The organism is Marinovum sp. 2_MG-2023, from assembly GCF_030548265.1.
GTDB lineage: Bacteria > Pseudomonadota > Alphaproteobacteria > Rhodobacterales > Rhodobacteraceae > Marinovum.
Genome location: NZ_JAUOSD010000002.1, coordinates 173,014 through 288,356 on the forward strand (window position 1 = coordinate 173,014; position 115,343 = coordinate 288,356).

At 60.8% G+C, this 115,343-nt stretch carries 107 protein-coding genes and 2 pseudogenes (2 of these 109 only partly in view); 63 read left to right on the forward strand and 46 right to left on the reverse strand.

The features are described from left to right. The 5 genes from dctP (Q4577_RS03655) to Q4577_RS03675 form a co-directional block, all read left to right on the forward strand. Positions 1–545 carry the 3' portion of a TRAP transporter substrate-binding protein DctP gene (gene dctP, locus Q4577_RS03655; RefSeq protein ID WP_303468641.1) on the forward strand. The gene continues 457 nt to the left of window position 1, outside the view, so the window shows 545 of its 1,002 coding nt (coding positions 458–1,002); the start codon falls outside the window, past its left edge; it ends in the stop codon at positions 543–545. Positions 546–630: 85 nt separating this feature from the next. Continuing rightward, positions 631–1,179, forward strand: coding sequence for a TRAP transporter small permease (locus tag Q4577_RS03660; protein WP_303468640.1), 549 nt, complete (start codon positions 631–633; stop codon positions 1,177–1,179). A 9-nt stretch (positions 1,180–1,188) separates the two neighbouring features. After that, positions 1,189–2,499 carry a TRAP transporter large permease gene (locus Q4577_RS03665; RefSeq protein WP_303468639.1) on the forward strand — a complete coding sequence of 437 codons (1,311 nt, stop codon included), beginning with the start codon at positions 1,189–1,191 and terminating at the stop codon, positions 2,497–2,499. A gap of 15 nt (positions 2,500–2,514) precedes the next feature. Next, entirely contained in the window at positions 2,515–3,405 is an 891-nt protein-coding gene (locus Q4577_RS03670) for an SMP-30/gluconolactonase/LRE family protein (RefSeq protein ID WP_303468638.1), read from the forward strand. Between the two features lie 11 nt (positions 3,406–3,416). Next, positions 3,417–3,926: an OsmC family protein gene (locus Q4577_RS03675; protein ID WP_244688968.1), complete on the forward strand. Its 510-nt coding sequence runs from the start codon at positions 3,417–3,419 to the stop codon at positions 3,924–3,926. Positions 3,927–4,061: 135 nt separating this feature from the next. Here the strand turns inward: Q4577_RS03675 and Q4577_RS03680 are convergent, their stop codons facing one another. The 9 genes and pseudogenes from Q4577_RS03680 to Q4577_RS03720 all read right to left on the reverse strand — a co-directional run bounded on the left by Q4577_RS03680 (position 4,062) and on the right by Q4577_RS03720 (position 12,915). Then, positions 4,062–5,384, reverse strand: coding sequence for a TrkH family potassium uptake protein (locus Q4577_RS03680; protein ID WP_303468637.1), 1,323 nt, complete (start codon positions 5,382–5,384; stop codon positions 4,062–4,064). Between the two features lie 23 nt (positions 5,385–5,407). Further along, a complete protein-coding gene (locus Q4577_RS03685) occupies positions 5,408–6,073 on the reverse strand; it encodes a TrkA family potassium uptake protein (protein ID WP_303468636.1) in 666 nt (221 codons plus the stop codon). A 119-nt stretch (positions 6,074–6,192) separates the two neighbouring features. Continuing rightward, positions 6,193–6,954, reverse strand: a complete 762-nt coding sequence (locus tag Q4577_RS03690; RefSeq protein WP_303468635.1) for a hydroxypyruvate isomerase family protein — start codon at positions 6,952–6,954, stop codon at positions 6,193–6,195. After that, positions 6,951–7,601, reverse strand: coding sequence for an aldolase (locus tag Q4577_RS03695; protein ID WP_303468282.1), 651 nt, complete (start codon positions 7,599–7,601; stop codon positions 6,951–6,953). Before Q4577_RS03695 ends, Q4577_RS03690 begins: the two co-directional genes overlap by 4 nt. Beyond that, complete coding sequence (otnK, locus tag Q4577_RS03700) at positions 7,598–8,866, reverse strand: 3-oxo-tetronate kinase (protein WP_303468634.1); 1,269 nt, start codon at positions 8,864–8,866, stop codon at positions 7,598–7,600. The genes Q4577_RS03695 and otnK overlap by 4 nt, the downstream gene beginning before the upstream one ends. Next, positions 8,863–9,780 carry an L-threonate dehydrogenase gene (ltnD, locus tag Q4577_RS03705; protein ID WP_244688974.1) on the reverse strand — a complete coding sequence of 306 codons (918 nt, stop codon included), beginning with the start codon at positions 9,778–9,780 and terminating at the stop codon, positions 8,863–8,865. The genes otnK and ltnD overlap by 4 nt, the downstream gene beginning before the upstream one ends. Position 9,781: 1 nt before the next feature. Beyond that, positions 9,782–11,059, reverse strand: coding sequence for a TRAP transporter large permease subunit (locus Q4577_RS03710; protein WP_244689718.1), 1,278 nt, complete (start codon positions 11,057–11,059; stop codon positions 9,782–9,784). 174 nt (positions 11,060–11,233) lie between these two features. Beyond that, a pseudogene (locus Q4577_RS03715) lies at positions 11,234–11,797 on the reverse strand (TRAP transporter small permease subunit); the annotation flags it as partial. Between the two features lie 83 nt (positions 11,798–11,880). Beyond that, the gene (locus Q4577_RS03720; RefSeq protein WP_303468633.1) at positions 11,881–12,915 is read right to left on the reverse strand and encodes a TRAP transporter substrate-binding protein; all 1,035 of its coding nucleotides are present in this window, start codon (positions 12,913–12,915) and stop codon (positions 11,881–11,883) included. Positions 12,916–13,157: 242 nt separating this feature from the next. Here Q4577_RS03720 and Q4577_RS03725 point away from each other — a divergent pair, with 242 nt between their 5' ends. Then, on the forward strand, positions 13,158–14,195 hold the full coding sequence (locus tag Q4577_RS03725; protein ID WP_303468632.1) for a LacI family DNA-binding transcriptional regulator: 1,038 nt from the start codon (positions 13,158–13,160) through the stop codon (positions 14,193–14,195). A gap of 112 nt (positions 14,196–14,307) precedes the next feature. On the opposite strand, the gene Q4577_RS03730 is transcribed toward Q4577_RS03725, so the two are convergent. From Q4577_RS03730 to Q4577_RS03760, 7 genes are all read right to left on the reverse strand, one after another. Then, positions 14,308–15,267 carry a D-glycerate dehydrogenase gene (locus Q4577_RS03730; protein ID WP_303468631.1) on the reverse strand — a complete coding sequence of 320 codons (960 nt, stop codon included), beginning with the start codon at positions 15,265–15,267 and terminating at the stop codon, positions 14,308–14,310. Between the two features lie 8 nt (positions 15,268–15,275). Then, a complete protein-coding gene (locus Q4577_RS03735; protein ID WP_244688977.1) occupies positions 15,276–15,986 on the reverse strand; it encodes an RraA family protein in 711 nt (236 codons plus the stop codon). Between the two features lie 43 nt (positions 15,987–16,029). Further along, the gene (locus Q4577_RS03740; RefSeq protein ID WP_303468630.1) at positions 16,030–16,785 is read right to left on the reverse strand and encodes an SDR family NAD(P)-dependent oxidoreductase; all 756 of its coding nucleotides are present in this window, start codon (positions 16,783–16,785) and stop codon (positions 16,030–16,032) included. Further along, the gene (gene hisD / locus Q4577_RS03745) at positions 16,782–18,113 is read right to left on the reverse strand and encodes a histidinol dehydrogenase (RefSeq protein WP_303468629.1); all 1,332 of its coding nucleotides are present in this window, start codon (positions 18,111–18,113) and stop codon (positions 16,782–16,784) included. The genes Q4577_RS03740 and hisD overlap by 4 nt, the downstream gene beginning before the upstream one ends. A 105-nt stretch (positions 18,114–18,218) precedes the next feature. After that, complete coding sequence (locus Q4577_RS03750; protein ID WP_303468628.1) at positions 18,219–20,123, reverse strand: TRAP transporter fused permease subunit; 1,905 nt, start codon at positions 20,121–20,123, stop codon at positions 18,219–18,221. Between the two features lie 75 nt (positions 20,124–20,198). Beyond that, a complete protein-coding gene (locus tag Q4577_RS03755) occupies positions 20,199–21,167 on the reverse strand; it encodes a TAXI family TRAP transporter solute-binding subunit (RefSeq protein ID WP_303468627.1) in 969 nt (322 codons plus the stop codon). A 108-nt stretch (positions 21,168–21,275) separates the two neighbouring features. Continuing rightward, the gene (locus Q4577_RS03760; protein ID WP_244688982.1) at positions 21,276–22,256 is read right to left on the reverse strand and encodes a LacI family DNA-binding transcriptional regulator; all 981 of its coding nucleotides are present in this window, start codon (positions 22,254–22,256) and stop codon (positions 21,276–21,278) included. 695 nt (positions 22,257–22,951) lie between these two features. Here Q4577_RS03760 and Q4577_RS03765 point away from each other — a divergent pair. From Q4577_RS03765 to Q4577_RS03795, 7 genes are all read left to right on the forward strand, one after another. Next, positions 22,952–23,872 carry a LysR family transcriptional regulator gene (locus tag Q4577_RS03765; protein ID WP_244688983.1) on the forward strand — a complete coding sequence of 307 codons (921 nt, stop codon included), beginning with the start codon at positions 22,952–22,954 and terminating at the stop codon, positions 23,870–23,872. A 120-nt stretch (positions 23,873–23,992) separates the two neighbouring features. Continuing rightward, entirely contained in the window at positions 23,993–25,327 is a 1,335-nt protein-coding gene (locus Q4577_RS03770) for an extracellular solute-binding protein (protein ID WP_303468626.1), read from the forward strand. Between the two features lie 56 nt (positions 25,328–25,383). After that, on the forward strand, positions 25,384–26,259 hold the full coding sequence (locus Q4577_RS03775; RefSeq protein ID WP_244688985.1) for a carbohydrate ABC transporter permease: 876 nt from the start codon (positions 25,384–25,386) through the stop codon (positions 26,257–26,259). Beyond that, on the forward strand, positions 26,256–27,137 hold the full coding sequence (locus Q4577_RS03780; protein ID WP_244688986.1) for a carbohydrate ABC transporter permease: 882 nt from the start codon (positions 26,256–26,258) through the stop codon (positions 27,135–27,137). Before Q4577_RS03775 ends, Q4577_RS03780 begins: the two co-directional genes overlap by 4 nt. A 9-nt stretch (positions 27,138–27,146) precedes the next feature. Then, positions 27,147–28,679, forward strand: a complete 1,533-nt coding sequence (locus tag Q4577_RS03785) for a sulfatase (RefSeq protein WP_303468625.1) — start codon at positions 27,147–27,149, stop codon at positions 28,677–28,679. After that, entirely contained in the window at positions 28,676–29,602 is a 927-nt protein-coding gene (locus tag Q4577_RS03790; RefSeq protein WP_303468624.1) for a DUF4432 family protein, read from the forward strand. The genes Q4577_RS03785 and Q4577_RS03790 overlap by 4 nt, the downstream gene beginning before the upstream one ends. 1 nt (position 29,603) lies before the next feature. Further along, complete coding sequence (locus Q4577_RS03795; protein WP_244688989.1) at positions 29,604–30,662, forward strand: ABC transporter ATP-binding protein; 1,059 nt, start codon at positions 29,604–29,606, stop codon at positions 30,660–30,662. Positions 30,663–30,800: 138 nt separating this feature from the next. Here the strand turns inward: Q4577_RS03795 and Q4577_RS03800 are convergent, their stop codons facing one another. Next, a complete protein-coding gene (locus Q4577_RS03800) occupies positions 30,801–31,805 on the reverse strand; it encodes a LacI family DNA-binding transcriptional regulator (RefSeq protein ID WP_303468623.1) in 1,005 nt (334 codons plus the stop codon). A 287-nt stretch (positions 31,806–32,092) separates the two neighbouring features. On the opposite strand from Q4577_RS03800, the gene Q4577_RS03805 reads away from it, so the two are divergent. The 11 genes from Q4577_RS03805 (at position 32,093) to Q4577_RS03855 (ending at position 45,359) form a co-directional block, all read left to right on the forward strand. Then, positions 32,093–32,884: an ABC transporter permease gene (locus tag Q4577_RS03805; RefSeq protein ID WP_303468622.1), complete on the forward strand. Its 792-nt coding sequence runs from the start codon at positions 32,093–32,095 to the stop codon at positions 32,882–32,884. A gap of 5 nt (positions 32,885–32,889) precedes the next feature. Next, positions 32,890–33,684: an ABC transporter permease gene (locus Q4577_RS03810; RefSeq protein ID WP_303468621.1), complete on the forward strand. Its 795-nt coding sequence runs from the start codon at positions 32,890–32,892 to the stop codon at positions 33,682–33,684. Between the two features lie 53 nt (positions 33,685–33,737). Further along, positions 33,738–34,535, forward strand: coding sequence for an ABC transporter ATP-binding protein (locus Q4577_RS03815; protein ID WP_244688994.1), 798 nt, complete (start codon positions 33,738–33,740; stop codon positions 34,533–34,535). A 58-nt stretch (positions 34,536–34,593) separates the two neighbouring features. Continuing rightward, positions 34,594–35,604, forward strand: a complete 1,011-nt coding sequence (locus Q4577_RS03820; RefSeq protein ID WP_303468620.1) for an ABC transporter substrate-binding protein — start codon at positions 34,594–34,596, stop codon at positions 35,602–35,604. 29 nt (positions 35,605–35,633) lie between these two features. Further along, a complete protein-coding gene (locus Q4577_RS03825) occupies positions 35,634–37,898 on the forward strand; it encodes an arylsulfatase (protein WP_303468619.1) in 2,265 nt (754 codons plus the stop codon). A 172-nt stretch (positions 37,899–38,070) separates the two neighbouring features. Then, the gene (locus Q4577_RS03830) at positions 38,071–38,799 is read left to right on the forward strand and encodes an SDR family oxidoreductase (protein ID WP_244688997.1); all 729 of its coding nucleotides are present in this window, start codon (positions 38,071–38,073) and stop codon (positions 38,797–38,799) included. Positions 38,800–38,806: 7 nt separating this feature from the next. Continuing rightward, complete coding sequence (locus tag Q4577_RS03835) at positions 38,807–40,444, forward strand: FGGY-family carbohydrate kinase (RefSeq protein ID WP_303468618.1); 1,638 nt, start codon at positions 38,807–38,809, stop codon at positions 40,442–40,444. Then, a complete protein-coding gene (locus Q4577_RS03840; protein WP_303468616.1) occupies positions 40,444–42,003 on the forward strand; it encodes an FGGY-family carbohydrate kinase in 1,560 nt (519 codons plus the stop codon). The genes Q4577_RS03835 and Q4577_RS03840 overlap by 1 nt, the downstream gene beginning before the upstream one ends. Then, positions 42,000–43,040 carry a 2-hydroxyacid dehydrogenase gene (locus Q4577_RS03845; RefSeq protein ID WP_303468615.1) on the forward strand — a complete coding sequence of 347 codons (1,041 nt, stop codon included), beginning with the start codon at positions 42,000–42,002 and terminating at the stop codon, positions 43,038–43,040. Before Q4577_RS03840 ends, Q4577_RS03845 begins: the two co-directional genes overlap by 4 nt. A 9-nt stretch (positions 43,041–43,049) precedes the next feature. After that, entirely contained in the window at positions 43,050–43,709 is a 660-nt protein-coding gene (locus tag Q4577_RS03850; RefSeq protein WP_303468614.1) for a class II aldolase/adducin family protein, read from the forward strand. Between the two features lie 84 nt (positions 43,710–43,793). After that, the gene (locus tag Q4577_RS03855) at positions 43,794–45,359 is read left to right on the forward strand and encodes a glycerol-3-phosphate dehydrogenase (RefSeq protein ID WP_303468613.1); all 1,566 of its coding nucleotides are present in this window, start codon (positions 43,794–43,796) and stop codon (positions 45,357–45,359) included. A gap of 67 nt (positions 45,360–45,426) precedes the next feature. On the opposite strand, the gene Q4577_RS03860 is transcribed toward Q4577_RS03855, so the two are convergent. Beyond that, positions 45,427–46,329: an SMP-30/gluconolactonase/LRE family protein gene (locus tag Q4577_RS03860; protein ID WP_303468612.1), complete on the reverse strand. Its 903-nt coding sequence runs from the start codon at positions 46,327–46,329 to the stop codon at positions 45,427–45,429. A gap of 111 nt (positions 46,330–46,440) precedes the next feature. On the opposite strand from Q4577_RS03860, the gene Q4577_RS03865 reads away from it, so the two are divergent. The 7 genes from Q4577_RS03865 to Q4577_RS03895 all read left to right on the forward strand — a co-directional run bounded on the left by Q4577_RS03865 (position 46,441) and on the right by Q4577_RS03895 (position 52,775). Beyond that, the gene (locus Q4577_RS03865; RefSeq protein ID WP_244689004.1) at positions 46,441–47,148 is read left to right on the forward strand and encodes a FadR/GntR family transcriptional regulator; all 708 of its coding nucleotides are present in this window, start codon (positions 46,441–46,443) and stop codon (positions 47,146–47,148) included. 9 nt (positions 47,149–47,157) lie between these two features. Further along, entirely contained in the window at positions 47,158–48,366 is a 1,209-nt protein-coding gene (locus Q4577_RS03870) for a mandelate racemase/muconate lactonizing enzyme family protein (RefSeq protein WP_244689005.1), read from the forward strand. Between the two features lie 30 nt (positions 48,367–48,396). Then, on the forward strand, positions 48,397–49,368 hold the full coding sequence (locus tag Q4577_RS03875; protein ID WP_303468611.1) for a sugar ABC transporter substrate-binding protein: 972 nt from the start codon (positions 48,397–48,399) through the stop codon (positions 49,366–49,368). A gap of 70 nt (positions 49,369–49,438) precedes the next feature. Then, entirely contained in the window at positions 49,439–50,425 is a 987-nt protein-coding gene (locus Q4577_RS03880; RefSeq protein WP_303468610.1) for an ABC transporter permease, read from the forward strand. Positions 50,426–50,428: 3 nt separating this feature from the next. Next, positions 50,429–51,160: an ATP-binding cassette domain-containing protein gene (locus tag Q4577_RS03885; RefSeq protein ID WP_244689008.1), complete on the forward strand. Its 732-nt coding sequence runs from the start codon at positions 50,429–50,431 to the stop codon at positions 51,158–51,160. Between the two features lie 11 nt (positions 51,161–51,171). Beyond that, positions 51,172–51,915, forward strand: coding sequence for an SDR family oxidoreductase (locus tag Q4577_RS03890; protein WP_244689009.1), 744 nt, complete (start codon positions 51,172–51,174; stop codon positions 51,913–51,915). Positions 51,916–51,917: 2 nt separating this feature from the next. Then, the gene (locus tag Q4577_RS03895) at positions 51,918–52,775 is read left to right on the forward strand and encodes an aldose 1-epimerase (protein ID WP_303468609.1); all 858 of its coding nucleotides are present in this window, start codon (positions 51,918–51,920) and stop codon (positions 52,773–52,775) included. 24 nt (positions 52,776–52,799) lie between these two features. Here Q4577_RS03895 and Q4577_RS03900 read toward each other — a convergent pair whose 3' ends face one another. The 3 genes from Q4577_RS03900 to pcaQ all read right to left on the reverse strand — a co-directional run bounded on the left by Q4577_RS03900 (position 52,800) and on the right by pcaQ (position 55,390). Beyond that, on the reverse strand, positions 52,800–54,119 hold the full coding sequence (locus Q4577_RS03900) for a type II toxin-antitoxin system HipA family toxin (protein ID WP_303468608.1): 1,320 nt from the start codon (positions 54,117–54,119) through the stop codon (positions 52,800–52,802). Then, positions 54,119–54,370, reverse strand: coding sequence for a helix-turn-helix domain-containing protein (locus Q4577_RS03905; protein ID WP_303468606.1), 252 nt, complete (start codon positions 54,368–54,370; stop codon positions 54,119–54,121). The genes Q4577_RS03900 and Q4577_RS03905 overlap by 1 nt, the downstream gene beginning before the upstream one ends. Before the next feature lie 114 nt (positions 54,371–54,484). Continuing rightward, entirely contained in the window at positions 54,485–55,390 is a 906-nt protein-coding gene (gene pcaQ / locus Q4577_RS03910) for a pca operon transcription factor PcaQ (RefSeq protein WP_303468605.1), read from the reverse strand. A gap of 95 nt (positions 55,391–55,485) precedes the next feature. Here pcaQ and pobA point away from each other — a divergent pair, with 95 nt between their 5' ends. The 6 genes from pobA to Q4577_RS03940 all read left to right on the forward strand — a co-directional run bounded on the left by pobA (position 55,486) and on the right by Q4577_RS03940 (position 60,077). Next, positions 55,486–56,655, forward strand: coding sequence for a 4-hydroxybenzoate 3-monooxygenase (gene pobA, locus Q4577_RS03915; RefSeq protein ID WP_303468604.1), 1,170 nt, complete (start codon positions 55,486–55,488; stop codon positions 56,653–56,655). After that, positions 56,655–57,443 carry a 3-oxoadipate enol-lactonase gene (gene pcaD / locus Q4577_RS03920; protein WP_303468603.1) on the forward strand — a complete coding sequence of 263 codons (789 nt, stop codon included), beginning with the start codon at positions 56,655–56,657 and terminating at the stop codon, positions 57,441–57,443. The genes pobA and pcaD overlap by 1 nt, the downstream gene beginning before the upstream one ends. Next, positions 57,436–57,816: a 4-carboxymuconolactone decarboxylase gene (pcaC, locus tag Q4577_RS03925; protein ID WP_303468602.1), complete on the forward strand. Its 381-nt coding sequence runs from the start codon at positions 57,436–57,438 to the stop codon at positions 57,814–57,816. Before pcaD ends, pcaC begins: the two co-directional genes overlap by 8 nt. Beyond that, positions 57,813–58,556: a protocatechuate 3,4-dioxygenase subunit beta gene (pcaH, locus tag Q4577_RS03930; protein WP_244689018.1), complete on the forward strand. Its 744-nt coding sequence runs from the start codon at positions 57,813–57,815 to the stop codon at positions 58,554–58,556. Before pcaC ends, pcaH begins: the two co-directional genes overlap by 4 nt. A 63-nt stretch (positions 58,557–58,619) precedes the next feature. Beyond that, entirely contained in the window at positions 58,620–59,231 is a 612-nt protein-coding gene (pcaG, locus tag Q4577_RS03935) for a protocatechuate 3,4-dioxygenase subunit alpha (protein ID WP_244689019.1), read from the forward strand. A gap of 9 nt (positions 59,232–59,240) precedes the next feature. After that, entirely contained in the window at positions 59,241–60,077 is an 837-nt protein-coding gene (locus Q4577_RS03940; RefSeq protein ID WP_303468601.1) for a 3-keto-5-aminohexanoate cleavage protein, read from the forward strand. A gap of 156 nt (positions 60,078–60,233) precedes the next feature. Here the strand turns inward: Q4577_RS03940 and Q4577_RS03945 are convergent, their stop codons facing one another. From Q4577_RS03945 to Q4577_RS03965, 5 genes are all read right to left on the reverse strand, one after another. Continuing rightward, a complete protein-coding gene (locus Q4577_RS03945) occupies positions 60,234–61,709 on the reverse strand; it encodes an aldehyde dehydrogenase family protein (protein ID WP_303468599.1) in 1,476 nt (491 codons plus the stop codon). Between the two features lie 12 nt (positions 61,710–61,721). Continuing rightward, positions 61,722–63,017: a TRAP transporter large permease gene (locus Q4577_RS03950; protein ID WP_303468598.1), complete on the reverse strand. Its 1,296-nt coding sequence runs from the start codon at positions 63,015–63,017 to the stop codon at positions 61,722–61,724. Positions 63,018–63,020: 3 nt separating this feature from the next. Then, a complete protein-coding gene (locus Q4577_RS03955) occupies positions 63,021–63,527 on the reverse strand; it encodes a TRAP transporter small permease (RefSeq protein ID WP_303468596.1) in 507 nt (168 codons plus the stop codon). A gap of 67 nt (positions 63,528–63,594) precedes the next feature. Next, on the reverse strand, positions 63,595–64,626 hold the full coding sequence (dctP, locus tag Q4577_RS03960) for a TRAP transporter substrate-binding protein DctP (protein WP_303468594.1): 1,032 nt from the start codon (positions 64,624–64,626) through the stop codon (positions 63,595–63,597). Positions 64,627–64,733: 107 nt separating this feature from the next. Further along, a complete protein-coding gene (locus Q4577_RS03965) occupies positions 64,734–65,627 on the reverse strand; it encodes a LysR family transcriptional regulator (RefSeq protein WP_303468592.1) in 894 nt (297 codons plus the stop codon). 94 nt (positions 65,628–65,721) lie between these two features. Between Q4577_RS03965 and Q4577_RS03970 the strand changes: the two genes are divergently transcribed. Continuing rightward, a complete protein-coding gene (locus tag Q4577_RS03970) occupies positions 65,722–66,534 on the forward strand; it encodes a coniferyl-alcohol dehydrogenase (RefSeq protein WP_303468591.1) in 813 nt (270 codons plus the stop codon). Positions 66,535–66,654: 120 nt separating this feature from the next. On the opposite strand, the gene Q4577_RS03975 is transcribed toward Q4577_RS03970, so the two are convergent. Beyond that, positions 66,655–67,023, reverse strand: a complete 369-nt coding sequence (locus tag Q4577_RS03975; RefSeq protein WP_244689027.1) for a helix-turn-helix domain-containing protein — start codon at positions 67,021–67,023, stop codon at positions 66,655–66,657. A gap of 92 nt (positions 67,024–67,115) precedes the next feature. Between Q4577_RS03975 and Q4577_RS03980 the strand changes: the two genes are divergently transcribed. Continuing rightward, complete coding sequence (locus Q4577_RS03980) at positions 67,116–67,886, forward strand: nuclear transport factor 2 family protein (RefSeq protein WP_303468589.1); 771 nt, start codon at positions 67,116–67,118, stop codon at positions 67,884–67,886. A 110-nt stretch (positions 67,887–67,996) separates the two neighbouring features. Here the strand turns inward: Q4577_RS03980 and Q4577_RS03985 are convergent, their stop codons facing one another. The 3 genes from Q4577_RS03985 to Q4577_RS03995 all read right to left on the reverse strand — a co-directional run bounded on the left by Q4577_RS03985 (position 67,997) and on the right by Q4577_RS03995 (position 70,894). Continuing rightward, positions 67,997–68,695 carry a GntR family transcriptional regulator gene (locus Q4577_RS03985; protein WP_303468588.1) on the reverse strand — a complete coding sequence of 233 codons (699 nt, stop codon included), beginning with the start codon at positions 68,693–68,695 and terminating at the stop codon, positions 67,997–67,999. Positions 68,696–68,813: 118 nt separating this feature from the next. Beyond that, on the reverse strand, positions 68,814–69,722 hold the full coding sequence (locus Q4577_RS03990; protein ID WP_303468587.1) for a dihydrodipicolinate synthase family protein: 909 nt from the start codon (positions 69,720–69,722) through the stop codon (positions 68,814–68,816). After that, a complete protein-coding gene (locus Q4577_RS03995; protein WP_244689031.1) occupies positions 69,719–70,894 on the reverse strand; it encodes an L-rhamnonate dehydratase in 1,176 nt (391 codons plus the stop codon). The genes Q4577_RS03990 and Q4577_RS03995 overlap by 4 nt, the downstream gene beginning before the upstream one ends. Before the next feature lie 123 nt (positions 70,895–71,017). Here Q4577_RS03995 and Q4577_RS04000 point away from each other — a divergent pair, with 123 nt between their 5' ends. The 7 genes from Q4577_RS04000 to Q4577_RS04030 all read left to right on the forward strand — a co-directional run bounded on the left by Q4577_RS04000 (position 71,018) and on the right by Q4577_RS04030 (position 79,929). Then, positions 71,018–71,974: a tripartite tricarboxylate transporter substrate binding protein gene (locus tag Q4577_RS04000; RefSeq protein ID WP_303468586.1), complete on the forward strand. Its 957-nt coding sequence runs from the start codon at positions 71,018–71,020 to the stop codon at positions 71,972–71,974. Between the two features lie 61 nt (positions 71,975–72,035). Then, positions 72,036–72,506, forward strand: coding sequence for a tripartite tricarboxylate transporter TctB family protein (locus Q4577_RS04005; protein ID WP_244689035.1), 471 nt, complete (start codon positions 72,036–72,038; stop codon positions 72,504–72,506). 10 nt (positions 72,507–72,516) lie between these two features. After that, positions 72,517–74,028 (forward strand): tripartite tricarboxylate transporter permease, encoded by a 1,512-nt coding sequence (locus Q4577_RS04010; protein WP_244689037.1) that lies wholly within the window; start codon positions 72,517–72,519, stop codon positions 74,026–74,028. 59 nt (positions 74,029–74,087) lie between these two features. Beyond that, on the forward strand, positions 74,088–75,119 hold the full coding sequence (locus Q4577_RS04015; RefSeq protein ID WP_303468584.1) for a PdxA family protein: 1,032 nt from the start codon (positions 74,088–74,090) through the stop codon (positions 75,117–75,119). Then, positions 75,116–76,606: a choline-sulfatase gene (gene betC, locus Q4577_RS04020; RefSeq protein WP_303468582.1), complete on the forward strand. Its 1,491-nt coding sequence runs from the start codon at positions 75,116–75,118 to the stop codon at positions 76,604–76,606. Before Q4577_RS04015 ends, betC begins: the two co-directional genes overlap by 4 nt. Before the next feature lie 8 nt (positions 76,607–76,614). Then, the gene (locus tag Q4577_RS04025; protein ID WP_303468580.1) at positions 76,615–78,111 is read left to right on the forward strand and encodes a sulfatase; all 1,497 of its coding nucleotides are present in this window, start codon (positions 76,615–76,617) and stop codon (positions 78,109–78,111) included. 18 nt (positions 78,112–78,129) lie between these two features. Further along, complete coding sequence (locus Q4577_RS04030) at positions 78,130–79,929, forward strand: SulP family inorganic anion transporter (protein ID WP_303468579.1); 1,800 nt, start codon at positions 78,130–78,132, stop codon at positions 79,927–79,929. 120 nt (positions 79,930–80,049) lie between these two features. Here Q4577_RS04030 and Q4577_RS04035 read toward each other — a convergent pair whose 3' ends face one another. From Q4577_RS04035 to Q4577_RS04045, 3 genes are all read right to left on the reverse strand, one after another. Then, complete coding sequence (locus tag Q4577_RS04035) at positions 80,050–81,552, reverse strand: tripartite tricarboxylate transporter permease (RefSeq protein ID WP_303468578.1); 1,503 nt, start codon at positions 81,550–81,552, stop codon at positions 80,050–80,052. Between the two features lie 3 nt (positions 81,553–81,555). After that, positions 81,556–82,008, reverse strand: coding sequence for a tripartite tricarboxylate transporter TctB family protein (locus Q4577_RS04040; protein WP_303468577.1), 453 nt, complete (start codon positions 82,006–82,008; stop codon positions 81,556–81,558). 76 nt (positions 82,009–82,084) lie between these two features. Beyond that, positions 82,085–83,062 carry a tripartite tricarboxylate transporter substrate binding protein gene (locus tag Q4577_RS04045; protein ID WP_303468575.1) on the reverse strand — a complete coding sequence of 326 codons (978 nt, stop codon included), beginning with the start codon at positions 83,060–83,062 and terminating at the stop codon, positions 82,085–82,087. Positions 83,063–83,338: 276 nt separating this feature from the next. On the opposite strand from Q4577_RS04045, the gene Q4577_RS04050 reads away from it, so the two are divergent. The 3 genes from Q4577_RS04050 to Q4577_RS04060 all read left to right on the forward strand — a co-directional run bounded on the left by Q4577_RS04050 (position 83,339) and on the right by Q4577_RS04060 (position 86,360). Further along, the gene (locus Q4577_RS04050) at positions 83,339–84,286 is read left to right on the forward strand and encodes a YncE family protein (RefSeq protein ID WP_303468574.1); all 948 of its coding nucleotides are present in this window, start codon (positions 83,339–83,341) and stop codon (positions 84,284–84,286) included. A 24-nt stretch (positions 84,287–84,310) separates the two neighbouring features. Next, positions 84,311–85,345, forward strand: coding sequence for a beta-propeller fold lactonase family protein (locus Q4577_RS04055; RefSeq protein WP_303468572.1), 1,035 nt, complete (start codon positions 84,311–84,313; stop codon positions 85,343–85,345). Between the two features lie 85 nt (positions 85,346–85,430). Continuing rightward, on the forward strand, positions 85,431–86,360 hold the full coding sequence (locus Q4577_RS04060) for a LysR family transcriptional regulator (protein WP_303468570.1): 930 nt from the start codon (positions 85,431–85,433) through the stop codon (positions 86,358–86,360). On the opposite strand, the gene Q4577_RS04065 is transcribed toward Q4577_RS04060, so the two are convergent. Together Q4577_RS04065 and Q4577_RS04070 are read right to left on the reverse strand one after the other, a co-directional pair. After that, positions 86,353–87,114, reverse strand: coding sequence for a sulfite exporter TauE/SafE family protein (locus Q4577_RS04065; RefSeq protein ID WP_303468568.1), 762 nt, complete (start codon positions 87,112–87,114; stop codon positions 86,353–86,355). The two genes, Q4577_RS04060 and Q4577_RS04065, sit on opposite strands and share 8 nt — an antisense overlap. 12 nt (positions 87,115–87,126) lie before the next feature. Beyond that, positions 87,127–87,903, reverse strand: coding sequence for a cytochrome b561 domain-containing protein (locus Q4577_RS04070; protein ID WP_303468566.1), 777 nt, complete (start codon positions 87,901–87,903; stop codon positions 87,127–87,129). A gap of 271 nt (positions 87,904–88,174) precedes the next feature. On the opposite strand from Q4577_RS04070, the gene Q4577_RS04075 reads away from it, so the two are divergent. Beyond that, entirely contained in the window at positions 88,175–89,098 is a 924-nt protein-coding gene (locus tag Q4577_RS04075) for a LysR family transcriptional regulator (protein ID WP_303468565.1), read from the forward strand. Here the strand turns inward: Q4577_RS04075 and Q4577_RS04080 are convergent. Next, positions 89,093–90,877: an aryl-sulfate sulfotransferase gene (locus Q4577_RS04080; protein WP_303468564.1), complete on the reverse strand. Its 1,785-nt coding sequence runs from the start codon at positions 90,875–90,877 to the stop codon at positions 89,093–89,095. The two genes, Q4577_RS04075 and Q4577_RS04080, sit on opposite strands and share 6 nt — an antisense overlap. A gap of 173 nt (positions 90,878–91,050) precedes the next feature. On the opposite strand from Q4577_RS04080, the gene dctP (Q4577_RS04085) reads away from it, so the two are divergent. The 4 genes from dctP (Q4577_RS04085) to Q4577_RS04100 all read left to right on the forward strand — a co-directional run bounded on the left by dctP (Q4577_RS04085) (position 91,051) and on the right by Q4577_RS04100 (position 95,299). Next, positions 91,051–92,088 (forward strand): TRAP transporter substrate-binding protein DctP, encoded by a 1,038-nt coding sequence (gene dctP / locus Q4577_RS04085; protein ID WP_244689070.1) that lies wholly within the window; start codon positions 91,051–91,053, stop codon positions 92,086–92,088. A 92-nt stretch (positions 92,089–92,180) separates the two neighbouring features. After that, on the forward strand, positions 92,181–92,708 hold the full coding sequence (locus Q4577_RS04090) for a TRAP transporter small permease (protein ID WP_303468563.1): 528 nt from the start codon (positions 92,181–92,183) through the stop codon (positions 92,706–92,708). Beyond that, on the forward strand, positions 92,705–94,021 hold the full coding sequence (locus tag Q4577_RS04095; RefSeq protein WP_303468562.1) for a TRAP transporter large permease: 1,317 nt from the start codon (positions 92,705–92,707) through the stop codon (positions 94,019–94,021). Before Q4577_RS04090 ends, Q4577_RS04095 begins: the two co-directional genes overlap by 4 nt. A 174-nt stretch (positions 94,022–94,195) precedes the next feature. Next, a complete protein-coding gene (locus tag Q4577_RS04100) occupies positions 94,196–95,299 on the forward strand; it encodes a metallophosphoesterase (RefSeq protein ID WP_303468561.1) in 1,104 nt (367 codons plus the stop codon). Here Q4577_RS04100 and Q4577_RS04105 read toward each other — a convergent pair. The 6 genes from Q4577_RS04105 to Q4577_RS04130 form a co-directional block, all read right to left on the reverse strand. Continuing rightward, the gene (locus Q4577_RS04105; protein ID WP_303468560.1) at positions 95,268–96,635 is read right to left on the reverse strand and encodes an ATP-binding protein; all 1,368 of its coding nucleotides are present in this window, start codon (positions 96,633–96,635) and stop codon (positions 95,268–95,270) included. The two genes, Q4577_RS04100 and Q4577_RS04105, sit on opposite strands and share 32 nt — an antisense overlap. After that, the gene (locus Q4577_RS04110; protein WP_303468559.1) at positions 96,628–97,299 is read right to left on the reverse strand and encodes a response regulator transcription factor; all 672 of its coding nucleotides are present in this window, start codon (positions 97,297–97,299) and stop codon (positions 96,628–96,630) included. Before Q4577_RS04110 ends, Q4577_RS04105 begins: the two co-directional genes overlap by 8 nt. 163 nt (positions 97,300–97,462) lie before the next feature. Then, positions 97,463–98,857: a HAMP domain-containing sensor histidine kinase gene (locus tag Q4577_RS04115; protein WP_303468557.1), complete on the reverse strand. Its 1,395-nt coding sequence runs from the start codon at positions 98,855–98,857 to the stop codon at positions 97,463–97,465. 3 nt (positions 98,858–98,860) lie between these two features. Next, a complete protein-coding gene (locus tag Q4577_RS04120) occupies positions 98,861–99,532 on the reverse strand; it encodes a response regulator transcription factor (protein ID WP_303468555.1) in 672 nt (223 codons plus the stop codon). A gap of 75 nt (positions 99,533–99,607) precedes the next feature. Beyond that, on the reverse strand, positions 99,608–99,976 hold the full coding sequence (locus Q4577_RS04125) for a hypothetical protein (protein ID WP_303468553.1): 369 nt from the start codon (positions 99,974–99,976) through the stop codon (positions 99,608–99,610). Between the two features lie 250 nt (positions 99,977–100,226). Next, positions 100,227–100,445: a hypothetical protein gene (locus Q4577_RS04130; protein WP_244689085.1), complete on the reverse strand. Its 219-nt coding sequence runs from the start codon at positions 100,443–100,445 to the stop codon at positions 100,227–100,229. Positions 100,446–100,642: 197 nt separating this feature from the next. Here Q4577_RS04130 and Q4577_RS04135 point away from each other — a divergent pair, with 197 nt between their 5' ends. From Q4577_RS04135 to cueR, 3 genes and pseudogenes are all read left to right on the forward strand, one after another. Continuing rightward, on the forward strand, positions 100,643–101,776 hold the full coding sequence (locus tag Q4577_RS04135) for a S1C family serine protease (RefSeq protein WP_303468550.1): 1,134 nt from the start codon (positions 100,643–100,645) through the stop codon (positions 101,774–101,776). A gap of 200 nt (positions 101,777–101,976) precedes the next feature. Then, positions 101,977–104,496, forward strand: a complete 2,520-nt coding sequence (locus Q4577_RS04140; protein ID WP_303468549.1) for a heavy metal translocating P-type ATPase — start codon at positions 101,977–101,979, stop codon at positions 104,494–104,496. Positions 104,497–104,508: 12 nt separating this feature from the next. Then, positions 104,509–104,886 (forward strand): annotated as a pseudogene (cueR, locus tag Q4577_RS04145) (Cu(I)-responsive transcriptional regulator); the annotation flags it as partial. Positions 104,887–104,991: 105 nt separating this feature from the next. Here cueR and Q4577_RS04150 read toward each other — a convergent pair. Continuing rightward, complete coding sequence (locus Q4577_RS04150) at positions 104,992–106,257, reverse strand: replication initiation protein (RefSeq protein ID WP_303468548.1); 1,266 nt, start codon at positions 106,255–106,257, stop codon at positions 104,992–104,994. A 576-nt stretch (positions 106,258–106,833) separates the two neighbouring features. Here Q4577_RS04150 and Q4577_RS04155 point away from each other — a divergent pair. From Q4577_RS04155 to Q4577_RS04165, 3 genes are all read left to right on the forward strand, one after another. Further along, positions 106,834–108,258, forward strand: a complete 1,425-nt coding sequence (locus Q4577_RS04155; RefSeq protein WP_303468547.1) for an AAA family ATPase — start codon at positions 106,834–106,836, stop codon at positions 108,256–108,258. Beyond that, entirely contained in the window at positions 108,236–109,321 is a 1,086-nt protein-coding gene (locus Q4577_RS04160) for a ParB N-terminal domain-containing protein (protein WP_303468546.1), read from the forward strand. Before Q4577_RS04155 ends, Q4577_RS04160 begins: the two co-directional genes overlap by 23 nt. Positions 109,322–109,689: 368 nt before the next feature. Next, positions 109,690–109,917 carry a hypothetical protein gene (locus Q4577_RS04165; RefSeq protein ID WP_303468545.1) on the forward strand — a complete coding sequence of 76 codons (228 nt, stop codon included), beginning with the start codon at positions 109,690–109,692 and terminating at the stop codon, positions 109,915–109,917. A 104-nt stretch (positions 109,918–110,021) separates the two neighbouring features. On the opposite strand, the gene Q4577_RS04170 is transcribed toward Q4577_RS04165, so the two are convergent. Next, positions 110,022–110,303 (reverse strand): hypothetical protein, encoded by a 282-nt coding sequence (locus Q4577_RS04170; protein WP_303468544.1) that lies wholly within the window; start codon positions 110,301–110,303, stop codon positions 110,022–110,024. 624 nt (positions 110,304–110,927) lie between these two features. Here Q4577_RS04170 and Q4577_RS04175 point away from each other — a divergent pair. The 3 genes from Q4577_RS04175 to Q4577_RS04185 all read left to right on the forward strand — a co-directional run bounded on the left by Q4577_RS04175 (position 110,928) and on the right by Q4577_RS04185 (position 113,531). Beyond that, positions 110,928–112,127: a DUF1611 domain-containing protein gene (locus tag Q4577_RS04175; RefSeq protein WP_303468543.1), complete on the forward strand. Its 1,200-nt coding sequence runs from the start codon at positions 110,928–110,930 to the stop codon at positions 112,125–112,127. Beyond that, entirely contained in the window at positions 112,124–113,245 is a 1,122-nt protein-coding gene (locus Q4577_RS04180) for an alanine/ornithine racemase family PLP-dependent enzyme (RefSeq protein WP_303468542.1), read from the forward strand. The genes Q4577_RS04175 and Q4577_RS04180 overlap by 4 nt, the downstream gene beginning before the upstream one ends. Positions 113,246–113,354: 109 nt before the next feature. Further along, complete coding sequence (locus Q4577_RS04185) at positions 113,355–113,531, forward strand: hypothetical protein (RefSeq protein ID WP_303468541.1); 177 nt, start codon at positions 113,355–113,357, stop codon at positions 113,529–113,531. Positions 113,532–113,688: 157 nt separating this feature from the next. On the opposite strand, the gene Q4577_RS04190 is transcribed toward Q4577_RS04185, so the two are convergent. Further along, a complete protein-coding gene (locus tag Q4577_RS04190; protein WP_303468540.1) occupies positions 113,689–114,945 on the reverse strand; it encodes an FAD-binding oxidoreductase in 1,257 nt (418 codons plus the stop codon). Positions 114,946–114,969: 24 nt separating this feature from the next. After that, positions 114,970–115,343 carry the 3' portion of an SDR family oxidoreductase gene (locus Q4577_RS04195; RefSeq protein WP_303468539.1) on the reverse strand. It continues 334 nt past the right edge of the window, so the window shows 374 of its 708 coding nt (coding positions 335–708); its start codon lies off the right edge, out of view — the gene reads right to left on this strand; its stop codon occupies positions 114,970–114,972.

Here is a 115,343-nt window from a genome sequence, read left to right on the forward strand (position 1 = left end):
GCACGCCGCCCGACACGCTTGCGGCCTTTGACGGCATGCGGATCAAGGCGACCAGCGGCATTGGCAATGCCCTTGCGGTCTATGGCGCCAGCCTGGTCAACGTCAGCGGGCCGGAACAATACAACGCCCTGCAAACCGGCGTGATCGACGCGGTCGCGGCAACCCCCTCGGGGCACGGCGGCTACAAGCTTTATGAGCTGTCGGATTGGTACACCACCGGCATGGCGGCCGGTTCGGCCCATGTGACGCTGGTCGGCAATGCCGCTGCCTATGATGCCCTGCCCGATGACATGAAGACGCTGCTGGCAGAGGCCAAGGCCCACGCCAGCGCGGCCACGATCACGGCCCAGAGCGACGCCGCCACTTTTTACATCCCCGAGCTTGAAAAGCGTGGCCTGAAACATGTGGCGGTCACCGACGAGATGATCGCCGCGCTGCGCAAGGATGCGGCCCAGCCGGTTTGGGAAGCCTATGTCGCCGATCTCGAAGGCAAGGGTCTTCCGGGGCGCGAGATGCTGGATCTCGTGCTGAACGCCGGACACTGACCCGCTCCCGGGCGGGGGCGTCCTCCCGTCGCGTCCGCCCACCTTTCCCTGACAGTCGCACCCGACCGGGTGCGCCGGAGGTATCATGCTCGACAAGCTAGACAAGGCCCTGATGCGGATCGAATATGCGACCGCCTGGATCGCGGGCCTGACGATATTCGTGATCATGCTGCTGGTGACCGCCGAGGTGCTCATGCGGCGGCTGTTCAACGCGCCGATTGCGGGCCAGATCGACTTCATCTCGATGTCGATGGTGACCTTCAGCCTGCTGTGCATCTCGCATTGCTATCGCCAGGCCGGGCACATCCGCATGGACATGTTGCAAAAGGCCTTTCATGGCCGCGCGCAATGGCTGACCCATCTGTTCGCCACCCTGATCGGGTTGTTCGTCGTGCTGGCCATCCTGCCCGGCACCTGGACACATTTCGCCCGCGCCTGGACCTTTGGTGACACAACCATCGGCGTCGGCCTGCCCACCTGGCCATCGAAACTGGCCGCACCGATTGGCCTTGGCATCCTCGCCCTGCGGCTGACGCTTGAGCTCTGGGTGTTCGGCCGTCTCCTGCGGAACCCCGGCCTCGCGCCGATTGGCGTGCCACAGCCGCCCAACCCCCTCGAAGATATGGACGCGTAAGGACACATGATGGATCCCTCGACAATCGGCGCCCTGGGCTTTCTCGCACTTGTCGTCATGGTGATGACCGGCGTACACATCGTCTTTGCCACCGCAATTACCGGCTTTCTGGGCATTGTCGTGCTCAAGGGCTGGCCGGTGGCGGTCAATATCACCGGCATCATCCCGCATTCGGCCGGCTCTAACTATCTGTTCAGCGTGTTGCCGATGTTCATTCTGATCGGCTTCTTCGCCTCATCCTCGGGTATGGTGCAGGGCGCCTATCGCGCGGCCAAGGCATGGATCGGCTGGATGCCCGGCGGGCTTGCTGTTTCGACCGTGCTGGCCGCCGGGGCCTTTGGCGCGGTTTCCGGCGCCAGCCAGGCGACGGCGGCGGTCTTTGCCCGCGTGGCCATCCCGGAGCTTTTGAAGCTGAAATATTCGCCCTCGGTCTCGGCGGCGGCGGTGGCGGCGGCGGGCACTCTTGCCTCGTTGATCCCGCCCTCTGCCGCACTGGTGGTCTATGGCGCCATCGTCGACGAAAGCATCGGTCGGCTGCTGCTGGCGGGCTTTATCCCGGGGGTATTCTCGGCCCTGCTGTATGCTGGTTTCATCCTGCTGCGCTTTGCCGCCAATCCCGACCTTGGCCGCCCAATCACGGGAATAAGCTGGTCCGAACGCGGCGCGTCGCTGATCGACGTGATGCCGATCATCCTTGTGATGCTGATGATCCTGGGTGGCATGTCCACCGGCTGGACCACCCCGACAGAGGCCGGCGCCACCGGTGCGGCCATCGTCTTTGTCTACGCGTTGTTGCGCCGCAAGCTGAACTTCAGCGCGTTGCAATCGTCGCTGGTCGAGACCGCCAAGCTGACGGTGATGATCTTTTCGACCTTCTGGGGCGTCTTCATCTTTGCCCGTTTCCTGGCCTTTACCCGGCTGCCGACCGAAATCGCGGAATGGCTTGTCACCCTGCCCTATCCGCCGACGGTGATCCTGATCGCGGTTCTTGCCGGCTATGCCTTTCTCGGCATGTTCCTCAGCGCCTCGGGGATGATGCTGCTGACGTTGCCGGTGATCTTTCCGGCCATCGTCGAGCTGGGGATCGACCCGATCCTGTTCGGCATCCTCGTCATCAAAATGGTCGAGATCGGGTTCATCACCCCGCCTGTGGGCCTGAACGTCTATGTCGTGGCCGGTGTCCGGCCCGATATTCCGATCAACGGCATCTTCCGTGCGATCTGGCCCTTTGTGCTGATCGACATTCTGACCGTGGCGCTGCTGATCCTCTTTCCGTCCATCACCCTGTTCCTGCCCACCCTCGTTCTTGGGGCGGGCTGACCCATGGAGACCCCGATGCCCTTCGACATCCGTTCCGACGCCTTTACCACCGCCATCCCGGCCAACAGTCGGCTGGAAGAGATCGCCGGCAGCTTCGGTTTTACCGAAGGCCCGATCTGGCACCCGACCGAACACTGGCTGATCTTTTCCGACATTCAGGAAAGCCGTCAGTACAAATGGCGCCCCGACACCGGTCTTGAGGTGTTTCGTACGCCGTCCAACCAGGCCAATGGCAACTTCTTTGATCGTCAGGGCCGGGTGATTTCCTGTGAACATGCGTCGTCGCAGCTTGTCCGGCATGAACATGACGGCAAGCATGTGGTGCCAATTGCCACCCACTATGATTTCAAAGAGCTCAACAGCCCCAATGACGTGGTCTGCGACAGCCGGGGGCGGATCTGGTTCACCGATCCAAGCTTTGGCCGCATCCGCGAACCGCTGGGAATTCTGCGTGAGCAGGAGTTGCCCTACCAAGGCGTTTACCGGCTTGACCCGAATGGCACGCTGACGCTGGTGGCGGATGATTTTCAGCAGCCCAACGGGCTTTGTCTTTCGGTCGATGAAAGCCAGCTTTTTGTCAATGACAGCTGGGGTGGGCATATCCGGGTGCTGGATGTGACCGACGACGGCGCGTTGACCAATTCGCGCGTCTGGGCCGAGGTCACCGGCGATGGCGACGGCGTGCCCGACGGCATGAAGACCACCACCGAAGGCCACATCCTCTGCAACGGTCCCGGTGGCGTTCATCTCTTCAATGCCGAGGCAGAGTGCCTCGGTGTGATCCTGACACCGCAGAAATCCACCAATTTCTGCTTCGGCGGGCCAGAGCTGCGCACGCTCTTCGTTACCGCCTCCACCTCTGTTTACCGCATCGAGACCGGGCTGACCGGTCTGGCCATGTTCTGAAAGGACCGCACATGAGCAACGAATTCGACATCCCGCCCAGCATCGAAAACACCAAGACCGCAACGCTGATCCATCCCAAGGTTTCGGCCCGGATGAAGGGCGAGATGCTGGTCGCCGTCAGCAGCCGGGGCCACCGCTGGATCATCGACGAGCCAGAGCACAAGGGCGCGACCGATCTTGGGCCGACACCGCTGGAATCGCTGTTGGGCGCGTTGGTGGGCTGTGAGAGTGTCGTTCTGAAACTGGTGTCCAAGGCCATCGGGTTCAACTTCACCGACCTCACCATCGAATGCACGGGCACTGCCGACATGCGCGGCGCGCGCGGGGTCAAGGGCGTGCGCCCCTATTTCACCACGGTCGACATGGTGATCGAGCTGGAGACCGACGAAAGCGAGAAGCGGCTAGAGCTTCTGCGCCGCAACGTCGAACAGCGCTGCCCGGTGATGAACCTGTTCGAAAGCGCCGATGTCGAGATGAACGTGGTCTGGAAGACCCGGACCGCCCAGCAAGGGGCCGCCTGACGGATCCTTGGTTGGGTGCAGCTGTCTGCGCCAAAGATGAATCGCGGTTCAGGTGTCACTTACACTTGAACCGCGACGACGGGATGATTGCCCGATCATCATCCCTGGTCACAATGCCACAACTGCCGCCCACAGCTACCCAAGATATACTTGCCCGGCGGGATACTTCACCCTCGGGACACTGCGGGAGGCCAGAAAGAAGCCAATCGTCAACGGGCCAACCCGACCAATAAACATCATCACGATGATGATGGCCCGGCCGATACCATCAAGCTCTCCGGTTGTGCCGCGCGACAAACCGACGGTGCCGAACGCGGATGTGACTTCAAATGCAAGATCAATGAACTCGCCGTCGTGATTGATCGAGGCCAGAAAAATACCCGTCAGCACCAAAAGCATGGAAATTGTCGTGAGTGCGAGCACCTTCATCACCTCATTGACGCCCAATGAACGGCCAAACGCCTGCAATGTTGTGCGCCGTCGGAAAAACGCAGCCGTCGCAAGCAACAAGACGCACAGGGTCGTCACCTTGATCCCGCCCGCGGTCGAAGTGCTGCCCCCGCCCACCAGCATGAGTGTCATCGTCAACAACGTTGCGCTGTCATGCATTCCGCCGGTGTCGATTGTGTTGAAACCGGCGGTGCGTGGCGTGACGCCCTGAAACCAGCTGGCCCATAGTTTGTCCGCTGTGTCCAACTGGCCCAGGGTGGCGGGGTTCGTCCATTCAAGAAGGCCGAACATGACGCTGCCCCAAACGATCAAGACGGCGGTGCCGAGCAGCATCAATTTGGAATGCAGCGTAAGACCGCGCCAATGACGTTTCTGATAGATGTCGCCCACCACAATGAACCCAAGCCCCCCCAGAATGAAAAGCGCCGGTATCACGATGTTGATGATCGGGTTGCCCACCCACTGCGAGAGACTGTCAGGGTGAAGCGCAAAGCCCGCGTTGTTGAAGGCCGAAATCGAATGGAACACCGCCTGCCACAGACCGGTCCAGCCGAACTGTGGAACAAAGACAAAGGCCAGCAATGCGGCACCAATGGCCTCGCACACAAAGGCAATGATGAAAATGATGCGTGCAAGATAGGTCAGATTTGACAGCGACGTCTGGTTCAGATCTTCGCGCAGGATCAGCCGTTGCGGCATGCCAACGGGAATGCCAAGCGCCCCAAGCAGGAGCACGGCAAACGTCATCAACCCCAGCCCGCCCAGCTGAATAAGCACCGCGATCACCGCCTGGCCAAAGCCGGTGAAGGCGGCGCCGGTATCGGCAAGCACCAGGCCGGTCACGGTCACGGCAGAGGTTGATGTAAACAGCGCCTCTCCGAACCCGATCCCTTCGTGATGCGAGATCGGAAGCCAAAGCAGGACGGCACCAAGGATGATGAAGGCGAGGTAGAAGATCGCCAGAACCGCGGGCGGCGGCATGCGCAGCGTCGCGAACCGCTGGACCATTTTCAAAGGCCGGGGTGCCATGGTCAAAGGCTGGCCGCGAAGTTGCGCAGATCTTTGCGTTGGCCAAGCAGCAACAACAGGTCATCACGCTCCAATTGGCATCCTGTTGCGTCTTGCCCGACAAATTCCGTGCCGCGCATGACCCCGATGCACCGCAGGTTGAACTTGTCGCCATGCGGCAGGTCTTTCAGGCTCTTGCCCTCAAGGCTTTCCGGGATTCTGAAATTCACGACGTGAAAGCCATTGCCCAGGCTGACATAGTCACGCACCAGCGGGTTGTGCAGAACCTGCGCGATGTGCTGGCCGACTTCCACTTCGGGATGAATGACCCTGTCGACGCCAAGTTTGCTCAGAATTCGGTGGTGCGTCTTGCTGATCGCTTTGGCCCACACAATTGGAACGCCGACAAGTTTAAGGTTGATCGTGGCCAGGATGCTGGCCTCCAGATCATCGCCGATCGCCACGACGGCCACATCACAATCCCCGAACCCCGCCTCCCGCAGGGCTGCATCATCGCGCGCATCGACGATCATGGCCTGTGAGAGCGTATCGGCAAGGCCGGCAACACTGGCTTCGGATATATCGGCGCCAATGACGTGATTGCCAAAGCGCTGCAATTCCTTGGCGACGGTACTGCCGAAATTGCCCAACCCCAAGACACCAAAAGTACGGTTGGCAGAGGACTTCATGTTTTCAACTCACGATTTTACATCACGGTTCAGCGAACCTCGCCGCAACGCAGAAAATTGTCAACATGGGCCCGGGGACCGCCTTGCGGCGGTGTCGCGGGTGAATTCAGGCGCACAGGTCACCCCCGGTTTTTCAACCAGCCAAGGGTGTCGTCAGTGTTGCCGCCGGGTTTATATTCCGCGCCAAGCGGGGCGTCATAGCCAAGCTTGCGCGTGACCTCGAACAGGTGATCATAGTTGATCTCGCCGTGATCCGGCGCGCCGCGATCCGGGACCGATGCAAACTGAATATGCCCAATCGACGGCAGAAGCGCCTCGATCCGGTGGGTCAGATCGCCCTCCATCAGCTGCACGTGGTAACAGTCAAACATCAGCTTGAGGTTGGGGGCCGCGACCTCTTTGATGATCGCAAGGGCCTGATCGGTTGTGGTCAGGAAGTACCCCGGCGCGTCATATTTGTTCAGGGGTTCGATCAGGATATTCATGCCATGGGCCGCAACGGTATCGCAGGCATATTTCAGGTTGCCAACAAAGGTGCGATGGGCCGTGTCCCCGGCGGCAAAACCCGCCATGACGTGGATGTTGACCGTGCCGATGGCGGTCGCATAGGCCACGGCTTCGTCAATCGCGGCACGCGCCTCGGCCTCGCGTCCGGGCAGCGCGCTGAGACCGTTTTCGCCCGCCGCCAGATCGCCCCGGCTTGTGTTCAAACCCAGCATGGACAGGCCGGTTTCGTCCAGCGCGGCCTTGGTTTCAGTCGCAGGAACGTCATAAGGCCAATGGCATTCCACCGCATCAAAACCTGCGGCTTTGGCGGCGCGAATGGCATCCGGCAGCGGGCGGTCATTCCACAGAAATCCCAGATTGGCAGAAAACTTCATCCGTCCCACTCCACATTAAATTTCGTCACCAGTTTCTGCACCATATCCGGGCCGATTCCGCGCGGGTTCAGACCACGGGTCATCATTGCCAGACGCGCGGTATCCTCCAGCTCTTCGATGGCGTTGCAGGCGGCCTCGATATCCTTGCCCGCCACCACCGGCCCATGATTGGCCAGCATGACGGCACTGCGTTTACCCGCCAGACCGCGCACGGCCTCGCCCATCTCTGGATCGCCGGGCAGGAAGAACGGCAACAGCTTGACCCGGCCCAGTTTCATGATGCCGTAGGGCGTGAGCGGCGGCAGGAAATTATCCTCATCCGCATCCGGCATCATCGACAGCGCAACCGAGTGGCAGGAATGCAGATGCACCACCGCGCCCGCCGTGCTGCGGGTGTCATAAAATGCCGAATGCAGCGGCATTTCCTTGGTCGGTTTGTCGCCGCTGATATGTGTGCCACTGGCGTCAAAGCGGCTGAGCCGTCCGGGATCGAGCCGCCCGAAACTGGTGCCGGTGGGGCTGACCAACAGCCCGCCATCCTCGGTCCGGGCCGAGATATTGCCAGTGCTGCCGCCGGTCAGGCCACGGTCGAACATGGATTTCGCCAGCAGGCAGATCTGTTCACGCAAGCGGGCCTCGACGCTCATGACGCCAGTCTTTCCTGCGCATCGGTAAAGAAGGTCTCGGAGCCGAAATTGCCGGATTTCAGGGTCAGCGCGATCTGCTGGCCGCCCGATTGGCAATAGGTCCAGGGCACACCCGGCGCGATTTCAGTGCCGATATCCAGCTGGCTGACGCCAAGCGCCTTGGTCACCGCGCCCGAGGTTTCGCCGCCCGCGACGATCACCCGCCGTGCGCCCCTGTCGCGCGCCGCGACCGCACAGGCCGACAACGTCGCCTCGACAATCTCGCCCGCGCCGGCAACACCCAGCTTTTCCTGCGCCGCGCGCACGCTTTCGGGGTTGGCGGTGGCATAGATCAACGGGGCCTTGTCCAGATCCTGTTGCGCCAACCAGTCGAGCGCTTTTTGCGGGCCGTTTTCGGCCAGCGCCAGCGGATCGAGCTGGAAGGCAGGCACGCCGCGGCTGGTATAATCGGCCACCTGCTTGTTGGTCATGGCCGAACAGCTGCCCGAAAGCACGATGGTGCCTGCACCCAGCTTTGGCGCTTCGGCCTTGGGTGCATCCGCCGACAGGGTTCCATCGGCAAGGTAAAGCGCGGGCAACGGCATGGCCACGGCGCTGCCGCCGGTCATCAGCGGCATGTCGCGGCAGGCCTCGGCGATCACGGCGAGATCTTCGTTCGCCACCGCATCAACCACCACATGCGCCACACCATCGGCCTTCATCGCCGCCAGTTTGTCCCGCAGGGCCGCAGCCCCCTGTGCCACCGTAAGACGGTCCGCCAGACCGACGGCTTTCGTCACCTGCGGCGTCAACAAACGCATCAGATTGCTGTCGCGCATCGGGGTCAGCGGGTGATCCTTCATCGGGCTTTCGGCCAGTGGTTGCTGGCCGACAAACAGGTTGCCCATGAAGATCGACCGGCCATTTTCCGGAAACGCCGGGCAATAGATCGTCTGGTCAGTACCAAGCTCCGCCATCAGCGCCTCGGCCACCGGGCCGATATTGCCCTCTGCGGTACTGTCGAAGGTCGAGCAATATTTCCAGAAAAACCGCTGCGCCCCGGCGGCGCGCAGCCATTGCAGCGCCTCGCGGGTTTCGGCCACCGCTTCGGCAACTGGCGCAGTACGGGATTTCAGCGCAATCACCTCAAACGCAGCCGGGTCGGCAGGCGGCTCTGACGGCACGCCGATGCGCAAAGAGACGCGCACGCCACTGCGGGCCAAAAGCCCGGCCAAATCGGTCGCGCCAGTGAAATCATCGGCAATACATCCAAGAACGGTGGTCATGTGTTTTCTCCTGGCAAGGTCAATCCAGCGTTGCGGGCATAGACCTTGGCGACTGCGGCGTCGTCCTCCTGTCCATGGCCCATGCCGGCGGCTGCGATAAATTGCTGTAGTGCGGCGGCGGTGATCGGGGCGCTGAATTGCGCAGATTTGGCGATGTCGAGCACGATGCCCAGATCCTTTGGCCAGATATTGACCGAGCTGAGCGGCGTGTAGTCACCCGCCACGATATGCGGCGCACGGTTTTCCAGCATCCAGCTGGTGCCGGCGCATTTGCTGATCACCTCGACAAACTTCTCGGGCGTGACGCCCTGGGTCATGCCAAAGGTCAGCGCCTCGGCCATGGTGGCGATATGCACCCCGGCCAAAAGCTGGTTCACCGCCTTCATGGCGCTGCCGGCGCCAACGTCGTCGCCAAGTTCGAACACCGTCTGGGCGATACTGTCCAGCAGCGGCCGTGCGGCGGCAAAGGCATCGGGCGCGCCCGACGCCATGATCGAAAGCTGGCCGCTGGCGGCCTTGGCCGCGCCACCGGAAATCGGCGCATCAAGATAGTGAACACCGGTCTCGCCACAGCGCGCCGCCATGTCCCGGGCAAAGGCCGGCGGCACGGTGGCACAGGCCAGGACAACTGCGCCGGGCTTCAGCTTCGCAACGATCCCGTCCGCGCCGAACAGCACGCTTTCGGTCTGGGCGGCGTTCAGCACGACGACGGCCACGGCATCCAACCCACCGGCAGCCTCGTCCAGGGGGCTGTCTTGCCCGCCTTCGGATTTGAACTTGGCGATCTGGTCCGGGTTTATGTCCACGCCCCAGACCTTGTGCCCGCCACGCAGGGCCGAAGCGGCCATGCCGTATCCCATCGAGCCCAGGCCGATGACAGCAACATTATGTGCACTTTTGGTATTCATGGACATCTTAATTTCCTTTCAGCCAATTCGGCAACCATAGCGCAACGTCCGGGAAGAACAGCACAATGGCAAGCGCCACGACCTGAATGCAGATGAAGGGGATCAGCGCGCGGAAGATCTCGGACAGGCTCATGTCCTTGGGGGCGACGGATTTCAGATAGAAGGCAGCCGGGCCAAAGGGTGGCGAAAGATAGCTGACCTGCATGTTCATCGCAAAGAGGATGCCGAACCAGACCGGGTCCATCCCCAGTTTGATGATGATCGGCACAAAGATCGGCATGGTCAAAAGCGCAATCCCGATCCAGTCCATGAACAGACCCAGCACCACGAGGATACCCATCATGATCAGCACAATCACCATTGGCGACGCACCGCTGTCGAGGATGGTGCTTTCGATGAAACGGTTGCCGCCCATGAGGTTGTAGACCCCCACCAGCGCCGCCGCGCCAAGGCCGATCCAGATGATCATGCCGCAGGTTTCCAACGTCTGTTTCAGGCTGTCGCGGATCAATGCCCAGGTCACTTCGCCCCGGATTGCCGCCGACAGGAACACGCCGACCACGCCCATGGCTGCGGCCTCGGTCACCGAGGCGATGCCGCCGTAGATCGAACCCAGAACCGTCACCGCCACACCGACCGGCAGGATCACACCGCGCATCTTGCGCAGTTTTTCCGACATCGGGATGTCCAGCTCCGCGTTCGAAATCGGCGGTCCCATCTCTGGGTTCGCGTAGCAGCGCACGAGGATGTAAATGATGTAGAACGACGCCAACATCAGGCCGGGGGTCACGGTGGCCAGGAACAGATCACCGATCGAAACACTGGCAGTGAGACCATAGACGATCAACACGATCGACGGCGGGATCATCGTCCCCAGCGAGCCGCCGGCGCAGACGGTGCCAATGGCCAGCGCCCGGTTGTAGCCCAGCCGCAGCATCTGTGGCAGCGCGATCAGGCCCAGCAGCACGATTTCGCCGCCGATGATGCCAGAGATCGCCGCAAGAAAGACCGCCGCGACAAGCGTTTGCACGGCGACGCCGCCCTTGATCCGACCGGCAATCAGACGCATCGCATCATAGAGATCGCGCGCCATGCCCGACCGGTCCAACAGCGAGGCCATGAGCACGAACATCGGAATGGCGACAAGCACGTATTCGTTGACAAAGGAATAGATGCGCGACGACACCAGCGGCACGCCCATCGGGCCGAACCAGGCGATGGTGAACAGGATCGCAATCAACCCGGTCACAAAGGCCAGCGGGATACCGGTCAGGATCAGGATCATGATCGACCCCACCAACAGGAAAGAGCCCGACTGAATGCCCAGATCGCGGCCTTGGGAAAACAGCACATAGCCGCCGATGGCCAGGATGGCAAAGACGATCCCGATGGCGGCAAGGGCCATTTTGCTTGGCGGCTCTCCGGCGCTCTGCCGGAACCCGGTGCCTTTCCAGGCGGTCCAGATATGGCCGACGGATTGGATCGCCAGCACGATCGCGGTGATCAGCAGCATCAACTTGATGATGGCAGGGGTGATCGGGTTCCACGCCGACCCGGACCGCTCAAGCCGGATGTCACCCTGCGGCGTCCACCAGGATTTTTCGACCATCGTATAGGCCGCATAGGCAATCGCCACCGCAAAGAACAGCGCAAGCAATCCGTTCACGATATCCAACAGCCGCCGGGTGCCGCCGCTGGTGTTGAAATAGATCAGCCCGATGCGAATATGTTTGTCGGCAGCAAGACATTGCATACCACCGTAGAGATAACAGGCCGCAATCAGCGCGATCACCGTTTCATGCGCCCAGATCGTCGGGGCGTTAAAGAAATATCGCATGACAATCTCGTAGATCGAGATCACCGTCGCGATGGCAAACAGGAAACTGAATGCGGTGCCAACCGTGATAATACCACGATCCAGCGCGTTCTGAGGACCGGCATTGTCTTCTTCATGGACCCTTTTAAGCGCCTCAAGCTGCGCTTCGATTTCGGCTTCGGTCATCGCCGCGTCATGTTGTGCCATTGTTTCCTCCCGAAACGTGAGCTGGACAGTGGAAAACGAAGGGGCCGAAACCGGCCCCCTCGGGTCTTGCCGTCAGACGGCGATCACTCGGCCAGAAGGCCCTTTTCGGTCAGATAGGCGGTGACGCTCTCATAGGCTTTGCCGGCCATTTCGGACCGTTCCGCCCAGTTCGCCCACTGCGATTTGGCAATGCCACGGAACTTGGCGCGCTCTTCGTCGGACCAGTCGATCACGGTGATTTCGGGGTCGGCCTGTGCCTCGGCCAGGGCGGCCTCGTTCTGGACGTCAAGCTGGCTGATCATGTCCCGCGCAAAGACCGAGACCGACTCGTTCAAAATGGTCTGAAGGTCTTCGGGCAGCCCGTCATAAATCGCCTTGTTCAGGGAAACCTCGATGACCGGCATCGAGTGGAACCCAGGATAAAGCGGGTATTTGGCGAACTCGTGCATGCCCTGGGCGTGGTTGGTCGAGAACACGGTATAATCGGCCGCGTCAATCACGCCTTTTTCCAGCGCGGTATAAACTTCGGAGCCAGGCAGGTTCACCGGCGAGGCACCCGCGGCGGCAAAGACCTCTTGCACCATGCCTTCGGGGGCACGCATCTTGATGCCTTTGAGGTCATCAACGCCATGGATCGGCTTGGTCGACAAAAAGGCTTCGACCCCGGTTGCCGAAGCCCCGAGGAATTGCAGACCGTAGGGGTTCACCAGCTCGTTGAAAAGCGCCTTGCCGCCGCCATTTTCCATGTAGTCGAACATCTGCTCGGGCGCCGACCATGCGCCGACGAGGTTGCCCAGCATCGCAAAGGCCGGATCCTTGCCCGAGAAATACGACGGGTCGGTGATGTGGCCCTGCAGGATGCCGGCGCCAACCGCGTCGAGGGTTTCGATATGCGCCACCACTGTCCCGACGGGTACGACGGTGATCTCGATACGGCCATCGGACAGCGCGTTGACGCGGTCGGCCCAGGCTTCTTCGATCGGAAAGAAGTTGTCACCGGCCTGCGCCGAGGTCTGGAACGTCCACTGGTATTCTTGCGCCAGGGCCGTGCTGGCCATCAGCGACGTGGCAGCGACGAGGCCGCCCAGAAGTGCGGATTTCAAAGTGTAAGCAGTCATGTTTCCTCCCGTCAGACCCCCTTCGGGGCCTTGGTCCGTTTCAAGACGCGATTTCTGCGAGATCGCGTTGTCTGCCCGGCAAAATCTCTGCCGGTATCGAAACCGGTATCGGTACCGGTATGGATATCAGTGACACATCCTGTAATGATGTGTCAACACTTGGGTTCGGCACCTTGGGATTGAGCAGTGGGATTTGAGACCCGGATCAGGTAAAAGATCGCCTGTGAGGGAGCGGTAAGCCTATGAGAAAAAGAAAAACCTTGGTCGATGTCGCCGCCGCCGCAGGGGTCAGCAAGATGACAGCCTCACGCGCGCTGAGGGGCGACAAGGATGTGTCAGAGGCCAATGTCAAGAAGGTGAAACGCGCCGCCCGCGAGATCGGGTATTACGGGAATCATCTGGCTGCGTCGCTGTCCAGCAAACGCACCGACCTGATCGGAGTGGTCGTTCCCAACCTCTCAAACATCGTTTTTCCCGAAGTCATGTCCGGGGTGACCAACGCGCTGAAAGGCTCTCCTCTTCAGCCGGTGTTCGGTGTGACCGATTATGACCCCGAAACCGAATACGACATCATCCGCAACATGCTTTCCTGGCGGCCTGCCGGGCTGATCGTTGCCGGACTTGACCAGCCAGAGGATACCCGAAAATTGCTGGCCGGCGCCGGTATTCCCATCGTCCAGATCATGGATTGCGATGGCGACCCGGTCGATGCCTGTGTCGGATTTTCACAAATCGGGGCCGGGCGCGACATGGCGTCGGCCCTTCTTGCGGCGGGGCGGCGGCGCTTTGGATATGTCGGGCGCAACCTCGCCAAGGATCTCAGGGCGGCCAAGCGCAAGAAGGGTTTCCATGACAAGTTGCGCGACCAGGGGCTAGATTTCATCGACACAATCGACAGGTCGCACCTGCAGGAGGATGAGACCACACAATCAGCCATCGCCTGTGGGCGGCGTATGACGGCCGATCTTCTGGCCCGTCAACCTGATCTTGATTGCATCCATTTTTCCAACGACGACCTCGCCTTTGGCGGGTTGTGTCATTGCATCGCCGCGGGCATCGACGTGCCGGGCACGCTCGCCCTGGCCGGTTTCAACGGGCTGAGCCTTATCGAGGGGTTCCCCGGAAAGATCGCGACCTCCCGCACCGCCCGCCGCGAGATCGGCGAGACCGCCGCCAAGGCCATTCTGGAGACAGTCGAAGGCACCAAACCAGAGAGTGAAAAGATCCACATTCTGACCCCGACCATCACGCTCGGGGATTTGGCAGAGATTGCCAAGTGAACGCATCGGCGGTTGTGATGCGCGACCGGCCCTTTCCTGTCAGACCTATCGCCCAGCTTTGCTGCAATAACGCGCTTAGAACAACCGTTTCAGACCGCGATTCCGCTTTGGGTCACACGACGCGACAAGGAAGGTCCCGACCAGCAAAGAACGCATCGAGATTATCCGCCGCCATATGCCCCATCGCGGTGCGCACCTCTTCGGTTGCGGACCCGATATGCGGCAGCAGCGTGACGTTTTCCATTTCTCGCAGGATTTCCGGCACCTCTGGCTCTTTGGCAAAGACGTCGAAACCGGCCCCGGCGATGCGTTCCTCGGCCAGTGCTGCAATCAGGGCATCCTGGTCAAGACTGTCGCCACGCGCGGTATTGATCAAATAGGCCGAGGGCTTCATGCGGGCAATATGCGCGGCGGTGACCAACGGTGTGTCGCCACCGCCCGGCACATGGACGGACACCACATCCGCCGCCGCCATCACAGCATCAATGCTGTCCAACCTTTCGGCGGGGAAACCTAATTCGCCCACCGGTGAGCGGTTATAATAGGCGATTTTCATGCCAAACCCGACCGCCGCCCTATGCGCGACGGCCTGACCGATGCGGCCCATCCCGATAATGCCCAGCACCTTGCCCTGAATGCTGGAGCCCAAGCCATCGACAATGGAAAACCCGGTCCATCGCCCCGCGCGCAGCATTTTCTCGGCGGCAAAGGCCCGGCGTGTGACCGATAAAATCAACAGCAATGCGGTGTCGGCGGTGGCATCCGTCAGAACATCCGGCGTATTCGAAACGGCAATGCCTGTTGCCTTGGCCGCGTCGACATCAATGTTGGAATACCCGACACCGACATTGGCAATCATCCGCGTCTTGCACCCCTTGTCCTGTAGCATCTCCGCGGTGATCCGGTCGCTGACAGTCGGCACCAGGGCCTCATACGCGCAAAGCGCCCGGCCAATGGCCTCAGGCGTCATCGGCCTGTCGTCGGGGTTGAAGGTCGCCTCGTAGTTTTCGGCAAGACGCGCCTCAACCGCCGGTGTCAGCTTCCGCAGCACCAGAATTTTGGGTTTTTCCAATCGCGAGGTCATGTGCGTGCGGCTTCAAACTTTGCCCAGGCTTCTTCCAGCTTGTTGATATCAAATCCGGGTTCGCGGGCGGGGCCAAGCACGATGCTTTCGCTGGCGATCACGGTTTCGATTGCGCGTTTGAGATCGGGAATGACTTCGTCCGGAATGACCAGCGCGCCATGGCGGTCGGCGTGGATCAACTCGCCCTGTGCGACCCGCATCCCCATGACGCTGACGTCGGTGCCGATATCGACAACATGGACAAAACCGTGGCTGGGCCCGAGCGATCCGGCCAGCACCGGAAAACCCTCATCAATGACATCAAGATCGCGCAAGACGCCATTGGTCACCGCCCCCGCAAGGCCAAGACCCTTGTGAACGGCAACATGCACTTCGCCCCACCAACCGGCGATACAATTTGGATAATCGACATCCTCGACCACCGCCGCAGTTGGCCCGTTACCGGCCGCCATTGATCGGAAATACTCCATCCGGCGGGCCCGGATGACATCCGGGGCCTCGTTCGGGGGCGCAAGACCGGAAATGCGCGCCGTCCGTGCGAACCCGACAATGGCCGGATCGCCGGGTTTGGAATGCTGCATTGTGCCGCGCGTGAAACGGTTGAACCCCCGCTTGCCTTGCGCCACTTCAATCGCGTTGCAAACCGTCGGGGTGTCAACCTTGCGCAGCAGCGCCAAAAGATCGTCGGGAAGTGCTGTGTCGGTCATGGATCTTGTCCTCTTCAGAGAAAATTCTGTTCCGCGATATCTGTCAACCTGCGGTCCAACCGCCGTCGACCAACAGCGATGTCCCCGTGACAAGTGCGGCGGCATCAGAGGCCAGATAGATCACCGCCCCCATGATATCTTCGACCTCGCCGATGCGACCCAGCTTGATCTTTTCCTTGACCCAGGCCGCGCGCTCGGGGTTGTCGAATGTCTGATCGGTCAGCGGGGTGCGGATGAAGGTGGGGCAAATCGCATTGATGCGGATCTGGTCTGCGCCCCATTCGATGGCCATGGCCTTGATCATGCCTTCCAGACCATGTTTGGACGCGCAATAGACCGCGCGGTCGACACCGCCGACACGGCCCATTTGGCTGCCGATGTGGATGATTGAACCGCCGGTATCGGCCATGCATTTCGCTGCGGCCACCGACAGGAAATAGGCCCCCCGCAAGTTCACACCCATAACGGCATCGAAATCTTCGGGCGTGGTTTCAAGCGCGGGACCATGACGGGCAAGCCCCGCAGAATTGACCACCACGTCAAGCCGCTGACCATTCAGTGCCTCTGTAAGGGCGGGTTGATCGGCAATGTCCAATACCAAAGCCTCGGCAGACCAACCTTCGGCCTGCATTTCCTTCACCGTGTCGTCCAGACGGTCACGCCCGCGCGCGGCACAGATGACATGTGCGCCCATTTCGGCCAACGCCACCGCGCATGCCTGACCAATGCCTGACGAGGCCCCCGTCACCAAGGCGCGTTTGCCGTCCAGGCGCAGGGAAGGTGTGCGCGGCAGGCTCACTCTGCCGCCTCCGGCAGGGCAGCAGGCCCACCATATGGAACGTTGATGCCGCCATAGCGACGCACGCGCACATTGCATTGCTCGGCGTGGCCCACGAAGCCCTCCAACAGGCAAAGGCGCGACCCGTAAGCGCCAATCAGGGCTGCGGCCTCGTCTGTGGTCACCTTTTGATAGCTGTGTGTTTTCAGGTATTTGCCGACCCAAAGCCCGCCGGTATAGCGACCGGCCTTTTTGGTTGGCAACGTGTGGTTCGTGCCGATCACCTTGTCACCATTGGCCACATTGGTTCGCGGCCCAAGAAACAGCGCGCCGTAACAGGTCATATGCTCCAGGAACCAATCGTCGCGGTCGGTCATCACCTGAACATGTTCGCTTGCAATATCATCGGCGACGGCCAGCATCTCGTCATAGCTGTCACAGACGATCACCTCGCCGTAGTCTTCCCAGCTCACTCTGGCGGTGCCCGCAGTGGGCAGAAGGCCAAGCAGGCGGTCAATCTCGGACATGGTGTCCTGTGCCAGCTTTTCCGAATTGGTCAGCAGCACACAGGGGCTGTTATAGCCATGTTCCGCCTGCCCCAGAAGGTCGGTCGCGCACAATTCGGCATCGGCGGCGGTTTCATCCGCGATCACCATGGTTTCGGTGGGGCCGGCAAACAGATCAATGCCGATCCGGCCAAAAAGCTGGCGTTTGGCTTCGGCGACAAAGGCATTGCCGGGCCCGACAAGCAAATGCACCGGATCAATGCTTTCGGTGCCGATGGCCATTGCGCCGACGGCCTGAATGCCACCCAGAACATAGATCTCATGCGCGCCGCCAAGATGTATCGCCGCGATCACCCCCGGGTTCGGTTCCCCATTGAAGGGCGGCGTACAGGCGATGATGCGCGGCACGCCCGCAACGGATGCGGTGGCGACCGACATATGTGCGCTGGCTACCATCGGAAATTTGCCGCCGGGAATATAGCAGCCCACCGATTGCACGGGGATATTCTTGTGCCCCAAAATGACACCGGGCATCGGCTCTACCTCGATGTCCAGCATGGAATCGCGCTGCGCCTTGGCAAAATTGCGTACCTGCTCCTGAGCGAACTTGATGTCAGCGAGGTCCTGTGGGCTGACTTTGGCGATGATTGCCTCGATCTCTTCTTCGGTCAGCCGATAGGTGCTGCGATCATATTTGTCGAACTTCACCGACAATTCACGCACCGCCGCATCGCCACGCGTTTCGATATCTTTGAGTGTCGAGGCCACAACGGCGGCGGTCTTGGCGTCGTCTTCGGCACGATCTGCGGCGGGTTTCCCGCGTTTGAGATAGGTGATTGTCATGTGGGATCTCCAGTCATGTCTGAACCATGTTGTCTGATGGTGGCCCCGCCTGAAGTGCAGGGAATGCGGGCCACCTTAGGTATCTTTGTGATGTGCGCAGTGCGGTTACGCTGGTTGCAGGCTCTGGTTCTGATGGGCCTCGGTCGCCTTGCGGGACAGGACGACAAGCCCGCCAAACACCAGCACCGCAGTCAGTGTCGCCCACCAGGGCGGCAACAATGCCAGAGTAACCGGCACAAGCCAGAGCACACGTGACAGCCCGCCCCAGGGCAGCCGAGCGCCGCCCAGAAGATGCGCGACAGCCAGCGCAAAGACCGCCCCCGACAGCACCGCACGGGCAATGCCCTCGGCCCCGCCGCCGCCCAACATGCCCGGATAGGCAATGAACAGCATCGGCAACGCATAGGCAGTCGCCCCAAGCCGAAGGGTCTCCATCGCTACCTTCATCCAGGGTGCCTGGGCGATGGTGGCCGCGACAAACACCCCAAGACAGACCGGCGGCGTAATCACCGACAGCGCGGCGTAATACAGAACGAACATATGCACGACCAACGGGTCGATCCCCTGTTGGATCAGGGCCGGTGCAAAAACCGCAGCAACCATCACATAGGCGGCGGAGGTAGGCAGGCCCATGCCCGCGATCAGGCAGACCACTGCCATCAATCCGGCGATCACCCAGATTTGCCCCTGCCCGATTGCCAGCACCGCCGACGTCACGGCCACCCCGAACCCGGTCAGGTTGATCATTGCCACAAAGACCTGAGCACCCACCAACAGGATGCCGACGATGACAACGCCCTTGCCGCCGGCCTCCAGTGCCCGAATGATGATGCCGAATACCGCGCGGGGATCTTCACCACCGGAAATCCGGGCGACAAAAACGGCGACCAACATGGCAATCATGCCGAAACAGGCCGTCAATTCGACGGAATAGCCGTTGATAACGCCAAATCCCAACCCCAACAGCGCCGCCACAATCGGTGCCAACCGCCGGAAACTCATCGCGCCGCGCCAATCCGGCAGATCATCGGCGTTCACCGCGCGAAAGCTTTGGCGGCGCGCGATGACATGCACGGTAGAATAGATGCCAAGATAGAAAAGCAGCGCCGGAACAACCCCGGCAAGGGCGATGGACCAGTAATTCATGCCCACCAGTTCGGCCATGACAAACGCCGCGGTCCCCATGATCGGCGGCGCAAGCTGCCCCCCGGTCGAGGCAATGGCCTCTACCGCGCCGGCATAGGCGGGTGGGTATTTCAACCGCTTCATCAACGGGATGGTAAAATTGCCCGTTGTGGCAACATTGGCCACGGTCGACCCGTTGATCGCGCCGAAAAAGCCCGAAGCAAAAGTCGCGATTTTGGCCGCACCGCCCGGACGCGCACCACCAAGCCGCGCAGAAAGATCAAAAAACGTCTCGCCCGCGCCGGTGTGCAGCAGGATCGCGCCAAACAGCACAAAGGCCGCAAGCGTCGTCGATGCCACATTGACCAGCATCCCCCAAAGGCCGCGATCGGACAGAAAGATGATTTCCGTCAAATAACCCGCATCAAACCCGCGATGGCCGAATTGGCCGGGGATGAGATAGCCGAAAAACGCATAGGCCACAGAGGCCAGCACAATCATCGGGAACACCCAATTCGAGGTGCGGCGCGCCAATTCCAGCACACAGAGCAAGGTGCCGAACCCCATCACCATGTCCCAGCTGGTGGCCCAGGGCAGATCGGTCATTATGGCTTCGAAATTGCCGATGATATACGTGCCCGACGCTGTCACCGTCACAACGATTGCCGCGTCGATCACCATGCCCAGCGGGCGCCAGCGGCTGCCGCCAAACAGGGGGTGCATCATCACGGCAAGCGACACGATGGTCATCACGAACAACGCGCGCTGCACCAGAGATTCGAATGGTCCGTTAAAGGAGGTGTAGAATACGAAAGCCCCCAACAGGACGGCCAGCGCAGCAATGGTCGTTTGACGGACCTTTGCGAGGAAAGGAAGATCGGGCATCTCGGCACCTTTGGGCAAGAGATTGAATGAACGGGGCAGCCACAGGCCCGCCCCGTCAACAACACATCTGGATCGTTACTTGAGCCGATCAGGCACAGTCAGGCCGATTTCTTCGTAGTAACGAACCGCCCCGGGGTGCAGCGGGCTGGTGGCATATTGCAGCGTCAACTCGGGCAGGTTGTTGCCCTTGACCGCAGGAAACGCCGCTTCTTGCGCCGCCATGTTTTCCATCACCGCCTTGGTGATGTCATAAGCGGTCTGGTCATCCAAATTCGGGCGCGCCGACACGCCGATCATGAAACCCCATGATGTGTAAGGGCCGGAATTTTCCATGTCACCGCCGGGCATCTCGACAATCGAAAGTTCCGGCAATTCTTCGCGAATTTGCGCTTCCTGCGCATCGTCGAGCCCCAGCACCTGCACCGGCGTGAAAGCCGCAATATCGGTGGTCAGCGCGTCAAAGGATGTGCCGACCGCGCTCTTGATGAAACCGGCGGACCGGTTGTCCCGGATTGCATTGGCCAGTTCGCCATTGGACCCGCGCACCCAGTCCGGCGCGATCCCGAACAACTCAAAAACTTCAAGCGAGGTCGCCTCGGTCGAGGAACCGCGCGCCCCGGGACCAAATGCCATGCCGTTCAGATCTGCAAATTCGGTGACGCCTGAATCGCGGCGCACCACAACGTTTTGCGGCGCCAGCGAATAGGCCCAAAGCAGCCGGGATTCGACCGCGCGCCCGTCAAAGGATTTCACGCCGTTATAGGCATGATAAAGCGTCGACGTTGTGATCAAGCCGATATCCAGCTGATCCCGCGACATGCGTTTGAGATTGTCGACCGTCGCGCCGGTTTCCACCACCGAGGCCTGATAGCCGTCAGGATAGGCGCTGTTTACGATATTGGCCAATGCGGCAAAATAGGCGTAATGCGCGCTTTGCGAATTGGTCGCGCCAAAGGCAAGCCGCGTCTCTGCGGCAGCCGGAATGCTTGCTCCCAGACCCGCGATTGTCAAAGCTGCGGTCGAAATCAGAGTCTTGAATTTCATGTTGTGCCTCCCAGTAACATGGGCCCCAAAAAATCTGGTGCCTGCGCGGGAAAGAACAACAAAATGAAAAAGTCTGCAACGATTTCGCCCTATAGTGAAATTATTTCACTATCCGCTTTCACGCTCCTGCATTTCGCCCTGCAAGATTCGTATATCACCGGAATCGAACGACGCTTCGGCACTGGTGATGATATCGACCGCCTGGTGCAACATCCGACGCAGCGGCTGGCGCACCGTTGTCAGGCGATAGGCGGCCCAGGACGCCATCGGAATATCGTCAAAGCCGATGACCGCAATGTCCTGAGGCACCGAAACACCGGCAATGCGCGCCGCATCCAGAAAGGCTATGGCCATGATATCATTGGCACAAAATACCGCATCCGGCAGTGGCCGCTGCCCAAGAAGGTCCTGAGCGGCACGGAAGGCTTGTTGATAGTCGAACCCGCCATCCAACTGTCTATAGATAGGTGTTCCCGCTTCTTCGAGATGATCGCGAAATCCGCGCATCCGCTCTAAATGAGTAGACGTGTCGCGCCGCCCACCGACAAAGGCAATCCGTTGTCGACCCGCCGTCAAAAACCGTGACGCAATCTGTTGGGCGCCGCCGTAGTTGTCGCAGCACACCGCCATCATGGTATTGTCCGTTTGCACACGATTCAAAAGCACCGCCGGCAACCCGTTCTCGCGGCACAAACGCGCCATGTCCGAGGTCATTGTCGAACTTGCCAGGATCACACCTTCTGTCCGAAAATCAAGCACTTGCCGCATGATTGTATCCACCTCCTCGGCTGAGGGCACGACATGCACAATTGCTTTCAGCCCGCGTTCGGGCAATTGGCGCACCAGCTCGTCAACCGCGTTCGGATAAAACGGGTTGTGCAGCTCGCTGACCACCATCGCGATGGTGTTGGTTGCCTGTTTGGAAAGGGTCTTGTCGACGTTGCTGACATAACCCAGCCTCGCCGCCGCGGCAAAAATTGCCTTTCGCTTGTCCTCGGCAATGGGCGCATCGGACCGATACGCCCGCGAAACAGCCGAAGTGGACACCCCGGCAAGGTCGGCAACATCTTTGGCGGTAATCTTTTTCATACTTTGTCTATAGCCACACCAGACGCGTGCGTGAAATACTTTCATCGCGCCTGACGTCCTAAGGGCCCGCCAAATCGCTGGCGACAGAGCACGAGACCGCGCTGCCCCTCGAAATTCAGGGGCTTCAGCTACGCATTCTACAAATTTCGATTAACTTCCACCGATGGAAGCAACCCCGTGACGCCAAAATGGCTTTTGGGATCTGCAATTGACGCCCTGATACCCTGCTTGATGACAATAAACACAATGAATTCCCGCTTTCGACCTCAAGTTTTTCTTGAAATTTGTTAGCGGCATCCGACACTTTATGCTCCTCGCTACCGCTCACCGCGCTTGTCTTTTGGCAACTGCGTCACGCTGACGATCAATGGCCGCTTTTCGGCAACTTCCGGGCCTTGGGTGAATATGTTCAAAAATCCGCTTTATTGATCCCGTCAAAGTGGCGAAGACCCCAGTCGCGCAATCATGGCAACTCAATTCGCAGGGATACCCCAAACCAAGAACGTTTATACCAACGCGCGGCCAAGTTTCACCATTGTCATGGCGCGTTGCAAAACCGTCTCGCCGCAACGCGGGAAACGTCTGGGCAAGCATCATTTGCCAGATCCAATCCGTGAGTTAGCGCTTTGCCGCGCCGCGCGGGTCGTCTACCATATCTTCGCATCCTGACCTGACATGCTTGTGGGAACGAAGACGTGAACCGTGGCACTTTCGATCTTCGCCTGCTGGGCTATTTCCACCGCACCGCACAGACCGGCAATATCACGCGCGCGGCGGCAGAGCTCAATGTGGCGCAGCCCACGCTGTCCAAGGCGCTCAAGCTGTTGGAAGATCAGGTCGGCACACCGCTGCTGGAACGGCATGCACACGGGATTTCATTGACGCCGATTGGTGCGCGGCTGGCCGAACATGCGGCGGTGGTGGTGGCGCAGGTCAATGATGCCGCCGCCGAAATGGCGCAATTGCAGACCGGACAGGGCGGCCACGTGCAGATCGGCGCCGGCCCGTCCTGGGTGCGGCGCATGCTGCCCGAGGCGGTCAGCCGGATCACGACGCAACGGCCCGACATGATGATCGAGGTGCACACCGGGTTTGACGAGTCGCTGCTGGAGCGGCTGGCCAAGGGCGCGCTGGATTTCGTGGTCGCCGAACGGCCGCTGGACGGCGAAAGCGGAAATCTGGAATTCCGCTTGCTGACCGCAGACGATCTGATCGTCGTGGGACGGGCGGACCATCCGTTGGCCCGGCGCAAGTCAGTATCGACTTTGGATGCATTGGCGATGGCCTGGGCGCTGCCACCGGGGGATACGCTGGCGCGGCGCAAGCTTGACGGTCGGGTGATCAGCCTTGGCCATTCGCCGCCGCAGGCCCATGTGGTGTCGACATCGCTGACCTTCCTGCTGACCCACGCAAGCCAGACCGACACGCTGGTCTATACGACGCGTTCACAGCTTTTGACGCCCGAAGCGGCCCAGCTGGTGGAAATCGACGTGCCGGAGCTGGTGACCAACCGTCAGGCCGGTTTGATCTATCGCAGCCCCGGATTGTTGACCCCGGCGGCGCGGGTGATTGCCGATGCATTGATCGAGGAATGCGCCGCGGATCCCTTCAACTAAGGCATAGCCAGCGGCTATGGAGAGAGCAATTCTTTTCATTTCCGGAATGCCATCCGTCTGAGGTACACCCAATAACAAGCGATGCGGGAGGTATCGCAATTGCCACTCATGGGAGGTCACATGGCTCTTTTTACTGGACATACAAAACCCCTGCGCACCGGTCTTGCGGCCAGCGCACTGGCGCTCTGCGCGTCGCTGGCTTCGGCTGCGGAAACGCCGATCACCATCGTCATCAACCAATCGCCGTGGTTTCCCGGCTTTCAGGCGGTGGTCGAGAAATACGAAGAAGAAACTGGCAATACCGTCAACCTTGACGTCAATCCCTTTGCCGGCAGCCTGGAAAAACAGCGCACCGCCGTGCGTTCGGACGCCAGCCCCTTTGACATCCTGATCATGAACGCGGGCTTTTTCGTCGAATTCTATACCGGCGGCTTCATGCAGCCGCTGACCGATATCGACGCCGATTTCGCCCTGGGCGAAGACATCTATACCTTTGACGACAGCACCTGCTGGAACGCCGAGGCCAAGACAATCACCTGCGACGGTGGCGATCTGCTGACCGTGCCGGTCAACCCCAACGTGCTGATCCTGCACTATCGCAAAGATCTTTATGACGCGGCCGGCCTTTCGGCGCCCACCACCTGGGACGAGCTGTACGAAAACGCCAAGACCTTGCAGACCAATCGGCTCTACGGCATTTCGCAACGCGGCCAGCGCGGCACCTTTGACGTGACCTATGACGTCTTTCCCTACATCTGGTCGCATGGCGGCGGGGTTGTCGATCAGAACGACGATGGCAGCTTCGCGGTCACGATCAACTCCGAAGGCACGCTGGCCGGGATGGAAACCTACCTGAAATTGGCGAACGACGTGGGCCACCCCTCGACCGCCGGGCAGACCCAGACCAACGTGATTCAGAACATGGCCACCGGGCGCGCCGCGCATATCAACTCGGTGCCTGCGCCGGGGTTGTTTGACGATGACACCAAATCCATGGTGGTGGGCCAGGTCGCCTATGCGCCGCCTCCCGGCACGGCGGAAATCCCATCGGCCACGCCGCTGGGTCACTGGCTGGCGGGTGTGCCGAAAAACGTCGCGGATGAGAACAAGCAAGCGGCGCTGGCATTCCTGACATGGTTCCAGACCGATGCGGCACAGCGCGCCTATGCCGAAGCCGGGTCGATGCCGGTCAGCCGGGCGGTGCTTGAATCCGACATGGCCGATCAGCCGGAATACCGCTGGATGAAGGCCATGGCCGAAGCTGTGCCCAATGCGCGGCTGACATTCACCTTCCCCGAAGCAACCCAGGTTCTGGCGATCACAGAGCTGCGGTTCAATCAGGCCATCGGTGGCGAGCTGGAGCTGAAAGACGCGCTCAACACCGCTGCCGAAGAAATCACCAAGGTTATGCAGGACGCCGGATACGACATCCCCGCGCCTGAACTGCTCCAGTAACCTCCCCGGTGGTCGCGGCTTCGTTCGCGGCCACCAAAATCAACGGAGCCCGTCCCATGAAAACCGATACCTTCTGGCGTCACGCGACGCTATGGCCCGCGCTTGTCCTTTTTGCGCTTCTGACCATCCTGCCGCTGATGAAACTCTTTGCGCTCAGCTTCCATGACGTGGAGTGGGTCAACCGCGAAGCGGTCTGGGACTGGGTCGGGTTGTCCAATTACGCCAAGCTGCCGCAGGACAATCTGCTGCGGGCCGGGGCGTTGAACACGCTGATCTTTGCGGTGGTTGCCGTGGCGCTGCAAATGCTGCTTGGTTTCATCCTTGCCTTGCTGACCACGCGCGTGGTGCGGGGGCGGGTGTTTTACCGGACCGTTTTCATCCTGCCGATCCTTGTGCCCGGCATCATCATCGGCGCGATCTGGAAGCTGATGTATTCTTATGACTTTGGCGTGCTCAACAGCATCCTCATGGCCCTGGGACTTGCCCCGCAGGACTGGCTCGGCAGCCCCGATCTTGCGCTGTTGTCCGTGATCATCGTTGATGTCTGGCATTGGACGCCGTTCTGTTTCCTGCTGCTGCTCGCCGGGCTTGAGAGCCTGCCGGACGACATCTTTGAGGCCGCCAAGATCGACGGCGCCACCCGCTGGCAAGAGCTGCGTCACATCACCCTGCCGCTGATGCTGCCGACCATCGCCGTGACCTTTGTCTTCCGCATGATCCTCGCCTTCAAGGTATTCGACGAAATCTATCTGTTGACCGGCGGCGGGCCGGGCACCTCGACCGAGGTGATCAGCTTCACCATCTATCGCCGTTTCTTCACCGAGGATCAGACCGGCTATGGCGCCGCGATGTCCATCGCCGTGATCGCGGTGATTGCCGCCGGCATCATTGCCGCCACCCGCGCCACCGCCGGCAAAGGAGCCAAGGCATGACCCATGCATCCGACACCCACCAGCCGCTCGCCACGCCACAGCGCCGTTTCGCCCTGACCGACGGTCAGGTCGCGGTGATCCGCCACCTTATCCTGATGAGCTTTGCGCTGGTTGTGCTGTTTCCGTTCTTCTGGATCGTTTCAGCCGCATTCAAGACCCAGATTGATTTGTTGATGGGGCGTATCCTGTTCGAACCCAATCTCGACGGGTTCACCAAGGTCATCTTCGACAAGACCTCGGATTTCCTGCGCAACTTCGGCAATTCCATGGTGATTGGCGCGATCAGCACCTTTCTGGTGCTGGTGATCGCGACGCTGGCGGCCTTCTCGCTCTATCGTCTGCAATGGCCGGGTTGGGTGCTGCATTCGCTGCTGGGCTGGTCGGTGATCTTTCACATGGTGCCGCCGATCACGCTGGCGGGGGCGTGGTATTCGATGTTCCGTTCTGTTGGCCTCGACAACACCTATTCCGGCATCATCCTGGCACATACGACGCTGCATCTGCCGATGGCGCTTTGGATGATGGGGGTCTTTGTCCGTGATGTGCCCAAAGAGCTGGTCGAGGCCGCTCAGATCGACGGCGCCAAGGTGCCGCATATCCTCTGGCATGTGGTGCTGCCGATCGTGCGGCCCGGACTGGCGGCCACCGGCATTCTGACCTTCATCTTCAGCTGGAATGAATTCCCGGTCGTGTTGGTGCTCAGCCAGCGACAGACCGCCACCGTACCGCTTGGCATTGGCAAATACGCCCAGGAAAACACCATCGCCTTTACGGAAATGGCTGCGGCCTCGACCCTGTCGATCCTGCCTGCCTTCCTGCTGCTGCTCTTTGCCCAGCGTTTCATTGTCCGCGGCCTGACCTCTGGCGCTGTGAAATAGGAATTCCCGATGAAAACCGTTCTTGTACTCTTTGACTCGCTCAATCGCCGCGCACTGTCGCCCTATGGCGGCGACACGGTGCCCACCCCGAATTTTGACCGGCTGGCCGCGCGCAGTGCCCGGTTCGACAATCACCACGTCGGCTCCATGCCCTGTATGCCCGCCCGCCGGGATCTGATGACCGGGCGCATGTCCTTTCTGCATCGCAGCTGGGGGCCGATCGAACCCTATGACGTGACCTTTCCCGAGGTGCTGAGCCGTGACAAAGGCGTCTACAGCCATTTTGTCACCGATCATTTCCACTATTGGGAAGATGGCGGCGCGACCTATCACAACCGCTATGACAGCTACGAATTCTTTCGTGGACAAGAAGGCGACCGCTGGAAAGGCGTCGTCGCCCCCGACTGGCCCGGGATCGAAAAACGCTTTGATCCCGGTCAGGTGTCGCGCAAACCGCGCAGCTATCCGCGCCACAACGTGGTCAACCGCGACTATCTGGAGGACGAGGCCGCACATCCCAGTTTTCAGACCTTTGCCGCTGGTGTCGAATTCATCGAACACAACAAGACCGCCGAGGATTGGTTCCTTCAGATCGAAACATTTGCCCCGCATGAGCCGTTTTTTGCACCCAAGCGGTTCCGCGACATTGCCGGCGCGCGCGCCGATGGTCCGGCGCTGGATTGGCCGGAATATGGCCACAGCGACCGCCCGCTAGAGGAAAAGGACGAGCTGCGCGCCAGCTATCATGCCTCGCTTGCGATGTGTGACGAGCTTCTGGGGCAGGTTCTTGATGTCTTTGACCGCGACAACCTGTGGGACGACACCGCGCTGATTGTGACCACCGATCACGGCTTCCTGCTGGGCGAACATGATCTTTGGGCCAAAAACCGCATGGCGCTGTATCAGGAAATCGCCCAGATCCCGCTGTTCATCCATGATCCGGCCCATCCCGCAGCGGCGGGCACGACGGTGGCCGGCCTCAGCCAGACCCCCGATCTGGCCGCAACGATCCTCGATCTTTATGACGCCCCGCGCCCGGATCAGATGGCCTCGCCCTCGCTGCGCCCGATGCTGGCGGGACAGGCATCGCCGCATGAGGCGCTGATTTATGGCTTCTTTGGCGGCGCGGTGAATCTGACCGATGGGCAATACAGCTATCACCGGTATCCGGCGAATGTGGAAACCCAGGAAATCTATCAATACACGCTGATGCCGACGCATATCTTTGATTTCTTCCACCCAGAGGAGCTGACACAGGCGAAACTGGCCCCGCCCACCCCGTTCAGCCGCGACATGCCGCTTTTGCGGGTGCCGGTCAGTTCGAAATCGGCGATGTACAACACCTATGGGCCCGGCTGTCTGATCGAGGATGAAACCCGGCTCTATGATCTGGCGCGCGATCCGGGGCAGACAGCGCCATTGGACACCCCCGCGCTTGAGGCACAGCTGGCGGCACAAATGGCCGATCTGATGCGCGGGCTGGATGCCCCACAAGAGGCCTTTGCCCGGATCGACCTTTTGCCCGAAGCTGTCCCGGCATGATCCACGATTGGCAACATCAGGTGGCAGATCTGCGCCAACTGGCCGCCGTGCGGCGGATCACGCTGGATGATGGGCCGGAACGCGGCGTGCGCGCGCTCAGCTTTGACACCGGCGGCGGGCTGGCCTTTTGGGTGCTGGCCGATCGCAGCCTTGATATCGGCCCGCTCAGCTTTCGTGGCATGCCGCTGGCCTGGCAGCATCCGGCGGGGTTTGTCGCGCCGGGCCATCATGATGCAGAGGCCGACAGCGGCACCGGCATCCAGCGCAGCCTGTCGGGGTTTCTGGTCACTTGCGGGTTGGACAATGCCCGCCAATCGCGCGCGGGCATGCCGCTGCATGGCACGCTGCCGCTGACCCCGGCCCATGTCACCGCCTGCGGGGCGGATTGGGATCGCCCCGATCCGATGCTTTTTGCCACGGGTGAGGTCACCACCGCCCATCTCGGCGGCGCTTGTTTCCGGCTGCATCGCCGGATCGAGGCCCCGGTGGGCGGCGCGACGATGACGCTGATCGACCGGGTGGAAAACATCGGGCCGGAACCGGCGGAAATGCACATTCTCTATCACACCAATTTCGGCTATCCGTTGGTCGCCGCCGATACCACGGTGCGGCTGGATGGCGTTCCGCTGTCATTGGGGGATCAACACACCGCATGCCACCCCACGCCAAAGGGCGGCAGCGCCGACATCAGCCGCGCCGCCAGAGACAGCTGGCCGTCGGCCAAGGTCCAGATCGAAAGCGATTTGCCCTTTGTTCAGTTTTGGCGCGATGCCCGCCCCCGGCGCAACGTGCTGGCGATTGAACCGTCCAATTGCGACCGCACCGCCGACGGCACCAGCGGCCCCGGCACATGGCTGGCCCCCGGCGAAAGCTGGCAATCACACCAAAAATACACCTTTTTATCCGGCAATCAGGAGGAATGACATGGCACATGTTCGGCTGAACAACCTGTCCAAAAGCTATGGCAAGGTCGATGTGATCAAAGATGTCTCGCTTGACATCAAGGACGGCGAATTTGTCGTGCTGATCGGCCCGTCGGGCTGTGGCAAATCCACCCTGTTGCGCATGATCGCCGGGTTGGAAAGCATCACATCCGGCACGCTACAGATTGGCGGCGCCCCGATGAATGATGTGCCGCCTCGGGATCGCGGCATCTCGATGGTGTTTCAAAGCTATGCGCTTTACCCGCATATGAACAGCGCCGACAACATGTCGTTTTCCCTCAAACTCGCGGGCGAAGACGAACCCCAGCGGCGCAGCAAGGTCGACCGCGCGGCGGATATCCTGGGGCTTGGGCCCTATCTGGATCGGTTGCCAAAACAGCTTTCGGGCGGACAACGCCAGCGCGTGGCCATGGGCCGCGCCATCGTGCGCAAACCCGAGGTGTTCCTGTTTGACGAACCGCTGTCAAACCTTGATGCCAAGCTGCGGGTCAAGATGCGTGCCGAGCTGAAAGAACTGCATCAGAAGCTGAAAACCACCACGATTTATGTCACCCATGATCAGGTCGAGGCGATGACACTCGCCGACCGCATCGTTGTGTTGCGCGATGGGGAAATCGAACAGATCGGCACCCCGCTAGAGCTTTATGACAATCCGGCCAATGCTTTTGTCGGGGCGTTTCTTGGATCGCCGACGATGAACCTACTGGACCTCGAGGTATCGGCCGAGAACCCCTCAGAGGCGCGTTTTTCCGATGGCGAGGCCCTGCGGCTTGCCGCGCCGGCGGCACCGGGACGGGCGACCGTGGGCATTCGCCCCGAATGTTTCGCGCTGCAATCCGAAGCCGGATCCGGGGCGCTGCGGGCCGAGGTTGTGGTGGTCGAACCGACAGGCGCCTCCACGGAACTGGTGGTGCGCAAGGCCGGGCAGAATATCACCGTCCTGTCACACGAACGTCTGGCGATCAATCCCGGTGACAGCGTCTGGCTGGTCCCGAATGCGGAACGCGTGCATGCCTTTCCCGACGGGGCTGCGGCCTGAAAAACCTCTTGCCCCCTGACCCGCGCCCCTGACCTGCTAACCGGCTCCATTTCCCGGGCCCCATGTCCCAACCTGAACGGTCCCTGGATCGTTTCAGGGCGGGGTCAATCGTCATGACACGCGCAGGAAGGCGGCTGTTCAATCGGCCGAGGTCGAAGTGCGTTTAATCAGCGTACTTTTGTAAATCAGGTTCACCACCTGATCGTCCTCTTGCGCGATCCGAACGCGCATCCGGTCCCATGCGGCATTGGCAATGGCATCAACCGGTTGCGCCACGGTCGTGATCGGCACGCGGCGGGCGGTCATCCACAATGAATCGTGAAACCCGGCCAGCATGACGTCCTTGGGCGGTTGAATCCCCCGCGAGGCAAAGGTCGACAGGGCGGCCAGTGTCATCACATTGGTCAGCCCGATCACCGCCTTGGTCTGCGGGTTGTCATCCAGCCAGCAACCCAGTTTGTCGGCGGCGGCTTCTGCGTCCGGCCCCGCAACCAGCGTGTTGACGGTCATGGCGCGGCCTTCGCGCGCACAATCTTCGATGCCGCGAATACGCTCTTTCTGGGTGAAAATCTTGTCGCTGGTGGCCAGCACCAGAAGCGACCGCGCGTCCATTTCAATCAAATGCCGTGCCACTTCCCAACCCGAGGCGAAATCATCGGATGTGATCGTGTCATATTTTGACTTTGCCGGGTTCACCCGGTCCACGGCGACAACCGGGACATCGGGATATTCCTTCAGCAACATGTCGGGAATTGACTCGATACAGGGCACAAGGATCAAACCGCTGGGACGCCACCCCATCAACGCACGAAGCCGGTCTTGTTCAATCTTCAGATCATCGCGCGAACAAGAGACAATGACCTGATATCCGGCATCTTCGGCCCTGGATTCAATCAGCGAGATGAACCGGTTGAGAAAGAGGTCTTCGAGGTTGGGCACCAGAACCGCTATGATTTTGGTGCGCCGCGTGCGCAATTGCGCCGCCACCCGGTCGATGGTGTAACCCAGTTTTTCCGCCGCGCGCCGCACCTTTTGTGCGGAGTCTTCGTTCACGTGTTTCTTGCCCGAAAAGACATGGGAAACCGTCGCCGTCGACACCCCGGCTTCGCGAGCGACATCTTTGATAGATGGCCTTTTCTTCATCTCCTCGGACTCCGCTCTGTCATCAATTGATCCGTGTTAAACAGTTATATCATAATCCAGAGTCTGTAAATAATCTTGCGGGACGCAGGACAGTTTGATTTCCTGCAAGATTTCACCACGCCGCTCAAATAACTGAAAATAAGTCTATTTTCGACATGCCAAGCCCAGAGCCGTCGAAAAAGCACGGCAAATTCGTAAACCGCGTTGACAGTTAAACGGTTTACTGACATCTTCATTTTCAGCTCGACGAGTCGGGCCAGGAGGAAAATCGGTAAGGGGAGAGACCGATGCGGCGATTAGCCAACGGTAACCTGTTCATTGTCAGTGTGGTGGCCTGTGCGGCCTGGATCGCTGCCTGGGCGTGGATCACACGCAGCAACGGGCCGGTGTCGTCCCTGTTCCTGCCATCGCCGGGCGATGTTCTGGACCGGTTCGGGCGCATGTGGGTCAAGCCCTATATCGGCAGCACCCTGCTGGGCCATGTTTTCAGCTCGCTTTCTATCGTCTTGGCCGGCTGGGCGCTTGGTGGGATCGTCGGCGTGCCGCTTGGCATCGCAATGGCCTGGTGGCCGCGTGTCAAATGGCTTGTTTTTCCGATCTTTCAGCTGATCCGCCCGGTGCCGCCGCTGGCCTGGATTCCCCTCACACTTGTCTGGATGGGCATCGGAGAACCCGCGCGCATATTCGTGGTCTTCATTGCGGCGCTTGTGCCCTGGCTGATGAACAGCATGCAGGCCGTCGGATCGGTTGATCCGCTGCTTATCGACGCCGGCCGGACGCTGGGCGCGAATGATCACAAGATCCTGACCCGGATCGTGTGCCGCACCGCCCTGCCCACGCTGATTGCAGGGGCACGGATCGCGCTTGGCAATGCCTGGACCACACTTGTCGCGGCAGAGCTGCTCGCCGCAACTGCGGGGCTTGGATATGTCGCGCTGAATGCATCACGGATGCTCGACACTGATGTGCTTGTGGTGGCGATGCTGCTGATCGGCCTGCTTGGTGTGCTGCTTTCGGTCCTGATGAAACTTGCGACGCGTCTTCTTGCGCCTTGGTCGCTTCCCCAGAAGAAAGGATAAGGCACATGACCGTCAAAACTTCCCCCTCTTCGCTTCTTCCGCAGCCTTTGGTTTATGGCGCGGTGTCGCTTGGAATTCTGGGCCTAGTCTGGGTGTTGGCCACGTCCGTTTTCGGCTGGGTCGGCCCCGAAGTGTTGCCCTCGCCCTTTGATGTCATTGCGCGCTTTGCCAATCTGACAACAGAACCCTTTGCCGGCGCTGCGCTTTCGGGTCACGTTTTCGCCTCGCTAGAGCGGTGGTCCTATGGCGTGTTTCTGGCCATCCTTCTGGGGGTGCCGATCGGCATCTTCTTTGCCTGGGCGCCATGGTTTCGCGCGGTGGTGAATCCGGTCTTTGAAACGCTGCGCTACATCCCGCCCTTTGCCTGGGTTCCGATTGCGATCCTTTGGTTCGGGGCGTCGACCACAACCCAGGCGATGGTGGTGTTCATCGCGGCCTTCCCTGCCTGCGTCATCAATGCACAGCTTGGCGTTCAGCATGTGGACGACATCCTGATCCAGGCCTCGCGGGTCTTTGGCGCCCGCCAACACCAGACCCTGCGCCGGGTTGTCGTGCCGGTGGCCACGCCCAGCATTTTCACCGGCATACGGATTGCCATCTCCAACGGCTGGATGGCGCTGGTCGGTGCGGAACTGGTGGTCGGCAAAACCGGTCTGGGGTTCCTGATCGCACAGGGACAACAGAATGATTCTGTCTCGACCATCTTTGTCGGGATCATCGCCATCGGGGTTCTGGGGGTGTTGATCGACATGGGCGTGCAACGTCTCGAACGCCACCTGATGCCGTGGGACCGCCTATGACCGCCGTTCACCCCGCACCAGACACCAGCCCAAGCATTTTAAGGAAAAGCCCCATGATCGATACCACCGTCACCCCCAAGCTGGAACTGCGCAACATCACCAAATGGTATGGGCCCGAAGGCACCGGGGTGCTGGCGGTCGATGATTGTTCGGTCTCGGTTCAGAAAGGCGAATTTGTCTGCGTCGTCGGGCCGTCGGGCTGTGGAAAATCCACCCTGATGACCGTCGGTGCCGGGCTAGAGGATGCGACACGGGGCGAAATCCTGATTGATGGCAAACCCGCCGGAAAACCCGGCCCCCGCCGCAGCGTGGTGTTTCAGAAATTCGCCCTGTTCCCGTCCGAAACCGTCGCCGAAAACATCAAATTCGGCCTGCAAATGACAAAAGTGCCGCGCGATGAACAAGAGCGCCGCTTGCGCGAACAGCTTGAAATCATGGGACTTACCCAGTTCCGCGACAGCTATCCCAGCCAGCTTTCGGGCGGCATGCAGCAACGTGTTGCCATTGCACGGGCCCTGGCCATGCAGCCAGAGATCCTGTTGATGGATGAACCCTTTGGCGCGCTTGATGCGCAGACCCGGACCATTCTTCAGGAAGAGGTCCAGCGCCTGAGCCACCAGATGCAATATACCGTGCTGTTCATCACCCATTCGGTGGAAGAGGCGGTTTACCTCAGCGACCGGGTGATCGTCATGTCACGCCGTCCGGGCCGCATAAAAAAGGAAATCCGCCTCCCCCGCGATGTGGTGTGGAAACAGGGCGATATCGAACAGGCCGCCGAACATCCCGATTTCATCGAAGCCCGCCGCGAGATCTGGGGGCTGGTGCGCGAAGAAATCATGGCGGCCTGAACCGGCAATCCGACCGGCACAGACGCCACCAAAACGACCCAACAGGAGGAGAAAACCCATGAAATTCACATCATTCAAAAAGCTGGCCGCAGGTGTGGCCATCGCCGCGCTGACCGCCGGCGGTGCCCTTGCCGAAACCAGCCTGCACCTGAACAGCCAACCAAACGAAGCGGGCTACCCGATGTGGCTGGCCGAACATCTGGGCTATTTCAGCGACAATGGGCTGGACGTTGAAACCACCTATTTCCCCAATGGCGGCGCGGCGCTGGCATCCGGCGTTTCCGGCGACTGGCAGGCTGGTTGGACAGGCGGGCCGCCGGCGATTTCGGGCTGGGACAAATTCCAGCTGATTTCCTTTGGCACGATGCAAAAGGAAAGCCGCAACATCAAACTGATCATGCGCAAGGACGCGATGCAGGGCATGACCCCGGGCGAGGCGCTGGCCAAGGTGCGCATCGGCACCGTGCCCAATTCCACCTGGAGCCAGGTGCTGTTTGCCTGTGCCGATCATTTCAACGTGGCACATGGCGATCTTGAAATCGTGCCGCTGGATCCGCCGGTGACACGCCAGTCGCTGCGCAATGGCGAAGTGGGCGCAGGCACCACAGCCGCCAGCGCGGATTTCGACATCGTGATGGACAAAGACACATACGAAGTGATCTGCGACGGCGAAATTGCCGGCACCTCGGTCATCGCGCCCTGGATCATCACCAGCCGGTTCTGGAAGGACGACCCGGACGCCGCGGCAAAATTCGTCGAGGCCGCATACCGCGCCAATGAATACATCCGCGCCAACCCCGACAAGGCCGTCGATCTTTCGCTGCAATATTACCAGGATACCGGCATCGAAGGCACCAAGGAAACCGCCGCCTATGCCTTTAGCCTGCGCGATTTCCAAACCCTCGACGAAGCGATCGCAGACATGAAATCAGGCGCAACAATCGACACGCTGATTGCCGGCGCCGAGGTTCTGGTTGCCGCCGGGGCCTATGACGAAGTGCCCGATCTCAAATCCATGCAGCCCGTCGCACTTGAGGTGCTGATGGCCGCAAAAGCGCTGCGAAAATAAGTCAGAATTCCCACAGAAGGACATCAAACATGAGCATCACAAGCGATACGGTGAACGAAGTTTTCAAGGGCCAAATCGGCCGGACCTACAAGGATTCCACGCCTTGGTGGCCGGAAATCAAAGGTCCAAAGGAAGACAGCCCGAATATCCTCGTGATCTTGTTTGATGATCTGGGGTTCGGCAGTCTTGGGTGTTACGGCGGCGACGCCGAAACGCCCAATATCGACCGCCTTGCCGGGGGCGGTTTACGCTACAACAACTTCCACACCACGGCTCTATGCTCTCCCACCCGGGCCTCCCTTCTTACCGGGCGGGATCATCACGCTGTCGGCATGTCGATCATCGCCAATGCCGACAGCGGTTTCCCCAGCAAACGCGGCGCAATCCGGCATAATGCCGGCACATTGGCCGATATGCTGGCCCCCGAAGGGTACAACTCCTATGCGGTCGGCAAATGGCATCTGGCCCCCGCCGATCAGATGTCGGCGGTTGGCCCCTTTGATCACTGGCCGCTGGGGCGTGGGTTCAACAAATTCTATGGCTTCCTGGAGGCGCTGACCGATCAATTCCGCCCCTCTCTTGTCCGCGACAACCAGCATATCGAACCGCCACGCACCCCCGAAGAAGGCTATACGCTGAACGAGGATCTGGCCGACAACGCCTGCAAATTCCTGACCGATCACGCCTCTCTGGCGCCAAACAAGCCGTTTTTCATGTATTACGCGCTGGGGGCGATGCATTCGCCGCATCAGGCACCGCAGGAATATCTCGACAAATACAAAGGCCGGTTCGACGAAGGCTGGGATGTGGCCCGCGAGCGGCGTCTGGCGCGCCAGATCGAAATGGGCATCGTGCCCAAAGGCACCAATGCCGTGCCCCGCAACGAAGGCGTCGAACCCTGGGACAGCCTGTCCGACGACCAAAAGCGGGTGTATTGCAAGTTTGAAGAGGCTTACGCCGCCTTCCTTGATCACGCAGATGCCGAATTGGGGCGTGTCTTTGATCACCTCGAAAAAATTGGCAAGCTGGACAATACGATCATCTTCCTGATGTCCGACAATGGCGCCAGCCAGGAAGGCCAGATTCACGGCTCCACCAGCACAACCTTCTATGAAAACATGGATGCGGAATCCTTCGACTATAACCTCGAACGGATTGATCAGATCGGCACAATGTATGCCAAGAACAACTATCCCATCGGCTGGGCCCAGGTCGAAAACACCCCCCTGCGCCGGTACAAGCAAAACACCCATGCGGGTGGTGTGCAGGATCCGCTTATCGTGCACTGGCCCAAAGGGCTGAAGGACACCGGCATCCGCAACCAGTTCCACCACGTCATGGACATCGTGCCCACCATTCTTGAGGTGATCGACACCGAGGCCCCGGCCCAGATCAAGGGCATTCCGCAGATGAATATTCATGGCACCAGCATGAAATATTCCTTTGACGACGCCAGCGCCCCAACCCGCAAAAGCGCGCAGATCTTTGAAATGTTCGGCCACCGCGCCATCTGGCATGACGGCTGGAAAGCGGTCGCATATCACAAGCGCTATTCCGATTATGAAGACGACCAATGGGAATTGTACCACGTCGCAGAGGATTTTTCCGAAAGCACCGACCTGGCCCAGAAGGAACCGGAACGCCTGCGCAAGCTGGTGGAACTCTGGTGGGCCGAAGCCGGACGATATGACGTGTTGCCACTGGATGACCGCGGCTTTGCCGAACGTCGTGCCATGTCACGCCCGCGCGAAGAATCCCCGCGCATTCAGCAGGAATTCGTCTTCTTCCCCGGCATGACCAACATCCCCGGCGGGGCGGCGCCCTTTACCTTGGATCGCTCTTTTGAAATTGCCGCGCGGGTGCGGGTGCCGGACGACGGCGAAGGTGTGATTGCGGCCTGTGGCGGGCTTTGTGGCGGCTATACGCTCTACGTCAAGGATGGTCGCATCATCCATGAGTACAATTATTATCAGAAAATGTTCCGTGTCGAAGGGGCGGTGCCGGCCGGTGGTGATTGGATCGATATACTCTACAAATTCGACAAAACCGGCGTGCGCCAGGGCGAAGGCAGCCTGCATATCAATGGACAGGAAGTTGGCAAGACAGCCCTGCCCGAGACCTATCGCTATTTCATGGATTGGGAAGGTTTCAGCCTTGGGCGCGATGCCGGCTCGCCGGTCAGCCCGGTCTATGAGGGCAAGCAAGGCTTTGCATTCACGGGTGAAATTGACCGTGTCCGCATCACGCTTGGCAACGATATTGCCGGTCCCAATGATTATGAATCTCAGGACTGACACCTGAACCACTGCGCGGCGCAGCTTTTGCGCCGCGCGCTCCCCACTGGCGCAACCCGCCACCGCCAAAGCGCCGCCCGCAGCGCCGCGCTCTGGCTTGACCACCCGAATAAACCAGCCTTTCGGCCGGCCTTTGATGTCGGTCCGCTGACAGCCCTGACAGGAGAGTCCAATGGACCAGAAACTTGACGGCAAAACCATCGCCATCACCGGGGCGGCCTCCGGCATCGGGCTTGAATGCGCCCGCGTCTGCCTCGCCTCCGGGGCGCGGGTGGCGCTTGTGGATCGGGCCGAGGACCGGCTGACAGCCGTCTGCGCGGAACTGGGCAAGGGCGCGGTGCCCATTGTCACCGATCTTCTTGATCCCGCCAGCGTCGATCAAATGCTGCCCCGGATCCTGGACCGGATGGGGCATCTGGATGTGTTTCACGCCAATGCCGGCGGCTATGTCGGTGGCGATGTATCCGAGGGCAACCCCGATGAATGGGACCGGGTGCTGAACCTCAACATCAACGCCGCCTTTCGCACCGTCCGCGCCGTCCTTCCGCATATGAAGGCGCGCGGAACGGGCGATATCCTTATGACCAGTTCGATCGCCGGCGTTGTTCCCGTGATGTGGGAGCCGATCTATACCGCATCAAAACATGCGGTTCAGGCGTTTACCCACACCATTCGACGCCAAATGGCCCCGCATGGCATCCGCGTTGGTGCGGTCCTTCCCGGCCCGGTTGTGACCGCTTTGCTGGATGACTGGCCACAGGCAAAAATGGACGAAGCCTTGGCCAACGGCAGCCTGATGCAGCCCAAAGAGGTCGCCGATTGCGTGCATTTCATGCTGACGCGGCCCCGCAATGTCACGATCCGCGATCTCGTGATCCTGCCCAACAGCGTCGAATTGTGAGGCCGCAATGACAGGAAATCGCAAACAATCCCCTGTCTTTCTTGGTGTTGATGTCGGCACCGGAAGCGCGCGCGCCGGTGTCTTTGCCCCCGATGGGCGGATGCTGGGCACTGGCAAACACGACATTCGGATCTGGCGCGATGGGGTCATGGCCGAACAATCCTCTGACGATATCTGGAACGCGGTTGCCATCGCCGTCAAACAGGCGCTGACCGCCAGCGCCCTGCCCCCCGCGGCCGTGGCGGGCATCGGATTTGATGCCACCTGTTCGCTTGTGGGGCTGTCACAGGATCACACCCCCACAAGCCTGAGCCCAACCGGCGATCCCGCCCGCAATATCATCGTCTGGATGGATCAACGCGCCGCCGATCAGGCCGCGCGCATCAATGCCACCGGGCATCGGGTGCTTGATTATGTCGGCGGACGTATCTCGCCGGAAATGGAAACGCCCAAGCTGTTGTGGCTCAAGGAAAATCTGGCCGACACCTATGCCAAGGCCGGGCATTTCATGGACCTTGCCGACTATCTGACATGGCGCGCCACCGGCGATCTGACCCGGTCAAGCTGCACCCTGACCTGCAAATGGACCTATCTCGCCCATGAAGGCGGCTTTGATGCCAGCTATTTCCAACAGATCGGCCTGTCTGATCTGTGTGACGATGGCTTTGCCCGGATCGGGACAAATGTGGTGGCGCCGGGGACGGCGCTTGGGTCTGGATTGACACAGGCGGCGGCCGAAACGCTGGGGCTGATCCCGGGGATACCCGTCGCCGCCGGATTGATTGACGCCCATGCCGGCGGTGTCGGCACCGTTGGCGCGGGTGGCGCCCCGGCCCAAACCCGCATGGCCTATGTCTTTGGCACCTCGGCCTGCACCATGACATCCGCGTCTGAAAAAACCACGGTGCCCGGTGTCTGGGGGCCGTATTTCTCGGCGATGTTGCCCGATCTTTGGCTGATCGAAGGTGGGCAATCCGCCGCCGGCGAGGCCATCGCCCATCTGGTGCAGATGCACCCGCATTACCCCACGGCCAAGGCCGCCGCCCAGGAACGCGGGCTTTCGGTGATCGACTATCTGCTGGCCGAAGCGACCCGGCGGATTGATGGCCCCCAGGACGCCGCGCAGCTGGCGGGCGATGTGATTGTGGTGCCGGATTTCCTTGGCAATCGTGCGCCGCTGTCTGATCCTTCGGCCCGCGCCATCATTGCCGGGCTTGATCTGCGCCGCGATCTGACCTCGCATATCGCGCTTTATGTCGCGGGGCTCTGCGGGATCGGCTATGGGCTGCGTCAGATCCTGGATGCGCAAACGGCCTGTGGCGTGACCCCCGACACAATTGTCATCAGCGGCGGCGCAGGTGCCAGTGCCATTGTCAAACAGGTGCTGGCCGATGCGGCGGGCATCCCCACCGCCGAACCCACATCCCCCGAACCCGTGCTGCTGGGCAGCGCGATGCTGGGGGCGGTGGCCGCCGGGCATTTTGACACGCTGGCCACGGCCATGGCCGAAATGTCCAGCCTGAACACCCACTTTGCCCCGGCAACCGGCGCAACCCAACAGTGGCACAGCCAGCAATACCGCCGTTTCACCGCGCTTCAGGACGCCGCCCGCATCCCGACCCGCACCCCGAAGGGAGGCACGTGATGACCCGCGATATTCTGATCGGTCTGGATGCCGGCACCTCGGTGATCAAGGCCGTGGCCTTTGATCTTGCGGGGCAACAGCTGGCGGTGGCGGGCGTCAAGAACCGATACCACAGCGCGCCAAACGGTGCCGCCACCCAGGACATGGCCCAGACCTGGCAGTTGGCCGCGCAGATGCTGTTCCAGCTGTCTGAGATGATCCCCGATCTGGCCAGCCGCGCCCGCGCGATGGGCGTGACGGCGCAGGGGGACGGCACATGGCTGATCGACGCCGATGGCACCCCGGTAGGCGAGGCCATGCTCTGGCTCGATTCCCGGGCCGAGGCCGACGCCCGCAGGATCACCGGATCGGACCAGCACGACAGGATCTATCGCGCAACCGCAACCGGGGTGAACCTGTGCCAGATGCGCGCGCAACTGCCCTGGCTGCGCCGAACCGCGCCTGAAACCCTCGGCAAAGCAGCGCACGCCCTGCATTGCAAGGAATGGCTGTATTATTGCCTGACCGGCGAATCCGTGGCCGACGTCAGCGAAGCTGTGCTGAACTTTGGCGATATCCGCACCCGCGCCTATAGCGACGACGTGATTGCCGCATTGGATCTGCAAGAGCTGCGCCACCTGTTGCCGCCAATCATCGACGGCAGCAAAACCGCGCACCGGCTCAGCCCCGGCGCCGCCGCCGAAACCGGGTTGCCCGCCGGATTGCCGATCTGCCTTGGATATATGGATATCGTGACCTCGGGGATTGCCACCGGGCTGTGCGATGCGGCGACGCGACCGGGGCTGTCGATCCTGGGGTCAACCGGGGTTCACACCCGCTATGCCGCCAATGTCGACGAGATTGTGCAAAACCCGGACAAGACAGGATATACCGTCGCGCTGGCCGATGGGGCCTTTGGCCAGGTTCAGACGAATATGGCCGCCGCGATCAACATCGACTGGATCGCCGGAATTGCCGGTGATGTGCTGACATCCGCCGGCCACCCGACAGAGCCATCCGATATTCTGCGCAATTTCGATGCGCTGGTGGCCGATGCCCGGCCCGGCGCCGCAACCTTTCACCCCTATATCGCCCCCACCGGCGAGCGTGGGCCGTTTTCAGACCCAGAGGCCCGCGCCAGCTTCACCGGGCTGGACCGCACCGTCGGCTGGCCGGAAATGGTGCGCGGCGTCTATGAAGGTTTGGCCATGGCGGCGCGCGATTGTTACGCGGCAATGGGCGCGATCCCGGCTGAAATTCGGGTCGCGGGGGGCGCTGCGCGCTCGGCCCAGCTTGTTCATATCCTCGCCGCAACGCTCAACCGTCCCGTGCGCGCCGTCGCCCAGGAAGAGGCCGGCGCCGCCGGGGCCGCAATGATCGCGGCGGTGCAATCGGGCGTCTTTGACTCTCTGGAAGCGGCAAACACCACCTGGGTCACACCGCTTTTGCGCGATGCCATCCCGCCGGACCCGGAACTGACCGCGCTTTATGACGGTTTATTCCCGGCCTTTCGGGCGGGGCGAAACACCCTTCAGCCGCTTTGGCACAGCCAGGCAAACACAAGGAAACAAGTCTCATGAAAACGGAAATTGCGATCATTGGCGACAGGTTCATGCTGTCGGAAACCTTTGAAGAGCATATCCTCGCGGCCTGCGGAGACAAGGTTTCCGTGCGCCGTATGGATTATGACTGGCCGGATGCACCACTGGAACAGGGGTATGCCGGTTCGCGCATCGAGGGCATTCAGGAATTCCAGGGCGACCCCGACGAGGTGGTGGCGCATATCGGCAACGCGCCGGTTGCGGTGATCCACCACGCGCCCCTGTCGGCGGCCATGATGGACGCTTTGCCCAATCTCAAACTGGTCGCCGTCAGCCGCGGCGGGCCGGTCAATGTCGATATGGCGGCCGCCCGATCGCATGGGATCACCGTGGTCAACACCCCGGGGCGCAATGCCAGCGCGGTCGCCGAATTTGCCATCGGCGGCATCATCGCAGAGGTGCGCAACCTTGCTCGCGGGCACGAGGCCCTGCGCAAAGGCGACTATCGCACCGATCTTTACCGTGCGGATGTGACCGGGGATGAGCTGTGCGATATGACGGTGGGCGTCATCGGCTATGGGGAAATCGGCAAGCGGGTTGTGTCGCTTCTGCGGGCCTTCGGATGTCGGATCATGGTGTCGGACCCCTATGTGCAACTGACCGCCGAGGATCTGCGCGCCGGGGTCGAAATGGTGTCCTTTGATCAGCTCCTTGCCGCGTCTGACATTGTGACCCTGCATCCCCGCGTGACCGCCGAAACCACCGGAATGATGGACGCTGCCGCCTTTGCGGCGATGAAACCGGGCAGCACGCTGATCAACACCGCGCGGGGGCCGTTGGTGGATTACGACGCCTTGATCGCCGCCCTCCAGGACGGTCACCTGCGCGGCGCCATGCTTGAAACCTTTCCGATCGAGCCGGTGCCGCTGGATTCGCCGCTTTTGACCTTACCCAATGTCACGTTGACCCCCCATATCGCGGGCGCGTCCCTGCGCACTGTGCGGGTCGCGGCCAGCAAGGCCGCCGAAGAAGTCCGGCGCTGGCTCAAAAACGAGCCGCCCCTGAACCCGTGCTGAGAGATTATCATGACAGACACTGAAACCACCCTCCGTCAGGCGGTTGTCGCGGCCTGCCGGAAACTGGAACCTCTTGGGCTGACACAGGGTACATCCGGCAATGTGTCGGTGCGCTGTGGCGATTCAATGCTGATTTCGCCCTCTGGCATCCCCTACGAAGACCTGACGCCCGAATTGATCGCCGAAATGCCGCTGGATCGGAATGACGGCACATGGTCCGGCCCGTGCAAGCCTTCGACCGAATGGCCCTTTCACCTTGATATCCTGCAATCGCGCCCAGATGTGAATGCCGTGGTCCATGGCCATCCGACCTATTGCACCGCACTGTCGATCGCCCGGAAACCCATTCCGCGCTGTCACTACATGATTGCGGCCTTTGGCGGGGATGATGTGCGCTGCGCGGGTTATGCGCGCTTTGGCTCCAAAGAGCTGTCAGCACTGATCCAGGAGGCGATGAAAGACCGCACAGCCTGTCTTATGGCCAATCACGGCGCGCTTGCCGTGGCGGCGGATTTGCCCAAGGCCCTTTGGCGCGCAGTAGAGCTGGAGGCCATCGCCCAGCAATATTACCTGTCGCTGTCCATCGGCGGGCCGGTGCTGCTGAGCGATCAGGACATTGCCGAAGCCCATGATGCCTTTGCGGGCTACGGGCTTCAGGACCAGAAATAGAACCATATTCGGCGTGGGCGGGCCGCGGCGCATCTGTCGCCGCCGCCCGGCTCCCAGAACCTTTTCAGACAGGATCTTCAGCACATGACAGAAGCACAGGAAGTCGATCTTTTTGTGATCGGCGGCGGTATAAATGGGGCGGGTATCGCGCGGGATGCTGCCGGTCGGGGCCTGCGCGTGGCGCTGTGCGAAAAGGATGATCTGGCCGAAGGCACCTCATCGCGGTCAGGCAAGCTTATCCACGGCGGGTTGCGCTATCTGGAATATTACGAATTTTCGCTGGTCCGCAAGGCGCTGATCGAACGCGAGGTGCTCTTGCGCAATGCGCCACATATCGTCTGGCCGATGCGCTTTGTCCTTCCGCATTCCAAACGGGATCGCCCGGCGTGGCTCGTGCGGTTGGGGCTGTTCCTGTATGACCATCTGGGCGGGCGCGCCAAACTTCCCGGCACGCGGACGCTTGACCTGCACCGCGCATCCGAAGGCCATGCCATCCGCGACGATTTTCGCCGGGGTTTTGAATATTCCGATTGCTGGGTCGATGACGCGCGGCTGGTGGTGCTGAACGCTCTGGATGCGGCGGAACGCGGGGCCACCATTTTAACCCGGTCCCCCTGTGTGTCGGCGCGGCGCGAAGGTGGCAAATGGCACGTGACCACCCGCCATGCCACGACCGGAGAGACACGGGATTTCCGGGCGCATGTGCTGGTCAACGCCGCCGGCCCTTGGGTCAGTGACATCATCACCAATGTCGCCGCCGCGTCCAGCCGTCGCAAGGTGCGGCTGGTCAAAGGCAGCCATATCATCACGCCCAAATTTTGGCGCGGGGAACATGCGTTTCTGATCCAGAACCACGATAAGCGGGTGATTTTTGTCAATCCCTACGAAGGCGACAAAGCTCTGATTGGCACCACCGATATTGCCTATGACGGCCCCGCCGATCAGGTTCAGGCCGGTGAGGACGAGATCGCCTATCTGATCGACGCGGTAAATAGGTACTTCAAAGAGCAGCTTTCGCGCGATGATGTTCAGACGGCCTATTCCGGTGTGCGGGCGCTGTTTGACGACGGCCAGGGCAACCCCTCTGCCGTGACGCGGGATTACGTTCTGGATCTGGATGAAACCGATGGCGCGCCGCTGTTGAACATTTTTGGCGGCAAGATCACCACCTTCCGCGAACTCTCGCAAAAGGCGCTACAGCGTCTTGCCCCGACCTTTCCTGCCCTTGGCGGCGATTGGACGGCGCAGGCCCCCCTGCCCGGCGGCGATATGGATTCTGCGGATTTCGACGTCTTCGTCAATCAGATGAAGACCGCCTATCCTTGGCTGCCACGACCAGTGTTGCTGCATTATGCCCGGCTCTATGGCACGCGGATGCGGCATGTGGTGGGTGCGGCGACCTCGGTCTCTGGACTGGGGCGTCATTTCGGTGGGGCGTTATACGCCGCCGAAGCGCAATATCTGCGCCAGCAAGAATGGGCGCAAACCGCGCAGGATGTTCTGTGGCGACGCACCAAGCATTTGCTGCACCTCACACAAGTCGAACAGGCGGAATTCACCCGTTGGTTTGAAGACCACGCTGACAAGGAAAGTCTGGTGACTGGCGGCCCTCGCCCGGTGGAAAGGCTCAGATCGTCCGGGACCGGCTGACCCTAACCCGGTGTGCCGCCGGCATGTGCCGCGCGGGGGGCGGAGGGGCCTTTAATAACCGGCTCACCTATCCAAAACGATGGGTCGCAAGGCCCGAAACCCCCGGTTTCAGACGGAAAAGACCGCCCTCTTGCGGATTTTGCGCCAGCTGCGCCGGTTCCATGGTGAACCGCGCCGACGTGACATAAAGGGTATCAAGCTGCTCTCCGCCAAACGCGCAACTGGTTGGCCAGGAACAGGGCAAATCGACCACCCGATCAATATGGCCGTCGGGATCAAAACGCAGCAGGCACCCGCCCCCCACGACGCGGCAATTCCAGATATATCCCTCGGCATCCATGGCTGATCCGTCGGGCAACCCACGGTCAAACCCAGAGACAATCGGGCGACGGTTGGACAATTGGCCGCTGTGCGGATCATAGTCATAGCGATAGATTTCATTCGCGCCGGTATCGGCCGTGATCAATCCGCCGCTCTTGGGCCAGACCAAGGTGTTGGTCAGACCGAACAGGTCATTTGACAGCGGTTTGACGCCCCCGTCCGGCATACACCGATAGAGCCGCCCGGTATCTGCGGTCATGTCCATTGGGCTGCCGTCGGGCGCGATATTGTTCTGCATCGTGCCAATCCAGAACGCCCCGTCAGGCCCAACCACACCTTCGTTCAAACGATTGCCCGGCAGATCCGGCTCGATTCTCGCCAGGGTCCGAAAGTGATCGTCAAAATCCCAAAGACAGATTTCCCGGCTCAGCCCGACAATGGCACCGCCGTCTTTGCGCAGCCCGATTGACGTCACGAAATCCGGCGTGGACCAGCGTTGATGCGCCCCGGTTTCCGGCACCAGCGCGTGAATGGTTTTCCCAACAATATCAACCCACAACATCCGCCGACGCGGCGCGTCCCAGACCGCGCTTTCGCCCACGATATCCTCTGCCACAAAAACCAGTTCCACCTGGTTCTCTACCATCATTTTCGCCCCCTTTTCACGCAAGTGTTGACACAAGCTTAAAGCAAACCTAGCAATAGAACACAACAAACCTGTCAGACAGGATGGCGGCAAATTGAAAACAGGAGAGCGCAAATGACTGAGGAGACCGGCACCAACAGCAACCGGGTCAGCGAGACGATTGGCGTGATCACCCAACATATTCGCGCCAATGAACTGGGCCCGGGGGATCGTCTGCCAAGCGAAAACAGCCTCTCTCGTGAGTTGAACGTATCGCGCAGCGTCATTCGCGAGGCTTTCCGGTCATTGGCTGCGATGCGGCTGATCAACCTCAGCGTCGGAAAACGCGCCACGGTGGCCCAATTGGATCATGGGGCGATGTCGCTGATGATCGAACACGGCGTATTGACCGAACAGATCAGCGTTCAGCAGGTCTATGACGTGCGCCGGACCATCGAAACCCGCACGGTCACCCTTGCCAGCCTGCGCCGCACCGACGCCGAAGCACAGCGCATTCGCCAGCATGCCATGGAAATGATGAAACACATCGAAGATGCGGATCAGGTCATGGAAAACGATCTGGCCTTCCACATGGCAATCGCCCAGGCCTCGCGCAATCCGGTGTTTGCCATGATCGTCGGCGCTTTTCAGGGTGTGGCACGTCAGAGCTGGCCGATCGGCTGGCGGTCCCGCAGCAGCTTCGACGCGCGCAAAGAGAACGTGCAAAATCATATCGACATCGCGGACGCCATCGCCACGGGCGACCCGGAAAAATCGGCCCGGCTCATGAAACTCCACTTCGACGACAGCACAAAAGTGCTGCTCGACGCTGGTCTGACCTGAGGTGACGCCATGAAAATCACCAAGCTTGAAACCATTCGCGTCGAAGAACGCCCCAACCTGCTCTGGGTCCAGGTCCATACCGATGAGGGACTTGTTGGTCTGGGGGAAACCTTCTTTGGTGCCAAGGCCGTAGAGGCTTATATCCACGAAACCGTCGCGCCAATTGTGATCGGGCGCAATCCGCTGGAAATCGACAGGCTTTCGGCAGATCTGGTGGGCTATCTCGGATTTCGCTCAACCGGTGTGGAAACCCGTGGCAATTCCGCCTTTGACATCGCGCTGTGGGATTTGTTCGGCAAGGCCACCGGCCAGCCGATTGCCCAGCTTCTGGGCGGGTTCACGCGGCAGGATATTCGCACCTACAACACCTGTGCAGGCACCGAATACATCAAGAAAGCCAGCGGGCAGAACACCGACAATTACGCGCTGAAATCCGAAGCGGCAGATGGCTATGACGATCTGAACGCCTTTATGAATTGCGCCGATGAATTGGCCGTGTCGCTGCTGGAAGACGACATCACGGCCATGAAAATATGGCCCTTTGATGTGGCTGCCGAAAAAACCCGTGGTCAGTATATCTCGCCCTCCGACCTGAAATCGGCGCTTGTGCCCTTTGACAAGATCCGCAAGGCCGTGGGCGACAAGATGGACATCATGGTCGAATTCCATCTGATGTGGCAATTGCTGCCCGCGATCGAAATCGCCCGCGCGCTGGAGCCCTATGGCACTTTCTGGCACGAAGACCCGATCAAGATGGACAGCCTGTCCAGCCTGAAACGCTATGGCGCGGCCAGCAAGGCCCCGATTGCGGCGTCAGAAACGCTTGGCAGCCGCTGGGCCTTTCGCGATTTGATCGAAACCGGCGTGGCCGGGATCTTCAACCTCGACATCAGCTGGTGTGGCGGTCTGAGCGAGGCGCGCAAAATCGCCGCCATGGCCGAGACATGGCACCTGCCCATTGCCCCGCATGATTGCACCGGGCCGGTGGTGCTCTGTGCCTCGACCCATCTGTCTTTGAACGCGCCAAACGCATTGGTGCAGGAAAGCGTCCGGGCCTTTTATCGCACCTGGTATCGCGACCTCGTGACCGCGCTGCCGCCGGTCAAAAACGGCCGGATCACCGTGCCCCCCGGTCCGGGGTTGGGGATGGCGCTGAACCCGGATCTGGACCGGGCTTTCACGACATACCGGAAAACATCGGATGTCAGCGACATCTGATTTGAACATGCTCTAGGGAGGAGACCCAAGATGAAGAAACTGATGACCTCTGCCGCGCTGGCGGCACTGTTGATGGGCGGCACGGCCCAGGCCGAAGGAATGAACATCGTGTTCACCCACCATTCATCGGCGTCCAACACGTTCTGGCAGGCCGTCAAAAAGGGCTTTGACGATGCCTGTGGCAAGATCGGGGCCAATTGCCAAATGATCTTTACCCAGACCGAAGGTTCCATCGAACAGCAGGCCGCCAATATGGAGGCCGCTTTGGCGCGCAGCCCGGATGCGTTGCTGACCTCGATCGTGGATGACCGCGCCCTTGATGACATCATTCAGCGCGCTGTCGATGCGGGTGTGATCACCATCGCCGTCAATGTGGACGACAGCGAAGGCGCCGCCGGCAACGCCCGCGCCGCATTCGTCGGTCAGGGGTTCCGCCCTGCAGGTTATGCGCTTGGCACGGCGATGTCGGCCCATTTCCCGGCAGAGGGGCCAATCAAGGTGCTGGTTGGCATTTCCGCCCCGGGCCAGAACTGGTCCGAGGCCCGCGGTGGCGGTGTTCTCGACTTCATGGCCGACTACAAGGCCGCCAACCCGGATCGCGACATCAGCTATGAGCGGATCGATTCAGGCACGGACCTTGCGGTCACGGCCAACCGCGTCGGCGCCTATCTGAACGCCAACCCCGACACCACCGCCTATTTTGACACCGGTTTCTGGCATGCCTCTGTCGCCCGTGTCCTGAAGGATCGCGGCATTGCCCCGGGCGAGGTGCTTTTGGGTGGTTTCGACCTTGTCCCCGAGGCCGTGCAGCAGATGCAGGCGGGCTATATTCAGGCCCAGGTCGACCAGCAACCTTATATGCAGGGCTTCATTCCGGTCATGCAGGCCTATCTGGCGCATACCGTTGATCTGGCCCCGGCGAATGTCGACACCGGCCAGGGCATCGTGACCCCGGCCGATGCCGACACCATCATGGAACTGTCGGTCAAGGGTCTGCGCTAAGCGCATTCTGCACTGCAATGGGTTCGGCCGAGACATCGCGCGCGGTCGGGCCGTCACACGGAAAAAGGACATGCAGCAGATGAAACGCCTGCTCAAAATCTATATGGAAAAGCCTGAACTGGCGGCACTGGTCCTGCTGGTCCTGTTGGTTGTCGTGTTTCAGGTAAAGTCGGACGGGATCTTCCTGAACGCCAACAACCTGCGCGGCATTCTGGGCATCCTGCCCGAAATCGGATTGATGGTTATCGGCGTTACGATCCTGATGATCTGCGGCGAGTTCGATCTGTCCGTCGGGTCGGTCTTTGCCCTGATGCCCATGACCATGGCCGTTCTGATGGCCGATGGCGCGCCCTTCATCCTCGCGTTTATTGCGGGAATGGCCGCGTCTGCCGCCATTGGTTTCGTCAACGGTTTCCTGACAATCAAATACAATATCCCGAGCTTTATCACGACGTTGGGCATGTTGTTCATCGCCCGCTCGCTGACCATTGTGATTTCGGGCGGTTTCCCGCCCTTGTTGCCCAATGATCTGCCGAACTGGCTGTTCACCGTCTTTGTCGGTCCCGGCGAATTGTTCCGCATGTCCTTTGTCTGGTTCGTCCTGGTTGCGGTGCTGGCCTCGCTGATGATGAGCCGGACGAATTTCGGCAACTGGATCCGTGCCACCGGGGGCTTTCTGCCCGCCGCCCAGGCGATGGGCATCCCGACCGCGCGTGTCAAAATCGCCTGTTTCATGCTGTGTTCCATGCTTGCCGGATTTGCCGGCATGATCCAGGTGCTGCGCCTTGGCTCGCCCCTGCCGTCCATCGGCGAAGGCTGGGAGCTTCAGGCCGTTGCTGCGGCTGTCATCGGCGGCACCGCGTTGTCCGGTGGGATTGGCGCCGTTCTGGGGGGCGTGATCGGCGCAATCCTGATCCGGGTGATCGACAATGGGCTGGTCCTGTCGCAGGTCGATGCCAATTGGTTCAAATTCGCCATCGGCTTCCTGACCATCTTTGCGGTTGTCGTGAACACCTGGCTCGGCAAACGCGCCAAGGCCATCAAGGTGGAGACCTGAGCCATGACCCAACCAATTATCTCCGTGCGCAACCTGCACAAATGGTACTCGGGCGTGCATGCGCTGAAAGGGGTCTCTCTGGATTTCTCACCAAACGAAGCCGTCGGGCTGATCGGGGACAATGGTGCGGGCAAATCGACCCTGATCAACATTCTGTCCGGCGCGCAACAGGCCAGCGAGGGCGAGATCTTTCTCGACAATCAAAAGGTCAGCATCCGCAATCCGCGTGACGCGATGGATCTTGGGATCGAGACGATTTACCAATATAATTCCATGGTGCCAACGATGAGCATCGCCCGCAACATGTTCATCGGACGCGAGCCATTGAAGTTTTCGATGCTTGGCCTTGGGGCGATGGACCACAGGAAAATGGCCGAGGAAAGCGTCGCGGCGATTGCCGGCGCCGGGCTGCATCTGCGCTCGCCCGATGCATTGGTGGGCGAACTTTCCGGCGGCCAACGCCAGGGTGTGGCCATCGCCCGGGCGATGCATTTCAAATCCAAGGTCATGATCCTGGACGAACCGACCAACCATCTTGCGGTCAAGGAAACCAACAAGGTGATCGACTTTGTTCAAAGTCTCAAAGACCTGAACATCACCGGCATTTTCATCAGCCACAACATTCATCACGTCTTTGAATGTTGCGACAGGATCGTCGCCATGGCCCGCGGTGAGGTGGTGTTGGACAAGCGCACAACAGACACCAACATGGACGAAGTTCTCGACGTGTTGTGAGGAGGAAAAACATGGCAAATCTGACAGGAAAATCGGTTCTTCTGACCGGCGGTCTGGGCACGTTGGGGGGCGCTCAGGCCAGCAAACTGGCCGCCGAAGGCGCCCGCGTCGTGGTGCTGGACCGTCCCGACAGCGCCGATGCAGATGCCCGCGCGGCGGCTCTGGGCCGGGATGTCAGCTTCTTTGGCTGCGACCTGAACGACCTGGCAGGCACGGAAAAGACCGTTGGCGCATTGATCGCAAAATCCGGCGGTTTTGACATCCTGATCAACAACGCGGCCCTGATCATCAACAAACCACATGAGGACTTCACCCTCACCGAATATGAAGACCAGATCCGGGTCAATTCCTCGGCGGCCTTTGTGCTGACCCGCCTTTGCGCGGGCACAATGAAGGCAAAGGGCTATGGCAAGGTGGTGAACTTCACCTCTGTCACCCTGACCGGCCAATGGGACGGCTATGTGCCCTATATCACGTCAAAGGGGGCAATGCTGGGGCTGACAAAATCCATGGCGCGCGAACTGGGTCCGCATGGGATCAACGTCAATGCCGTGTCGCCGGGTGCCATTGTGTCCGACGCCGAAGAACGCATTTTTGGCGACCGATTGCAGGAATACAATGATTGGGTGCTGGAACGCCAATGTCTGAAAACCCGCATCCTGCCCGAACATGTGGCCGATCTGGTGCATTTTCTGGTGTCTTCCGCCGCTGACAGGATCACCGGCCAGAACTACAATATCGACGGCGGATGGTAGATTTGACAATTCTCGGCGCAGGGTCGGCCAAGCTGGCCCTCGCCCCGTCGATTGGCGGTGGGATTGCCCGGCTGGACGTGGACAGCCGCCCGGTGTTGCGCCCCTGGGCTGGTGATGCGGACACTCCGTTTTCGCTGGCCAGCAATATTCTCGTCCCCTTTTCCAACCGCATATCCGGTGGTGGTTTTGATTGGGATGGCATCCGCCACAACCTTGCCCCGAACCTGACCGGAGAGGCCTGTCCGATCCATGGCGACGGGTTTCAAAAACCGTGGGTGGCCGAAAAATCCGGCAATTCCGCCCGCCTGACGCTTGAACATGGGTCTTTTGGCCCGTGGCACTACCATGCGGTTCAGGATTTTGTCCTGACGGCCAAGGCGATGACCGTCACCCTCAGCGTCACCAATAGCGGCCCCGATCCGCTGCCCTTTGGCTGTGGTTTTCACCCCTGGTTTCCGCGCAGCGCCAAAACCCGCCTTGGCTTCAACGCCGAAACGGTCTGGCTAGAGGATGCCGCTTACCTCCCGACCAAGCAGCTGAGCCTGTCGGCCGCCCCCAATTGGGATTTCGCGCGGCCCCGCACCTTGCCCGACACATGGATCAACAATGGCTATACCGGTTGGCATGGCCCCGCGCATATCCAACAGGGCCACGACGCCATGTCCTGCACCCTGACCGCGACGAACACCCTGAGCACTGCGCTGGTGTTCTCACCTGCGGCTGGCGCGGAATTCTTCTGTTTTGAACCCGTTTCGCATCCGGTCGACGCCTTTCACCTGCCCGGCCATCCCGGTCTGCAAACCCTTCACAATGGCGACACCATGCAGGCCGCCATGACCCTTGACTGGGGTGTCACATGATCGTGGCCGACCATGGCCGGGTGGTCACCCCGCGCCGGACAGGCTGAGACCGCCCAGCCGCCCCCGCACCGCCCTGCTGACGCTTTCGACAATCGCCTGCGGGAACTGGTTTGGCAGCGCATCCGCCGCAATGTCGAGCGCCGCAGCGGCACGGGCCTCGACCTCTTCGATCAGCGCCTTGGCGCGCCCAGCCGCAAGGCCCGCACGCATCGCGGTTTGCATGAAATGGCGACCATGGATCTGGTCAAACCGATAATGTCGGCTGGTCCCGACCGACATCGCCATCTTCATCTGTTTGCGCTCGATCTGGCGGGCGTCAAACGCCCCCTGCGCAGTGACAATGTCATAGAGCGGGGTCATGCGGTAACTGCCGCCGGGGCCAAGAAACATACTGAAATTCTTGGCATGGGCATCTGTCGCCCCCATCAGCCAGAACACGATCTGCGCCCTGAGAAAGATGTCCTGATCCTCGATCGGGGTGTCGCTGCCCCGGAGCAGCCCCAGCACATCCCCCATCCCCGGCCCGCCTTCGTTTTGATATTTCAGGGTCGGCGGGACCGACAGCGCCTGACAGCAATCCTCCTGTGGCAGACGCAACAGGCGGCCATCCTGCGTCCAGCGGCGATCAAAGCGTTCGATGACCAAAGCGTCGGTTTCTCCGAAGGTTTCCATCACCGCCTTGTTCACCGGCAGGCCGAAAGCTTCGGTGAGTTTCAGGCAATAGAATTCGTTCTCGACACTGTTCGACAGGTCGATCCCCCCCGGCAGCTTGCCGATCTGCGTCTTGAACAGATGTGTCGTGGGTGTTGCGCCATGCGGCTTGATCCACTGGCCCTGATGCCACAGCAGCGCGGTTTTTTCCTGCGCCCCCGCAATCGAGATCCGAAACGCATCATCCCGGGTCAGACCAAGCGGCGCCTGGCTCAACCCGTTCAGCAGCCTCTCGATGGCGGCGGCATCGACCGCCTCGCCCCCGATCTGGCCGGTTGCATCCGGGGCATCCTCCTCGCCAGTGACAAACTGAAGCGCGCCGACACAATCATGGCCGATCTTGGTCAACAGGCTATAGGCATCTGTCCCGCGCGCGCCGACCTTTTCGGCCACAAGACGGCGAAGATGGTCCGAATCCGGCAACAGGTTTTCGAAAACGGCGATGACCGGTTCACCCCGATATGGCGTCTCGCGCAGCGGCAACGACAAGGACACCGGCATCGCATGTTGCCAGCCCAGCCAATCCGCCGCATAGGAAAACCCGATCGCACCGCTGGCCGCCCGGCTCAGGGTTCCGACGCGGCGGTTGTTCATATAGACGCGCAAGGGCGCAAAGGCCGGACGCCGCCCCATCAGAATATCTCTTCGATGTCGCTGGCATCCCCTTTGGACCGCGCGCCGATCCGAAATTCCAGATCAAGCGCGGACAGGACGGCCAGGAGAGAGTCCAGTTTTGCGGGCTTTTCGCCGCTCTCCATGCTAGAGATCGTCGCCTGCCGCAGCCCCGCACGTTCAGCAAGCTGCTTCTGGGTCCAGCCCCGCGCCTTGCGGGCGCGCTGGATGAGAGTGCCGATTTGTCTTGCGGTGCGGGCCAGATCGCTCATGTCGCGAAGATACGCTAAAGCGAATAAAATGTCTATATGCGCTGTGGCGTATAACGCCACATTATACGCCACAGCGTGTACAGAAGACGCAGAATGGGACCATGCTTTGGGCGGCTATCGCCCATGACACAACGCGCTCAGCAGGCGCGCAAACATACGCGTCGCGACCGAAGGCACCTCTTCGGCCCGGCTCATGATGCCGACCGCGCCCCGGGTGGCGGTCAGATCAAGGTTCAGCGGCACCAGACGCCCCTGCGCGATGTCATCCGCAACCACGCCCTTGCTGATGATCCAGACCGTATCGGGATCCGCCAGCGCAATGCCGCGCCCGAACGCCGGTGATGTCGTCTCTATCCGGTCGGAAAAAAGCGGCACCCCCCGCGCGATCAACAACCGTGCGACCAATGGGCGGATCGCAGAATCCGCAGGCGGATAAAGCACGCGAAACCCGTCCAGCCCGCCGATATCGCAAAGATCCTGCGCCCGGCTGTCGGGGCGGGCCACCACCACCACCTCTTCCGAATAGAGTTGCTGAAAGCTGAGGCCAACCATCGTGTCGGGTTTGCCAAGACGCCCGACAACCAGATCAATCCCGCCACTGCGCAAGCGCGCGGTCAGGTCGTGATGCGGCCCCTCGTGCACTTCGATCAAGGTATCGGGGCTTTTCGCACAAAAGGCACGGACCGCATCCGGCAACAGGGACGACGCTACACTGGGCAACGCGCCAAGCTTCAACTGACCTGCGGCGCTGCTGGCGGCCTGAATGCTGCGCAACCCATGCCGCAACGCAGCGGTACTTTGCTCCGCGAATTGCAGAAAAACCTCGCCTTGCGGGGTCAGGGCCACACCGGATCGGCTGCGCTCCATCACCACCACGCCCAGAATATCCTCCAGCTCCTTCAGCGTTTTCGAAATCGCCGGCTGCGTCAGGTTCAACTGCTCTGCGGCCATCTTGAAACTGCGGGCGCGGGCGATGGCACTGAACGCATCCAGATGGCGGAACTTGATACGTCGATCCATATTCATTCCAATTTTGGCAACCAAATAGCGTATAATGTCATTTTGAATATCCGCAAAGCCATGTCAAACAGGATCATCAATGTCGGGAGAGTGATATGAAAACCCAGGTCGCAATCGTTGGGGGCGGGCCATCCGGGCTTTTGCTGGCGCAGCTTCTGCACAAGCGGGGGATCGACAGCGTGGTTCTGGAGCGCAAGACAAAGGACTATGTCCTTGGGCGCATCCGCGCAGGTGTTCTGGAACGCGGGCTGGTGAACCTGATGGAAGAAGCCGGTTGCGCCGATCGCCTGCATGCCGAGGGCATTCCCCATGATGGCACGCTGGTGTCTTATGGCGACGAGATGTTTCGCATTGATTTCACCGAACATACCGGCACCCCGGTCATGGTCTATGGCCAGACCGAGGTGACGCGCGACCTGTATGAAGCGCGCGAAAAGGCCGACGGCAAGATCGTGTTCAACGTAGAAGACGTGGTGATCGACGGTGCCGACACCGACACGCCGCATGTCTATTACACCGTCGACGGCGCGGCGCATCGTCTGGATTGCGATTTCGTTGCCGGCTGTGACGGGTTTCACGGTGTCAGCCGCCAGACCATCCCGCTGGATGTGCGGAAGGAATACGAAAAACTCTATCCCTTTGGCTGGCTCGGCATCCTGTCGGAAACGCCGCCGGTCAATCACGAACTGATCTATGCGAACTCGCCCCGTGGGTTTGCGCTTTGCTCGATGCGAAACCAGAACCTCAGCCGGTATTACATCCAATGCTCGCTAAGCGACAAACCAGAAGACTGGACCGACGAAGCGTTCTGGCAAGAGCTCAAGCGCCGCATCCCCTCTGCCCAGGCGGACAAGCTGGTCACCGGGCCGAGCATCGAAAAATCCATTGCGCCGCTCCGGTCTTTTGTGACCGAACCGATGCGCTGGGGGCGGCTGTTCCTCTGTGGTGATGCGGCGCATATCGTGCCGCCGACCGGTGCCAAGGGTCTGAACACCGCGGCCTCTGACGTGCATTATCTCTATAACGGTCTGTGCGAGTATTACGAAAAAGGCAGCAGCAAAGGCATTGATACCTATTCAGAAAAGGCGCTGGCCCGCGTCTGGAAAGCGGAACGGTTCAGCTGGTGGTTCTCGTCCTTGATGCACACCTATCCGCATCAATCCGAATTCGACCTGAAAATGCAGGTTGCCGAGATCGAATTCCTGCGGTCGAATACCGCCGCACAAAAGGCGATGGCGGAAAACTATGTCGGGTTGCCCTATTGATGCGGGCCGTGAATGCAAATGGGGTGACGTTGCATGTGCAAGAGGCGGGCGATCCCAACGGCGCGCCGGTTCTGTTTGCCAATTCGCTGGGCACCGACCTGCGGCTCTGGGATGCCTTGATCCCCCTGCTTCCCGACGGCTTGCGCCTGATCCGGTTTGACAAGCGCGGTCATGGGCTGTCGGAATGTCCGACCGGGCCTTATGCCATCGACGACCTGACCCGCGATGCCGAGGCGCTGATCACGGCGCTGGACTGTGGGCCGGTGACCTTTGTCGGCCTGTCCATCGGCGGGATGATCGCCCAGAATCTGGCGGCACGCCGTCCCGATCTGGTGCGCGCATTGGTTCTGTCCAACACGGCTGCGAAACTGGGCGACGCCGCGTCCTGGAATGATCGCATTGCCGCCATTGCGGCCAATGGCCTGCCCGCGCTCGAGGCCGCGATCCTCGACCGGTGGTTCGGCCCCCGCTTTCGCGCCAGCAAGGACGCCACCCTTTGGGGCAACATGCTGACCCGCACGCCAGAGGCCGGATATCTTGGTTGCTGCGCCGCGATTGCCGCCGCCGATCTGACCGACACAACCCGCGCCCTGCGTCTGCCTACGCTGGTCATCGCAGGCAGCCATGATGGCGCCAGCCCGCCCGACCTTGTCGCCGCCACCGCCGCGCTGATCCCTGGCGCGGCGTTCCATGTGATTGATGGTGCGGGCCACCTGCCCTGCGTCGAAGACCCCGCAGCCTATGCTGCCATCCTGAACCCGTTTCTGAAGGAGCACGCCGATGTCTGAGCGATTTGAAAAAGGCATGGCCACGCGCCGGTCGGTTCTGGGCGACGCGCATGTCGACCGCGCCGAGGCCAACAAGACCACATTCGATGAACCCTTTCAGTCGATGATCACCGAAGGCGCTTGGGGCACGCTTTGGGCGGATGACGCCATAACCAAACGGGAACGGTCGATGCTCACCCTGTCGCTTCTGGCGGCCACCGGCAATTTCGAAGAAATCCCGATGCATGTTCGTGCCACCGCCAACACTGGCGCCAGCCCGCAGGACGTGCTGCAATCCTTCTTGCATGTGGCGGTCTACGCCGGCGTGCCGCGCGCCAACCATGCGATCAAACTTGCGAAACAGACCTTTGCAGAGATGGGAGTTCCCGTATGAGCCATCCGAAAACACCAACAGCGGGCGGCTTCATCCCGCGCGACCGCGATTGGCAACCCGACGCGCTGACACCACGCTACAAGACCAGCGTGCGGCGCAGCCCCCAATCCGCGCTGCTGTCGTTCCCATCGACACTCAGCGAAGAGACCTCGCCCATCTTTGGCCACGCCATGCTTGGCGCGTTGGACAATGATCTGATCCTGAACTACGCCCAACCCGGCGAAAGCGCGATTGGCCCACGCATCATCGTGCATGGCCGGGTGCTGGATGAAAACGGTCGCGGCGTGCCAGGGGCCCTTGTCGAATTCTGGCAGGCCAATGCAGGTGGGCGTTATCGCCACAAGAAAGAAAGCTACCTCGCCGCGCTTGATCCCAATTTTGGCGGCTGCGGGCGCACGATCACGGCGGAAGACGGATCATATGAGTTCCGCACCATCTATCCCGGCCCCTACCCCTGGCCCAACGGCATGAACGACTGGCGCCCGGCGCATATCCATTTCTCGCTCTTTGGCCATGGATTTGCACAGCGCCTGATCACCCAGATGTATTTCGAGGGCGACCCCCACATCCCGCTCTGTCCGATCCTGAGCACCGTCAAATCACAGGCGGCGGTGGATGCGCTGACCGCCCTGCTCGACATGAACCGCACGGTGCCGATGGACAGCCGCGCCTTCAAATTCGACATGGTGCTGCGCGGGCGACGCCAAACCTATTTCGAGAACCGCAAGGAAGGGCTATGACGATGCGCTGCAATAGTGGAAACTGGTTCTGCGGTCCGATCCGCGACACGCGAGGAATGTGATATGCAAAAGCTCGACTATTTGCGCGAAAGCCCCAGCCAGACCGCGGGCCCCTATGTCCATATCGGCTGCACCCCCAATTTTACTGGCATCGACATCTACGGCGGCGATCTTGGCACCTCGATGAAGACCGGCCCGGTCCAGGGAGAGGAGATCACGGTCAAGGGCACGGTGTTCGACGGCACCGGCACGCCGCTGCGGGATGCGATGATCGAAATCTGGCAACCGGATGCGGCGGGTCTTTTCCCCTCGGCCAATGAAACGCGCGGCACGGCTGATCCCAATTTCACCGGCTGGGGCCGGTCGCCCGGCGATATGGTGACCGGCGAATTCACCTTCGAAACGGTCAAACCCGGCGCGGTCCCCTTTCCCGACGGGCGGATGCAGGCCCCCCACATCACGGCCTGGGTCGTGGCGCGGGGCATCAATATCGGCCTGCACACCCGCATCTATTTCGAAGACGAAGACGCGGCGAATGCCGCCGATCCCGTCCTGGCCCGCGTCGAACACCAGAACCGGTTGCCGACATTGCTGGCCCGAAAAGAGGCCGACGGCGTCTATCGTTTCGACATTCACCTGCAAGGGCCGAATGAAACCATCTTCTTTGATGTATAAGGCTTTCCCATGACCAAACCCTGCATCATCTGCGTCGCCATCACCGGATCAGTGGCCACCAAGGACAACAACCCCGCCGTGCCGATCACCATCGCGGAACAGATCGAAAGCACGCAAGAGGCGTTCGAAGCCGGGGCCGCCATCGTGCATGCCCATGTGCGCGATGATGCGGGCAAGCCGACCTCGGACACCGACCGCTTTGCGCGGCTCAAGGAAGGGCTGGAAAAGCATTGTCCCGGCATGATCATCCAGTTTTCGACCGGCGGCAGGTCCGGTTCGGGCAAGGAACGGGCCGGGGCTTTGCCTGTCCGCCCGGACATGGCATCCATTTCGGTCGGCTCGTGCAATTTCCCGACCCGGGTCTATGAAAATTCCCCGGATCTGGTCGACTGGCTGGCGGGCGAGATGCGCGAGCATGACATCCTGCCCGAGATCGAGGCCTTTGACCTCAGCCACATCCATCAGGCGGTCGCAATGCACAGGGACGGGCGGTTGCCGCGCAAGCTTTATGTGCAATTCGTCATGGGCGTGAAAAACGCAATGCCGGTCGACCGCGACGTGTTCGACTATTACGTGCGCACGATGCAGCGGCTGGCACCAGAGGCCGAATGGTGCGCCGCCGGCATCGGCCGCCATCAGATCGAGGTCAACGAATGGAGCATCGCCGCCGGCGGTCATACCCGCACCGGGCTTGAGGACAACGTGCGCATTGATCGCGACACGCTGGCGCCCTCGAACGCGGCATTGGTCCAGCGCGCAGCGGCACTTTGCGAGAAATACGAAAGACCGGTCGCAACCTGGCAACAGGCGCGTGAGATCCTCGGTCTGCGACCGCTGGCGGTCTAGGGCCGCCGGGACACCCCCGACCCTGCGGCACGATCCCCCACACCCAACCGGCGCGCCGATCACCGTGTGACTGCTCACATTGTAACTGATCACAGTGTGACAGATCACAGAGTAACCGCGCGCGCCGCTGTGCCCTCATGTGCTTGGGCGCGGCGGTCAGACAAGTGTCCCCGGCCCACCGGCGATGGAATGGTGACCTTGAAACTGTGTCACGCCCTCATAGCCGAAGTTCCGGCCAATACCGGATTTCTTGAATCCGCCGAACGGCCCATTGTTGTCCATCGCTGACGGCCCATGTGCGTTGACAAAGGTATAACCCGCCTCGATCCGACGTGACAGCGCGACCGCACGGTCGCTATCGGCGGTCCAAACCGACGAGGCGAGGCCGAATTGGTCATCATTTGCCATGGCGATGGCCGCATCCTCGGTGTCAAAAGGCACAAGCGGCAGGATGGGACCAAACTGCTCTTGGCGCACGACGGACAGCGCGGGATCGGCATTGAACACCAAAACTGGCCGCTGAAAGAATCCATCCCGATAAAGCGCCGGATCGGGCACCTGCCCCAGCTCCTGCACATCCTGCCCGGCGGCGCGCGCCTCGGCGATCATGTCGGTCACCACCCTGAGCTGTTTGGCATTGTTCATCGGCCCCATCGTGGTGTCGGGCAACAAGCCATCGCCAATCACCTGGGCATCCACCGCCGCGCGCAATCCTTCGGCCACTTCTTCGAAACGCGACCTGTGCACATACAGGCGTTTCAGCGCATAACAGATCTGACCGGTCGACATGAAAGCCGCGCGGTAGAGACGTTGAAACACATCACCCGTCAGGTCGGCATCATGACAGACAATTCCGGCGTCATTGCCGCCAAGCTCCAGCGTGACCGGCGTGATATTGTCCGCCGCCACTTTCATCACATGCCGCCCGACATCAACCGAGCCGGTGAAATTCACATAGCGCACCAGCGGATGACCGATGATGGCATCCCCGATCCGGCTGGCCGATCCCGTGACGATATTCACCACTCCGGGCGGCAGCATCTCGGCAATGCGGTGCAACGTCATGGCCGGGGCAAGGGCGGAATTGGCCGAGGGTTTGACCACAACCGTATTGCCCGCCATCAGCGCCTGCGGCAACTTCGCCCCAAGGATCGCCAGCGGCCAGTTCCAGGGCACCACCAATGCCGCAACACCGCGCGGTTGACGGGTGATGATGGTGTCGTTCGGCGCGGCGCTGATCACCTCGTCCTGCGCCAGACGGCCGGCATAGCCCGCGCATTGCAGGAAACGCTCGCCAAGGCGGCTGATCTCCAGATGGGTTTCGCGCAGGATCTTGCCATGTTCACGGGTGAACAGACGCGCGCGGCTGTCGACCTCTTCCATGTCCTGGGTGATCGCGGCGGCAACCTTGCGCAGCATGTCTGCCCGCGCGTCATAGCCAAGCGCAGCCCAGGCGGGAAAGGCCCGATGGGCGGCCTGCATCGCATGCTCGACATCCTGCGGCGTGCCCGCCGCCGCCCGACCGACCAGTTCCGCGGGGCGTGCGGGGTTGTGGATCGCATAGGTTCCCCCATCTGATGCGGGCCGCGCGGCACCATCAATGAAAAGCTGCGTTTCGACGATATCGGTCATGGGACGCCTTTCTTAGCGCATCGCGTTGGGCAGGAATGTCGCGATTGCCGGGATGTTGAGGATCAAGATACCCCCCAGCACCATCGCGATGAGATAGGGCAGCACCCCAAGGAAGATCGACAGCAGCGGGATTTCCGGCGCCACCGATTTGACCACAAAGACGTTCATGCCAATCGGCGGGGAAATCAGCCCCAGCTCGATCACGATGATCACCAAAATGCCGAACCAGATCAGGTCCACCCCCAGCGACGACAGCGACGGCAGGAACACCGGGATGATCAAAAGCAGAATGCCGATGGATTCAAACACCATGCCGAGCAACACACAAATCGCACAGATCATCAGCACCAGCCCCGTCGGACCCAACCCCCAGCCCAGCACAAGCGCTTGCAGGTCATAGGGCATGCCGGTCAGATTGACGAATTGCGCCAGGATCAGCGCCGAAAAGACAATGGCAAAGATCATCGCCGTGGTGGTGACCGTCTCTTGAAACACCCCCCAGAGGCTCTCGCGATCCAGAAAGTGCCCGCGAAACACCCCGAACACAAAGGCCCCGGCACAGCCCACGGCGGCCGCTTCGGTCGGGGTAAAGATCCCGACATAGATCCCGCCCAGAACCACGCTGAAAAGAAGGATCACCGGCCAGGTGGAATAAGACGCCCGCAGCGTGTCACGCAACGACATGGCCACACCTTTGGGGCCGAAATCGGGGCGCAGGCCGGTGACGATCACAACGGCCGCCATGAAAAGAACGATCAACAGGATACCGGGCAGAATGCCCGCGATGAACAACAGGCCGATGTCCTCACCCGCGACAATCCCGTAGATTGCCAGCGGCACAGAGGGCGGGATCATGATCCCCAGCGTGCCACCGGCGGCGATGGTGCCTGCGGCGAAACCCTCGTTGTATTTGAATTCGCGCATGGGCGGCACGGCCACGCGGGTCATGGTGGCCGCCGTGGCCAGGGACGATCCGCACACCGCCGCAAAGCCCGCACAGGACAGCACCCCCGACAGCGCCAGCCCACCCCGGAACCGGCCCAGCCAGGCATAAGAGGCCGCAAAAAGATCGCGACTGATGCCCGAACGATGGATGAACGCCCCCATCAGCACAAAAAGCGGGATGATCGACAGGCTGTAATTCAACGAGGTTTCCACGATCCACTGCGAAGACACCGACAGCGCGGCGTTCATCCCGCGCAGATACATCAACCCAAAGAACCCCACCGCAAGCGTGGCAAAGGCCAGCGGCACGCCGATAAAGGCCAGAAACAGCAAAATGCCAAAGCCGGTCAGTGCAAGTTCCATAAGTCAGCTCAATTCGTTGGATTGCGGGTCGTTGGATTGTGGGGAATGTGGCGGGGACTTGCGCGGGTCTTCACGCATCGCGGCAAAGGCCGCGACAATGGCCAGCGCCGCGAGACCGGCCATCGCCGCGATGATCCAGATCATCGGCAGGCGCAGCACGATGCTGTTTTCCGGGTAATGGGTCAGATCCCAGACCCGCCAGCCCAGAATGCCCGCAACGCCCACCGTCCCGACCAAGGTCATCACGTCGAAAATACCACGATAGCCCCGGCGAAAATGTTTCAGCAACAAGGGCTCGAACAGGGACACGTTCACATGGCCCCGGTCGCGGGTCACCGCGAACATGCCGCCAAAGACGACGACCCCCAAAAGCATCTGGATCATCTCGGCCGACCCGAAAACCGGGCTGTTGAAGAAATAGCGCAGGATCACTTCGGCGCAGGTGATCACAACCATTGCGACAAGCGCCCCTGCGCCCAGAATGATCGTGGCTTTGCGAATGAACCGCATGGTGCCCCCTCCCGGTTTGCGAAAATTTCCGGGCCAGCCGGATCACGGCAGCCCGGAAACCGATGCGTCAGTTGCCCGATTTGGCGGCCACAGCCGCGCGGGCCGCTTCGACAACCGCCCGACCGTCAATGCCATAGCGCGACTGGATGTCTTCGGCCCATTTGGCCTCGACCCCTGCTGCGGCGTCGCGCATTGCGGCCAAAAGCGCCGCCTCGATCGGGGCAAATGTCACGCCCATCGCTTCCAGCTGGCTGCGTGCCGCTGCGTCGGCGGTGTTGGTCGCCTCTCCCAGCCGGGTGGCAAGCGCCAGCCCCGACAGATCCGTGATCGCCGCGCGGTGATCGTCCGACAGGCGGTCCCAGGCGCGTTGGTTGAAGAAGATCGAGAAATTCGCCGATTGCAGCGCCGGCGACATGTCAACGCAGGACTGGGTATAAGGCGCGACACCAAAGGACACGATGGTTTCCATCGACAGGCCAAGATGGGCGTCAACGGTATTGCGCGAGGCCAGTTCCTGCACCTGAACCGCAGGAGAGGCCGTGATCGCCAGATCCATCGCCGCCAGCGTATCGGCAATCGTGCCGGGCAAAGCCCAGACGCGGCGCTCCCGCAGCTCTTCCAGCGTGGTGATCGGCGTATCGGTGACCGAACACAGGAACGTCGGCCCCAGATGGAACCCCGACACCATCTCGACGCCGCGCAGCACCTCTGCCCCGGCAAAGGTGTCGACGTAGGACTGCCAGAAGACCTCGGATGCGGCGGCACTGTCGCCCAGGCTGATGAACGGCATCTGCGTGATCATCGTGCCGGGGGCAGAATGCGCAAGGAACCCGTTGAAGATAAACCCGCCGTCGGCCACGCCGTTGCGCACCGCATCAACCACACCCGGTGGCGGCGAAACAGATTGCGCGGGAAAGGTGATGCGCACCGCGCCATCGGTCGCTTCGGCGATGTCATCGGACCAGGCCTGAAACACCGGCCAGACAAAATGTGTCTTCGGAAAGAAGATGTTAAAACTCAGTTCGGTTTCGGCCGCAACTGGCGCTGCGAATGCCGTGGTGGCCAGCGTTGCGGCGGCACAAAATGTGCGAATGGTCATGAATGTCCTCCCTGAATGTGGCCGAGTGGCCAGTGGACAGACGTTACCCGGCCCCAGCGATAAGCATCAGTGATGTTTTTGAAATCGCGATTGATCCCGGTTATCGCTCAAAGCGATGTCACGCGCCGCCGAATACACATTGCCAGCGCGTCAGCGGCAGGGGTCAGGGGGTGCCCCGCCCGCGACATCAACGAAATCTTGAGCGGGGCGATCTCTTCTCGGATCGGGATCGGCGCGATGTTCCAGCTTCGTCTGACCCCGTCCATCAACAGCGCCGGAAAGGTACAGACCGCGCCCAGACTTTCGACCAGCGACAATGCCCCGAAGTAGGATTCGGAGGTGGTCAAAGCCATCGGCGGCGTCAGACCATGATCCACAAAAGGTTGGCGAAAAATATCCCCCGGACCGGTCGGCGCGCCGATCATGATCCATTGCGCTTCGGCCAACTCGCCCAGGGATCGTGCCTTCAGCAGCGGTGAGCTATCCGAGGTCACCACCTGAATCGGCGTGTCGATCAGATGCTCGATCGTCAGCTCACGTGTCATGCCAATTGGCGGTTCGGGACCGATCAAAAGGTCGATACGCCCCTCGCGCAGCGGCTTTATGGCGCCCGGAAACAGGCCGCTCGACAGGCGGACCTCGATATTGGGATGGGTTTTGCGAAACAGCGTCAGGGCGCGGGGCATGATCCGCATCGCCGCCAGCGGCGACAGACAGACATTGACCGCCCCCACCTGTTCGCCGCGCAATTGCGCGACCTCTTCGTCCAGACGTTCAATTTCCGACGCAATCGTGCGCGCCCGCACCAGAATACGCTCGCCGATCTCTGTCAGCTCGACCCCGCGAGAGGTGCGCGAGAACACCGAAACCCCAAGCTCCTGTTCGGCCTGGCGCAGGGATTGCGTCAGCGCAGGCTGGGATTTGTCGAGATGTTTGGCCGCGGCCCGCAGGCTGCCATGCTCTGCGATTGCGACCAGAACTTGAATGTGTTGCGGCTTCATGGCGATCAGAAAGACTTATACATAGAGCTTTTTCAAGACTTTTCATGATCACAAAGCGCCGCCTAGGGTGCGGCAAACCCAAAAGGAGCCGATCATGCAGAAACTGACCTATGCCGTCACGGGTGTCGCAAGCGGTATCGGTGCCGAACTGGCGCGCATTCTCAGGGCGCAGGGCCATGCGGTGATCGGCTTCGATATTCATGAAACCCGCGACACCGTCGACCGGTTCATCGCCTTGGATCTGGACGACCCCGACAGTATAGCCGAGGCCGCCGCCGCCGTTGACACCCCGCTGGACGGCCTGTGCAACAATGCGGGTCTGCCGCCGCGCACCGGGCTTGAAAAGGCGATCCTTCAGGTGAATTTCCTTGGCACACGCGCCTTTACCCAGGCCATGCTGCCGCATCTGCAAAAGGGCGGCTCTATCGTCAATATGGCCAGCCGCGCAGGCCACGGCTGGCGCGATGGGGTCGACCAGGTCAAGCGCCTTGCCAGCCTGACCCGGCGCGACCAGCTTGCCAGTTTCATCAAATCCGAAGGGATCGACGCCACCCGCTGCTACAATCTCTCGAAAGAGGCGATGATCCTGTGGACCGTGTCCGAGACCGAGGCGATGGTGCAACGCGATCTGCGCGTCAACTCGCTCAGCCCCGGCGGCATCGCCACCGGCATCCTTGGTGATTTTCAAAAGGCCTTTGGCGCGCAAATGGCCAGAAACGTCGCACGCGCCGGACGCCCCGGCACGCCCGCCGAAATCGCGGAAATCGCCGCGTTCCTGCTGTCGCCGACATCGAACTGGATCAAGGGCACCGATATTGCCATCGACGGGGGCATGGGGGCCTTTAACATGACCGATGTCATGGCGCTTGATGTGCTGCGTCTGCCAGCGAACAAGGGCGCCGCATGACCCCCCTGTGACCCACTGTGCGACCTGTCCAAGGCGCGCCGTTACGGATTGCGCGGCCCGGCGCGGGGGCACACAGATCGCTGGCACGGGGCGAAACCAACTTTGAACGCGCGTTAAAACCTATCGTTCGTCAAAGGCTTGGCGGGATTTGCGAATATCGTCGTGGTGTGTCGCCGCCCAGTCCACCAGCAACTTGAGCGGCCCCAGCACCCCCTGCCCCAGCTCGGTCAGCTCGTAATGCACCGCAACCGGCGGGCCGGCATCGACCGTCCGGGTCAGATATCCGTCGCGTTCAAGACTGCGCAGGTTTTCGGTCAAAACCCGCTGCGTGATGTCGCCAACAGCGCGCCGCAACGCGCCAAACCGCAGCGATCCATCTTCGAGCGCCAGCACAATCAGAACCTGCCACTTGCCCGTCACTTTCGACAGCACCTGTCGTATCGGGCAAAGCTCGGCCTGTTCCTTCGTCAACGCGGTTACCTGAAGCATACCTGGTTCCTAAATAGTGCGTAATTGATACTTGGTGCAATTTTGATACCACTGCCACCACATTCAATCAACTGAGTCGAAAGGACCAGATCATGACCCCCACAGAGATCGCGCTGAACGCCGTTTCCGCAATTTTCATCAACTTCGATCCGCAAGCCGCCAAAGAGCTGCTTGCCCCCGATTACATCCAGCACAATGTTGCCGTTCCGACCGGCGCGGCCCCGGTGATCGGCTTCATTCCGGCGTTGCAGGACAGCGGGATCAAGGTCACCACCCACCGTGTGATCAGCGAAGGTGATTATGTCGTGCTGCACAACAGCTATGACAATGCCCAGGCATTTGGCGCTGAAACCCTGGTGGCGTTTGACGTGTTCCGGGTCGCGGATGGCAAGGTCGCCGAACATTGGGACAATCTGACGCCGGTCACCGCGCCCAACCCCTCGGGCCACAGCCAGGTCGATGGCATAACCGCAATCACCGACACGGACGCCACCCAGGCAAACAAGGCCCTCGTCACCGACTTCGTGCAAACCATCCTGATGGCGGGCGACACCGACCGGGTGACAGATTTCATTTCAACCGACACCTATATCCAGCACAACAGCCTGATCGGCGACGGTCTGGCCGGTCTGGGTGCGGCGCTGGCGGCCATGGCGGAACAGGGTGTGTCGATGGTCTATACCGATCTTCACATCGTGGTCGCCGAGGGCAATTTTGTCTTCACCGCGTCCAAAGGCACCCTGGGCGATGCGCCGACGGCGTTCTTTGACCTGTTCCGCGTCGAAGCGGGCCGCATTGTCGAGCATTGGGATGTCGTTTCCACGATCCCCGAAGAGATGGCGCACGACAACGGCAAATTCTAGGCCCCGCAGAGATCAAGACAGCGGCGGGTCAAACCGTCGCTGCCCCCACTGCCCCTCAAGGCCCCTCAGGATCGCGGCCTATGACCTGCCCGCATCGCGTGGCGGTCCGGTCATTTGCCCGCAGCCACCTGCAATTCCGCGCGTGCGGCTTCGATATTGCCGATCGCATTGCGCAGGTGGTCGATCAAGGCCGCGGATGCGGTGGCCCCGTCCCGTGCCTGCAAGGCATCAACGATACGTTGGTGTTTCGCCATCTGCTGCTTGCGATTGGGCCGCCGCTGGGATGAGACGAAGCGCGCCCGCCACAGACGCGTGTTGTATTGCTGATGCGTCTCGATCAACGGGGGATTGTGCGCCGCCGCCACGATGGCGCGGTGAAATTCCATATCAATCTCGAACCGTCGCAGGCCGTCATCCTGTTCCGCCAGGTCGATCATTTCGTCCTGAAGCGACGCGATATGCGCCAGCTCGGCGTCTGTGGCGTTCCGGCAGGCCTGTTCGCCGGCCAGCCCCTCCAATGCGCCCTGGATCATCAGCCAATGTGACAGGGTTTCTATCGACGGATCTGCCACCCGCAGGCGGCCGTCGACATAATCAACAAGGCCTTCCACCTCCAACAGCCGAATCGCATCGCGCACCGGCGTGCGGCTGGTGCCCAGAAGCTCGGACAATTCGCGCTCGTTCATGGGCAATCCTGCCGGAAGCTTTTCCAGCAGGATCAATTCGCGCAGTTTATCAGCCGATTGCTCGGCAAGGCTTTTGGGCCGTTCGGCGGCAAGACTGCCACCAATAAGATCTTTCAAGGACATTACTAACTGACCCTCCTATTGAACCTTTTGCCGCAATCGACCCGCAAGCGCCATGCCAAAGCTTATTTCAAATCATCCGGCAACAGCGCCGGTGACAGGTTTTTCCCAATTATCATGCTCACTTTCCCCACTTCAGGACCAACGGGTCCAAGGGTTTCAACAGGTCGATCATCCGTTGCCGGATGGCCGGGTGCAGGGCCGGGATCGGGTGGCGGCAGAACTCTGATCCGATCACCCCGCCTTCGACCATCGCGGCCTTGCAGCTTTGCCAGCCGCACTGCCGGTTTTCGTGGTTGATCGCCATCGCCACGCGGCCATAGGCCTCGGTCGACCCGGCGATGTCACCGGCGTGGTATTTGGTGATCACCGGCTTGATCTGGTCAACGATCATGCCACTGGTCATCGAACCCGTCGCCCCGGCATCCAGATCGGCCAGAAGCGTGATCGCCTCTTCACCGTCAAACGGTGCTTCGATGGCGTCCCCGCCTGCGGCGATCAGCGCACGCAATTTGCCCGCAGCGCGCGGGCATTCGATCTTGAAAAGCCGCACTTCTTCGATTTCCTGCGCCATGCGCACCAACAAAGGCACCGACAGCTCCACGCCCGACATCGGCGCATCCTGCACCATGATCGGAATGCCGACCGCGCCCACCGCCGCGAATTGCTGAAACGTCTGCTCCGGCGTGCCGCGCAGGGTCGCCCCGTGATAGGGCGGCATCATCATCACCGCATTCGCGCCCAGATCCTTGGCAAAGCGCGCGCGTTCCACCGCAATCGGCGTCGCGTAATGGCTGATCGTCACGATCACCGGCACGCGCCCCGCCACATGTTCCAGCGACAGACGCGTCAGCACCTCGCGTTCCTGATCGGAAATCAGGAACTGCTCGGAAAAGTTCGCCAGAATACAGATCCCATCCGCGCCCTGATCAATGAGGCAATCAAGCGCACGTTTCATACCGCCGAGGTCGAGCGTGCCATCGTCGTTGAACGGCGTGGGCGCGACGGGCCAGATACCAGACCAGCTCATTCCGTGATCTCGAAATGCTGGAGGTGCTTGTCAGAAATGGTGATCCCCAGACCCGGCTTGTCGTCATCCAGTTGCAGGAAACCATCAACCGCCTCCGGGTCGCCTTCGAAGATGTAATAAAACAGCTCGTTGCCGACCTCGACATCAAAGACCGGGAAATATTCGCTGATCGGGCAATTCGCATTGGCCATGGTCAGGTGATAGTTATGGACCTGCCCGGCATGCGGGATCACGGGGATCTGCGCCGCCTCGGCAATGGCGTTGATTTTCTGGGCTGCGGTGATGCCGCCGACGCGGTTGGTGTCATATTGCAGGACACTGACGGCTTTCTTGCGGATCAGGTCGGCGCAGCCGATGATCGAAAATTCATGCTCGCCACCCGAAATCGGCACGATGTTCATCGCGTTCAACTCGGCATAGCCTTCGACATCATCGGCAATCACCGGCTCTTCCAGCCAGCGCGGCTCATATTTGGCCAGCTTCGGCAGCATCCGCTTGGCGTAATCCAGGTTCCAGCCCATGTAACATTCAAGCATCAGGTCGTTGTCGTAACCGATCACCTCGCGCAGGGCCTCCACGCGTTTCAGGTTTTCCCGCATGCCCATCATGCCGTCCTTGGGGCCATAGCCGAATCGCGATTTATAGGCGGTATAGCCATTCTTCATCGCTTCTGCGGCCTCGGCCTGCATGTCTTCGACCGATGCGGCATAGAGCTTGGAGTAATAGACCGGGATCTTTTCCTTGGTGCGCCCGCCCAGCAGTTTGAACACCGGCTTGCCGACCAATTTGCCCATCAGATCCCAGATCGCGATGTCGATGGCGCTGATCGCGGTCATGCCAATGCCCTTGCGGCCCCAGGCATGGGTGCGGCGGTACATCTTTTCCCAGATATACGCGTAGTCAAAGGGATCTTCGCCCACCACCAGCGGCGCATACCAATCGTCGATCGCCTTTTTCACCACGGTCGGGGCCAGTGCGGCGTTGCCGATACCGATGGTGCCGTCTTCGGTCTCGACCTCGACCGTCAGCCACTGGTGAAACCGGAACGATGCCATGGCATCGCCCTTCATCCACAGCGCATCGGATGCATTGGTACAGAAGTTCCCCGAAGGCGGGACCGTGGGCCCGGTCCAATTCCAGACTCGGGTGCGGATTGATTTAATTTTCGTCATGTTGCTTCTCCGGCTCTTGCTTTGGTGTACCAAAAACCGTATACCAAGAGCTGTGTCAAGTGCGAACCTTTGTTATTCAAAAGCATCCACACCCAGGAACAGACACTCACGGAGGAGGAATACATGTTTACTTACAAGACGTTGACCGGAACACTTGCCGGACTTGCGCTGGCAATCGCCACTGTCCCCGCCCAGGCCGAAGACTTTCCCAATGGTCCCATCGAAGTCATCAACAACTCAAAACCCGGCGGCGGCTCGGACATTTTCCTGCGTTTCGCTACGGAAAAAGCGGGCGAGGTTCTGGGCGGCGACTTTATCCACCTGTCGAAAACCGGCGGCGTCGCGACCAACACGTTGAAATACGTGGCAAGCAAACCGGCCGACGGCCAGACGCTGTTCATCGTCAACGCCGGCACCGCCCTGACCATGATGCGCGGCAAGGTCGATCTGACCCGCGACGACATCGTTCCGCTGGTGCGCGGCACGGTCGATCCGAATTTCGTGGTGGTCAAGGCCGGTCGCTTCGCCGATGCCGGTGAATTTGTCAATTTCGTGCAGAACAATTCGGTCAAACAGGCCGGCACAAAGGTCGGCGGCAACCCACATGTTGCGGCCCTGCGGTTCCGCAATGCGCTGGAAATGCAGAATCAGGTCTATGTGCCCTTTGAAAAATCCGGCGAAATCGTCATCAACATCATCAACGGCAATGTTGATGTCGCGCTGCTGAACTTTGACGAATTCGAATCCCAATCCAAGGCAGGCCAGGTCGAAGCGCTGGCGATCCTTGCGCCGGACCGTTCGGTCAATTCGCCCGACATTCCAACCGGTCACGAAGTTGGCCTGCCGATCAATATTTCCGTGGTGCGCGGCATCGGCGTGCGGAAAGGCACCCCCGAACCGGTGATCGAAAAGCTCGAGGCCGCCTTGATCGCATCAATGAACAGCGCCGGGTTCCTCGAATACCTCGCCGGATCGGGCCAGGATGCCACAAGCATCGCAGGCCGCGAAGAATTCGGCGCCGAATTCAACGAGATGTACGAAGGCTATCAGTCCGTCGCCAAGGACCTGATGGGCGGATAATTCTCTTTGGCCGGCCCCCTGTCGGGCCGGCCGCTCCCATGTCCCTTGATCCAGGTAAATCATGACCGATACACACCACCGGTCCATCCAGCGGACCCAGTTTCTAGAGGCTCTGGCCGTCATGGCCTTTGCCGCCGCGCTTTATGGCGTGACCTTCACCTTCGACCGTGTGCCACCGTTGCTGGCGCAGGGTATCCAGCCCACCGTGTTCCCCCGCGCCATTCTGGCGATCATGTTTGCACTGGGTCTGATCCGGGCGATCAATGCCGCCCGCCTGTCTGCTGCTGACATTGAATTTGTGGCACGCACGAAATCCATCCCGCCCATCGTCTTTTTGACGGCCGGCCTGCTGATCGTGCTGCCGATCCTGATGGCGATGATCGGCACCTTTCCGGCGCTGGTGCTGTTTTTGCCCGCGCTTTCCCTTCTGTGGGGCGAACGGCGGTGGAAGCTTATGGCGCTCAGCTTCGCGGGCTTCACCGGCTTTGTCTACGTGCTGTTCCGTCTCATCATGAACGTCCCCCTGCCCTGAGGTCCGAAAAATGGAACCCTTCCTTCTTGTCCTGCAATTCCTTGCGGACCCCTACAACCTGATGATCATCGCCGGCGGAACGCTGGTGGGCCTGATCGTCGGGGCGCTGCCGGGCCTCGGTTCGGTAATCCTGATTGCGCTCATGCTGCCCTTTGTGGTGCGCATGGACCCGACAACCGGCATCGCGCTCTGTGCCATTGTCTATTGCGCCACCACATACGGCGGGTCGATCACCGCGATCCTGATCAACACCCCCGGCACACCAGCCGCGGCCATGACCACCTTCGACGGCTATCCAATGGCCCAAAAGGGCGAGGCCGGCCGCGCGCTTGGCATCGCCACCTTCTCAAGCGCGATTGGTGGCATCCTCGGCATTCTGGTGATGATCGTGGCCACGCCCCTGCTGGCGCAGGTCGCCTATCACTTCGGACCGGCCGAATTCTTTGCGCTGGCGGTGTTTGGCATGTCGATGCTGGCCTCGATCAGCGGCAATTCGATGGTCAAGAACTTCATCGGCGGGGCATTTGGTCTGATCCTGGCCACCGTGGGCACCGATCTGACCACGGGTGTCGAACGGTTCACCTTTGGCCAGCCTGACCTTTACGAAGGCATCGCCGTCGTCCAGATCATGATCGGCATTTTTGCCGGTGGTGAATTGCTGCGCCAGGCCACCCAGACCAAGGTCAAACGCGAACTTGTCGCCGACGGCGTGACAAAACTGCCCTCGCTTCAGGATTTCAAGGCGATCTGGAAAACCGTCTTGCGCGCCACCGGGATCGGCACCTTCATCGGCATCCTGCCCGCCGAGGGCGGCAAGGTTGCTGCCATGATCGCCTATAACGAGGAAATGCGCTGGTCCAAGAACAAGGATCAGTTCGGCAAAGGCGCAATCGAAGGTCTGGCCGCGCCAGAGGCCGCCAACAATGCCGCGACCGGCGGCACCATGGTGCCGACCCTTGCTCTCGGCATTCCGGGCGGCGGGTCGACTGCGATCATCCTGACCGCGATGCTGATCCTGGGCCTGCGCCCCGGTCCCGCGCTCTTTGCCGAACAACCCGACCTGCTGGCCGGGATCTTCGGTGCCATGTTGGGGGCCAATATCTGTTTCCTGATCTACGGCATGGTCGGCGCCAAATTCTTCAGCCGCATCACCCTGATCCCGACAACGATCCTGTGGCCCTGTGTGATCTGCCTTGCCGCGCTTGGCGCTTTCAGCCTGCAACAAAGCATGTTCGATGTCGGCGTGATGGTGTTCTTTGCCATTCTCGGCTTCTTCCTCAACCGGCACGGGTTTGCCCCCGCACCCATCGTGATGGGCCTGATCCTGGGCGAGCTGATCGAAACATCGCTGAAGCAAAGCTACCTGATCTATGACGGCAACCTCTGGGCGATCCTGCAACAGCCCATTGCGCTGGTGTTTCTTCTGCTCTCGGTGCTCGGGGTCTGTGGCCCGCTGATCGCCAAGGCAATCGGGGCCTATCGCGCCAATCAGGCCGCGCTGCTGACCGGCAATGACGAATAATTCCTGCGCCGCACCCCGTGCGGCGCAAACCCCAAATTTCAGACGAAACGGACAGGCAGATGACTGATCGACCCGTAATTTTCTCGACCCTCGGTGATGCTGGCGGCGTCGGCCCCGAGCTGGTGGCACGCACGCTGGCCCATCCCGAGATCACCCAAGGCTGCAAACGTGTCATCGTCGGCCACCGCAAGGTGTTCGACATGGGCCGCGAGGTGGCCGGGATTGACGCCGACCTGCCAACATTCGACAGCTTTCAGGATGCGGTCGACAGCCCCGAACCGGTGGTCTTTCACCACTATGACAAGCTTGAATTCGGCGACATCGCTGTCGGCGTGACCTCGGCACAGGCCGGGTTGGCGGATTATCAGATCGGCTGTTACGCCGCTGATCTGTCAAAGGCGGGCATGCTCGACGCATTTGTCTGGGCGCCGGTCAACAAGGCCTCGATCCACAAGGCGGGCTATCATTACGAAGGCTACAAGGCCGGCATCGCCGATTACATGGGCTTTACCGCACGCTCGACCGAGATGAACACCATCGGCGACCTTTGGACCACCCGCGTCACCTCGCATATCCCGATTTCACAGATCGCGGGCGAAATCACCGAAGACGCCATCCTGTCGGTCCTGCGCTATTTCGACCGCGAGCTGCGCCGCTTTGGCTATGCCAACCCCAGGATCGCCGTCTCTGGTCTGAACCCACACAACGGCGACGAAGGTGCCTTTGGCCGCGAAGAAATCGACATCATCGGCCCCGCCATCGAAAAGGCGAAAAAGCTGCAACTCAATGTTTCGGGGCCTTACCCCGCCGACACGATCTTTTTGACGGTCAAGGAAGAGGGCCACATCGGCGTTCTGTCGATGTATCACGATCAATGCCAGATCGCGACCAAGCTGATGGGCTTCGATGATGGCGTGACCTACTTTGGCGGCATGCCCTTCATCCTCGCCACCCCGGCCCATGGCACCGCATTCGACATCGCAGGCAAGGGCGTCGCCCGTCCAAGCGCCATCATGCAGGCCCATGACCTTGCCCGCCGTGCCGCGCTGACGGCCCGTGGCCTCACCATCGACGAAGGGATTTCGGCATGAGCGACAAACCAAATATCCTGTTCATTCAGGCCGACCAGCTGACCGCCTTTGTCCTGTCGATGTACCGCGACGACGCCCAGGCCAAAACGCCGAACCTTGATGCGCTGGCGGCGGGCGGTGTGGTGATGGAAAACGCCTATTCCAACTCGCCCATCTGTTGCCCGGCGCGGGCCTCGCAATTCACCGGGCGTCAGGCCTCGACCCACGAGGTTTGGGGAAACGGTGCGGAATTCAGCTCTGAAATGCCCACAATGATGCATTTCCTGCGCTCGTCGGGGTATCGGGCGATCTGTGCGGGCAAATGTCACTTCATCGGCGCCGATCAATTGCACGGCTTTGACAAACGGCTGACCACCGACATGTATCCAGCCGGGTTTGACTGGACGATCCCCTGGTCCTGGGGCCCGGTCCACCGCGAAGGCACATCGGTCAAGAAACTTGCCGTCAGCGGGCTTTGCCGGACCAACAACCAGCTGCTTTATGATGCCGAGGTGCAGTTCCGCACCTTGGAATTCTTCCGCCATGACGTGCTGGAAAATAACGATCAGCCGTGGTTCCTGCATGTGTCCTACACCCAGCCGCACGAAGCCTATCAGTCGGTTCCAGAATTCTGGGAACGTTACGCAGACACCGACATCGCCCTGCCCCGCATCCCCGAGGACGAGACACCCCATCCCACCACCGAATGGCTGAAAATCCACCACGGTATTGACCAGTTCCCGCCGGACGAAGACACCATCCGACTGTCACGGCGCGCCTATTACGCCATGATCTCGCATCTCGATGATTATGTCGGCGAATTGATTGCCGAGCTGAAGCACCTTGGCCTGTATGACGACACGGTCATTGTCTTTACCTCGGATCATGGCGACATGCTGGGCGAACGCGGGATGTGGTTCAAGCGCAGCTTCTATCAGGGCTCGTTGCAGGTGCCGATGATCTGGCACAACCCCAAACGGATCAAACCGGGCCGGGTTGCGGAATGCGTGACACTGGCGGACCTCTGCCCGACATTCGCGGAACTGGGCGGCGCAAAAGCGGCCTCTGACGAATTCGGCAGCGACCAAAGCGCCAGCTTCCTCGGCCTGTTGATGGACACATCGGACAGCACCAAGGACGAGGCGATTGCCGAATATTACGGTCCCGGCGTCATTGAACCCTGGCTGGCAATCCGGCAGGGCGACTGGAAATATGTCTGGACCCGCAATGCGCCGGAACTTCTGTTCAACATGGCCAACGACCCCGACGAACAACACGATCTGTCCGCTGACCCGGCCCATGCCGACACCAAAGCGACCCTGAAAGATCGCCTGTTGGGACGTTACGACGTCGAGGCCGTCACCCAGCGCGCCGCCCGACTGAAGCAAACCCGCGTCTTCCTGCAAGAGGCCCTGTCGACAAACACCGGCTATCAATGGGATTACCAACCCTTCTTTGACGCATCGCAAAGCTATGTGCGCGGCGTCAACCGCCCGTCCACGGCATGAGGCAAGAGATGACCAAGAAACCCAATATCCTGATGATCTATGCCGATCAGATGCGCTATGATTGCGCATCATTTTCCGGCAACCCCGACGTCAAGACACCGCATCTGGACCGGCTGGCGATGGAGGGCGTCTGCTTTGACGAGGCCTTTACCTCTTATCCGCTGTGCACGCCGTTCCGCGCCTCGCTTCTGACTGGCAAATATGCGCATCAGGCCGGCCTCTATTCCAACCATTTTCCGATCAACACAGATCAGCCCTCGCTCGCCCCGATCCTGAACGATCAGGGTTATAAATCGGGCTATATCGGCAAATGGCATCTGTTTGGCGGGCCAAAACCCGGGTTCGTGCCGCCGGGGCCAGATCGGATGGGGTTTGACCATTTCGTCGGCTACAATCGCGGCCATTACTACATGGATGCGATATTCTATCGTGATACGGATCAGCCCTATCGCTGCAAACGCTACGAGCCGGATTTCCAGACCGATCACACCATCGAATTCATGGAAAGCGCCCGTGCGTCGGATGACCCGTTCTTTGCCTATGTCTGTTTCGGCCCGCCGCATTTCCCGATGGACATGCCGGACAACTGGCGGAACATGTACGACCCGGAAAAGATCACATTGCCCAAGGGCACGCCCAACCCCGAACTGCAAAAGCGCCGCGCACAGGAACGCACCGCGCTGGATTTCGACGGCGACGCCAATTTCGGCGAACTGTCCAAGACCGACAAGGTCGCAGGACAAGACCCCGAGATCGAGTCCGAGGCGCAGATCCGCAAATTCGTGGCCGAGTATTACGGCATGATCTCCAACGTCGATTACAACGTCGGGCGCATGTTGAACTGGCTGGATGCCCAAGGTCTGGCAGAGGATACAATTGTTATCTTCTTCTCGGATCACGGCGACATGCTGGGCCAGCACGGGTCTTATTGCGGGATCAAGCGGCAGGCCTATCGCGCCTCGGCGCATGTGCCGCTTCTGATCCGCTATCCCGACCGCTTCGCCGCGGGCAAGCGGGTAAGCTCGCTGGTCGACGTGGGTGTGGACACCATGCCAACGCTGCTGGAAACCTGCGGTGCAAAGGTGCCAGAGGGCGTGCAGGGCAGCAGCTATCTGTCGCTGCTCGAAGGGGCGGGTGATGAGCCGATCCGCGATCACGTGCAATTCGAGTTGATGAAAGCCGATTTCGGCGGTCGCAGCGAACGCCATGTCAAACCGGAACGCGGCATTCGCACCAAGGACTGGCTTTATGTCCGCAAGCAGGATCGCCCGCTGTATCTCTTCGACCAGAATGCCGACCCGGACGAGGTGGTGAACCTTGTCAACAACCCGGCCTATGCCGAGGTTCAGGCCGAACTGGACGCCCGCGTGATCGCCAACATGCAGGACACCGGTGATGCATGGGATCTGGAAATGGATTTCCCCTCTCCGGGCTACATGTCCCATTCCGAGGGCAAGACGTTTCTTGAAAACGTCGTGAAACCCGCCGCGATCGAAGTGCCCTGATCCCCCCAAATGCGCGGCATGACCCGTGTGCGAGAGCCGATGTCCAACCTGACCGACTACCTGTCACCGCGCCGCCCATGGTTTGGCGCGGTGTCCCGGAAATCCACCCTCGCCGATGCGGCGGCGGGGTTCACCAATGCGGCCATTGTCCTGCCCCAGGGCGTGGCCTTTGCCATCATCGCGGGCCTGCCGCCCGCCTATGGGCTGTTTACCGCAATGATCCCGCCGGTGATCGCGGCGTTTTTCGGATCGTCGCGCGTCATGGTGTCGGGGCCGACCACGGCAATTTCGGCGGTGCTGTTTGCCTCGCTGTCGCAATTCGCCCCCGTCGGCACGCCGGCCTATATCGAAATGGCGCTGGCGTTGACGGTCATGGTCGGGCTTGTCCAGCTTGCCGCCGGATTGGCGCGGCTGGGGGCCTTGATCACCTTTGTCTCGCACTCGGTCATCGTCGGCTTTACCGCCGCTGCGGCCCTCTTGATCGCGGCATCCCAGCTGGCCCCGGCGCTGGGGCTTTCGGTCGAACGGGGCGGCGGCGTTGTCGAGCGTGTGTTGCGCGTCGCCGAAGCGGCGGACCAGACCAATTGGCGCGCGGTCTTGCTGTCGGTCGCGACGCTGGTGGTGCTGATCCTTGTTTCGAAACTAAGCCGCCGCTTGCCGCATTACCTGATCGCGCTGGTCGCAGGGTCGCTGATCGGTCTGGCCCTGGGCGCAGAGGCCAGCGGGATCGCGATGTTCGCCCCCCTGCCCTCGGTCACGCCCAATTTCCATTTGCCGGATTTCGCCGGTGTCCCGCTCGCCGAACTTGCCCCGGCGGCCATGGCCATCGCCTTTATCGCGCTGCTCGAAGCGGTGTCGATTGGCCGCGATTTTGCCCACCGCCGCAACGAAAAATACGATTCCAATCAGGAAATCGTCGGCCAGGGCCTGTCGAACATGATTGGCGGCTTCTTTCAGTGTTACGCCGGATCGGGGTCGTTCACGCGCTCGGCGCTCAACGCCGAAAGCGGGGCCAGAACGCCGCTTGCCGCCATGTTCGCCGCCCTGTTCCTGCTGGCGCTGCTGCTTCTGCTGGCGCCCTTTATCGCCTATATCCCGGTGCCGGTCATGGCCGGAACCATCCTCTTTGTGGCCTGGCGTCTGGTGGATTTCGCCGAGATCCGGCACATCCTTGATGCCCGCACCAGCGACACCGTTGTGCTCTGCCTGACCTTTCTGGCCGGGATCGCGGTCGAGCTGGAATTCGCCATTGTCGTCGGCGTTGTCACCTCGCTTTTTGCGTTTCTGCGCAAAAGCGCCTCGCCGCTGGTCGCCGTCCTGGCCCCGGCCATCACCGACGGGCGCAGAACCCTGCGCGGGGCCAAGCGATACAACCTGCCGCAATGTCCACAGATCGCCGTTCTCAGGATCGAAGGTCCGATCTACTTTGCCTCGGTCGAGGCCATCGCAAAGCGCATCGAGACAATCGAGGCCCAATTCGGCTCGCGGGCGCGGATCGTCCTTTACCTGCGCGGCGTCGGCTCCATCGACCTGTCCGGCGCGGATTTCCTGATAAAGCTGATCCGAAACGCCCGCAAATCCGGCGGCGACGTGCATATCGTGGCAACCTACAAGGGCGTTTTGTCAACGCTGCGCCGCGCCCATGTGCTGGACATCCTGGGCGAAGCCAATCTGCACCTTAGCAAGGGCCAGGCCATCGCGCGCATCACAGCCCAGGCCGATGGCGACATTTGCCGCACCTGCCAATTGCGCGTATTCGAAGAATGCAAACATCTGCCGCACCCGGAACAAGCGACAGAAGGCGACAAAGGGTCGTGACCACGCGGCCAACACCGCTGTGATACGTTCATAAGTCTCCGACATGCGCCCCGCATCAAAATGCAAATGGGAACGGCTTTGCGACCGTTCCCATCTTCGTCTCTGACAAATCCCGCCGGCCTACTGGTCTTCGACCTTGCCCATCCGTTTGCGCGCCACCGCCATGATCGGCCCGCCCGCGATGCTCAGGAACAGCGCCACATAGATGATGACCGCAATCCAACTTTCAAAGAACCCGATCAGCGTCCCATCAGCCAACAGATAGGACTGGCGAAACGACCGCTCCAGAATCGGACCAAGGACAAAACCGATGGTAAAGGGCGCCACGGCAAAGTTCAGCTTGCGCAGGATATAGCCGAACACCCCGACCGCGATCAGAACCCAGACGCCAAAGAGGTCATTCTTTACGCTGTAGACCCCGACAAGACACAAAAGCATCACCGTCGGCACGATGATATGCAGCGGGATCATGATGATCCGCGCGGCCATGCGAATTGTGAAAAGCCCCACAAAGATCAGCACAATGTTGATAAGGAACAGGCCGACAAAGATCGCATACATCAAATCCGGCGCTTCACTGAACAGCCGCGGTCCCGGCGCAAGGCCCTGGATCAACAGCGCGCCCAGCAGGATCGCCGCCGCCGGGCTTCCCGGCACGCCAAGCGTCAGCGTGGGGATCAAGGCACCGCCAACCGTCGCATTGTTCGCGGCTTCGGGGGCCACGACGCCCTCGGGGATGCCGGTGCCAAACAACTCTGGATGTTTCGATTTCCGCTTCGCCTCGGCATAGCCGAAAAAGGCACCAATGGCCGCCCCTTCCCCCGGCAGAATGCCAATCACCGTGCCAACGATGGACGACCGCGCCAGCGTGGCGCGCAGATCCTTCAACACCTTGAACGACGGAAAACTGGCGGCAAGGCTGGCCTTGTCGAACACCGGCGGATCCGTCTTGCGCTGTGCGTTCAGCAACAGTTCGGAAATCGCGAACACCCCGACCAGAACGGACACAAACGGCAGACCCTCATAGAGGTTGTAACTGCCGAACAGATAGCGCTCTGCGCCGTTCAATTCGTCGATGCCCCAGGTCGTCAGCCACACCCCCATGCCCGCCGCCATCAACCCCTTGACCGTACTTCGCCCGGCCACACGGACCACAACGATGATCCCGAAGACCGAAATCGCAAAGAACTCTCTCGGGCCGAATTTGATGGCGATGCTGGCCAGCAACGGGGCCGACAGCGCCAGCACCACGGTGGAAAACAACCCGCCAATGACCGAAGCCGTCAGCGACAGGCCCAATGCCTCGCCGCCCCGGCCGGCCTTGAACATGCGATGGCCGTCTTCCACCGCCGCCGCCGCCGCCCCGGTGCCGGGAATGCCCAGCGTGATGGCCGAAACCGATCCGCCGTACATCGCCGCCGAATAGATCGCGAGCAAAAGAACAAAGGCCGGGGCCGCCTCCATATACAGCGTGAATGGCAACGCGATGGTGATCGCGATCGGCGCGCCAAGACCGGGCAGAATGCCGATGATCGTGCCCAGAAAAACGCCAAGAACAAGAAGCGCCAGCACAAATGGATCGGCAATCTGCGTCAGCGCGGTTAAGAATGCATCAAATCCCATAGGTCACAACGGCGTCCCGACGCCAAAGTTGAAGGCCGCCCAGACAAGGGGTCCGAAAACGGCGAGGAAGATATAGGCGACCGGCGAACGCACCTGCATGATCGCCGCAATGCCAAGAAGCAGGACAACCGACATCGGGATGAACCCGATCCAGTCCCACAAGAAAACGCAGATCAACAAAAGCGCGACAATTGATATGACGCGCATCGCCACGGCGGGCCGGAAATCAAACGGCCTGTCGGCGTCCCCTTCGGGATCGCCTCGCAAAAAGTTGACGATATTGATAAGCGCACAAAGCGCGGTAAACCCCAGCATCATCAGCGGAAAAACCTCGGTCGGAACCTGCGCACCGGCCAAAGCGCCGGGGTTTTCGAATTGCAACGCCATCTGTGCGAACACGATGCAGGCGATGATCACCACAAGGCTGAAGCCGATATTGGCAGCGCGATTGGTCATGATGTACCTCGTTGAAAAAATGTGACCCCACGCCCGTCGGGATGCCCGCAGGCCCGGGGCCACCAGGGAGGTTCGTCTATTTCTTCAGCATGCCCAGACTGTCGAGCAGCGGCGCATAGAAGGTCAGCCCGCGTTCGATATCGGCCAGCACCTCTTTGGTGCCATAGACCGGCACCAACGTGCTCAGCCCCGCGAATTCCCGCTGAAAATCGGGGTTCTCGAACACCTGTTTGCCTGCGGCGGTCATCTTTTCGATGATCGCGGGATCGGTCCCTGCCTTGGCCGTCCAGCCGGATTTCAGCCAATTGCCGGCCGTCATACCGGGGTGCAGCTCCTCCAGCGTTTTGACACCGGGAAGGTGAGTGTCGAAGTAATCCTTGCGCTCATCCAGAATGACCAGCGGGCGCAGCTCGTCGGGGAACATCGCCACATGGGTGGTCTGCCCGATGGCGGCATCCGCCTGACCGCCGATCAGACCGGTCAGGGACGCCGGGATCGTCTTCATTGCGAGCATCTTGAAATTCACATCGAACTGGTTCGACAGGTTCACAGCCGACAGATGCGGCGGCGCGCCGATGTTGTTGATCCCCATCACAAGATCGGTTTCCTGCGCTGCGGCAATGAATTCATCCAGCGTGGTCCAGGGGCTGTCAGAGCGCACATAAAGCACGGTCGACCCTTGGGTGTTCATCCAGGCCGGGGCAAAATCCGTCAGCGGATCATAGGGCGCCCGCCGCACCAGCGGTGCAATCACGGTCGAGGGCGGCGCAAACCGCATCCAGGTATATCCGTCTGTGTCGCCCTTCAGAAACGACATCACGCCGGGCACATGGCCGCCGCCTGGCACATTGACGACCTTGATCGGCACGCCCAGGATCGGCTCCAGGTATTTCGCCTCAAGCCGCGTTTGCAAATCGGCGTTGCCGCCGGCGCCAAATGTAACCACCACGGTCAGCGGTTTGCTGGGCCAATCCGCCTGCGCCAGCGCGGCGGTGGCCATGCCGAACATCAGCGCAACCGTCAGCGCCAGTCGTGTCATCAGATTTTTCATCATGAGATCCTCCCTTGTGTGCCGGCCCTGCGCCAAGTCTCCCATGGCGCGCCGACGTCTCTCCCGGGGGAAGCGTACCAGCCCTTAATTCATATGAAAAATTGGAGTTTTTGGTCCCCCAATGCACAAAACGCATAGCTTTCGGGGAATCCATTGCCCAACCGGCGAATTCCGCCAAATTCATTCCAAAAGCGTATAGCTTTGTGCGAAATTACAATTTTCTGTCTGCAAACGAAGGCGTTACTGTCTGCCCTGCTTGGCATTTGAAAGGGGGCGCATATGGGTCAGATCATGATGATCGTCGAAAAAGGCGGCAATTGCATCAGCTGGTATGACATCGAAACCGGCGCGCGGCTGCACCGTCTCGGCCTGCCGGAAATGCCGCATGAATTCGTCGCCGACGCCGACAATCGCTATGCATATGTCGGCCACTACGGCGTCCCGAATTCAAAGACACCGGGCGACCATGGGCGGTCCGTGTTCGTTGTCGACATCGCGCTTGGCGCCATTGTGCATACCTTTGCCCTTGGCGAACATGCCCGCCCGCATGGGATTCAACTGGACGAGGCCGGGCGACTTTATGTGCTATCCGAACAGACCGACACATTGCTTGTGTGGGAAAACCCGCGCGACTTCGGCCCGTATGACCATGCGAAACCTGTCGGCGGCGAACGTGCGCATCTGTTTGCCCTGCGCAAAAACGGGCGACAGGCGTTTTCGGTCAATCTGGTCTCTGGTGACGTCACCGCCTTTGACCCCTATGACGACGCCCCGCCTGTGTCGATCCGCACCGGTGTCAAACCCGAAGGCCGCTGGCTGCGCGACGATGAAACGCGGCTGTATATCACCAACCGGGGCAGCGATACGATTTCGGTGATCGACACCGAAAGCCTTGAGGTCGTGAACACCTTTGCCACCCCGAAAGACCCGATGCGCATCATGCATGACAGCAAGCGCAACCGCCTGATCACAATCAACAATCAGGGCCAGTCCGTTTCGTGGTTTGACGCGGCGACGGGGGCGGAACTCCACCGCCATGATGTCGGGGAACGTCCGATCACGATGCAGGCGGATGCAGACCTCAACTACCTCTATGTGCCGCATCGCATGAATCAGGTGATCCGCCTTTCGCTCGACACGTTCGAACAGGACAGGGCCTTTACCACCGAACTTTTGCCCGATGTCATGCATATCCTGCCACGGGATTTTGCCCGGCGCTGGGGCTGAAACCATCACACCGACGAGGATCAGATGACCGAAAAATCGCCTTTCGCCGCCTATGTTGCCTGCCTGAAGGGCAGCGCAATCGAGGTTTTTATCGGGGACGCCAACGCAGGCACGCTGGACCATGTGCAAACCGTCGACCTTCGGGGCAAGGGTCTGCCGCTGGCGCGGTCGCCGGATGGAAAATACCTCTATGCGTCAACCTTCGAAGAGGGGGACAGCGGCGAACAGAACTGGATCGAAACCTTTGCGATTCACCCGGAAACGCGCCGTCTGAACCGGATTGCCACCACCCCGGTGGCCGCGCGTATGGCCCATATTGCAACCGACCGGACCGGCCGGTTCCTGTTCGGCGCATCCTTTCCGTCCAGCATGATCGCGGTTTATCCGATCGGGGATCGCGGTGTTGTTCAGGATTATCCCACCGACACCATGAAAACGCCGTTCCGGGCGCATCAGATGCTGGCCGATTATTCCAATCGCTTTGTCACCGTGCCCTGCATGTTGTCGCATACCGTGCTGAACCTGACATTCGATGATCGCAGCGGCACGCTGTCGGAAAATTCGCCGCCGGCCACCTATCGCCCCAACGGCGCGGGCCCGCGTCATGTCGCCTATCACCCGAACCGGCGCTATGCCTATCTCATGAACGAAATGAACGGCGAGGTGACCGCCTATCGGATCGACGCCAAAACCGGCGGGCTGGTTGAGATCATGTCAGCCAGCTATGTGTCCGACGATCTGGGCGAGGCCCCCTGGGGCGCGCAAATCCATGTTTCGCCGGATGGCAAACGGCTCTTTGCCGCAGACCGGCGCGGCAGCACGCTGGCGGTGTTCGACATTGATACGCTGGGGGGGCAGATTTCCGGGCGTCGGCTTGTTCAAACCGGCAAGAACCCGCGTTGTCACGACATCACCCCGAACGGGCATTTTCTTGTCCTTGCGGCACTGGGTGACAAACAGGTCGAACTCTATGACATTCGCGATGCCAACAAAGACCCGGAAAAGGTTCTGACCCTGCCGACCAGGGACGCCCCGGCCTGGGTCGAGATCGTGGCCTGACCGGTAAACTCTTGCGGACAGGGGCGGAACATCTGGTGTAACCTGCCAATGATCCGCCATCCACATCCAGGACGAGAGACGTTTTGTGAAGAATATCAACGTTCAGCAGCTGCGCGCCTTTCATGCCCTGATGAAGATCGGGCATATGACGCGGGCGGCTGAATTCCTTCACGTCGCCCAGCCCACGATCAGCCGCCAGTTGCAACTGCTTGAGGAATCGCTGGGCTTTCGCACCTTTGATCGCAAAAGCGGCGGGCGGCTCACGCCGACCAAGGAAGGGCAGCTTCTGTTCGAACAGCTAGAAAGAACGTTGACCACGCTGGACGCCCTGCCAGAGATTTCGCGCGGCATACGACATTACGAAAGCCGCCGTTTGCGGGTCGCCGCGACGACGCCGGCCCTCAACTCGGACATACTGATCAACGCGGTTGCCGCCCTGCGCGAGGCCAATCCCCATTCGACCCTGCATCTGGAACGGGTGCGGCGGGAAAACATCGAAATGGTGGTCGCAAATGCCGAGGCCGAGATCGGATTTTGCGCGATGCCCATCGCCAATTCGGCGCTGGATGTCGTGCCTTTGGTCTCTACCCGCGCGGTGGCGGTGGTCGCGCCGTTTCACCGCCTGGCTGACAGGCCCTTTCTGTCGATTGATGATGTCCCCAGCGAGGAATTGATCCTCGCGACCACCGCCACAATCGGCGGCCGCCTGCAACGCCGTGACCATGTGGACGATGCCCCGCCCCCGCCGGTGCGGGTGCATCTGGTTCTGACCGGGCTCAGGCTGGCCGCTGCCGGGCTGGGGGTGTTGGTCTGTGATCCGCTGACCGCCACGGCCTTTCGCGCGCAAAACATCCGCATCCTGCCCTGGCGGCCGGACATTCGGATTGATTTCTGCTGCATTGTCTCAAAGGAACGTCGCGGCGGCGTTGTCCTGGATGAGCTGGTGCAACATCTGCGCCGCTCCGCCGGGGACTGGCAAACCGCCTTTGAGGCCGAATTTGGCGCGCCTACCTGATCGCGACCCAGAAAAAATTGACCGCGCCCAACAGCAACAACATCTCAAGCCAGCGCACATGCTGATCATCCGAGATCCGGCGCAAAACCGCCCGCCCCATCCAGTTTCCCGGCAGCGAAAGCAGGCCGATCATCGCCCCCAGCAGGGCCAAATCGGTCGATAGCTGCCCGGCCCCGGTGTAGGCCGTGATGCGAAAAACATGCAGCACAATGGCCGAGGCCGACATGGTAATCACCAGCGTTTCGCGCCGCAGGCCATAGTTCAGCAGAAACGGAATGACCAACAGACCGGGCCCGATGGACGCCCCGGTCAACCCGCCCCAGATGGCCCCGACAATTGCCAGATCCCGGCGACCAACGTGAAATTTCAACCGGTCCGCGACACGCCGCACAACCAGCGACACAAGCATGACACAGCCCAAAAGCGCCGCCACGAAACTGCCCGACAGATTGCCATAGAAACTGCCAACGATCAGAACCGCCGGCACCGCAGGCGCGATCAACGTGATCAACGTCCGCCAGTCGATCAAGCGCGGGTTCATCAAGCTGCGCGTCGCGCCGGTGATCAGCATCGTGACGCTGAGCACCGGCATCACCGCCTTGACCCCGAGGATCGGAACAAGAACCGCCGCCATCAAAAACCCGCCCGCAATGCCCGACGCCCCATGCACAACCGACGTAAGAACAGCCCCGAACGCAATAACAACGAGATCAAACTGGCTGAGATCCAGGGTTTCGATCATGGTGGCAAACATCTGCACAGGCCTTCAATGTGGTTTCGTGGGGCGGCCGCGCGCGGCGGCGCGGCGTTTCTTGATGCTGACGGTCTGGTCCTGCGCCACGATGGGACCGCGCCGGATGCCCCAACCGATAGGGGGGCGCTGGTTGCCCGGAAACGACGCATCCGTCCCCCAGATCGCCTGATAGGTGTCGATGGCCCGGCCCATGCGCTGCAACACGACAAACCCGATCGTGAACCCGCCCCAAATCGCGATCTGCGCGAGCCACATCCAGACATAGGCATTGGCGATCCACATCCCGGTGGTGATGCTGCCAACGGACACGACAATCGCCAGATATCCTGTTGATTTATGCACGCGCTCAAACAGGATCCGGGTGCGGGTCATCAGAAAATGGTCGCCCCCCGCCACGCCGGGGCCCTGCATGTGCGGCCCGCCGCCCGACCCTTTCAACAGCACAGCCAGAAGCTGAACACCGACAAGGGCGGCAAGGCTCCAGCCAAGCCATGCGTGCAGGCGGCCACCGGCGCTGTCGTGATCCGAAACAAGGATCAGCACCGCGCCAAGCACCATCAACACCAGACCCGCACTCGTCAGAACCCGGTGCCAGGTGAACCAGAACGGGTTCTGCACCTCGCGCGGCCAGTCCTGCCCCGGCAGTACCTTGAAAAACCGCGCGGTGATGATGCCCAGCGGCACAAGCACGCCCCAGGCAAAAACCATGAACCGCCCATGCCAGGACAGGGCAAAGCCGACCTCGTGAAGGCGCGACGGATCAATCGGGGAAAACAGAAATTCTAACATGATTGCAGATTCTTCACCTGTACCTCTGTCCTTTGGGCGACACACTGACGTCGGGCATGAATGGCCACGCCCGGACACCGTGGGCATCGCCGCACAGCGCCTGACGCGTCGTTGCGCGGCTTGCTTGCCTTGGTGTACCAAAAACCGTATACAGGATTCAAGTATACACCCCCGAATTGCCGACACCCGATACCAGATGACAAATGACTGGCCGGTCACATGACATCCTGTGATGTCCTTCCGCTGGCCGGGATAGGAGCGGTTCACCATCATGCGCCTCGTTCACATTGAAACATTGATTGTCCTGGCGGAATGCAGCTCGATCCGGGCCGCAGCCGCGCGTTTGGGAAAATCGCAACCGGTCATCACCGCGCGCCTGAGGGAAATGGAGGCCGACATCGGCTTTCCCCTGTTTGTGCGCACCACGCGCGGCATCACCCCGACGGAAACCGCGATGACGGTTCTGGCCCGCGCCAGATCGGTCGAGGCCGAGCGCGAAAGACTGGAACAGGAAATCGCGGGCCTGCGCGGCAAACAGACCGGCAACATCCGCGTCTGTGTCACGCCATTGGTCGCGATCAAGATCATGCCGCGCGCCATCGCACGGTTTCAGAAATCCTTCCCCGATGTCGGCGTGACGCTGTCGGCGGATATGGAAAGCCACGCCTTGCAGCTGTTGCGGGATCGTCATTGCGACATCATCATCGGCCCCAATCCACAGGCCGCACAGGCCTCTGATCTGGTGTGCGAAGAATTGTTCAAAACCGACATCACGATCATCACCAAAAAGAATTCTCCCTATGCCACCGCCACATCGCTCAGCGCGCTGGCCGATTGCGACTGGGTCTCGCTGTGGAATTCGTCGCTGGGTCCGGGCAAGCAGTTCCTGAACCATTTCACCGAGGCCGGCCTGCCCCCTCCGCGCATACGCGCCTCGTCGGAATCGCAACTTGGCATTCTGGCTCTGGTCGAAGAGCTCGGGGCCGTGTCGACCTTTCCCGTGCGGCTTCTGGAAGAGGTCGGCCAAAACCGGGGCGTCGTGCGCGTCGCCATAAAGGAACCGATCAAACCCCTGTCCATTTCGATGGTGACCCGTGCCGGGCGGTCCCTGACCCCGGCCGGGGATGCATTGGCCGATTGCATCCGCCACCGGGTTGGCAATCTTCTCAACGAATGGAAAACCACCGGATCATAGGCCCAGCGCCCGTATCCCCGGATGATCCCGCGGGTATTTATAGATACGGTACATCCGCCCCGGCCCGCCGACATGGAAATCCAAAACGATCTCGTCATCGGCGGTGACCTCGACAATGCGTTTGTCACAGGCCTGCACCATAAGGGTGTTGCCGTTGCGCTGGCGTTGGGCGTTGCTCATGAACGGGGAATAGATGTCCTCGGCGCCGTCGGTGTTGAAGCTCCATTCGATAAACGGCCCCTCGCCCATCACGAACATCCCGTTCGCATCCCGTGGCAGGCTGATTTCAAGGATGTCGGAATAGGCGCCGGTTATCATGCCCATGCAGATCTGGCCGTACTCTGCGCTGCCCTCTGCGCTGCGGCGCATTCCATTGTTGAACACCAGCACATCCCCCTGATGCGGCACGTCATCACGCAACCAATGCGCATCATGCTGCCAGAACAGCTCCTGATCCTCCGGGCCGCCCTGCCCCCAGGTCTGCGGGTTGCCCCACCGCCAGATCAGATCCCCGCCCCGGCCATACCGCCCGCCAGTCGATCCCATGACCTCCTGCGCTGTGGTCGAATGATCAATCGCCCAGATCTCGCCAAAGATGGCCGAGGAAATCAGGATCACATCATCCTTTTCATTGTAGGACACCGCATTGGTATGCAGCAATTGGCCCGAATTGAACTGAATTTCATCCAGTTGCGGCCAGTTGATGTCGATCTTTTCCGGGTGGTCGGCAGGATTGCCAAATCCGGGGGCCGTTGCATCCCGGTTCTGCACGATGTGATCAACCATGCGCCAGCACCAGACCACATCGGTGCCGCCGGTGGCGAGATCCGGTTTCAGCTCATAGATCTTGTCCAGCACGATCCGGTCCCGCGCACCTTGCTGCGCCCAACCCCGCGCGCGGGCCTGTTCCGCCGTCAGAATATCCCATGAAATGGCAAGGATATTGCCGTTTGGCATCATTTCGACATCATGGTGCAGCGCCTCCTTGCCGAATTCCAGATTTGACCATTCCCAAAGCACCCGTCCATCCGGCGCAACAATCGACACCGTTCCATTCGCACCAATCGGAAATTGCCCATCCATGGTCAGCCAGTCATGTTTGCAGGTGGTGCGCAGCAGATTGCCGTCATCCAGCAGATAGGTCACCGTCGCCTCGGGCAGGCGCTGCGGCGTGGGCCAGACATGCGCAACCTTGCCGTGCTCGTCCATCAAAAGGGTCTTGTGCGACTTTTGCACATCGCCGCGATCGCTGACCTCCTGGATCAGCAAATATCCCGGCTGAACCGCCGCCTCGCCCTGTGGTGGCAGGGGCCCGGTCATCTCCGGGGTCCGCGAAAACATCTTGGTCTGATAGGCCAGCATCTGGGACGCCGTGCCCATCGGCATCCGGTTTTCCGCGCTCTGGCTCAGATCCGGCAGGTCGTCATCCGCCGTCACATACCCGTCCTGATCGCTATCCAGCCGGCGAATGCGCGCAGGCGCATCGGCAATATCGCGGGGCGTGATGACAAGATCGCCGTCAGGGTCGAGCAGACGCAGAATGCCACTGCGACGGATCATATAGGGAATGACCGTCGCCCCCCCCAATGCAGATTCCCGCAGGCACCCGTCGCTGTCCGCCATCCGGCGCAGAACCTCCGGCGCGGCGTCAATCTCGGCGGGCGAAAGCCGGCCGTCGCCATCCAGATCCAGCGCCCGAAACAGGGTGCCGGCCTGCCAACGCATCTGCTTCAATGTGGCGCGTGCCGCGTCGTCGGGGGTTGGTTCAACATGTGTCATGGGATGCCCTTTTGCATCCAGACATACCCCCCCGGCGCGCCAACCCGGTATCCATAAAAACCTATCGCGATAGGTTATGGCAGGATACCCCGCCCCACCCCCAACACCGTAAAAAGACCCCGAGGAACCGGCCCAACCGGCGTGTGCCATTGGGTCCAGAGGGAGGAACCCAAATGACAAAATCGCTGACACGGCGCGCCCTTGCCACAATGGCCGCCGGCGCATTTGCACTTGCATCATTGCCCGGCGCGGCAAAGTCTCAGGACACCGAACTGCTGTTCAATGTTTTCATTCCACAGGCGGCACCCTTGTTCACCAAAGGGCTGGAACCCTGGGCCCGCGCGGTCGAGGCCGCATCGAACGGCACCCTCACGCTGACCATTCCGACATCATCGCTGGCCCCGCCGCCGCGTCTGTTCGACATTGTGCAGGACGGCGTTGCCGATATCGCCGTGGCGCCGATCTCGTTCCGCGAAAACCAGTTCGCGCTGGATCTGATCGGCTCTGTCCCGCTGATCGCCCCAACCGCCAGGGGCGCCTCTGTCGCGCTCTGGGACACCCACAAAACCTATTTTGCCGAGGCGGACAAATGGGACGATTTCGTTCTGCTGACCCTCTTCACCCTTGGCGCGCCTGCGATCATTTCGAACGCGCACCCGATCCGCTCCAAGGCCGATCTTGACGGATTCAAGGTTCTCGCCGTCGGCGATGTGAACGTGACTGTCTGGGACGCCTTGGGCGCCTCTCCGGTGTCGGGATCTGGTCAGAAACCGTTTGAAACGCTGTCCAGCGGCGTGGCGGACGGGGCGACAAACCCATTGGGCACCGCCGCCGTTCAGGGTCTTCTCGACGCCTCGAAAAGCGTCACGCTTGTGCCCGGCGGCTTTGGCGGGCGGGCGGTTTTTGCCCTGTTCATCAGCCGCGACCGCTTCGAGGATCTGCCGGAACAGGCGCAAACCGCCTTGATCAGCGCATCCGGCGCAGATGCCGCCGCCAAATTCGGCCAGATCATGGACGACATTGATGCCTCTGGCCTGAAAAAGTTTCAGGACAAGGGCATCGAGATCATACAAGCCTCTGACAGCTTTGTCGCCGAAATCGAAACCGCCGGGGCCTTCGCCGTGGAAGATTGGCTTAATGAGGCCAAGTCCGCCGGCATTGATGGCACTGCCGCGCTGGCCCATTTCAAAACAATTGCCACCCGTGACTAACCCCCCTGACTAATCCCCCGTGACGAACCATGTGACGATGCCACCGCGCCGAAAACGGCACCGCTGTGGCATCCTCCCCGGAAAGGCTTTTCATGAAAAACTTACCGAACACCATGCCTGTCTGGGCGGGTTTCATCAGCCGGTTTCTCAGCTACATCGCCGCAGCGTCGATTTTCAGCCTGATGGCGCTTGTCTTTCTTTCGGTCTTTTTTCGGTATGTGCTCAATTCGCCGATTGCCGCGACCGAGGATCTGATGGCCATCATGCTGGGCATTACGATCTTCACCGCATTCCCGGCGGTGACGCTGGGGCGCGGGCATATCAAGGTCGATCTGCTGGTGCCGCTGTTTGCCAAGGTATCGACCTTTGATCGCATCCGCTTGATTGCCATTGATGTCGGCATCGTGGCGATGTCCCTGTTCATGGCCAAACGGCTGTTTGATCAGGGCATGCGCTACTATCAGCGTGACACCACCAGCCTGATGATGGACTGGCCGCTGTATCCCGTGGTCCTGACCTATGTCGCCTTGCTGGTCATCGGCGCCGCCCTGTTTGCACTGCGCGCCGCACGTGAAGCCGGCAAAACCGCACATTCCGACCACGAGGATATTTCGCTATGATCGAACTCGTCATCGCCATTGTGGTCATGCTGGTGATCGCCGGCATTGGGTTTCCGCTGGGGTTTTCGCTGCTGTTTGTGGGCTATGTCGGTTTCGCATTGTCCCATCCCCGCGGGTTTGATGCCGCAGGCACGGTCGCAGGTCAGCAAATTCTCGAACTGGCGGCCAACAGCCAATTCGCGGTGCTGCCGCTGTTCATCCTGATGGGGGTTTTCGTCACCAAATCGGGGATCGCCGACAACATGTATGACACCGCCTCCAGATGGCTGGGGCATATGCGCGGCGGGCTGGCGCTGTCGACGGTCGCGGCCTGTGGCGGCATGGCGGCGATTTCCGGCTCGTCGATGGCCACCGCCGCCACCATGACAAAGGTCGCGATCCCGGCGATGCGGCGTTACAATTACGACGATGCGTTTTCGGCCGGCACCGTGGCCGCCGGCGGCACCATCGGCATTCTGATCCCGCCCTCCGGCGCGCTGATCATCTATGGGCTGCTGGCCGAGGTCGACATCGCCAAACTGTTCATGGCGGGGCTCATCCCCGGCATCATTTCGGTGGTCTTCTACCTGATCGCGATTCAGATCGTCTGCATCGTCAAACCACAATGGGCCCCCCGCGCGGCCGAGGCCAGCTGGCAGGAAAAACTGCGCTCGCTCAGCGGTATCTGGGGCATTGCCGCGCTGTTCCTTTTGATCATGGGCGGCATCTTCTTCGGCATCTTCACCGCGTCAGAGGGCGGCGGCATCGGCGCCGGCGGTGCGCTGTTGATTGCAACCCTGCGCCGCCGAATGAACATCCGGGTGTTCTTTGACTCTCTGGTCGAGGCTGGTGTCACCACGGCAACGATCTTCTGCGTCGGCTTTGGCGCGCTGATGCTGAACCAATTCGTGAACATCGCAGGCGCACCACAGGAAATCCTGAGCTTCATCAGCGGTCTCGGCATCGGTCCCTGGGGCACCGTCATGGTGATCCTGTGCTGCTATGTGCTTTTGGGCATGATCATCGACGGCCCGGCCATGATCTTTCTCACCGTGCCGATCTTTGTGCCGGTGATTTCCGAACTGGCCCTGCCGATTGATCCGAACCTGAAACTGGTCTGGTGGGGCATTATCGTGGTGGTTGCGGTCGAGATCAGCCTGATCACGCCCCCCATCGGGATGAATGTCTTTGTGATTTCGTCGATGTTGCCGGACGTGGGCATCATGCGGATTTACAAGGGGGTCATTGCCTTCTTCCTGGCCGACCTCGCGCGGCTGATGCTGTTCGTATTCTCGCCGATCACCGTGCTCTGGCTGGTCAAGTTCCTCGAATAGCGGGCCAGCCACGACATCCCAAAATGGAACTGTCGTGGCGCATTGGCCGGGCCAAGGCCCTGTCCCCCCGCCCTGTCCCCCGCCCGGTCACATGCCAGAGGTTACGAATTCGTAATCATTGGCCAACCTGCGCGCGACCGCGATCTGGTTACTCCACCTTCAAAAGGAGTGGCCATGCTGACAAAATTCCAAAGCTGTCTCGCGCTGATCGCAGTCGCGTTTGCCATATTTGCGGCTTCGGATGGAACGGCCTGGTTCCTGACCGCATCGCTGGCGACCCGCGCGCTCGGTTCCGACAGCCCGCGGCTGTTCGATCGGTCCCGCATTCACGACTTGCGCGTGGGCGAAGAATTTTCACTCCTGGCCGCAGGTGATATTGCGTCCTGCGATGTCGATGGCATCGACCGGCTGCGTAGAAACATCGGCTTGGCTATGGGCCTGAAAAACACGCCGCTCCCCCCCAACAAAAGCATGGTTGTCACGACGTCGATCCTCGACCAGCACCCGGATCTGGGTGTTCTCGCGCTTGGGGATCTGGCCTATAACCGGGGCGAACCCCTCGCCTTTCAGGATTGTTATGATCCGTTCTGGGGCAGGGCAAAGGCGCGCACCTGGCCAACCCCCGGCAATCACGAATATCGCTCGCCCGGTGCATTCGGCTACTTCGACTATTGGACAGAGCGCGCCGGCCCGGATCGAAACGGCTATTATGCCCTTCGCGCCGGCAGCTGGATCATCCTGTCACTCAACAGCGAAACAGATGCCTCGGACGGTTCTGATCAGGCCGTCTGGCTGGCGGATATTCTGGCCGCACACCCGGAGGCATGCATTGGCGCCATGTTCCACAGGCCGGCATATTCCGCCGTCGCCCGGGGCGGGTCCGAGGCCGCGAAACAGCTGTTTGCCAGGCTGGCCGACGCGGGCGCGGTCTTTGTCCTGAATGGGCACAACCACTTTCTCGAACGCACGAAACCGCTTGATGCAGGGGGCACCCCCGCGACCGATGGCACCACCATCTTTGTCGCAGGCGCCGGGGGCAAGGTGTCCGGCAAACCCGTCGTCGCCAATGAACGAACGGCTGAGTTGATCACCGATACCCCCGGTGTCCTGAAGCTGGATTTTTCCAGCGATGCCGTAGGCTGGTCTTATCTTGGCGAAAACAGGATCATTCCGGGGTCCGGGGCCTTGCCCTGCCGCCGCACCCCGGCGCGCGCAACAAAAACGCTCTCTGCCCTGAAACCGCCGGTCACACCGGCGGCGACGTTTTCGCAAAATTGATCTCGACCCGCAGACCGGGGTCACGATCAGACAAATGGATGGTTGCGTGGTGCAACTCGGCAATCGCCTTGCACAGGCTCAACCCCAAGCCATTTCCGCCCGTGGTTCGGCTCTTCTCGCCACGATAAAAGCGGCGAAACACCTTTTCACGATCCTCGGGGCGCAATCCCGGACCATTGTCCGACACCGTCAGAACCGGCGCGCCGTCGATCCGCGACACTGCGATTTCGATGACCGTATCCTTTGGCGTGTGGCGCAATGCATTTTCGGTCAGATTGGATATAAGCTGCATCAACAGGTCAGGATCGGCCAGCATCGCCACAGGTTGGCCAAATGTCATCACCCGAAGCTGCTGCCCGTTCTGCTCGGCGCTGGGTTCGAAGGCGTCAAAGACGTTGACCGCAAGGTCGTTCAGATCGGTTGCCCGGAACCGTTCCCGACGGTCGCCCGCTTCTATCTGGGCGATGCGCAACAGAGCATTGAACGTATTGATGATGTCTTCGGCCTGCTCCAGTGCCACATGCGCATCATTGGGATCAACCCGGTCCCGTGTCGCCATTCGTTCCAACCGTTGCCGAAGCCGTTGCAACGGCGTCCGAAGGTCGTGAGCGATGTCATTGGTAATCTGCACCTGGCTTTCGATCAGGTTTTCCAGCCGCCCCAGCATCCGATTGATGCGGGTCGCAACAACCGACAGATCGTCGCCAGCCTCGTCGCCATTCGGGATACGCGCGGTCAGCTCGCCTCTGGAAAAACCCTCCATCGTGCCCGAGATGACCTCAATGCGTGATCCGGTCAGCCGCCCTACCCAAACACCAACAAAAGACCCCAGCACCATGATCAGGATGAACCCGGAGACCAGTGAAATCGCCAATGCCTCCAGGACCTCGGCAATGACGTGGTTGCCGGTCCCCTGCAACAACACATAAGGCCCGATCGGGCCGGAGGTGATCCAATAGCCGGAAATTTCATCGCCGTGTTCGCCGTCGATCTCCAAATTCTCGACCGGGATATAGCCATTTTCGATCCGGCCCGTGACGCGCCGGATGTTGCCCGCCAGAACCCTGCCATCAGCATCGGCAAGCTGAAAGATACGCGCATTTTCGAAATTCACCCGCGTCAGCACATCAATGCTCAGCGCCAATGCGTCGACACCTTCCTCCCTCAGAACCTCTGACAGGTTCCCCCGGTCCGAATCCATCTGATCGTGAAGCCAGTCACGCACCTCGTAACTGGTGAACCAATAGGCCCCGACAAAGACAAGAGCGGACAGGAGGGAATAAAGAAATGCAAACTGAAGCGACAGCCGCCGCGACATCCGGCCAAGTTTAAACATGCATGGAATATCCCGCGCCGCGCACCGTGTGGATCAGGGGCCGGTCAAAGGGTTTGTCGACCTTGTTCCTGAGGCGGCTGATATGGGATTCAACGACATTGGTCCGCGGGTCAAAGTGGAAATCCCAGACCCCCTCAAGCAGCATCGTGCGCGTGACCACCCTGTCGGCATTGCGCATGAGATAGACCAGCAGCCGGAATTCGCGGGGTTGCACCTGTATCGCCCCCCCGGCCCGTGTCACCGAATGCCGGATCAGGTCGACCTCCAGATCGGCAAGCTGCAACCTGGTTTCCTCGGTCTGCATCGGAGGGCGGCGCGCCAATGCGGCAAGACGGGCGGAAAGCTCGGAAAAGGCAAAGGGTTTGACCAGATAATCATCCGCCCCGGCCTCCAGACCGTCAACCCGGTCGTTGATGCCGTCCATCGCGCTGAGAAACAAAACCGGCGTCCCGACGCCTTCGCCACGGATGGATTTGACAAGCGACAACCCGTTAAGCCCCGGCAACATCCTGTCGATGATCATGACGTCAAATTCGCTGTCGAGCGCGCTCAGAAATCCGGTCTTGCCATCGGCCGCATGTTCAAACACATGGCCAAGTTCGGCCAGACCCGTGCAGATATAGTCAGCTGTTTCCTGGTCGTCCTCAACGATCAGCACGCGCATCATGTCCACCTTTGTTTGCTGCGCCGATGTTACCGGGAAAGCCTGCGGTGCGCCACGGTCGTCAGATTACCAATCCGTATACCGCCGCCAACCCAGAGGTCAGGCGCAGCGCCGCAATTTCGGTTTATCCGGGCGGAAATTTGACGGCGCTGGCCTGTGCGGTTTATCGCTTTGACGGGACGTTTCTGGCCGGGACCACATCCGCCCCTCCCGCCGCCGGGAATGTGATCTTGACCCGCAGGCCGGGATCGTTGTCCTCAAGCGCCAATGCGCCGTCGTGCATCTCGACGATTGCGACCACAAGGCTCAGCCCCAATCCGTTCCCCGGTGTGGTGCGGCTGTGCTCCAGCCGGTAAAGACGGCGCAGCACATTCTCCCGCTCATCCTCGGGAATGCCGGGACCGGTGTCGCTGGCCAGAATGCGGACGGTTCCGCCACCGGTCGCGACGCTGACGGTGATTGCCGCCCCTTCCGGCGTATGGCGCAGGGCGTTTTCAATCAGGTTGGCAAAGACCTGCCCCAGAAGCGATTTATCGCCCCGCACATATGCCGCCCGCTCTGGCGCGTCACAGATCAGCGCATGACCGGTTTCCTCGGCCGAAGGTTCGTAAACCTCACAGAAGGTACGCGCCAGCGCCGCAACATCGACCCTTTCAAACCGCTTCTTCGGCGAACCGCCTTCGATCTGGGCGATTTGCAACAGCGCCTGAAACGTCTTTACGATGCCATCGGTTTCGATATTGGCCCGCGCCACCAGATCGGCGATTGCACCGTCCTCTCCGGCCTTGTCCTGCAACTGGTTCAACAGGACCGACACCCGCTGAATCGGGGTCTTCAGATCATGGGCGATGTCGGCAGACACCTGTTTCAGCGCCGAAATCTGTTGTTCCTGCACCGTCGCCATCTTGTCGATCCGGGCCCCGATCTGCGTCAGATCGTCGGCCCGCCCCGCCATCGGCGCGACGCGGGCGGCGTAATCGCCGGTTGTCAGCCGTTCAAGCGTGTCATCAATCCGGTCAAGCCGGCTGACCGTGCGCCGCGCCAGCAGAATGCCACCGCCGACCACGATCAGCGTCGTGGGGATCAGGCTGAACAGGAACACCGCCAGAAACGCCTCCTGGATGTCCTCCAACGGTTCGGCGCTGACGGCAATGGTCAGCTGCCCGCCATGCACCGCCGCGCTCAGCGCAAAGTAATTGCCATCAATATCTTCGTCATCGCGATCAAAGGACACGACCGCAAATCCGTTCTTCGTGGAAATCAGCGCCGCATTGCCAACATGAAGCCCACCGGGCAGAACATAGCTCAGAATGCGATCCTCGGGCGAGGCTGTGCGCGACTGCGACCGCACAAAGGTCAGCACCGCCGCCGCATTCGGCAGGGCCTTGAACCCCGCCATCTCCTGCTGAAGCGTCGCCCGAAGCGATTGTTCGGAATTGTCGCGGACAAGCGCATAGGTTGCCGTCAGACTGACAAGGCTGACCAATGCAAAAAGCGCCGCCATGGCCAGCGATTGGCGCAGCGGCGTCGATGTCCAGATGTCGCGTGCGGTGCCCATCGCTCAGGCCTCGATCCGATAGCCCGACCCGCGGACGGTTTCGATCAGTTCCGTGTCGAAAGGTTTGTCGACCTTGGCGCGCAGCCTGCTGATATGGGTCTCGACCACATTGGTCTGTGGATCGAAGCTGATGTCCCACACTGCCTCCAGCAACATGGTGCGGGTCTGCACCCTGCCTTTGCGGCGCAGAAGATGTTCCAGAAGCGCGAATTCCCGCGGCAGAAGGTCGATTGTCTGCCCCGCGCGCGTGACCCTGCGCCGAACAAGGTCCATTTCCAGATCGCCGGCGCGCAGGACAGTGTCCTCTTGCGTCGCGCGCGGTCGCCGCGCCAACGCCGCCACACGTGCCGACAGTTCGCCGAATGCAAAGGGCTTCACGAGGTAATCGTCGCCACCGGCGTTCAGCCCCTCGATGCGGTCATCGACACCGCCGAGCGATGTCAGGAACAGCACGGGCGTCTGGTTCTTTGCGCCCCGCAGGGTCTTGACCAGCGCCATCCCGTCGAGACCGGGCAACATCCGGTCGACGATCAGGATGTCATAGTCGGTGGTGCTGGCCTGCAAAAGCGCCTCGCGCCCGTTCTCCAAAAGGTCGACAACATGGCCTTCTTCCCGCAGCCCATCCGCGATGTAGGTGCCGGTTGTCTTGTCGTCCTCGATCACCAGGATCTTCATCTCTTGCTCCGTCACATGCCGATGGACCCACAAGGGGCCACCGGTCTTTTGCCATGAATCTCAGAACTTTGCGACTTACTTGTCGTCGTCGCCGTCCATATCGCCATCGTCGTCGCCGTCTTCATCGACCTCGACCGCCATCGATCCATCTGCCAACGTAAAGAGCACCTCCTGCTCGGACCCATCGGCCATCATGACCTCGAATTCCACGATGCCGTTGCCCGGGGTATCGTCATCGAATTCGGCCTCCGTGACCGTGCCGCCGGTCTTGGTTTCGACGTCCGCCACCACGGCGGCCACTTCGGGATGGGCGGTCAGGAACTGTTGCAGCTCTTGCGCCGATCTGGCCTCCGACCCGGTCGCGGCGTAGGCCAGCGAACCGGCGAGCAAAGACAGGCCGACGAGGCCGGAGGTTGCGGCGAGTGCGATCTTATTGCGTTTCATGGTCATCTCCTTGGTGTTGGGCGGGACCATCCCGCCCGATGAGACTGATCTAAGGCCTCCGAATGCCGGGCGACTGACCGGTGCATTACATCTCTGTTAGGTCTGGATATGGCGCCGCAAAACCCTGAACCGCCGTTCAAACCGCGATGCCGACGGGGCCCTTTGCGTCAGCGACAAAAGCAAAACCGGGCAGTAAAATGCACAACGGCGGGGATGCCCCCGCCGTTTGCTTGTCGTCAGCATATGTGGCTCAGGCCGTGACAGGCCGGTCCTCAAAGCGCTCACTCTGCGCCGCCTTGGCGCGTTTCTCCGCCGCCGCGATGATCCCCGGCCCCGCCAGACGCAAGGCCAGCGCAAAAACACCCCCCAGCAAAATGGCGAAACCAACCGCCATGATCCCAAAGCCGAACCCGGCGAACACCATCACGGCCAGAAGCGCGCTTGCCAAAACTGATTTGATACGTTGCATATGTCAGATCTCCTTGTTCCTTGTGACAAGAATATGGGGCCGGACATCGGCGATGACCTGACGCTGACATTACAACGATGTTATACGCCGGTTTCATGCAGCAGCCCCGGATTACAAATCTGTATAGTTCCTGCGACCTCATGTTCATCCCCGGTTCCGATATCTGCTCCACACCGCATGAACATGGAGTTCCCCTCATGTCACACCAACACGCCCCGAAACGCCGTACCCCACTGACCGCTGCCTTGCTTGCAGCCACTGTCGCCTCGACCGGGCTTGTCGCACTGGCGCCCTCTGCCGCGCTTGCCGTTCCCGCAGGCGGCTATGCCGACCTGATCGAACAATTCAGCCCCGCCGTCGTCCTTGTCGAAGTCACCACCAGGGCCACCCCCGCCAGCGCAGAACGCGGCATGCCCAACGATGAATTCTTCAAGGAATTCCAGCGCCGCTTTGGCGATGCCATGCCCCAGATGCCACAGGTGCCGAACAGACCCGACCGTCAGGGGCTCGGCTCTGGCTTCATCATCTCGGACGACGGGCTGATCGTCACCAACAACCACGTGATTGATGGCGCGACCACCGTCACCGTCAAATTCGCGGATGGCACGGAATATGACGCCACGGTCATCGGTGCCGATCCCCTGACCGACATCGCCCTGCTCGATATCGAAGGCTCGGACCTGCCGACCGTTGCGTTCGGCTCGTCCGATGCGATGCGCGTTGGCGACGAGGTGATCGCCATGGGCAACCCATTCGGGCTGGGCGGCACGGTCACGACCGGCATCGTCTCGGCCAAGGACCGCGATATTCAATCCGGCCCCTTCGATTCCTTCATCCAGACCGACGCCGCCATCAACCGTGGCAATTCCGGCGGCCCGCTGTTCAACAACAAGGGCGAGGTGATCGGCGTCAACACCGCGATCTTTTCACCCAATGGCGCAAACGCCGGGATCGGCTTTGCCGTGCCTTCGGATCAGGTGTCCACCATCGTTGCCGACCTCAAGGACGACGGCCAGATTGATCGCGGTTGGCTGGGGGTCCAGATCAAACCGGTAAGCGAAGAGGTCGCATCGGTCCTCGGGCTGAAACCCGGTCAGGGCACGATGATCGACAAGGTCATGGAGGGCACCCCGGCGCAGAAAGCCGGTCTGAAATCCGGTGACATTGTGCTCACCTTCGATGGCACCAGGATCGAAGACGCCCGCGACCTGACCCGCTCGGTTGCGAACACCGCCCCGGACACGGCCTCAAAGATCGAGGTTCTGCGCAAGGGCGAACACCTGACGCTGGATGTCACCCTGGCCAATCGCGCCACGGCGCAGGACGCCTGACACCTGCCTTGCCGCGTCGCACACACAACAATCGCCTGCCCCGGTGCCATTCACACCGGGGCAGGTTTAAATGTTTGACACCCCCCCGCCCTGCCGATGCCCCACCCGGGCCAAGGGCACGCCGCAAATAATCCCGCAACACTATTGACCTTCCAGTGAGTGGAACCATTAGATACCTTCCCAGCGACGAAGGAGATATCATGTCCACCTCATCAGAACTGCGGGTTTCCGTCCAAAACATGTCCTGCGCATCCTGCGTTGGTCGGGTCGAACGTGCGCTGGCGGCTTTGCCCGGCGTAGAAGAGGTCAGCGTCAATCTTGCATCCGAAACGGCGCAGGCGCGTGTGGATACAGACGCCCGCATCCCCGAGGTGATCGCAGCGCTGGACCGCGCGGGCTATCCGGCGCGCACCACAAGCGTCCGGTTGAACATCGCCTCGATGTCCTGTGCCTCTTGCGTCGGGCGCGTTGACAAGGCGCTGGCGGCCCTGCCCGGCGTGACCGAGGTCAATGTCAACCTCGCCTCGGAAACCGCGACCGTCACCTATGCCGAGGGCATGGTGACTCTGGCCGACCTGTTAAAGGCTGCGGCCGATGCCGGATACCCGGCGGAACCCGTCGATGCGACAACAACCGAAGACCCCGGCGCCCGCAAAGAGGGCGAGGCGCGCGATCTGGCGCGCAAGACCGCCTTTGCGGCGGCGCTGGCCCTGCCGGTGTTCCTGTTGGAAATGGGCGCCCATGTGGTGCCGGGCGTGCATGAATTGATCGGGCGCACCATCGGCCATCACACCAGCTGGCTGATCCAGTTCGTCCTGACCACCGTGGTACTGTTCTGGCCCGGGCGGCATTTCTACACCAAGGGCTTTCCCGCCCTGATAAAAGGCGCGCCCGACATGAACAGCCTCGTCGCGGTCGGCACCGGGGCGGCCTATCTGTTTTCTCTGACCGCGCTGTTCGCGCCCGACCTGCTGCCCGAAGCCTCTCGCGCCGTCTATTTCGAAGCGGCGGCGGTGATCGTCGTGCTGATCCTGCTCGGCCGCTGGATGGAGGCCCGTGCCAAGGGCCGTACCGGGGCGGCGATCCAGAAACTTTTGGGTCTACAGGCCCGCACCGCGCATATCATGGTCGATGGCGAGCCACAGGAGGTGCCCATCGACCGCATCGGCGCGGGCGACATCCTGATTGTCCGGCCCGGCGAACGCATTGCCGTCGACGGCGAGGTGACCCAGGGCAACGCCCATGTCGACGAAAGCATGATCACGGGGGAACCTGTCCCCGTCGCCAAGACCACCGGCGATCCGGTGACCGGCGGCACCGTCAATGGCACCGGCAGCTTCCAGTTCCGCGCGACACGCGTTGGCGCCGACACCACGCTGGCCCAGATTATCCGCATGGTCGAACAGGCCCAGGGCGCGAAACTGCCGATCCAGGGATTGGTGGACCGGATCACCCTGTGGTTTGTGCCCGCCGTCATGGCCTTGGCCGCGCTGACCCTGCTGGTCTGGCTCGTGGTTGGCCCCGCGCCCACATTGTCCCATGCGCTGGTCGCGGGGGTATCGGTGCTGATCATCGCCTGCCCCTGTGCGATGGGGCTGGCCACGCCGACCTCGATCATGGTGGGCACCGGACGTGCCGCCGAAATGGGCGTGCTGTTCCGCAAGGGCGATGCGCTGCAACAGCTGACCTCGGTCGATGTGGTCGCGCTGGACAAGACCGGCACCGTGACCGAAGGCCGCCCGGAATTGACCGACCTCGTACTGACCGAAGGTTTCGACCGGGCCGTTGTGCTGGCGCTGGTGGCGGCGGTCGAGGCGCTGTCGGAACATCCCATCGCCGAGGCCATTGTCCGCGCCGCCAAGACCGAAGGCGCGCCGCGCCACGACGTCGACGACTTCTCCTCGATCACCGGCTACGGCGTCCGCGCCAAGGTGGCGGGGCGTGACGTGCTGGTCGGCGCCGACCGCCTCATGACCCGCGAGGGGCTCGACATCACGCCGCTGGCGGATGGCGAACGCCGCCTTGCCGAACAAGGTCGCACCGCGCTTTTTGCCGCCATAGACGGCAGGGTCGCGGCGGTGATCGGTGTCGCCGATCCGGTGAAACCGGCCAGCGCGGCGGCGATCTCTGCGCTACATGACCTTGGCCTGAAGGTGGCGATGATCACCGGCGACAAACGCGAAACCGCCCTCGCCATTGCCCGCGAAACCGGGATCGACCACGTCATCGCCGGCGTTCTGCCCGATGGCAAGGTCGCGGCGCTGGACGAGCTGCGCGGCACCGGCCAACAGATCGCCTTTGTCGGTGATGGCATCAACGACGCCCCCGCGCTGGCCCATGCCGATGTCGGCATTGCCATTGGCACCGGCACCGACGTCGCCATCGAATCCGCCGATGTGGTGCTGATGTCGGGCGATCTGCGCGGCGTGGTCAACGCCTTCGATGTCTCTCGCCGGACCATGGCCAACATCCGCCAGAACCTGTTCTGGGCCTTCGGCTACAACGTCGCGCTGATCCCGGTGGCGGCGGGCGTGCTCTATCCCGCCTTTGGCCTGCTTCTGTCGCCGGTTCTGGCGGCGGGGGCCATGGCGCTCAGCTCGGTCTTCGTTCTGACCAATGCCCTGAGATTGCGCCGCCTGCGCCCCGTCATGGACGAGGCTGGCGCGCCACGTCCCGCCAAGGGCCAAACGCCCTCCCCCACCCCACTTGCCGCTGAATAAGGAGGATACCCCATGAATATCGGAGATGTGGCCGCCCTGTCCGGCCTGCCCGCCAAAACCATCCGTTACTACGAAGATATCGGGCTGGTGAAACCCCTGCGCAGCGCCAACGGCTATCGCAGCTTCCGCGAAAGCGACGCGCACAAGCTGGCGTTCCTGGGCCGCGCCCGCGCGCTTGGCTTTTCGATCGAGGATTGCCGCAACCTCATGGCGCTGTACGAGGACGACCACCGCGCCAGCGCCGAGGTCAAGGATATTGCAGAGCATCACCTGGAGCGGATCGACGAAAAGATTGCAGAGCTCGGGGAAATGCGCGCCACCCTCGCCCATCTGGTACATGCCTGCGCCGGCGATCACCGCCCCGATTGCCCGATCCTCGCGGACCTTGCGAAAGCGTCGAAAAGTGCCCCGCAGCCAGAGACATCCACCAAGCAATCTTCGGAGCAACATCCGGGGCATCGCCCGGGACAACGGCGGATTGGCCAGCGCGGCTGATCAGACCTCCTCGAACGCCCCCGGCACCAACTCCTCCCAAAAGGCGACCATCGCGCCCACCGACAGGGCCGATCCCCAGCCCAGCCGCATGAATTCCTCGCGCTCGACGTCATCGTCCAACCGCGCGAGGAACAACCGCTTGTCCGCGTCGCGTTGCGTCGGTGTACGTGCCGCCACCAATTCGCGGATACGGCCCAAACGCCCGGCCCGCAAACGGCGGGCACGGTCCATCTCGGCCTCGCGCGCCTCCTCTTCCCGGCTGGTTGCCTCGGCCTGTGCCTTGCGCACTTCGGCGGCTTCGACCGCCTCTGGCGATGGCTCCGCCGCGACCTCCCCCTTGTAATCATCACGCAGCGCCGCGCTCAGATACCGCACCGGGCTTTTCACCCCATCGCGCCCCTGAAGATAGGCCAGCTTCTCGGCGACATAATCCTCGCCATGTTCGGCAATCCACTGCCGCGCCAGCCGGTCGCTGACGCCGACCCTCAACAATCCCTGATACACCGCGCCCTGCCGCACACCTTCGCCATCGTCGATGTCCAGCATGGCCAGCTGCGGGTTTTCGCGGATCTTGAACCGGATCTCGCTGACCTGCCGGCCCATCTTGCGAAACTCCGGCTCCAGCAGGATGTTCGACGTCTTGTTCACTTCTTTCACCGCCGGTTTGATCACCTTGGCATTCAGATGTTTGAAGCTTTCATAATAGGCGCTGCCATCGACCCCCATCAGCCGCCGGAACAGATCAATCGGCCACCAGCCCGTGCTGCCGGTCCGCACGAACCGGTAACAATTCTCATAGAGCGCCAGCGCATGCCCGCTGGTAAACCGCCGCTGGATGTTCAGATTGATCAGCGCAAACACCTTCGGATCGTGCAGCTTTTCCGCCAAGGCCGGCGAATAGGCATATTCACAGACCCCGCCCTTCAGCTTGGCATAAGACAGAAGCGCCGAAACACCCCATTCCTGTTGGCCGTCCGCGCCCAGCATGTCCCATTCCGCCACCGTTTCCGCCAGCGACCGAAGCGAGGCTTTCAGCGTTTCCATATCGTTGGAATTATACCCCACCATCATACAGAGCGTGCGGGCATCAATCTGGTGTTTGGGTTTGGTGACAAGATGGTCATAGGCATTCAACAGCAACACATTCGACAGTTTGCGTTGCAGCAGTGTCAGCTTGCCAGACACATGAATTGCGGCCACATTCTTCTTGACCGAAGGCCGCCGTAGCGGCCCGCTCAACTGATCGTGGGGGATATCTTCTGCCATTGCCTGCCCTTCTTCCCGGTGGCCCTTTTGGCTCTGTCCGGTCTGCTGGGCATCAGTATAACCCCAAAAGGCACCCACGCTCAATCACCAACAGGGGACCCAAACCCCGGCGATTGTGCCCCCGTAAACGGGTGCCTATGGGCTTGGGGGGTGATGTCCTGCGGGTCGTTGGGTACCCAAATACAGGATCATCCTGTGGCAATGGGGCGGCTTTTGGCGAAAAACCGGGGCTTCCTGAGTCCTGGTGCCCCCTCCCCCGCGAATCGGGGCCCTTCGTCCTGAATGGGGGTGCCGTTTGTCCCGTAAACGGGTGCCCGACGCACCGTATCCGGGTCCCCAAACAGGTCTAACCCCCGAGAATCAAATCTTTTCTCCAAGCCAAATCTCTTAAATCTCTTAAAAGATTCAAACCTTGTTGGGGTGCTTTTTCTCTCAATATCTGGCTTTCAAGGGGGGTTTCGCCTGCGAAACCTCCAACAGGTTCGCTCTCGATTGCCAATTCACAGTTGGCGAAAGATGTGCGATGATCTGGCGAATAACAGGCAAATCACACGATCTGAGCAAGGCACAGGCACAATGGCGCGTAAACAAGATACCCCCCTGCCCCCCTATTTCAATCTCGACCCAGAGGCCGCATCGGCCAAGTTGGGTGATCCTATCGACACCGCTCGATTCGCGAAAGCCGCGGCTTTCGCCGGGCGTGGCCGTGACGATCTGGCCAAACGCGGCTACGCCCCGGACGGGCGCAAACGGTTGCGAAAATTCTCGACCTGGGAAATCTGTCGCTACCTGATCCCGGTCGCCCCCGCCCATCTGCGCCGCGTGCTGAACAAGCATCCCGACCTGCCCCAGGGCGAGGGCCACGCAGGGGCCAAATGGTTCAGCCTCGAAGAGGTTCTGCGCCTGCGTGATCACTTTGCCGAAGAGGGGGTCAGCACCAAGGAATACCGCCCCTATCGGCCCAAGGGTCTGCCGGCCAAGGTCGTCGCTGTTGCCAATTTCAAGGGCGGCGTCGGCAAGACCTCGACCGCTGCGCACCTCGCCATGAGCGCCGCACTGGATGGTTACAAAGTCTTGGTAATTGATCTGGATTCTCAGGGCTCCATGACATCGATTCTCGGGGGGCAAGTGGCGGATGAATGGCAGACGGTTTTCCCCATTCTGGCGCGTGACTATGCCCTGCATCTGCAACAGGAAAACGCCGTGCGCGAAGCGGCGGGCGACCCCCCTGCCCCGCTTGACGAAACCTTGACCGAAGCATTGGGGGTTTCGCTGCGAAACGTGGTGCAGAAAACCCATTGGCCCAACATCGACCTGATCGGGGCACAGCTCAACCTCTATTGGGCCGAATTCCAGATCCCGGTCTGGCGCATGGGGCTGAAATCCTGGCCGCTCTGGGATGCGCTGACCGCCGGTCTGGAAGAGGGCGGCGCGCTGGAGGATTACGACATCATCCTGCTCGATACGCCGCCGGCCCTTGGCTATCTGACGATCAACGCGCTGGCCGCTGCGGACATTCTGTTGGTGCCGCTGGGGGCATCCTTCCTTGAATTCGACTCGACCGGCCGGTTTTTCGACATGCTCTATTCGACCTTCGCCAGCATCGAAGAGGGCGAAAACGGCGCCCGCCGTCGCGCGGGCCTGCCAGAGATGAAGTTTGAATGGGACGTTGTGCGCGCCGTGATCACCCGCTTTGACGCCGCGCAGCAGACCGATCTGGCCAATGTCATTCAGGCCTATTTCGGCGACATGATGAATGCCTATCGGCAGGAATTCACGGCGCTGGTCGGTCAGGCCGGCGAAAGCGTCAGCGGGATTTACGAGGCCGATTATCGCAACTTCAACCGCGAAACCTATACCCGTGGGCGCGAAGCTTTTGACCGGACCTATGCCGAGTTCAAGGAGCTTCTCATCGGGTCTTGGTGGCGCGATGCCCAGATGGCCGAGACAGAGCAGACCAACGAAAAGGAGGCAGAGAATGGCACGTCGCAGACAGCTTGAACCGCCATCACCCGAAGCATTGAAGGAGCTGGAAGAGGGTTTCGCACGCGAAACCCCCCGCAGTGGATCGCGCATTCCCATCGCCGATGTGGTGGGCGAAGCCGCCGCCATGTCCACCCCGATCCCCGCCGAGGCCCGCGCCGAACACGCCCGTGACAAGGTCGATGCCGAACGCCTGCGCGAAGCGGAAACCGATGGCCGTCTTGTCACGCTGATCCCGATCAACAACATCCGCATCGCGGGCATTTCCCGTGACCGGCTGGAGCTTGACGCCGAGGAGTTGACCGAGCTGGCGATGTCGATTTGCGACAGCGGTCTGCGCCTGCCGATCGAGGTGTTTCGCAGTGAAAAAGCCGGTGATGAATACACGCTGATTTCGGGCTACCGGCGGCTTGAGGCCTTTCGCCAGCTTGTCGATCTGAAAAGCAAGAATGGCGATTACACCCGCATCCCGGCCTTCATTCGCGACCCGGAATCGCAGGCCGACGTCTATGTCGCGATGATCGAAGAAAACGAGATCCGGGTCGGGCTGTCGCAATATGAACGCGGCCGCGCGGCGGCGATGGCGGTGTATGACGGGGTCTTTCCGACGCTGGACGAGGCGGTGAACAAGCTGTTTCGCAATGCCTCGAAAGCCAAGCGATCCAAGATCCGATCCTTTGCGATGATCCACGAAGAAATGGGCGACATGCTGGAATTCGCCACCGGGATGAATGAGCGCCAATGTCTACGACTGGCGACCGCGCTGAGGGCCGGGCAGGGGCCAAAGATCCGCGAAGCGCTGGAGGCCGTCAAGGTCCGCTCTCTGGCCGAGGAATGGGCCGAAATGCTGCCCTTCATCGAAGAGGCCGAAGGTGCAGAGCCGAACCCTTCGCGCGGGGGGCGGCCCAAGGCGGAGAAGCGGTTGCTGAAATCCGCGCACAAGCCGCTGGTGAACGGCATGTCGATCACCAAGGAAACCGGCCCGCGCGGCTATGCCATCCGGTTCCACGGCCCGGTCACGGATGAAATGGTCGAGGAATGTATTTCCCGGATTGAGTATCTTTTGGGTGAAAACCAATAACCGGTTGAGACGGGGGTTTCGCATGCGAAACCCCCTTTTTCGCGGCGGCACCCGATGGCCGGATCAAGCCATCTACCTGTCACATCAAGGCACAAAACAAGGCCGGGGCAGGGTGCACATTAAGGGGATCTCTGGTGCCGCGCGCATTGATCGAGGGCCGTTATGACGCTTCTGAACGCGATTTTGACATGTGTTGTTGAGTGTTCTTCCAGATGTCCGATAATGAAAATTTACTGGACATTTCCACTAATTGCAGGTTGGGGCGCTTTTTGCATCATTGTGTCAATAAAAGCGCCGCCGCGCGGTAGCCTTGTGTCGCGATATACACCCGGCTTGATTGGATCAATGACTACCACAGGCTAACCCGGATGCCGCCCTGGATCATCTTTGGCCATGCCGAAACCTATGAAGATGTGGCCTTTTTGTCAGACGGCGCCATCAGCCAGCTGCATATTGTGATGAACCGCGAAGAGGCCGCGCTCCGGGCGTTCGAGATAGATCGGGATGCGCGAGACCCCTTGCGAGGTCGTGACGCAATCGTTCCGGGCTGCGCATATTTCCGTGGATCACCACGAGAACCGGGGTGCCCGGCGTGATCTCGGCCGGGCGTCCAAAGCTGTAGCAAAACCGCGGGTCAAGGCGATTTCTAGGTCGGATGCATCTTGGCGTGCGGTTCAGGTTTGCCGAGCACACTTCTGTGCTAGAAATCATCAAATTCCGGAACGTTCCCCAACCTGACAAGGAAGGTCGGTGACCCGACTTCGCCACTGTTTGGGTCTTCGCTGATCATATAGGCATCCGCACCCGCGCACCCCTCGGACTGGGCCTCCCGTTCCGCTCTATTCTGTGCTTCTGCTGCGGTGGAATATTGGAACTGCTTCCCGATCTTCAGGCCGACGGAGCCGTCACGCCCGGGTTTCTGTTCCAGATAGGTCTGACAGATATAGTGAACTTTGGTTGTGCTGTCGTTTGCGTGCGTCATGGGCATTTCCTTAGGGTGTGTCCGGCCGCTCTGGCAGAGTGCATGGCCGGACGAAACATGCGTTGATGCTATGTGACTGCCTTGGATGGGCTTGCAAGCCCTATCGCGATTGTTTTGTCGATGTGCTGGCCTCTGGTTCAAGGGGCGCGGTGCGGGTTCATTGCATCGTGTGCGAAAGGGTCCTTGGGGGCCTGCGATGTGAGGCCTGTGTCACAAGCGTTGTATTTCCGTCGCCATAGGACTATGTGACAGATACGAAGTTGTGGTTCCTGCGGCACGGGCGCATCCGCTCTGCCAGGGCGGGCCATGACCCTCATCATGAAAATTCAGTTGTCACGTCCTTTGGTAAGGATTTGATGTTTGGGACGACTGCCGATGCCATCGCGCGCATCCGGGATCATTGTGACCGCTTCATCCGCATTGGATCGCGGAGCACATGGATGAGGTCCCGAACAGGCGTATCTGGGACGGACTTCTAACCTGTTGAAATTCAACGGTAATAATCAAAACCTAAAAGGGAAGTGCGTGCCGAACAACCCGGCGCGCGCCACGGCACCGACCCACTTCGAAATGCGCAGGTGAGGACGATTCTGTCCTCCGTGCCAACGGATCAAGGGAAATAAAATGGAAACCAAATCTGACACCGTCGATACCATCCGCCGTCCGGCCAGCGGCGCGCAAGCGCCACCAAACACATTGATCAGCCCGGTAAGCCGGACATCGATCAGGCCGACCTCAGGCGCACCAACGGCAGTTGTCTATTGCGAGGGAAATTTCGCGCAAATTGATGGCAAGACTGCGAATGGTCTTGTCCGTCATTCGCAAGCGTATCGCATCCTTTCCGTCATCGACAGCACCCATAGCGGACAAGACAGCGGCACTGTGCTTGACCAAAGGGTGAACCAAATACCGATCTTTGATCATCTGGAGGCGGCAGTCGCCCATGAAGCCGTCACGCCCGATACGCTGATCTATGGCATGGCCCCCTCGACTGGGCGTTTGTCAGCTTCGGATCGGGGTGTTGTTTTGAATGCGATTGCGCATGGCATGAACATCGTCAGCGGGCTGCATGAATATCTGAGCGATGACGCAGAGATAGCCAGTGCCGCATCCAGGCGAAATGTCACGATCCGCGACATCCGCAAGCCGAAACCCAGCAAGGATATGCGCCTGTTTGACGGCAGTGTTGCTGGTGTCAAAGCGCTGCGTATTGCGGTTCTTGGCACCGATTGTGCCATTGGCAAGCGGACAACGGCCACCGTCTTGGCGCGCGCGTTGAATGCGCAGGGCATCAAGACCGTGCTTGTCGGCACCGGCCAGACCGGCCTGATGCAGGGCGCGAAATACGGCATCGCAATGGATGCTGTGCCGCCGCAGTTCTGTTGTGGCGAGCTTGAGGGCGCGATTGTTGCCGCGTCTGATGCCGAACAGCCCGATGTGATCCTGATCGAAGGTCAGGGTGCGCTCAGCCACCCGGCCTTTTGCACATCTGCCTTTATCCTGCGGGGGAGTCAGCCAGACGCCGTCATCCTTCAGCACGCGCCGAAACGCATCCACCGCTGTGATTTTCCTAATATGGCGATGCCGACGTCATCAAGTGAGATCGCTTTGATTGAAGCCTTTGCCGATACCAAGGTGATCGGTGTTACCCTTAATCACGAGGGGATGTCCGAGGTCGAAGTGACCGACACCATCGCGGCGCAATCCCAAGAGCTTGGCTTGCCCGTCACCGATGCATTGGCCCGGCCGGTTGCCGATCTGCTTTCGATGGTTCTTGCCGCGTACCCGGAATTGACGCAAAGGCCAGCCGTGGCAACGGTATGAGCGGCCCGCGCATCGAAGTGGACCTGCGCAAGATCAGACATAACACCCGGACGCTCGTCAAACGATTGGCGCGGCGCGGGATCAGCGTTGCAGGCGTGACCAAGGCTGTTTGCGGGCATCCTGCGATCGCTCAGGCCATGCTTGATGGTGGGGCTGTGGGGCTTGCCGATGCGCGGATCCGCAATGTGCAAAGATTGCGTGCGGCAGGCATGACAGGCCGCATCACGCTGATCCGAACGCCGATGTTGAGCCAGGTTGATCAGGTCGTCCGGTCCTGCGACGCGAGCTATAATACAGAGATCCCGGTTATTTCGGCCTTGGCGTCCGCCGCGATCCGCAAGGGCAGGGTTCACGATGTCATACTGATGGTCGAGATGGGCGATCTGCGCGAAGGTATTTTGCCGGAAAACCTGGCTGAAATTGCGCGGCAGGTCACAAGAATGCCCGGGGTCGCGTTAAAGGGCATTGGCGCGAACTTTGCCTGTCTGAGCGGGCTTCGCCCGACGGCGCTGCAAATGGCCGCTTTTAGCGACCTCGCGAAGGAAATCGAGGGTACATGCGGCCCAATGCTCAAACTGGTGTCTGGTGGCAACTCCGCCAACTTGCCCTGGGCGCTTGGTGAATGCGCGACGGGGCGTGTCAACGATCTTCGTCTGGGCGAGGCGATCCTTCTGGGGGTTGAGCCCCTGTCCGGGGACCGGATTGACGGCATGCATACGGATGCCTTTACGCTGGTTGCCGAAGTTATCGAAACGGATGCAAAACCCCCGCCTTCCCCTATTGCCCTGATTGCCGCAACTTCGGAACGGCTTCGCCTTGCGACACGCCCTGCGGCCGCGGCGCGAATGATCCTCGCGATGGGGCAACAGGACACCGACATTCCGGGGCTTTCCATGCCTGTTGGGTGCACATTGATCGGTGCGACCAGCGACCATCTTGTGGTTGGGACAACCCGATCCCTGCCAAAGGTGGGTGCCGAGGTGAGGTTCCAGATGAATTACACTGCGTTGATGCATGCCATGGCCGCGCCGGACATCAAGGTTGCTCTGCTGGACACCCCACTTCCGGGATTTTCAGCGCGCACCGAAAGCAGGTTTGCGCATCTGGTGCCGGTTTGACGGGGGTCGTTTGATCCACGCGGTCGTAAATCACAAAGGAAACGGAAAATTGCTTAAGCTTACAAAAAAGACTCTGTCCAAAGCCCATGGTGCCAAACCGGAAACCCCGATGGAAAAGACGACACGTGTCGTCAGACAAATGGTCGACGAAGAAGCGGAGCAGCGCCATGCAAAGAACTCCAGATTGCGCAACGCGCGGCTTGAAAGAGAAGCGAACACACCATCCGGGGCGAAGGCCAAAACAATGCGCAAGGCGCGCGCCGCCGCAAATGGTACCAAGCGGTAACCGAGATTTGGGGTGGGTCGTTGATCAGACGGCATTTGCCGCGGAGTGCAGAGAGACGGAACCCGGCAATCCGCCCGGTGTTGGGACGTGCTGCACCGCCCATTTCCCCATCAGGTGTGAGAGCGCTGGCTAGGTCTGCCAGCGCCCGTTGTTTCGATCAGATCACGGCGCGTTCGACGACCCGTTCCCCTTTGGCGAACCGTTCATAAAGGAAGGGCGACAGATCCATGCTGCGGAACGCGCCATAGATGATCTGCTCGGCCACGCCACGCCCGACGGCCGGGCCCTGTTGCGAACCATGGCCGGATGAGCCGTTGGTGAAATGGAAATTAGACACCTTGTCATGCGGTCCGATGACGACATTGTAGTCAAAGGTGTTGAAATCATAATGCCCGATCCAGAAGTCGATGACCTCGACATCCTTGAACTGCGGAATGCGGTTCGAAATGATCGGATGCACCTTGTCCTGCCAGATAGTGGCCTCGGCACTGAAATCGTCAACGCCCACGGTCGCGTCATCGCCCAGTGGCGGACAGCCGACCAGATAATTGTCGCCGAATTGGCGGAAATGCACGCCGGTCGGGTCGATGGTCAGCGGCAGATCGCGGTCAAGGGGCTGTTTCGCCTTGAAGATAAAGGTATAGCGCCGCTTGGGTTGAATATCGAGCGTCAGCCCCGCCATGTCGGCAACCTGACCCGCGCGGGTGCCCGAGGCGTTGACCACGTGACCGACCGTCACCGTTTCACCGGAGGCAAGCGTGACCCCGGTCACCTTGTCGCCATCGCGTGCAATCGAAGCGACTTCGTTTTCGATGTATTCGACCCCGGTCTCGATGGATTTGCGCAGCAGCCATTCCACCATCAGCGGCGCGTTGTAATAACCTTCGTCCACGGTGTTGAGACTGCCTGCTTCGATGTCGGACAGGTTGTAGAACGGATACTCGGCTGCGATGTCCTTGGGCGTGACCATTTTTGTGCCTGCGCCGCATTCCTGCTGAACCGATTGGTCGCGTTGCAGCACCTTGGTCAGCTCCGGTCCGTCGGACAGATACAGATAGCCAAAGTTGCGAATGCTCAGCTCCGGCACCGCCGGATCACCGCCGAGGTTTTCGCGGAAGTTGCGCAGGAATTCGGCGGCGTATTGGCCGATTTTCACGTTGATCGGATTGGCGAATTGCTGGCGCATGCAATTGTTCGAGGCAGCTGTCTGCGCCTGAAGATAGCTTTTGTCGCGTTCGACAATCAGGACACGGCCCCGAAAATCGGGGTTCGAGGCCAGGAACCAGGCGGTGCAGGCGCCCATTGTCGCGCCGCCGATGATGACAACGTCATAGTGGTCATGCTTCGGGGTGGTGTCGACCGGGGGCAGGTCGATCTTGAACAGCCCATCGTGAGAGGTGGGTTTCAGTGTCATGTCATATGTCCTTTGAGTGTTGTCTCAGACCGAGCGGGTGATGCCGCCGTCGACGCGGATATTCTGGCCGGTGATATAGGCGCCGCCGTCCGAGGCGAGGAACGCCACGGTGGCCGCGATTTCGTCATAAGAGCTGCCGTAGCGGCCCATCGGAACGCGGGCTTTCCAATCGGCGTTTTCCGGCAGGCTGTCGATAAAACCCGGCAACACGTTGTTCATGCGCACATTGTCCGGGGCATATTTGTCGGCGAACAGTTTGGTATAGGCGGCCAGACCCGCGCGCATGACGCCGGATGTCGGAAAGATCGGATCGGGTTCGAAGGCCGCGAAGGTCGAGATGTTGATGATGGTGCCGGATTTCCGGGCGATCATGATCGGCGCGACGATGCGGGTGGCGC

Bases quoted from the DNA above. Each gene is read 5' to 3' on its own strand.
- Q4577_RS03660 (WP_303468640.1), top strand. From the start codon at position 631: ATGCTCGACAAGCTAGACAAGGCCCTGATGCGGATCGAATATGCGACC.
- Q4577_RS03665 (WP_303468639.1), top strand. From the start codon at position 1,189: ATGGATCCCTCGACAATCGGCGCCCTGGGCTTTCTCGCACTTGTCGTC.
- Q4577_RS03670 (WP_303468638.1), top strand. From the start codon at position 2,515: ATGCCCTTCGACATCCGTTCCGACGCCTTTACCACCGCCATCCCGGCC.
- Q4577_RS03675 (WP_244688968.1), top strand. From the start codon at position 3,417: ATGAGCAACGAATTCGACATCCCGCCCAGCATCGAAAACACCAAGACC.
- Q4577_RS03680 (WP_303468637.1), bottom strand. From the start codon at position 5,384: ATGGTCCAGCGGTTCGCGACGCTGCGCATGCCGCCGCCCGCGGTTCTG.
- Q4577_RS03685 (WP_303468636.1), bottom strand. From the start codon at position 6,073: ATGAAGTCCTCTGCCAACCGTACTTTTGGTGTCTTGGGGTTGGGCAAT.
- Q4577_RS03690 (WP_303468635.1), bottom strand. From the start codon at position 6,954: ATGAAGTTTTCTGCCAATCTGGGATTTCTGTGGAATGACCGCCCGCTG.
- Q4577_RS03695 (WP_303468282.1), bottom strand. From the start codon at position 7,601: ATGAGCGTCGAGGCCCGCTTGCGTGAACAGATCTGCCTGCTGGCGAAA.
- otnK (WP_303468634.1), bottom strand. From the start codon at position 8,866: ATGACCACCGTTCTTGGATGTATTGCCGATGATTTCACTGGCGCGACC.
- ltnD (WP_244688974.1), bottom strand. From the start codon at position 9,780: ATGTCCATGAATACCAAAAGTGCACATAATGTTGCTGTCATCGGCCTG.
- Q4577_RS03710 (WP_244689718.1), bottom strand. From the start codon at position 11,059: ATGATCCTGATCCTGACCGGTATCCCGCTGGCCTTTGTGACCGGGTTG.
- Q4577_RS03720 (WP_303468633.1), bottom strand. From the start codon at position 12,915: ATGACTGCTTACACTTTGAAATCCGCACTTCTGGGCGGCCTCGTCGCT.
- Q4577_RS03725 (WP_303468632.1), top strand. From the start codon at position 13,158: ATGAGAAAAAGAAAAACCTTGGTCGATGTCGCCGCCGCCGCAGGGGTC.
- Q4577_RS03735 (WP_244688977.1), bottom strand. From the start codon at position 15,986: ATGACCGACACAGCACTTCCCGACGATCTTTTGGCGCTGCTGCGCAAG.
- hisD (WP_303468629.1), bottom strand. From the start codon at position 18,113: ATGACAATCACCTATCTCAAACGCGGGAAACCCGCCGCAGATCGTGCC.
- Q4577_RS03750 (WP_303468628.1), bottom strand. From the start codon at position 20,123: ATGCCCGATCTTCCTTTCCTCGCAAAGGTCCGTCAAACGACCATTGCT.
- Q4577_RS03755 (WP_303468627.1), bottom strand. From the start codon at position 21,167: ATGAAATTCAAGACTCTGATTTCGACCGCAGCTTTGACAATCGCGGGT.
- Q4577_RS03760 (WP_244688982.1), bottom strand. From the start codon at position 22,256: ATGAAAAAGATTACCGCCAAAGATGTTGCCGACCTTGCCGGGGTGTCC.
- Q4577_RS03770 (WP_303468626.1), top strand. From the start codon at position 23,993: ATGGCTCTTTTTACTGGACATACAAAACCCCTGCGCACCGGTCTTGCG.
- Q4577_RS03775 (WP_244688985.1), top strand. From the start codon at position 25,384: ATGAAAACCGATACCTTCTGGCGTCACGCGACGCTATGGCCCGCGCTT.
- Q4577_RS03780 (WP_244688986.1), top strand. From the start codon at position 26,256: ATGACCCATGCATCCGACACCCACCAGCCGCTCGCCACGCCACAGCGC.
- Q4577_RS03785 (WP_303468625.1), top strand. From the start codon at position 27,147: ATGAAAACCGTTCTTGTACTCTTTGACTCGCTCAATCGCCGCGCACTG.
- Q4577_RS03790 (WP_303468624.1), top strand. From the start codon at position 28,676: ATGATCCACGATTGGCAACATCAGGTGGCAGATCTGCGCCAACTGGCC.
- Q4577_RS03795 (WP_244688989.1), top strand. From the start codon at position 29,604: ATGGCACATGTTCGGCTGAACAACCTGTCCAAAAGCTATGGCAAGGTC.
- Q4577_RS03800 (WP_303468623.1), bottom strand. From the start codon at position 31,805: ATGAAGAAAAGGCCATCTATCAAAGATGTCGCTCGCGAAGCCGGGGTG.
- Q4577_RS03805 (WP_303468622.1), top strand. From the start codon at position 32,093: ATGCGGCGATTAGCCAACGGTAACCTGTTCATTGTCAGTGTGGTGGCC.
- Q4577_RS03810 (WP_303468621.1), top strand. From the start codon at position 32,890: ATGACCGTCAAAACTTCCCCCTCTTCGCTTCTTCCGCAGCCTTTGGTT.
- Q4577_RS03815 (WP_244688994.1), top strand. From the start codon at position 33,738: ATGATCGATACCACCGTCACCCCCAAGCTGGAACTGCGCAACATCACC.
- Q4577_RS03820 (WP_303468620.1), top strand. From the start codon at position 34,594: ATGAAATTCACATCATTCAAAAAGCTGGCCGCAGGTGTGGCCATCGCC.
- Q4577_RS03825 (WP_303468619.1), top strand. From the start codon at position 35,634: ATGAGCATCACAAGCGATACGGTGAACGAAGTTTTCAAGGGCCAAATC.
- Q4577_RS03830 (WP_244688997.1), top strand. From the start codon at position 38,071: ATGGACCAGAAACTTGACGGCAAAACCATCGCCATCACCGGGGCGGCC.
- Q4577_RS03835 (WP_303468618.1), top strand. From the start codon at position 38,807: ATGACAGGAAATCGCAAACAATCCCCTGTCTTTCTTGGTGTTGATGTC.
- Q4577_RS03840 (WP_303468616.1), top strand. From the start codon at position 40,444: ATGACCCGCGATATTCTGATCGGTCTGGATGCCGGCACCTCGGTGATC.
- Q4577_RS03845 (WP_303468615.1), top strand. From the start codon at position 42,000: ATGAAAACGGAAATTGCGATCATTGGCGACAGGTTCATGCTGTCGGAA.
- Q4577_RS03850 (WP_303468614.1), top strand. From the start codon at position 43,050: ATGACAGACACTGAAACCACCCTCCGTCAGGCGGTTGTCGCGGCCTGC.
- Q4577_RS03855 (WP_303468613.1), top strand. From the start codon at position 43,794: ATGACAGAAGCACAGGAAGTCGATCTTTTTGTGATCGGCGGCGGTATA.
- Q4577_RS03860 (WP_303468612.1), bottom strand. From the start codon at position 46,329: ATGATGGTAGAGAACCAGGTGGAACTGGTTTTTGTGGCAGAGGATATC.
- Q4577_RS03865 (WP_244689004.1), top strand. From the start codon at position 46,441: ATGACTGAGGAGACCGGCACCAACAGCAACCGGGTCAGCGAGACGATT.
- Q4577_RS03870 (WP_244689005.1), top strand. From the start codon at position 47,158: ATGAAAATCACCAAGCTTGAAACCATTCGCGTCGAAGAACGCCCCAAC.
- Q4577_RS03875 (WP_303468611.1), top strand. From the start codon at position 48,397: ATGAAGAAACTGATGACCTCTGCCGCGCTGGCGGCACTGTTGATGGGC.
- Q4577_RS03880 (WP_303468610.1), top strand. From the start codon at position 49,439: ATGCAGCAGATGAAACGCCTGCTCAAAATCTATATGGAAAAGCCTGAA.
- Q4577_RS03885 (WP_244689008.1), top strand. From the start codon at position 50,429: ATGACCCAACCAATTATCTCCGTGCGCAACCTGCACAAATGGTACTCG.
- Q4577_RS03890 (WP_244689009.1), top strand. From the start codon at position 51,172: ATGGCAAATCTGACAGGAAAATCGGTTCTTCTGACCGGCGGTCTGGGC.
- Q4577_RS03900 (WP_303468608.1), bottom strand. From the start codon at position 54,119: ATGGGGCGGCGTCCGGCCTTTGCGCCCTTGCGCGTCTATATGAACAAC.
- Q4577_RS03905 (WP_303468606.1), bottom strand. From the start codon at position 54,370: ATGAGCGATCTGGCCCGCACCGCAAGACAAATCGGCACTCTCATCCAG.
- pcaQ (WP_303468605.1), bottom strand. From the start codon at position 55,390: ATGGATCGACGTATCAAGTTCCGCCATCTGGATGCGTTCAGTGCCATC.
- pobA (WP_303468604.1), top strand. From the start codon at position 55,486: ATGAAAACCCAGGTCGCAATCGTTGGGGGCGGGCCATCCGGGCTTTTG.
- pcaD (WP_303468603.1), top strand. From the start codon at position 56,655: ATGCGGGCCGTGAATGCAAATGGGGTGACGTTGCATGTGCAAGAGGCG.
- pcaC (WP_303468602.1), top strand. From the start codon at position 57,436: ATGTCTGAGCGATTTGAAAAAGGCATGGCCACGCGCCGGTCGGTTCTG.
- pcaH (WP_244689018.1), top strand. From the start codon at position 57,813: ATGAGCCATCCGAAAACACCAACAGCGGGCGGCTTCATCCCGCGCGAC.
- pcaG (WP_244689019.1), top strand. From the start codon at position 58,620: ATGCAAAAGCTCGACTATTTGCGCGAAAGCCCCAGCCAGACCGCGGGC.
- Q4577_RS03940 (WP_303468601.1), top strand. From the start codon at position 59,241: ATGACCAAACCCTGCATCATCTGCGTCGCCATCACCGGATCAGTGGCC.
- Q4577_RS03945 (WP_303468599.1), bottom strand. From the start codon at position 61,709: ATGACCGATATCGTCGAAACGCAGCTTTTCATTGATGGTGCCGCGCGG.
- Q4577_RS03950 (WP_303468598.1), bottom strand. From the start codon at position 63,017: ATGGAACTTGCACTGACCGGCTTTGGCATTTTGCTGTTTCTGGCCTTT.
- Q4577_RS03955 (WP_303468596.1), bottom strand. From the start codon at position 63,527: ATGCGGTTCATTCGCAAAGCCACGATCATTCTGGGCGCAGGGGCGCTT.
- dctP (WP_303468594.1), bottom strand. From the start codon at position 64,626: ATGACCATTCGCACATTTTGTGCCGCCGCAACGCTGGCCACCACGGCA.
- Q4577_RS03965 (WP_303468592.1), bottom strand. From the start codon at position 65,627: ATGAAGCCGCAACACATTCAAGTTCTGGTCGCAATCGCAGAGCATGGC.
- Q4577_RS03970 (WP_303468591.1), top strand. From the start codon at position 65,722: ATGCAGAAACTGACCTATGCCGTCACGGGTGTCGCAAGCGGTATCGGT.
- Q4577_RS03975 (WP_244689027.1), bottom strand. From the start codon at position 67,023: ATGCTTCAGGTAACCGCGTTGACGAAGGAACAGGCCGAGCTTTGCCCG.
- Q4577_RS03980 (WP_303468589.1), top strand. From the start codon at position 67,116: ATGACCCCCACAGAGATCGCGCTGAACGCCGTTTCCGCAATTTTCATC.
- Q4577_RS03985 (WP_303468588.1), bottom strand. From the start codon at position 68,695: ATGTCCTTGAAAGATCTTATTGGTGGCAGTCTTGCCGCCGAACGGCCC.
- Q4577_RS03990 (WP_303468587.1), bottom strand. From the start codon at position 69,722: ATGAGCTGGTCTGGTATCTGGCCCGTCGCGCCCACGCCGTTCAACGAC.
- Q4577_RS03995 (WP_244689031.1), bottom strand. From the start codon at position 70,894: ATGACGAAAATTAAATCAATCCGCACCCGAGTCTGGAATTGGACCGGG.
- Q4577_RS04000 (WP_303468586.1), top strand. From the start codon at position 71,018: ATGTTTACTTACAAGACGTTGACCGGAACACTTGCCGGACTTGCGCTG.
- Q4577_RS04005 (WP_244689035.1), top strand. From the start codon at position 72,036: ATGACCGATACACACCACCGGTCCATCCAGCGGACCCAGTTTCTAGAG.
- Q4577_RS04010 (WP_244689037.1), top strand. From the start codon at position 72,517: ATGGAACCCTTCCTTCTTGTCCTGCAATTCCTTGCGGACCCCTACAAC.
- Q4577_RS04015 (WP_303468584.1), top strand. From the start codon at position 74,088: ATGACTGATCGACCCGTAATTTTCTCGACCCTCGGTGATGCTGGCGGC.
- betC (WP_303468582.1), top strand. From the start codon at position 75,116: ATGAGCGACAAACCAAATATCCTGTTCATTCAGGCCGACCAGCTGACC.
- Q4577_RS04025 (WP_303468580.1), top strand. From the start codon at position 76,615: ATGACCAAGAAACCCAATATCCTGATGATCTATGCCGATCAGATGCGC.
- Q4577_RS04030 (WP_303468579.1), top strand. From the start codon at position 78,130: ATGACCCGTGTGCGAGAGCCGATGTCCAACCTGACCGACTACCTGTCA.
- Q4577_RS04035 (WP_303468578.1), bottom strand. From the start codon at position 81,552: ATGGGATTTGATGCATTCTTAACCGCGCTGACGCAGATTGCCGATCCA.
- Q4577_RS04040 (WP_303468577.1), bottom strand. From the start codon at position 82,008: ATGACCAATCGCGCTGCCAATATCGGCTTCAGCCTTGTGGTGATCATC.
- Q4577_RS04045 (WP_303468575.1), bottom strand. From the start codon at position 83,062: ATGATGAAAAATCTGATGACACGACTGGCGCTGACGGTTGCGCTGATG.
- Q4577_RS04050 (WP_303468574.1), top strand. From the start codon at position 83,339: ATGGGTCAGATCATGATGATCGTCGAAAAAGGCGGCAATTGCATCAGC.
- Q4577_RS04055 (WP_303468572.1), top strand. From the start codon at position 84,311: ATGACCGAAAAATCGCCTTTCGCCGCCTATGTTGCCTGCCTGAAGGGC.
- Q4577_RS04065 (WP_303468568.1), bottom strand. From the start codon at position 87,114: ATGTTTGCCACCATGATCGAAACCCTGGATCTCAGCCAGTTTGATCTC.
- Q4577_RS04070 (WP_303468566.1), bottom strand. From the start codon at position 87,903: ATGTTAGAATTTCTGTTTTCCCCGATTGATCCGTCGCGCCTTCACGAG.
- Q4577_RS04075 (WP_303468565.1), top strand. From the start codon at position 88,175: ATGCGCCTCGTTCACATTGAAACATTGATTGTCCTGGCGGAATGCAGC.
- Q4577_RS04080 (WP_303468564.1), bottom strand. From the start codon at position 90,877: ATGACACATGTTGAACCAACCCCCGACGACGCGGCACGCGCCACATTG.
- dctP (WP_244689070.1), top strand. From the start codon at position 91,051: ATGACAAAATCGCTGACACGGCGCGCCCTTGCCACAATGGCCGCCGGC.
- Q4577_RS04090 (WP_303468563.1), top strand. From the start codon at position 92,181: ATGAAAAACTTACCGAACACCATGCCTGTCTGGGCGGGTTTCATCAGC.
- Q4577_RS04095 (WP_303468562.1), top strand. From the start codon at position 92,705: ATGATCGAACTCGTCATCGCCATTGTGGTCATGCTGGTGATCGCCGGC.
- Q4577_RS04100 (WP_303468561.1), top strand. From the start codon at position 94,196: ATGCTGACAAAATTCCAAAGCTGTCTCGCGCTGATCGCAGTCGCGTTT.
- Q4577_RS04105 (WP_303468560.1), bottom strand. From the start codon at position 96,635: ATGTTTAAACTTGGCCGGATGTCGCGGCGGCTGTCGCTTCAGTTTGCA.
- Q4577_RS04110 (WP_303468559.1), bottom strand. From the start codon at position 97,299: ATGCGCGTGCTGATCGTTGAGGACGACCAGGAAACAGCTGACTATATC.
- Q4577_RS04115 (WP_303468557.1), bottom strand. From the start codon at position 98,857: ATGGGCACCGCACGCGACATCTGGACATCGACGCCGCTGCGCCAATCG.
- Q4577_RS04120 (WP_303468555.1), bottom strand. From the start codon at position 99,532: ATGAAGATCCTGGTGATCGAGGACGACAAGACAACCGGCACCTACATC.
- Q4577_RS04125 (WP_303468553.1), bottom strand. From the start codon at position 99,976: ATGAAACGCAATAAGATCGCACTCGCCGCAACCTCCGGCCTCGTCGGC.
- Q4577_RS04130 (WP_244689085.1), bottom strand. From the start codon at position 100,445: ATGCAACGTATCAAATCAGTTTTGGCAAGCGCGCTTCTGGCCGTGATG.
- Q4577_RS04135 (WP_303468550.1), top strand. From the start codon at position 100,643: ATGTCACACCAACACGCCCCGAAACGCCGTACCCCACTGACCGCTGCC.
- Q4577_RS04140 (WP_303468549.1), top strand. From the start codon at position 101,977: ATGTCCACCTCATCAGAACTGCGGGTTTCCGTCCAAAACATGTCCTGC.
- Q4577_RS04150 (WP_303468548.1), bottom strand. From the start codon at position 106,257: ATGGCAGAAGATATCCCCCACGATCAGTTGAGCGGGCCGCTACGGCGG.
- Q4577_RS04155 (WP_303468547.1), top strand. From the start codon at position 106,834: ATGGCGCGTAAACAAGATACCCCCCTGCCCCCCTATTTCAATCTCGAC.
- Q4577_RS04160 (WP_303468546.1), top strand. From the start codon at position 108,236: ATGGCACGTCGCAGACAGCTTGAACCGCCATCACCCGAAGCATTGAAG.
- Q4577_RS04165 (WP_303468545.1), top strand. From the start codon at position 109,690: ATGCCGCCCTGGATCATCTTTGGCCATGCCGAAACCTATGAAGATGTG.
- Q4577_RS04170 (WP_303468544.1), bottom strand. From the start codon at position 110,303: ATGACGCACGCAAACGACAGCACAACCAAAGTTCACTATATCTGTCAG.
- Q4577_RS04175 (WP_303468543.1), top strand. From the start codon at position 110,928: ATGGAAACCAAATCTGACACCGTCGATACCATCCGCCGTCCGGCCAGC.
- Q4577_RS04180 (WP_303468542.1), top strand. From the start codon at position 112,124: ATGAGCGGCCCGCGCATCGAAGTGGACCTGCGCAAGATCAGACATAAC.
- Q4577_RS04185 (WP_303468541.1), top strand. From the start codon at position 113,355: ATGGAAAAGACGACACGTGTCGTCAGACAAATGGTCGACGAAGAAGCG.
- Q4577_RS04190 (WP_303468540.1), bottom strand. From the start codon at position 114,945: ATGACACTGAAACCCACCTCTCACGATGGGCTGTTCAAGATCGACCTG.